The following is a 113,117-nucleotide window of genomic DNA, read 5'->3' as shown; positions in this document are numbered from 1 at the left end:
TCCCGGCGGCCCGCGCGGCGCTCGCGGACGCCGGGTTCGGCGTCGACGGCGTGCTGCTGCAGTCGTCACGGCTGGCGCCGCTGCCGGGGGACGTGACCCGGCTCGCCGCCACCAATCCCGTTTTCCTGCTGTGGGGCGAACGGCCCCCGGCTTCTGCTGACGAAGGAGAGACCCAGTGATCGGCCTCATTTCCGCCACCGCGGCGGGGGCGGCGGCGCGGGACCGGCTGGCCGCGGCGTGGCCGGAGCGCACCCGTGTGTACGACGGCCCGGTCGCGGACGCCGTGCGGCGCGCGTTCGCGGAGTGCGAGCAGCTGGTGTGTTTCCTGGCGACCGGCGCGGTCGTCCGGCTGGTCGCGCCGCTGCTGGGCGACAAGGCCGGCGACCCGGGCGTGGTGTGCGTCGACGAGGGCGGCCGGTTCGCGGTGCCGGTGCTCGGCGGGCACGGCGGCGGGGCGAACGACCTCGCCGCCGAGGTCGGCGAGGTGCTCGGCGCCGTGCCGGTCGTGACGACGGCGACGGACGCCGTCGGGCTGGCCGGACTGGACACCCTGGGCCTGCCCGTCGAGGGCGCGGTCGCGGCGGTGTCGCGGGCGCTGCTCGACGGGGAGCCGGTCGCGCTGGAGGCGGAGGTGGCGTGGCCGCTGCCGCCGCTGCCGGTCGCCGAGCAGGGCGGCGCGTACACGATCCGCGTCACCGACCGGGCGGTGGCCGCCGGGGAGCGCGAGGTGCTGCTGCGCCCGCCGACGCTGGTGGTCGGCGTGGGCGCGTCGAAGGGCGCCCCGGTCGACGAGGTGCTGGCGCTGGTCGAGGGCGCGCTTGCCGAGGCCGGGCTGTCCGTCCGGTCGCTCGCCGAACTGGCCACCGTGGACGCCAAGGCCGGTGAGCCCGGCATCGTCGGGGCCGCCGAACGGCTCGGCGTGCCCCTGGTGACCTACCCGGCCGGCGAGCTGGCCGCCGTCGAGGTGCCGAACCCGTCGGACGCGCCGCTCGCCGCCGTCGGCACCCCGTCCGTGGCGGAGGCCGCCGCGCTCGCCCGGGGCGGTGAACTCCTCGTCCCCAAGCGGAAGTCGGAGCGCGCCGACGGCTCCCCCGCCATGGCCACCTGCGCCGTCGTACGGCGTCCGGGGCGCGGGCGGCTCGCGGTCGTGGGTCTCGGGCCCGGCGCCCGCGACCTGCTCACCCCGCGCGCCAAGGCCGAACTGCGCCGCGCCTCCGTCCTGGTGGGCCTCGACCAGTACGTCGACCAGATCCGCGACCTGCTGCGTCCCGGCACCCGCGTCCTGGAGTCCGGGCTCGGCGCCGAGGAGGAGCGGGCCCGCACCGCCGTGGCGGAGGCCCGCCGCGGTCAGGCGGTCGCCCTCATCGGCAGCGGTGACGCCGGCGTGTACGCGATGGCCTCCCCCGCGCTCGCCGAGGCCTCCGACGACATCGACGTGATCGGTGTGCCCGGCGTGACCGCCGCGCTCGCGGCCGGGGCGATCCTGGGCGCGCCGCTCGGCCACGACCATGTGTCGATCTCGCTGTCCGACCTGCACACACCGTGGGAGGTCATCGAGCGGCGGGTGCGGGCGGCGGCCGAGGCGGACCTCGTCGTCACCTTCTACAACCCGCGTTCGCGGGGCCGCGACTGGCAGCTGCCCAAGGCGCTGGCGATCCTCGCGGAGCACCGCGAGCCGGCGACGCCCGTCGGTGTCGTCCGCAACGCCTCCCGGCCGGACGAGTCCAGCCGGGTGACGACGCTCGGCGGCCTCGACCCGGCGACGGTCGACATGATGACGGTCGTGACCGTGGGCAACACCGCGACCCGGACCATCGCGGGGCGCATGGTGACCCCGCGCGGCTACCGCTGGCAGAGCACCCAGGAGGAGGCCCGGTGAACCGCGTCGTCCACCCCATCGAGGAGGAGTCCTACCGGCGGCTGCGCAAGCGGCTGGACACCTCGCACTTCCCGCCGCTGACCCGGGCCGTGGTGGAGCGGGTCATCCACTCCGCCGCCGACCTGGACTACGCCACCGACCTCGTCATGGACGAGGACGACCTGGTGAAGGCGCACGCCGCGCTGCACGCCGGGGCGCCCGTCGTCGTCGACGTCGAGATGGTCGGGGCGGGCATCACCCGCCGGGAGACCGTGTGCCGGCTGAAGGACGCGGTGGCCGGTCCCGGACTGACCCGGTCCGCGCACGGGATCCGGCTCGCCTACGAGCAGGTCGGCCCCGGCGCCCTCTGGGTGATCGGCAACGCGCCGACCGCGCTGGAGGAACTGCTGACGCTGGACGCCGAACCGGCGCTCGTCATCGGTCTGCCCGTCGGCTTCGTCGGCGCCGTCGAGTCCAAGGCCGCGCTGCGCGAGAGCGGGCTGCCCGCCGTGAGCAACGTGTCCGAGAAGGGCGGTTCGGCGGTCGCCTCCGCCGCGCTCAACGCCCTTCTGTACCACCCCACTTCGCCCGAGGAGAACGCGTGACCACCCCGCCCGCCCTGTTGATCGCCGGCCACGGCACCCGCGACGACGCCGGAGCCGAGGCGTTCCGCGACTTCGTCCGCGAGCTGGGCCGCCGCCACCCCGAACTGCCCGTCGCGGGCGGCTTCATCGAGCTGTCCCCGCCGCCGCTCGGCGAGGCCGTGACCGAGCTGGTCGAGCGCGGGGTGCGCCGCTTCGCCGCCGTACCCCTGATGCTGGTGTCCGCCGGGCACGCCAAGGGCGACATCCCGGCCGCGCTGGCCCGCGAGAAGGAACGGCACCCCGGCATCTCGTACACCTACGGCCGTCCGCTGGGCCCGCACCCGTCGCTGCTGAACGTGCTGGAGCGGCGGCTGGAGCAGGTGCTGGACGGCGTGGACCGCTCCGAGGTGACGGTGCTGCTGGTCGGGCGCGGCTCGACCGACCCGGACGCCAACGCCGAGGTGTTCAAGGCCGCGCGGCTGCTGTGGGAGGGCCGCGGATACGCCGCCGTGGAGACGGCGTTCGTGTCGCTGGCGGCGCCGGACGTGCCGAGCGGGCTGGAGCGGTGCGCGAAGCTCGGCGCCCGGCGGATCGTGGTCCTGCCCTACTTCCTGTTCACCGGCATCCTCCCGGACCGGGTGCGCGAGCAGACCGGGCAGTGGGCGGCCGCGCACCCCGAGCTGGACGTGCGCTCGGCGGACGTCATCGGGCCCGAGCCGGAGCTGCTGGACCTGGTGATGGAGCGGTACCAGGAGGCCGTCAAGGGCGACCTGCGGATGAACTGCGACTCGTGCGTGTACCGGATCGCGCTGCCGGGCTTCGAGGACAAGGTCGGCCTGCCGCAGCAGCCGCACTTCCACCCGGACGACGACGGCGACCATCACCACCACGGCCACGGCCACGGCCACGGCCACGGGCACACGCACTCCCATGCGCACTGACGGGCACGACCTGCGCCACCACGGCGACGCCGAGGTGCGCGACGACGGCGCCGAGCTGGTCGACCTCGCGGTGAACGTGCGCGCGGACACCCCGCCGGCGTGGCTGCGGGAGCGGATCGCGGACTCGCTGTCCTCGCTCGCGGCCTACCCGGACGGGCGGGACGCGCGGGCGGCGGTCGCGGCGCGGCACGGGCTGCCGCCCGAGCGGGTGCTGCTGACGGCCGGGGCGGCGGAGGCGTTCGTGCTGCTGGCGCGGGCGCTGAAGGTGCGCCGGCCGGTCGTGGTGCACCCGCAGTTCACGGAGCCGGAGGCGGCGCTGCGGGACGCGGGGCACACCGTGGACCGGGTGGTGCTGCGGGAGGCTGACGGCTTCCGGCTGGATCCGGCGCTGGTGCCGGGGGACGCGGACCTGGTGGTGGTCGGCAACCCGACCAACCCCACGTCGGTGCTGCACCCGGCCGCGACGCTCGCCTCGCTGGCCCGGCCCGGGCGCACGCTCGTGGTCGACGAGGCGTTCATGGACGCGGTGCCGGGTGAGCGGGAGGCGCTGGCCGGACGGACGGACGTCCCCGGCCTGGTGGTGCTGCGCAGCCTGACCAAGACGTGGGGCCTGGCCGGACTGCGCATCGGCTACGTCCTCGCCGACCCCGAGGTGATCGCCGAACTGGAGCGGGCCCAGCCGCTGTGGCCGGTGTCCACCCCGGCGCTGGCGGCGGCGCGGGCCTGCGTGGAGCCGGCGGCGCTGGCGGAGGCGGACCGCGCGGCGCGGACGATCGCGGCGGACCGCGCGTATCTGATCGCCGGGCTGGAGCGGCTGGGGGTGGTCGTGGTGACCCCGGCCGAGGGCCCGTTCGTACTGGTCCGGCTGCCGGGCGCGGCGGCGGTACGGCACCGGCTGCGCGCCCTCGGGTACGCGGTCCGGCGCGGGGACACCTTCCCGGGCCTCGGCGAGGACTGGCTGCGCCTGGCGGTACGGGACCGGACGACGACGGACGGCTTCCTGCAGGCACTGGAATCGGCGAGGTAGGGACGGACCCTGCCGGGCCCGGGCTCCCGACCCGGGCCGTGGGACGGTGAGGCGGGCGCCGGGCCGTAGAACGGTGAGGCGGGAGCTGTCCTCGGCGGCGTAGGGCAGACCGTGAAGGGCCCGGGTTGTCCAGCCCGGGCCGTAGGACGGTGAGGCGGGCGCCGGGCCGTAGGACGGTGAAGCGGGAGCCTGGCCGTAGGCCGGTGAAGCGGGCGCCTGGCCGTAGGACGGTGAGGCGGGCGCCCTCCCCGGTGGTGCCCGCCTCACCGTTCCGCCGGTGTCAGCCCCGGCGGCGGGCCAGGGCCACCGCTCCGGCGCCGGCCGCGAGCAGGGCCACGGAGCCGCCCGCGATGTACGGCGTGAGCCGGCTGCCGCCGGTCTCCGCGAGGTCGGCCTGCGCGGGGGCACCCTGCGGCTTGACGTCCGGGCCCGGGTCGGCCGGCTTCGGCGCGGGCGCGGCCACGGCGGGCTTCGGGGCCTCGCAGGTCGCCTTGGCCAGCGTCACCGTGCCGTTCACCTCGGCGACGTTCAGCTTGAGCGGGTTGACCGAGACCTTCAGCTCCAGGGCCGTAGCGGCGGCCGTGCGGGAGGTCGTCTCGCTCCGGGACAGGTCCAGGCGGACCTCGCCCACACCCGGCACCTTCACGTCGGTCGTGCCGCCCGACGTCAGCGTGACGCGCTTGCCGAGGACCGTCACCGCGCCCAGCACGTTCGACGTGGCCACCGGGGCCTTGCCGGCCTCGCAGGTCGCCTTCGACGTGACGTCCTCGACCTCGATCAGGGACAGCAGCGGCAGGCCGGGGACGTGCAGGCGGGCGTGCGCGAGACGGGTGGTCCCCTCGGCCTTCGCGCCCGTCACCGTCGCCTTGGCGGTGGCGACCTCGGCGCTGAGCACGCTGAACGGGTTGCCGTTGTTCACGCCGTCCAGCCGGACGGAGAGCGCGGTCTTCTGCGCGCTCTGCGGCGCCTGGACCTCGTTGAGGGAGACCGCGAGCGGGACGTTCACGGTCTTGTTGAGCAGGGACACGTCGAGGCCGGTGCGCAGGACCACGGCGCTCGCCCGGCCCTGGCCGCCGGTGGCCTGGGCCGGGCCTGCGGCGGCGAGGACCGCGGGTGCGGCGGCCAAGGCCGTGGCGGCCGCGGCGGCGGTCAGGCGCCGACGGCGTGCGGGCATGCGGAAGGTGTTGCCGTTCAAGGGTGGGACCCCCAGAGAAGGAACGCTTCGGGACCCCGCAAGGATGACGACTCGAACGCCCAAGGGTCAGCGGAGCGTGAACGCTTCACCCCAAAGGGTGTTCGCCGCACACGCCTTCGAATCACCCGGTAACAGGTATATACGGCAGACACACCGGCACCACGTGATCGAAAGCACGCGATCCCCGCAGGGGCTGACCTTCGTCCCGCCCGCCGCATCGCGAGGCCGACGAACCGCGTCCGTGGCTGACCCCAGGACGAGAAGGAGGTGCGCATGTCCGAGTACGACTTCGGTCACCGCCAAGCGCCGGACGACGTCGTCGCCGCCAGGACCGCGTTGGCCGAGGAGGTGTGCGTGGAGTTGCGACGCGCTGGGCTGCCCGCGTTTCTGGATGATCCGCATGCGGAGGAAAGAGCCGGTGCGGTGGTGTATGTAGATCGGGGTGCAGACGTGGCATGCGGCGTGACCGTGGGCTGGAGGTGCGACCCTGCCGTGATCGAGGTGGCCTGCGACAAACTCCAGGAAGGCGATGCCACAGCGGCGGTCCTCCGGTACCCAGGCACCATCGCCACATACATGCAGGACCCGCTGATCAAAATCCTGCTGTCGTCCGGGTTCATCGCAACCCTGGAGAACGACACCATGAACCCGGATCATGTCCAAGTCCTGGGCAGGAAGAGCGGCCTTCGCACTGAGGCCACGGACACGCCACCGGAGAACTCCTAGGCGGGGAGCATCGCGGCCCCGACCCGGCCGGCCACATAGCCGACCGGCTCACCAAAGAACGAAACCCCCACTCCGCCCGCCGGTTGTCATCCGGCGGGCGGAGTGCTCGTGCGACCACTGACATGTCGCCGACCGCACCTGGGAAGGAGGGCAGACGGCACTGACCCGGGCACCTCCCACCGGGTCTCGAGCGGGCCGTCTCCCAGTGCCTTCGATCAGGGCTTCTACGCCACGACCGTCCCGTTCACCACCACTCGGCGGGGGGACACCAGGACGCGGACGTCCGCGCGGGGGTCGGTGTCGTAGACCACCAGGTCGGCGGGGGCGCCCTCGTCGAGGCCGGGGCGGCCGAGCCAGGCGCGGGCGGACCAGGTCGTCGCGGACAGCGCGTCGATCGGGGGGATGCCGGCCGTCACCAGTTCGGCGACCTCCGCACCGGCCAGCCCGTGCGGCAGCGACCCGCCGGCGTCGGTGCCGACGAACACCGGGATGCCGGCGTCGTAGGCCGCGCGCACGGTGTCGTACCGCCGCTCGTGGAGCCGGCGCATATGGTCCGACCAGCGCGGGAACTTGCTCTCGCCGCCGGCCGCGAGCTGCGGGAACGTGGCGATGTTGACGAGGGTCGGGACGATGGCCACGCCGCGCTCGGCGAAGAGCGGGATGGTGTCCTCGGTCAGGCCGGTGGCGTGCTCGATGCAGTCGATGCCGGCTTCCACGAGGTCGCGCAGGGAGTCCTCGGCGAAGCAGTGCGCGGTGACGCGGGCGCCCAGGCGGTGGGCCTCGGCGATCGCCGCCTCGACCGCCTCGCGCGGCCAGCACGCGGAGAGGTCGCCGAGGTCGCGGTCGATCCAGTCGCCGACCAGCTTGACCCAGCCGTCTCCGCGCCGGGCCTCCTGGGCGACGTAGGCGACGAGGTCGTCCGGCTCGATCTCCCAGGCGTAGTTGCGGATGTAGCGGCGGGTGCGGGCGATGTGCCGGCCCGCGCGGATGATCTTCGGCAGGTCGTCGCGGTCGTCGACCCAGCGGGTGTCGGCGGGCGAACCGGCGTCGCGCAGCAGCAGGGCGCCGGCGTCGCGGTCGGTGAGGGCCTGCTTCTCGGCGGTCTCCGCGTCCACCGCCCCGTGCGCGTCCAGGCCCACGTGGCAGTGCGCGTCGACCAGGCCGGGCAGCACCCAGCCCTCGACCGTGCGCACCTCACGGGCGCCGGCGGGGCGGTCGTAGGAGATCCGCCCGCCGACCACCCACAGCTCGTCCCGGACGTCGTCGGGTCCGACCAGGACCCGCCCCTTCACGTGCAGCACCGCGCGATCGCTCATGCACGGCACTGTAATCAGCGGCCGCGCGCCGGCGCAGGGAGCCCCTACTCGCCCTGGCCCACCTGGTCCGAGGTCTCCTCCTCCACCTCGGCCATCGCCGGGTCGAGCAGGCGGGAGAGGAAGTGGCGGGTGCGCTCGTGGCGGGGCTGTGTGACGACCTGCTCGGGGCTGCCGTCCTCGACGACGACGCCGCCGTCCATGAAGACGACCCGGTCGGCGACCTCGCGGGCGAAGGTCATCTCGTGGGTGACGACCATCATCGTCATGCCCTCCCGGGCGAGCCGGCGCATGACGGCGAGGACGTCGCCGACCAGCTCCGGGTCGAGCGCGGAGGTCGGCTCGTCGAACAGCATCACCTCGGGGCCCATCGCGAGGGCCCGGGCGATGGCGACGCGCTGCTGCTGGCCGCCGGAGAGGGAGGCCGGGTAGGCGTCCGCCTTCTCGGACAGGCCGACCCGCTCCAGGTTCTCCGCGGCCACCTTCGCGGCCGTGGCCTTGTCCCGCCTGAGCACCCTGCGCTGCGGCAGCGTGAGGTTCTCGGTCACCGTCAGGTGCGGGAAGAGGTTGAACTGCTGGAACACCATGCCGATACGGCGGCGAACGGCGTCGATGTCGACGTCCGGGTCGGTGACCTCCGTGCCGCCGACGAAGACCTGCCCCTTGCTCGGCTCCTCCAGCAGGTTCACACAGCGCAGCAGCGTGGACTTGCCGGAGCCGGACGGGCCGATCACGCAGACGACCTCGCCCTGGCCGATCTCCAGGTCGATGCCGCGCAGCACCTGGTTGTCGCCGAAGGACTTGTGCAGGTCCCTGATCTCGATCTCGGGTCGGCTCACTTGACGGCCTCCTGGGCCTTGGCCTCCATGCGGCGCACGACGAAGCCGAGCGGGATCGTGATCAGCAGGTAGCACAGGCCGGCCACGAGGATCGGGGTGGAGTTGGCGGTGGTGCTGGCGAGGTCGCGGCCGTACTTGGACAGGTCGCGCTCCTCCAGCGTGACGCCGAGGAAGAGGACGAGCGAGGAGTCCTTGAAGAGCAGGACGAGCTCGTTCGTCAGCGGCGGCAGGATGATCCGGAAGGCCTGCGGGATGATCACCGAGATCATGGCGCGGGCGGGCGAGAAGCCGAGCGAGCGGGCGGCCTCCATCTGGCCCTTGGGCACGGCCTGGATGCCGGCGCGGATCGTCTCCGCCATGTAGGCGGCGGCGACCAGGCCGAGCGCGATGGCGACCTTGCCGTAGGTGCCGCCGACGATCTCCGTGCCGGGGAAGGCGAGGGGCACGGCGACGCCGATGAAGATGAAGATCAGCAGGGCGGGCAGGCCGCGGAAGATCTCGATGTAGATGCCGGCGAGCCACCGGTAGGGGCCCACGGACGACAGTCGCATCAGCGCGATCACCATGCCGAGGGCGAGTCCGACGACGAAGCCGGACACCGTGAACAGCACGGTGTTCTTCAGCGCGAGCGTGATGACGTCCGGGAACATCTGCCGCGCGATGCTGCCCTGCGCGAACTGGTTCTGCAGCCGCCCCCAGTCCGCCGTGACCGCGAGCGCGATCACGGCGGCGACGAAGACGGCGTACTGGACGCCGCGCGAGATGCTGCGCTTCTGACGCCGGGTCAGACCCTTTTTGCGAGGCGGGAGTTCGGTCTCCGTCGCGGTCATGAGGCGGCGGGCGAGGCGACGGAGGCGTCGTACGGGCCGATCCACTGCTCGTACAGCTTCTTGTACGTGCCGTCGGCCTTCGCCTGCGCGATCGCCTTGTTGATGGCCTCGCGCAGCTTGGTGTTGCCCTTCTTCACGGTGAAGCCGTACTGCTCACCGGTCTTCAGGTTGTCGACCACCTTGAACCGGTCGGCGTTGGCCTTGTCCTTCAGCCAGCCCTGGACGACCGGGTAGTCGATGATGACGGCCTTGACCTGGCCGGTGCGCAGGCCGTTGAGGACGGCGTCGGAGGACTCGAAGGAGACCGGGTCGAAGCCCTTGCTCTTGGCGTAGTCCTCGCCGGTGGTCTGCGCCTGGGCGCCCAGCTTGACGCTCTTGGCCTTGACGTCGGCCAGCGAGTTCACACCGCTGTTCTTGTCGACCAGGACGGCCTGGGTGGCGTCGAAGTACGGGTCGGAGAAGTCGACGTTCTTCTTGCGCTCCTCGGTGATCGTCATGCCGGCCGCGGCCAGGTCGCACTTGCCGGCGTTGAGGAAGGCGCCGGTCTTGAAGTTCTCGAACGGCGTGTCGAGGATCTGCTGCTTCACGCCGAGGTCCTTGGCGACCAGGTCGATCAGGGAGACGTCGAAGCCCTGCACCTTGCCGTCGATCTCCGACTGGAAGGGCGGGTAGGGCAGGTGGGTGCAGGTGGTCAGCTGCCCCGCCTTCACCAGCTCCACCCCTCCGGCGGCGGTCTTGGAGCCACTGCCGCCGTTGTTCGTGGAGGTGCACGCGGCCAGCAGCATCAGCCCGGCCGTCGCGGTGGTGGCGGCCAGAACGCGGGTCCGGCGCCCGGGGAGCGTGTTCACGGAGGAGCCTCCTGTGTCGGAACTAAGAGTTCCGATTATAAGGAGAGGTTTGAGCCTCTCAAATCAAACCGATGGTTACGAGGCGATCTCACCTTGGAAAGACGCGCCCGGCAAGGGGGCCGGCCCGCCCGGGGCGCCGTGGGGGAAGGCGCCGAGGAGGGGACGGTTACCCTCGACATGGCCGTACCCCGTGAAGTGAAGAGAGCACCCCCGTGACCCACCCCTTCCTGGACCTCGCCCCGCTGAGCGCCGCCCGCTTCGCCTCCATCGAGGACCGGGTGGCCCGGCTGCTCTCCACCGGACAGGACGTCCTGATCATGCAGGGCGAGGCGCTGCTGCCGCTGGAGGGCGCGATCCGCGCGGCCGCCGGGCCCGGCACGACCGCGCTGAACGTGATCACGGGGCCGTACGGGCAGACCTTCGGCAACTGGCTGCGGGACTGCGGGGCGAGCGTGATCGACCTGTCCGTGCCGTTCCACACCGCGGTGAGCGCCGAGCAGATCCGCCAGGCCCTCGCCGAGCACCCGGAGATCGACTTCGTGTCGCTGGTGCACGCCGAGGCGGCGACCGGCAACACCAATCCGGTCGCCGAGATCGGCCCCGTGGTGCGGGAGCACGGCGCGCTGCTCTACCTGGACGCGGTGGCCTCCGTCGGCGCCGAGCCGGTGCTCGTGGACGCGTGGGGCGTCGACCTGTGCGTGATCGGCGCGCAGAAGGCGATGGGCGGACCGGCCGGTGTGTCGGCGGTGTCGGTGAGCGAGCGGGCGTGGGCGCGGATGGCCGCCAACCCGGGCGCGCCGCGCCGCTCCTACCTCTCCCTCCTGGACTGGAAGGAGCGCTGGATCGACGGCGGCCGCAAGGCGCTGCTGCACGCGCCGGCCCAGCTGGAGATGCTGGCGCTGGAGGCCTGCCTGGACCGTATCGAGGCCGACGGGCTGGAGACCGTGATGGCGCGGCACGCCCGCGCCGCCGCGGCCACGCGCGCGGGTGCGGCGGCGCTGGGGGGCGGCCTGGAGCCGTATGTGTACGAGGCGGCGGAGGCGGCGCCGGTGGCCACCACGCTGCGGGCCCCGTCCGGGGTGGACGCCGCCGAGTTGGTCGCCCGGGCCCTGGCGAGCGACCCGGCGCTGCCGCTGGCCGCGGGCGGGGGCGCGCTGGCCAAGGAGATGATCCGGGTCAACCACTACGGCGCGGACGCCACCCCCGGCGCGGTACGCGGCTCCCTCACGGCGCTCGGCGCGGCCCTCACCGAGAAGGGCCTGACCACCGACGTACCGGCGATGCTGCGAGCGGTGGACGAGGCCTGGCACTGACGGGACGGCGGGACAGGGGGCCATGCCGGTCGCTGGGGCGGGCCGGCATGGTGGCGCGCCGACGTGGAGACGCGAAGGTGCCGGGGGTGCGTGGGATGCTCGGGACATGACCACCGATGCGCCTCAGACCCTGCCCGACGGTCGTCCCGTGCCGCTGCTGACCGGTGAGGAGCGGCCCATGCTGGAGAGCTGGCTCGCGTTCCACCGGGCGACGCTGGAGCTGAAGTGCGCGGGGCTGGAGGACCGGCAGGTGCGGCGGGCCGCGGCCGAGCCGTCCTCGCTGACGCTGCTGGGGCTGGTGCAGCACCTGGCGGAGGTGGAGCGCAACTGGTTCCAGCGGGTGTTCGCCGGCCTGGACGTGCCGCCGGTCTTCGGCGAGGAGAGCGGCTACGACCTCGACCCCGACCGCGGGCTGGACGAGGTGCTGGTGATCTGGCGCCGGGAGGTGGCGCGCGGGCAGGAGCTGTGCGCCGGACGCCCGCTGGAGGCGACCGGGCGGATCGTCGACGGGCCGATGACGGGCGTGGAGGTCTCGCTGCGCTGGGTGCTGATCCACATGATCGAGGAGTACGCCCGGCACAACGGCCACGCGGACATCCTGCGCGAGCGCATCGACGGCGCGACCGGCGCCTGAATTAATGGCGCACAACTATTCCGGGAATTCATTCCCTTATTTCCAGCATATTCTCGTGGGTAGCTTCCCACCCTCTTCTGCCCGCTTCTCACGAGCCTAAACGCGAAGATTTTGCGAACGCCGAGCGGGGTAATTCGGGCGGATCTCGCGTGGGTTACACGGGTGTGACGCGTTCCACATCACGCCCGTTTTGCCGTTCTTCTCCCGGTCAAAACCGGGCATTCCTCCGAGGGGTCGCGTACCTGCACACGCCCGCGCGATAACACAGAACGCGCCCGCAGGAAAGCCCGACCCCCCATGCATTTTTCTATTTCGCTCGGTAAATTCAATCCGCATGACTGCCGCACCAGCAGACCTGCTCATAGACCGCCCGTCGGTGGCCGACGGAGCCGCCCTGTGGCGAATCGCCCGCGACTCCGAAGCCCTCGACCTGAACTCGTCCTACAGCTACCTGCTGTGGTGCCGGGACTTCGCCGACACCTCCGCGGTGGTGCGCCGGGAGGACGGGGAGCCGGTCGGGTTCGTCACCGGGTACGTGCGGCCCGAGCGGCCGCACACCCTGCTCGTCTGGCAGGTGGCCGTCGACGCCGCGTACCGCGGCAAGGGTCTCGCCGCCACGCTGCTCGACGCTCTGACCGCCCGGCTCGGCGCCGAGCGCGGGATCACCGACGTCGAGACCACGATCACCCCCGGCAACACCGCCTCCGAGCGGCTGTTCACCTCGTTCGCCGACCGGCACGGCGCGCGTGTCGAACGGGAGGTCCTGTTCGACACCGGACTGTTCCCGGACGGCCCGCACGACCCCGAAGTCCTGTACCGCATCGGCCCCTTGACCCTCCCTTCGCACTGAGGAGCGATTCGTCGTGACCATCACCCAGCCCGACCTGAGCGTCTTCGAGACCCTGGAGTCCGAGGTGCGCAGCTACTGCCGCGGCTGGCCCACCGTCTTCGACCGCGCGCAGGGCAGCCGCATGTACGACGAGGACGGCCACGCGTACCTGGACTTCTTCGCCGGCGCCGGGTCACTCAACTACGGCCACAACAACCCCGTACTGAAACGGGCGCTGATCGACTACCTGATGCGCGACGGCGTCACCCACGGCCTGGACATGTCCACCACGGCCAAGCGGTCGTTCCTGCAGACCTTCCAGGACCTGGTGCTGCGCCCCCGTGACCTGCCGTACAAGGTCATGTTCCCGGGGCCGACGGGCACCAACGCCGTCGAGGCCGCGCTGAAGCTGGCCCGCAAGGTCAAGGGCCGCGAGGCGATCGTGTCGTTCACCAACGCCTTCCACGGCATGTCGCTGGGCTCGCTCGCGGTGACCGGCAACGCCTTCAAGCGGGCCGGCGCCGGCATCCCGCTGGTGCACGGCACGCCGATGCCGTTCGACAACTACTTCGACGGCACCGTCCCGGACTTCCTGTGGTTCGAGCGGCTGCTGGAGGACCAGGGCTCCGGCCTGAACAAGCCCGCCGCGGTGATCGTGGAGACCGTGCAGGGCGAGGGCGGCATCAACGTGGCCCGGCCCGAGTGGCTGCGCGCGCTCAAGGAGCTGTGCGAGCGCCAGGACATGCTGCTGATCGTCGACGACATCCAGATGGGCTGCGGCCGCACCGGTGCCTTCTTCTCCTTCGAGGAGGCCGGGATCACGCCCGACATCGTCACGGTGTCGAAGTCCATCAGCGGCTACGGCCTGCCGATGTCGCTGTGCCTGTTCAAGCCCGAGCTGGACGTGTGGGAGCCGGGCGAGCACAACGGCACCTTCCGCGGCAACAACCCGGCGTTCGTCACCGCCACCGCCGCGCTGGAGACCTACTGGGCCGACGGCTCCGCCATGGAGAAGCAGACCCGCACCCGCGGCGAGCAGGTCGAGCAGTGGCTGATCGCCATCACCGAGGAGAACCTGGCCGACGTCAAGGAGTACCGCGGCCGCGGTCTGGTGTGGGGCCTGGAGTTCCACGACAAGGCCCGGGCCGGGCGGGTCGCGCACCGCGCCTTCGAGCTGGGGCTGCTGGTGGAGACCTCCGGCCCCGAGTCCGAGGTCGTCAAGCTGCTCCCGGCGCTGACCATCACCCCGGACGAGCTGGACGAGGGTCTCAAGACTTTGGCCCGGGCCGTCCGCGAGACCGCCTGACCCCCGGCGTACGGCCGTACCAACCGCACCGACCGCCTGAAACACCCCGACCTAGGAGGCATCGCACCACCGTGATCGTCCGTTCGTTCAAGGAGATCGAGGGCACCGACCGTCATGTGAAGGCCGCGTCCGGCACCTGGGAGAGCAAACGCATCGTGCTCGCCAAGGAGCGGGTCGGCTTCTCGCTGCACGAGACGATCCTCTACGCCGGCACCGAGACGTCGATGTGGTACGCCAACCACATCGAGGCCGTGGTCTGCACGCGGGGCGAGGCGGAGCTCACCGACCACGAGACCGGGAAGACGTACACGATCACGCCCGGCACCATGTACCTCCTCGACGGCCACGAGCGGCACACGCTCAAGGTCAAGGAGGACTTCCACTGCATCTGCGTGTTCAACCCGCCCGTGACCGGGCGCGAGGACCACGACGAGAACGGCGTCTACCCGCTGCTCACCGAACCCGAGGAGGTGTGAACCGCATGACGGCCACCACGACCACCAACCCGGCCACCGTCACGGACCTGTACCCCACCCGCGGCACCACCGAGGTGACGGTGCCCCGGCAGGACCCGGTCGTCTGGGGCGCCCCGGACGCCCCCGGCCCGTTCGAGCCGGCCGACCTCGGCGCCTTCGAGCGCGACGGCTTCATCGCCGTCGATCAGCTCATCCGCCCCGACGAGGTCGCCGAGTACAAGCGGGAACTGGACCGGCTGGTCACCGACCCCGCGATCCGTGAGGACGAGCGCTCCATCGTGGAGCCCAAGTCCAAGGAGATCCGCTCCGTCTTCGAAGTGCACAAGATCAGCGAGGTGTTCGCCAAGCTGGTGCGCGACGAGCGGGTCGTCGGCCGCGCCCGGCAGATCCTCGGCTCGGACGTCTACGTCCACCAGTCCCGGATCAACGTCAAGCCCGGTTTCGGCGCCAGCGGCTTCTACTGGCACTCCGACTTCGAGACCTGGCACGCGGAGGACGGGCTGCCGCGGATGCGGACGGTGTCCGTGTCGATCGCGCTGACCGAGAACTTCGACACCAACGGCGGTCTGATGATCATGCCGGGGTCGCACAAGACGTTCCTCGGCTGCGCGGGCGAGACGCCGAAGGACAACTACAAGAAGTCGCTGCAGATGCAGGACGCGGGCACGCCGTCCGACGAGGCGCTCACCGCGCTGGCGAGCGAGTACGGCATCCGGCTGTTCACCGGCAAGCCGGGCTCGGCGACCTGGTTCGACTGCAACGCCATGCACGGCTCCGGCGACAACATCACGCCGTACCCGCGCAGCAACGTCTTCATCGTGTTCAACAGTGTGGAGAACACGGCCGTGGAGCCGTTCGCGGCGCCCGTACGGCGGCCGGAGTTCATCGGGGCGCGGGACTTCACGCCGGTGAGGTGACACGCGCTGCCGTCGCTCTGCGGGAGCGGAAGCGACGGGTGACCACCGGGCCGGGGCCTCCTCGTGTGGGACGGGGGGCTCCGGCCCGGTCATGTGTGTGGGGCGGGGGCGGGTGCGGGTGCGTCCGGTCCGGTGCGTGGTCAGGCGGACAGGACGTCCAGCAGGCGGTCCACGTCGGCGGTCGTGTTGTAGAGGTGGAACGCGGCGCGCAGGTTGCCCGCGCGGTCGGAGACCTCGATGCCCGCCTCGCTCAACTCGCCCTGGCGGTGGCCGAGTCCGGGCACGGACACGATCGCGGAGCCCGGTGCCGGGACCGGCTCGTGCCCGAGGGAGCCGAGGCCCTTGCGGAACCGGTCCGCGAGCGCCACGTCGTGCGCGTGGACGGCCTCCACGCCCAGCTCCTCCAGCAGTTCGAGCGAGGTGCGCAGACCGGCGTAGCTGAACAGGGCCGGGCTGACGTCGAACCGGCGCACGGCGTGGGCGAGTTCGGTGACCGGGCCGTAGCAGCTGTCCCACGGCCGCTCACCGGCGGACCAGCCGGCCAGGAGCGGGGTCAGCCCGCCGAACTCCCGCGTCGCGTCCGGGGCGACGAAGAACGTGGCGCCGTGCGGGCCCATGAGCCACTTGAAGCCGACGGCGGCGAGGAAGTCGTAGTGCTCCGGGTCCACGGGCAGCCAGCCGGCCGACTGGGAGGCGTCGACGTAGACGCGGGCGCCGTGGGCGTGGGCCGCCGCGCGCACGGCGGGCAGGTCGGCGAGGCGGCCGTCCGCGGACTGGGCGGCGCTGACCGCGACCAGCGCGGTCGCGGACCCGACCGACTCGGCGAGCCGCTCCAGCGGGACGGCGCGCACGGTGAGGTCCGGGCGCATGTGGAAGGGGTTCACGAGGGAGGAGAAGTCGGCCTCGCTGGTGAGGACTTCGGCCCCGGCGGGCAGCGAGGCCGCGATCAGGGCGCCGTACTCGGCGACCGAGGCGCCGGTCGCCACCCGGTCGACGCCGACGCCGGTCAGCCGGGCGAAGGACGCGCGGACCGCCTCCACGTCCTCGTACAGGGAGCCGAGCGGCCTGCCCTCGGCCCGCAGGGTGATCGCCCGGTGCAGGGCGGCCACGGTGCGGGCCGGGAGCAGGCCGTTGCTCGCGGTGTTCAGGTAGGTGTTCTCCGGGGCGAACTCGGCGCGGACGAGGCTCTCGAAGGTCTCCATGGGACCACTGTGCGGCCCGGGGAACTCCCCGTCCATTGCGATTTTTTGCGCGGTACCGCCAAGGGTTGCTTATGGATGTGCGGTGACCTGGCGTTTCGCGCGGGTCAGCCGTGCTGCGGCACCGCGCATCCGTCCGGGCCGCAGGCCTCGGCGCCACCGTCGTCGAGCAGGGTCAGCGGGGAGCGGTCGCCCCAGGCCTGGGTGAGCGCCTGGGTGAAGACCTCGGCGGGCTGGGCGCCGGAGACGCCGTAGGTGCGGTCGAGCACGAAGAACGGCACGCCGCGGGCACCGAGCTGGGCGGCCTCGCGTTCGTCCTCGCGGACGGCGTCGGCGTAGGCGTCGGGGTCGGTGAGGACCTCGCGGGCGGCGTCCTTGTCGAGGCCGGCGGCCACGGCCAGGTCGAGCAGGCGGTCGTCGTCGTTGAAGACGGAACGCTCCTCGGCGAAGTTCGCCCGGTAGAGCAGGTCGAGGAGGGCGTCCTGCTTGCCCTCGGCCTTGGCGAAGTGCAGCAGGCGGTGCATGTCGAAGGTGCTGCCGTGGTCGCGGCCGTGGGTGCGGTACGCGAGGCCCTCGGCGGCGGCCTGGGCGCCGAGGTTGTCCTCGCCGGCCTGGGCCTGGGCCTCGGTCATGCCGTACTTCTTGGTGAGCATGGTGAGGACGGGCTGGATGTCGTCCTTGGCCCGGCCGGGGTCCAGCTCGAAGGAGCGGTGCACGACCTCCACCTGGTCACGGTGGGGGAAGGCCGCGAGCGCCTTCTCGAAGCGGGCCTTGCCGACGTAGCACCACGGGCAGGCGATGTCGCTCCAGATCTCGACGCGAAGGGTCACGGGTCACTCACTCCAAGGGGCCGGGCGGGGGTATGTCCGGTACGTGAACGTTCAAGGAGCGGGCTTCATTCCCGGGCGCGGGAGGGTGGGTGCGTGGTTGCTCGTGGCTTCCCTGCGCGGGTCTCGTCGTGGTTGCTCGCGCAGTTCCCCGCGCCCCTTGTATGCCTGCGGCGGCCTGCGCGGGTCCGGTGGCCGGTTGCGGTAGCGCGTCCCATCCCACGTAGCTGCGGGCAGTCGTGCCGCTGGGGCGGCACGGGTGGGCGCTGGGGGTACCCCCTGCTCGAAGAGCTTGGGGGAGGCACCCCGCACCGCCGGGCCGCGCGCCCCACGGCGTTCAGCCCGGCGTCGGGCGCCACGTACCGCCGGGTGCGCGACCCCACGGCGTTCAGCGTTGCAGGCGGCCGTTGTAGCGGCGGGGGAGGTTCAGGGGGTTGTCGTCGCGGAGTTCCGCAGGGAGCAGCGCCTCGGGCGCGCCCTGGTAGACCACCGGCCGCAGCCACCGCTCGATCGCCGTCCCGCCCACAGACGTCGACGTGGACGTCGTCGCCGGATACGGCCCCCCATGGTGCTGCGCCGCCGCGACGGCCACACCCGTCGGCCAGCCGTTGACCAGCACGCGCCCCGCCAGCGGCGTGAGCTCCGCGAGGATCTCCGCCCCGCGTCCCTCCCCGGCGGCCTCGGCGGAGGACAGCTGGACCGTCGCGGTCAGATTGCCCGGCAGCCGGGACAGCACGCCGCGCACCTCGGCCTCGTCCTCGTAGCGCGCGACCACGGTGACCGGCCCGAAGCACTCCTCCAGGAGCAGGTCGTACGCCCCCTCCTCGGCCAGCCGGCTCGCCGGCACCGTGAGGAAGCCGGCGCTGACGGTGTGCTCCCCGCCGGCCCCCGGCGTCACGGGCGCGTCCACGTCGTCCAGGCGGAGGCGCTCCGCGACCCCGGCGACGAAGTTGTCCCGCATCCGGTGGTCGAGCAGGACCCCGGCCTCGGTGTCGCTGACGGCGTCGGTCAGGGTCTTGACCAGCTGGTCGCCCGCGGCGCCGGCCGGTACCAGGACCAGGCCCGGCTTGACGCAGAACTGGCCGACGCCGAGGGTCATCGACCCGGCGAGCCCGGTGCCGATGGCCTCCGCGCGCTCGGCGGCGGCGGCCTCGGTCACCACGACCGGGTTGAGGGAGCCGAGTTCGCCGTGGAAGGGGATCGGCACGGGGCGGGCGGCGGCCGCGTCGAAGAGGGCCCGGCCGCCGCGCACGGAGCCGGTGAAGCCCGCCGCGGAGACCAGCGGGTGCTTGATCAGTTCGACGCCGGCCTCGAAGCCGTGGACGAGACCGAGCACGCCCGCGGGGATGCCGTGATCCGCGGCGGCCGTGCGCAGCACCTTCGCGACCGACTCGGACAGGGCCGGGTGGTCGGGGTGGGCCTTGACGACGACCGGGCAGCCCGCGGCGAGCGCGCTCGCGGTGTCGCCGCCGGGCACGGAGAAGGCGAAGGGGAAGTTGGAGGCGGAGTAGACGGCGACGACGCCGAGCGGGATCTTGTAGCGGCGCAGGTCGGGGATCGGCGGGGTGGCCGTGTCGTCGGGGTGGTTGATCACGACGTCGAGGAAGGCGCCCTCGTCGACGATGTCCGCGAAGGCGCGCAGCTGGTAGCAGGTGCGGGCGAGTTCGCCGCTGAGGCGGACCGGGCCGAGCGCGGTCTCGGCGTCGGCGACCTCGACGAGCTGGCCCTTCGCGGCCTCCAGCCGGTCGGCGGCGGAGCGCAGGAACGCGGCGCGGACGGTGCGGTCGGCGAGCGAGCCGCGGGCGTCGTGCGCGGCGCGGACGGCGGCGTCCACCTCCTGGGCTGTGGCCTCGACCGCAACCTGCTCCCGCTGCTTCCCGGTTCGGGGGTCGACACTCCAGACTGGTGCTGCTGCCACCGTGGATCCCTCCCAGTATGCCGCCGCCCTCGCAGGCGTTCGATATACTGAACACTGTCTCTGATGATGAACGATCGGAGACTATTTCCCGTCGAACGAAGGGGTCAAGGGCGATGTCGGCAGGCGAGACGGGCGGCGGGGCGCAGGTCAAGTCGGCGGTACGGACGGTGGAGCTGCTGGAGTACTTCGCGGCGCGCCCCGGCATGCACTCCCTCGCGTCGGTGCAGGAGGCCGTCGGATATCCCAAGTCCAGCCTCTACATGCTGCTGCGCACGCTCGTGGACCTGGGCTGGGTCGAGACCGACGCCACCGGCACCCGGTACGGCATCGGGGTGCGGGCACTGCTGGTCGGCACGTCCTACATCGACGGCGACGAGGTGGTCGCGGCGGCCCGGCCGACGCTGGACCGGCTCTCCGACGACACCACCGAGACCATCCACCTGGCCCGCCTGGACGGCACCAACGTGGTCTACCTGGCCACCCGGCAGTCCCAGCACTATCTGCGGCCCTTCACCCGGGTCGGCCGGCGGCTGCCCGCCCACTCGACGTCGCTGGGCAAGGCGATCCTCGCCACGTACTCCGACGAGCAGGTCCGCAAGCTGCTTCCGGAGACGCTGCCCGCGCTGACCGAGAACACCATCACGGACCGCGAGAAGCTCATCGAGGAGCTGCACCAGGTCCGCGAGCAGGGGTTCGCCGTGGACCGTGAGGAGAACACGCTCGGGCTGCGCTGCTTCGGCGTGTCCATCCCCTACCGCACCCCGGCCCGCGACGCGATCAGCTGTTCGGTTCCGGTCGCCCGGCTCACGCCCGCGCACGAACAGCTGGTCAAGGACGCGCTGTTCGACGCGCGCGACCGGCTCACGCTGGCCACCCGCAGGCTCTGAGACGGAGATCGCCGTAGGCTCTGCGGCATGGATGTCGTACTGCGTGAGGTCCACGACAGCGATCTGCCCGTGTTCTTCCGGCAGATGAACGATCCGGAGGCGCTGTGGATGGCCGCCTTCACGCCGAAGGACCCGGCCGACCGGGACGCCTTCGACGAGCGCTGGCGGCGGATGAGGGCGTCGACCGCCGTGCTGCGCACGATCCTCGCCGACGGTGACGTGGTGGGTTCGGCCGCGGTGTACGGCGAGCCGGGTGAGCGCGAGGTGACCTACTGGGTGGACCGCGCGTACTGGGGGCAGGGCATCGCCACCGCCGCGCTGCGGGCCCTGCTCGCCGAGGTGCCCGAACGCCCGCTGTACGCGCGGGCGGCGGCCGACAACGCCGGGTCGCTGCGGGTGCTCGGCACGTGCGGCTTCCGCGAGACGGCCCGGGCCACGGACTTCGCCCAGGCGCGCGGCGAGGACATCGAGGAGGTCGTGCTCCGGCTTCCGGGCTGAGCGGCCGGCGCGCATTTGCGTCGGTGCGGTGGGCATCGGTCTCCCCCGTGCGACGGTGGCCCTCCCCCGTGCGGCGGTGGCCCTCCCCCGTGCGGTGGAGGCGGATCGTCGCCGGGCAGGACGCCCCGGGCGGGCCGTGCGCGGGAGCGTGGGCGCATGAACCCCTCGCCTTCCCCGTCGGCGGTGCGCGCCGCCGTCCCCGACCGGCCCGGCCGTGTGCTGCGGGCCGTCACGATCGCCGCCTGCGTGCCGTATCTCGCCCTCAAGGCCGCCTGGATCGCCGGGAGCCGTGCCGGTATCCCGGCCGGCAGCACCCTGCTGGAGCACCGGACGACCATGATCGTGGCCAACGCCGTCACCGTGCTCATGGACAGCGCGGTGATCGTGCTGGCGTTGCTGCTGACCCGGCCGTGGGGGCGGCGGGTGCCGGCCTGGCTGCTCGCCGTCCCGGCGTGGGTCGCCACGGGGCTGCTCGCCCCGATCATGGCCGGGTTCCCGCTGGAACTGCTGGTCTCGGCGCTGCGCGGCGAGAAGCACACGGCATCCTCCGGCGCGCCCTTCCTCGCGGACTGGGTGTTCGCCGTCGTCTACACCGGGTTCATCGTGCAGGGCCTGTGCCTGGGCGCGCTGTTCGTGCGGTACGCCCGTGACCGCTGGGGCCGGTTGTGGCGGGGCCGGGTGGGCGAGTTGCCGGAGGGAGTGCTGGGCGCGGCCCAGCGGCTGACCGCCGGCACGGCCGCCCTGTTCGCGCTGCTGCCGCTCGCCGCGCACCTGCTCTGGCTGTCCGGCGCCACCGCCGGGCTGAGCCCCGGACGCGCCGCCGGCCGGGATGCCTCCTTTCACGTCATGGAGGCCCTGTACGTCGTCTTCCTCGCGGCGGCCGTCGCGGGCGGCACGCTGACGGCCTTCCGGCGCGGCCGCGCGCTGCCCGTCGCGGTGCCGCTCGCGCTGGCCTGGGTGGGCTCCGCGGCGACGGCCTGCTGGGGCGGCTGGCTCGCGACGGCGTCGGTGACCGCCGTGGAGAACATCGCCGACCGGCCCACACCCCTGATGGACCTCACCTACGCTGCTCACATGATCGTCGGCCTCCTGACCGCCACCGCCGGCGCCCACTTCCTCACGGAACGCGCGGCGCCGGAATGGGCGGCGGAGAGCCCCGGCGCTCCGGGTACGGAGGGTGCCGGCGCCTTGGGGACGGAGGACGCCGACGGTCGTGGGACGGTGAGCGCGACGCGCGGCACCGGCGAGGCCGACGACAGGGCGGGTGCAGTGGCCACGGGGTGGAGAGCAGGAGCGGCGGCACGTCCTGAGGCGCCGGCCGCCGGGCAGGCCGGTACGGCGACGGCGTCCTTCCCTGCGACGGTGCCCTCCGCGGTGGCCGCCGGGCCGGCCGCCGCGGCCGCGGAGACGTCGGCGGCCACGGGATCCGCCGCCACGGCGGCGACCGGGCGCCCGGGCTCTGCGGCGGGTTCCGTCCCGGCCTCGCCGGCGGGTGGGGCGGGCAGGGGGTCGGGCGGGTGAGAGGCGGGGTGCGGGGGCTGTTCGGACGGCGGGCTCGGCGGCGGTGGATCCATCTGATCCTCGGCGGCGCGCTCGCCATGCCGTACGTCTTCGTGGGGCAGGTCGTCGTCGGGCCGGCACTGGACTCGCGGTACCTCTTCGGCGACCTGCGGCTCCAACTGCTCTCCTTCGCCCTGGGGTTGCCGCTGGCCGCGCTCACCGCCGCCGTGTTCCCGATGACCCGGCCGCTGGAGGCGGGCGCGGCGCGTGCGCTGTGCGGTGTGGATCCGGACGCCCTCTCCCCCGACCCCGCCCGTGACCGGGCCGCGCGCGGCCGGACGGCGGCGTGGTTCGTGCTGCATCTCGGGCTCGGCGGGATCGTCTCGGGGATGTCGCTGGCGGTGCCGCCGTTCGCGGTCGTGCTGATCGTGCTGCCGCTGTGCGCGGGGCTGTTCGGCACCGGGCTCGGACTGCCCGGCGTCCTCACCCACGGCTGGGGGCCGGCACTCGCCCCGGTGGCCGGGCTGGCCATGCTGCTCGCGCTCGCCGGCTGCGCGGCCGGCTGCGGGGCGCTCCTCGCCCGGTGGGCGCCCGCGCTGCTCGGTCCGACGCCGGGCGACCGGCTGGCGGCCGCCGAGGCGCGCGCCGCCGACCTCGCCGTGCGCAACCGGCTCGCCCGCGAGCTGCACGACTCCGTCGGCCACGCCCTCAGCGCGGTCACCCTGCAGGCGAGCGCGGCGCGGCGGGTCCTGGACAGCGACCCGGAGTTCGTGCGCGAGGCGCTCGCCGCGATCGAGGACACCACCCGGCGCACCGTCGGCGAGCTGGACGCCGTCCTCGGGGTGCTGCGCGCCGGCGACGCCCCCGGCACGGCCCCCGCGCCCACCCTGGCCGCCGACCTCGACGGGCTGCTGCGCCGTACCGGAGCGGGCGGGCTGCGCGTGCGGGCCGACATCCGGGTCGACCCGGCCGCGCTGCCCGACCTGGTCTCCCGGGAGGCGTACCGGATCGTGCAGGAGGGACTGAGCAACGCGCTCCGGCACGCCGGTGCCGGGACCCCGGTGGCCGTACGGATCGCCTCGGGCGGGGCGCACCTGGAGATCACCGTCACCAACCCCCTCGACGGCGCCCCGGTTCCGGCCGCCCGGCCCGGCGGCGGTCACGGGCTGCGCGGCATCGCCGACCGGGCCCGGCTGCTGGGCGGCACCGCCGAGGCCGGCCGGGCCGACGGGGGGTGGCGGCTGCACGTCCGTCTGCCGACGAGGGGCTCCGCGTGACCTCCGCCGAACGGTGCGGCCGGCGCCCGCCGACCCCCCTCTCCAGCCCGCCTTGCCGCCCCTTCCGTTCCCGCCGTCACCGCGGTTCCGCGACCCTTCCGTTCCTGCCTTCCCGCCGTTCCGCGCCTCTCCCGTTCCCGCCTTCCCGCCTTCCCGCCTTCCCGACGTTCCCGCCGAAGGGATCCCCATGAGCCGTGAGCCGATCCGGATCGTCCTCGCCGACGACGAGCGCATGGTCCGCACCGCGCTGCACGCCATCCTGTCCGCGGAGGAGGACCTGGAGGTGGTCGGGGAGGCGGCGACCGGCGCGGAGGCCGTGGCCGTCGTCCGGGAGGTCCGGCCCGACGTGGTGCTGATGGACGTGCGCATGCCGGAGGTGGACGGCATCCGCGCCACCGAGCGGATCCTCGCCACGGTGCCCGGCCCGCCGCGGATCGTCGTGGTGACGACCTTCGAGAACGACTCCTACGTCTACGACGCGCTGCGGGCCGGTGCGGCCGGGTTCCTGCTGAAGCGGGCGGACGCCGACACCCTCGTGCAGGCGGTACGGCTGGTCGCGCACAGCGACACCCTGCTGTTCCCCTCGGCGGTACGGGCGCTCGCGGCCGCGCACGCCGAGGCCCGGGCCGCGCCGCCGGCCTGGGTGACGCGGCTCACGGACCGCGAGCGCGAGGCGCTGCGGCTGATGGCGGCCGGGCTGACCAACGCCGAGATCGCCCGCCGCATGGGCGTCGGCCCCGCGACCGTGAAGACGCACGTGGCGTCGGTGCTGGCCAAGACCGGGACCCGCGACCGCACCCAGGCGGTGATCGCGGCGTACGAGGCGGGCTTCCTGAGCGGACGATGAGAAAACCCGGGCCGAGGGAACGATCGACGCCCTCCCGCTCGTCTTCTGATCGGGATGAACAAGACGATCAGGCGCGCATCGGTCTTCGCGCTGCTCCTGGTGCTCGCCCTGCTGGTGCGGGCGACCTGGGTGCAGTTCTACGACGGCAAGGCGCTCGCGGACGACAAGGACAACCGGCGCAACGCGATCCAGACGTACGCGGAGCCGCTCGGCAACATCATCGTGGCCGGGCGTTCCGTCACCGGCTCGACGCGCACGTCGGGCGGTGACCTGGAGTACAAGCGCACCTACACGGACGGGAGGCTGTACGCGTCGGTGACGGGCTACGCCTCGCAGGCGTACGCGCCGACCCAGCTGGAGGGCATCTACCAGGAGCTGCTCAACGGCACGGACCCGCGGCTGCGCACGGTGATGGACACGGTCACCGGCAAGCGGGCCGACCCGGGCAACGTGCTCACGACGATCGACCCGGACGTGCAGAAGGCGGCGTACAAGGCGCTCGGCGACAACAAGGGCGGGGCGGTCGCCCTCGACCCGAAGACGGGCCGGATCCTGGCCGTCGTCTCGACGCCGTCGTACGACCCGGCCGCGCTCACCGACGCCAACACGGCGGGCAAGGCGTGGAAGGAGCTGAACGCCGACCCGGACAAGCCGCTGAACAACCGGGGGCTGCGCCAGCCGCTGCCGCCGGGCTCCACGTTCAAGCTGGTGGTGGCCGCGGCCGCGCTGGAGGACGGGCTGTACTCCTCGGTGGACCAGCGCACCGTCAGCCCGGACCCGTACCGGCTGCCGGGCACGACCCGGGACCTGAGCAACGAGAACCCGTCGGCGCCCTGCGAGAACGCCTCGATCCGGGTCGCGCTGCAGTACTCCTGCAACAACGTCTTCGCCAAGATGGCCGTGGACCTCGGCCAGGACAAGGTGCGGGCGATGGCCGAGAAGTTCGGCTTCAACGACGAGCAGCAGGACGTGCCGGTGCGCGCGTACCCCAGCGTGTACCCCAAGGACATGGACAAGGCGCAGACGGCGCTGACCGGCATCGGCCAGTTCGACGTGACGGCGACGCCGCTGCAGATGGCGATGGTGTCGGCGGCGATCGCCAACGGCGGCAAGCTGGTCTCGCCGCACATGGTGTCACGGGTCACCGACAGCGGCGGCGACGTGCTGCAGAACTACGACGACGGCTCGGACAGCAAGGAGATCGTCGACTCGCACACCGCCGAGCAGTTGCAGTCGGCGATGCAGACGGTCGTCGAGGAGGGCACGGGCACCAACGCCCGGATCTCCGGCGCGACCGTCGGCGGCAAGACCGGTACCGCGCAGCACGGCGAGAACAACAGCAAGACGCCGTACGCCTGGTTCACCTCCTACGCCAAGGCCGGCGACAAGGAGGTCGCGGTGGCGGTCATGGTCGAGCAGTCCGACGCGGCCCGCTCGGAGGTCAGCGGCAACGGCCTGGCCGCGCCGGTCGCCAAGGCCATGATGAAGGCGGCGCTGAAGAACTAGGGGGTGTCTCGTCGATCACGCCGGGCTCGCGGCGTCTGGCACCGCACCTCGCCGCGTTGTCGTCGGTCCCCGATGCTCCGCATCGACTCCCTCCTCCGCCTTGCGATGCACGGCACCAGACGCCGCTCCCTGATCCGGCCTGATCGACGAGACACCCCCTAGCGCCGGCATCGAGGACATGGGGGGCAGCCGCTCGGGGGCTGCCCCCCTTCGTCGTGGTCCCCCCCACTCGTGCACCGCCCCGCAGGGTTCACCACGCCTTCACGACGCGGGTGCGGGCGCCGGTTCCGCGCCCGGGCGGCAGTCCCGGGCGCGGCGGATGTCGTCCTCGGTCAGGTCCCTGCGGGCCAGCAGCCGGTCGAGGACGGGGTCGGCGCACGCGGCCTGGAACCCGGCCTCTGTCCCGTCGGTGTGCTGGTCCAGCCAGGTCAGGGACCAGTCGACGGTCCGACGGCTCTGGTCCGGGGTGAGGTCGGGCAGCGTGAGCAGGGCCTGCAGCACGAAACGGGCCCGCCACACCGGCATGTGGTGCTCCAGCCACACCAGCGCGCAGTCCACCGCCACCGCCCGCTGCGGGGCCGTCAGGTCGGGGCGGCGCAGATACGGCTCCAGCAGGAAACTGACGTCGTAGCGGGTGGGGTCCGCCTGGATGCCCGCCGCGGCCAGGGAGAGCACCGCGTGCGCCTGGTCGGGCTCCAGGTCGTGGCGGCCGATCAGCAGGTTGAGCACCCGCCAGGACTCCGTGTCGGTGGAGCGGGACAGCCACTCCAGCACATGCCCGGCCATGGTCCGCAACTGCTCGGGGCGCAGGTCGCCGCGGTCCAGCAGGGGCGCCAGCACCATGTGGACGTTGACCGGCGTGCCGTGGCGCGTGGTCCAGGTGACCGAGCGGGCGAAGGCCTCGTCGATCTCCTCCGGCAGCAGCCGGCGGTGCGCGTTCAGCGGGACCAGGACGTGCCGGGCCTCGTGCAGGGTGCCGTACTGGTCCAGCCAGCGCGTGGCCCGCTCGAACGCCGAGCGCGTCTCCGCCGCCACCAGGTCGGTGCGGGCCAGCAGCGGTGCGACGACGAACCGCGCCTCGCGCAGGGAGATGTGGCGGGCCAGCCAGTGGCCGGTGAAGCCGACCACGGCCCGGGCGCGCTCCCCGGTGATCTCCTGGCGGGCGAGCAGCCCGTCCAGGATGAAGCGCGCGCCGGCGCTGCCCACATGCCGTTCCAGCCACTTGGCGGCCGCGGCGATGCCCTGGTCGAGCCGCGCGCGGCCGATCCGCTTGTTGCCGAGCAGCGCGCCCAGGGTGAAGGTGACCTGGGTGCTGCCGAGGTGGTGGCCGACCCAGGTCAGGGCGTGCCCGCACACGGCGTCGAGTTCGTCGTCGGTGGGCGTCTGCAGGCTCAGCAGCCGTTGCAGGAGGTAGGAGGCGTCGGGCTCGGTGGGGTGGCAGGACAGCCAGGTCGTCGCGGAGGCGAGGGCGGGGTGGAGCTGTTCCTCGGTGAGCCGGTGGTGGTTGAACATCGCCCGCAGGACGTGGATGGCCTCGGGGCGTTCGTCGTTGAGCTGCAGCCAGGCCAGGGAGTCGGCGAGATCCTGCCGGGCCTGCTCGTCCACCATGCCGTCCCGGCTGATGAGCCGGCGCGAGAGGGCCCGGGCCTCGAGGTAGGTGTCGGCGTCCTGTTCGCCGCGCTGGGCGGTGAACGTGTCCGCCTGCTCGCGCTGGCCGGGCAGCAGGTCGGTGCGGGCGACGAGCTGCGCCAGGACCTGCTCGGCCTCCGGCACCCTGCAGTACTCGGCGAGCCAGGCCAGGGCCGTGGTCACCGTCTCCCGGGCCTGCTCCGGGGTGAGGTCGCGGCGGGAGAGCAGCGCGCCGAGGATGTAGCCGGCGTGCCGGCCGGTGCCGTAACGCCGCAGCCACCGGCTCGCGCAGTCGTTGGCGTACCGCGCCGGGCTGCCGGTGAGGCCGGGCCGGGAGAGCAGGGCGCGCAGCACGAAGTCGGCCACGTCCGTGCCGCCGTGGTGGCTGAGCCATGTCGTCGCCGCCGTGACGGCCTGCTCGGCCTGCTCCTCGGTGAGGTCGGGCCGGGCGAGCAGCTTGCTGAGGGTGAAGCTGGTGTCCAGCAGGCGGGTGCGGGGACGCAGCCACGCCACGGCGGCCTCGTTGGCGCGGCGCGCCTCGTACGGGGGGATGTCGTGCCGGTCCAGGAGGGCCTTGAAGACGAAGTTCGCCTCGTCGCTGAGGCCGTGGCGCTCCAGCCAGGCCGTGGCCGACGCGATGCCCCGCTGCGCGTCGACGTCGGTGAGGTCGGGGCGGGCCAGCAGGTGGGCGAGGACGTAGGTGGCGCGCTCCTCGGTGGCGTGCTCGGCCAGCCACTGGTGGGCGAGGTGCGCGGCCCGCCGGCTCTCCTCCTGGTTCAGGCCGTGACTGCCGAGCACGGTGCGCAGCAGGAAGTCGGCGTCCGCGGTGGCGACGTGCTCGGTGAGCCACTGGAGGGCGAAGGCGACGGCGCGCCGGGTCTCGTCCTCCGTCAGCCTGTCGCAGCCGACGAGGGGGCGCAGCAGGAAGTCGGCGTCGGAGGTGCCGCCGTGCTCGTCGAGCCACTGGAGGGCGAAGGCGACCGCGCGGCGCAGCTGGCTCGTGGGCAGGGCGGGCTGGGCGAGCAGCGGATGCAGGACGTAGGTGGCCGACGGCTCAGTGGCGTAGTCGGTGAGCCAGGCCAGGGCACGGGAGCCGGCGTGGCGCAGCTCGTAGTCGGTGAGGTCGTCGCGTTCGAGCAGCGCGCGCAGGACCTTGTTGCGCAGTCCCCTGCGCGGCTGCGCGGCGGTGCGGCGGTGCCGCAGCCAGGCGAGGGCGAGCGCGACCAGGCGGCGCGGTTCGTCGCCGGTGAGGTCGTCGCGGGCGAGCAGCGGGGACACGACGTGGGCGACCTGGCGCAGGGAGACGTCCTGCTGCGTCCAGCGCAGGGTGGCGGCGACGACCTGGCGGACCTGGTGGCCGGTCAGGTCGTCGCGGTCGACGAGCCCGCGCAGCACGAAGTGGGCGTCGAGCAGTTCGCCGTGGCGGTGCAGCCAGCCCATCGCGTTGCGCAGCGCCGGTTTCTGCTCCTCGGGCGGTATGTCGGTACGGCCGAGCAGCGGGGCGAGGACGAAGCTCGCCTCGCGCCGCCCGCCGTGGACGGCGAGCCAGCGCACCGCCGAGGGCACGAGCAGCAGGACGGCGTCGGCCGGCAGGTGGCGCAGCCCGCGGTGCAGGACGTGCCGGGCGTCGACCTCGTCGCCGAACTCCTCCAGCCAGGGGCCCACGATCTCCTGCCAGTTGCGCACGGCGGCCCCCGACCAGGGCTCGGCGGTGCAGAGGGCGCCCAGGGCGTAGGAGCCGACGTCGGCGTCCTGGCGCATGACCTCGCCGATGGCCGGCGCGCTGTCCGTGAACCACGCGTCGAGGACGGCGGCCACCGCGGTGGCGCGCGCCGGGGCCAGGTCGTTCATCAGGCGGGCGAGGTTGGTCGCGTACCGGCCGACGGTGCGCGGGCTGGTGAGGCAGCCGGCGAGCAGGGCCCGGGTGCGTTCGCGGTCGGGGCGGCGGCTGCCGGCGGGCAGGACGACGGACTCGACGAGCTGGTCGCACACCACGTCGTGGGCGGTGGCGAGGACGTCGCCGTCCCCTTCGTACTCCAGCCAGCCGAGGTCGATCAGGGTGTCCACGACGCGCTCGGCGTGCGAGCTGCGGCCGGCCAGGGCGGCGGTGGCCGCGGCGACGACCTCGGCGTGTTCCTGCGGGCAGGCGGCGGCCGCTGCGGCCGCGGCCACCAGGCGGTCGGAGACGACGGGCCGGCGGTCCTCGTCGTCGTCGCTGCGGCGGACGGCGAGGTCGTCCTCCTTCAGCCGGTTGCGCAGCCAGCGTGCGAGGTCGCCCTCCACGCGCAGCCGGGCCATGTCGGGGGACAGCCATCCGGCGTCGGCCTGCCGTTCCAGTTCCTTGGCGATCAGCAGCGTGATGATGGGCCGGCGGTGACCGCAGATCTGCCGCATCTGGTCCATGCCGAGGCGGGTGACCGCCTTGCGGGCCAGCCGGTCCAGGATCTGGTCGGCGATGAGCTGGTGGAAGTCGCCGTCCTGGCGCAGCTCGACCTCGTCGAACAGGTCGTCCAGCGGGATCCGGTCGGCGACCTTGTCCAGCCAGCCGGGGCGGGCCGAGGCGAGGAACGCGACCCGGATCTTCCTGCGCCGGGCCTCGGCCAGGAGGCGGTGGCGCAGCGCCGTCAGGTCCAGGCGCGCGTCGTGGTCGTCGTCGTCGAGGTACTCGTTGATGTAGTCGAGGACCACCAGGACCGGGCGGTCGTCGGCGAGCACGTGCCTGGTGATCTGCCCGGTGATGGACGACTCGCGGCCCGGACGGACGTGGAGCACCCGCCAGCCCTCGGCCAGGGCGATCCGGCCGACTTCCAGGCCGGTCCGGGTCTTTCCGGTGCCGGCCGCGCCGACCAGCAGCACTCCCCGCTCGTCGTTGGCCTTCAGACGGGCGAAGAGCCGGTGGGGCTCGGCCGGGTGGTCCTCGCCGGGGGAGACGAACGGCAGGTGTTCCGGGGTGAGGTTCTGGCGGAACTCGCTGAGCCCTTCGACGAATCGCTCCTGCCCGACCACCGTCGACATCGGGTCGTCGGGGTCGGCGGCGGGCCGGTCCGGCGCGGCGGCGGGCGGGGCGCTCTCGCCGGTGAACGCCCGGTTGAGCGCCAGCGGGATGTGGCTGCCGGCGTCCAGGGTGGCCAGGCGGGGTTGCGGCACGGGCCAGCCGTTCACCTCCTCGCCCTCGAGGTCCTCCTTGATCCGCTCGCAGAGGTCGGCCACTTCGAGGTAGCGCTGTTCCTCGCCTCGGCGGCGGCCGCCGCCGAGGGGGCCGCGCAGCCCCTCCTTCATCAGGCGGACGAGCGCCAGGGTGAAGACGCTGCCGTCCTCCCGGCACAGGGACTGTTCGGTGGCCGCGGCCGAGGTGAGCACGCAGCCGCCCTCGAAGAGGACGCTGGCGTCGGGGATGTCCTGGGCCTGTCCGCCGCCCATGCGCAGGGCGCCGCCGCTGTGGCAGCAGTCGACGATCACGACCTTGTGCCGGGCCTTGGACTTGGCCACCAGGTCACGGACGTCCGTGTACTCGATGAAGTGGTACGGCCGGTCGAGACTCGCCGTCCTGGTGGCCAAGAGGAGCCGGTCGCCGTCGAGGTGCCCGTGTCCCGCGTAGTAGACGAGCAGGAGGTCGGTGGCCTCACGGCAGGCGTCGGCCACGGCGTCGAGGACGTCGTGGGCCCGGCTGTCGGCGGCGGGGACCACGCAGTCCGCCTCGGTGAGCAGCCCGGTGTCGGGGTCGGTCAGCTGGGGCAGCAGTGCGGGGATGTTGTGCTCGACGCCCGCGAGCTCGCCGAAGCTGTCGAACTCGTGGACGCCGAACAGCACCGCGCGGGAACGCCCCGTTCCCGGTGCGGTCATGACGTGGGCGTGGCGGAGTCCGCGTCCTCGTTCTCCAGGCGGCGCAGCAGCTCCGCCAGTTCCTTCGGACTGAGGTGGCCGATGTCGACGGTCGTCGCGCCGTACGTCAGTCTGCGTGCGCCCCGGTGGGCGGTGCCGCGTGACAGACGCCAACTGGCGTAGGCGACGGCGAAGTTGCCGATGTCGAGGCCGTGACCGAGGGCGACGTCGAGGGCGTGGAGCACGCTCATGGTGGGGCCGTCGCCGCTGACCGGGGTCACGTCCAGGGACCGGGCCTTGGGGTCCTGGCCGAGCCATTCCCGAAGGTCCGTCAGGGACCGCTCGTCCCCGTCGCTTTCGATACGGATCCGCATGCCCGGCTCCCCCCGTCGCACGTACCACAGGCAAACCCGATGCTAATGGATGGCGACGCGCGGTGACGCCGAACGGGGTCACTCGCCCCGCTTCCCGGCCCTCTCGCCCCGCCGCGGCGGGGCGGCGGGGCGAGGCACGGCCGGGGTGTGCGCCGGGCCGCCGTCAGCCGACGTAGTACGTCGGGTTCGGCAGCTTGTACGTGCGCTCGGCGTAGCCGCCCTGGAGGTCGGAGTACTGGTCGCCGAAGTTGGCGATGATCTCGTAGCCGAGGTCGTCCTCGATGTGGCGGCGGGTGCCGGCCTTGTACTGCACGGTGGTGCAGTTCCAGGTGCCGGGGGTGGCGCAGGTGCCCAGGTAGGCGGGCGGGTTGGCCTTGTCCTTGAGGAACATGTGGCCGGCGTCGAGGTTGACGTCGGCGCCGACCTTCTTCAGGTTCTCGACGGCGGCGGGGCGCTGGGCCTCGCTCAGGCCGGAGTTGTAGAAGACCGCGACGCCCTTGGACGCGGCGTACCGGACCAGTTCCGGGCTGCCGAAGACGGCCGGGCGGTCGGCCTTGTTCACGTAGTCGTTCCAGGTGGTGCCGTTGTACGTGTAGTTGGTCTTCTTCTCGTAGTCGAGGCTGAGCAGCAGGGTGTCGTCGATGTCGAAGACGACGGCCGGCTTCTCGCCCTTCTTGAGCGCCTTGCGGGCGGCCTTGTCGATGTACGCGCGGGCGGCCGCGTCGATCTGCGCCAGGTCCTTGGCGTACGGGCTGGCGGGCGAGGCCTGGTAGACGCCGTCCGCGTCGAGCGTGGTGCCGTAGTAGCTGTCGATGTCCTTGACCAGGACGCCGATGTTGTACGGCTCGTGCGTGGAGTTGGCGGTCGACTGGTCGGCGGTGGCGGCGCCGGCGCCGTACAGGGCGGCACCGGCGACGGCACAGGCGGCCGCGGCGGCCGCGAAACGCAGTGGCTTATGCATGACAGGTTTCTACGCGCGTCACCCCCTCGGGCGCGAGGTCCGTGGCCCGATCGATACCTCTTTCACCGGCAAAAATCCGGTCAAGCCGAGGAGTCGGGTGGACGGCCGGGAAGGCGAGCGCTGCGATGCCCTTACGCATACGGTCTCCAGTCGCCGAGGTAGGCCTCGGGTGTGTGCCGGCGTGCCGTCACGGGGTCGAGCTGCGGCCGGTTCTCCGGGACGGTGACGACGGCGCCGGGTCCGGTGTCGCGGTACTCGGCGAAGCGCATGCTCTGCCACGGGGAGGCGTCCCGCATGTTCGCGTACGGCGCGGCCGCGTCGATGCCGGGACCGAGCCAGGTGTCGCGGACGGTGAGCATCGGGCGGGCGGTGGTGTCGGAGCTGGGCACCCAGGGGCGGGCCAGCTTGTAGAAGGCGTCCGGTGCCTCGCTGGTGACCCGGCTGCGCGTGACCAGGTAGCCGCGCGGGTTGGCGCCGGCCGTCGAGGGCGCGAAGACGAAGCCGTACGGCGGTGCCGCGAGGTCGGTGCGGTCCAGGGTGCGGAAGTGGCAGTGCGCGAACACCGCGGTGGCCCGCCCGAAGACGAAGTCGACGTCGCCCTCGGCGTAGCAGTGGGCGAAGTACTGGCGGGCGAAGGTGCCGAGCGCCATGGTGTCGGCGTACAGGGTGTCCTGGTGGCCGAGGAAGCGGCAGTGGTGGAAGGCGCTGCGGTCGCCCTGCACCTTCAGGGCCACGGCCTGGGTGCCGGTGATGTCGGGGTGGTCGGCGCGCAGCCAGTCGTTGGCGAAGGTGATCCAGCGGGCGGTGAAGGCGTCGGCCTGCGTGGTGACGGTGGCGGAGCCGCTGGTGCCGTAGGTGCCGCCGCCGGGCTTGGGTGTGCCGGCCGCGTTGTCGTACACGATCACCACGTCGCGGGGGTTCTCACAGGCGCCGATCCAGGTCATGCCGGTGCGGCTGGTGTCGACGGCGACCGTCTCGCGGTAGACGCCCGGCGCGAGGACGAGCGTCCAGCCGGGGCCGGCCGCGGCGGCGACGGCCGCGCCGACGCTCGTGACGTCGCCCGCGCCGCCCGGGTGGACGTACAGGGTGCGCGCGGTGAGCCGGGCGGCGGGCGAGCCGAAGCGGCCGAAGGGGGTGCGGCGGGCGGCGCCCGCGGGGGCCGCGAGGCCCAGCGCCAGGGCGGCGCCGGCACTCGCGGCCAGGAAGCCCCGGCGTCCGGTGAGGAGGGGTTCCATGTCAGCGGACCTTTCCGGCGCCCGCGCCCGCGTCGACGAGGCCGGGCAGGGCGCGCGGCGGGTCGACGTGGGTGCGCAGGGTGGGGGTCCAGCCGGCTCCCGAGGCGAGGGTCTCGCCGGGGATCTCCGCGTTGTGCACGGCGATCAGGTCGGTGCGGCGGCCGTTGACCCAGTTGTCGGCGGCGGTGAGGGGCGCCTCCTTCCACTTCTTGAGGATCTTCGCTGCGGAGACGCCCTGGGGCAGGGTGAAGGCGTTGTGCTCGGCGACGAGCCGGGACTCCATGCCGATGCCGTAGCTGTAGGAGTAGCCGTCGCCGGCCACGAAGTGGTTGTTGTAGGAGTCGACCTGGCCGAACCGCACGCGCGGCGCCCGCTCGACCAGGTCGCGGAACAGGTTGTGGTGGAAGGTGACCTTCAGGTGCCCGCGGTCCACCGCGGCCGTGGCGGCGCTGTCGCTGTTGCCGATGAGGATCGTCTTGTCGTGGTCGGCGAAGACGTTCCAGGAGGCCGTGACGTAGTCGGCGCCCTTGACGATGTCCAGCTCGCCGTCGTGCTGCTGGTAGGTCATGCCGAAGTACACCGGCAGCGAGGAGTCCGGGTGGGCGCCGTCGGTGAAGGTGTTGTGGTCCAGCCAGACATGGGTGGAGCCGTACACCACGGCGCTGTCGTACTCGGAGTTCCAGTTGCCGGTGGAGCCGTCGGTCGGGTCCCACTGCGGGAAGCAGTCCAGCGGGCTCTCGAAGGTGAGGTTGCGGACGATGACGTTGTCCACCCCGCTGATCTGCAGGCTCGCGCCCTTGAAGCCGGCGTCGCGGCCCACCCCGATGACAGTGGTGTTGGCGGGCACGTTCGCCTTGATCTCCTTGGCCTGGTTGGCGGCGGAGACCCGGCGCAGGCCCTCGGGGCTGTCGGCCGGTTCCTTCTCCAGGTCGGTGTCGTACCCCCAGGTCTCGGGGGCGTACTTCGCCAGGTAGGCGGCGAAGTCGTAGCCGGGCGCGGCGAAGGCGTCGCAGCCCTGGGAGACGGCGTCGATCGTGCCCTTCACCTTGATGATCTTCGGTGCGTCGCCGCCGGCCGCGAGGGCGGCCTTGAACTGCGCCCAGGTGCCGACCGTGTAGACGTGCGCGGCGTCGGCGGCGGACCCGCCGGTGGTGCCGGTGCCGTGGGCGGCCCAGCCGTCCTTCGCGCCCAGCACCTGCCGCGCCGGGTCGTGGTGCTGTCCGTGGGCGGAGGCGGTGGTGCCGGTGACGGACAGCACGAGGGCGGTGCAGCCGGCGAGCGCGGCGACTCTCTTCATGGCATGCGCATGCCATTCGCGTGCGTGCATGGTGCGGCTCTCTTCCTGTCGGCAGAAACGGGGTTACAGGGTGGGGTCCGGCCAGGTGATCCAGGACCCGGGGATCTCGTCGTCCAGCCGGCGCGTATCGCGCGGGGCGAGGACCCGGGTGCGCAGCAGCTCCCGCGCCACGAGCCGGGCCACGGCGATCGCACCGGGCGGGTTGAAGTGCGTGTTGTCCTGCTCGGTCGCGGTCCAGTTGAAGTACGTCTTGGTCTGCTCGACGCCCAGCCGCTGCCACAGGGCGAGCGACAGGGTCTGCACGTCCAGCAGCGCGACTCCCTCCCGCTCGGCGAGCGCCCGCATCGCCGCGGGGTAGTCGCCGTGCGTCGGCTGGGCGTGGCCCGCGGCGTCGAACCGCCGCCGCTCCACGGGCGTGGCGAGCACGGGCCGCGCCCCGCGCTGCCGCGCCCCGTCGACGTAGCGGGTCAGGTACTCCTGGTACGTCGTCCACGGCTCGGTGTACCGAGTCGGATCGGTGGCCTTCTCGTCGTTGTGCGCGAACTGGATCAGCAGAAGGTCACCGGGCCGGATGACGGAGAGGACCGCGTCCAGTCGGCCCTCGTCGAGGAAACTCCTCGAACTGCGCCCGTTCATCGCGTGATTGGCGACGCGCAGGTCCTTGTGCAGAAAGAACGGCAGCGCCATGCCCCACCCGGTCTCGGGCGCGGCGTCGGAGTATTTCTGCGCGGCGGTGGAATCACCGGCGATGTACAGAGTGCGGGATGCCTTCGGCGAGGGAGCCGCGGCCACGGTGAGAGGAACGGCGGCAAGAACGGCTCTCCGACTGAGAGACACGATCGGCACCTTTCAGCCAAGGGTGAGCAGACCCACCCGGGGGCGCGGGGCGGTATCGACGTGCGGCTCCGCCGCGGGGGCGCGGCCATCCGCAACGGCCGCGCAGCCCCCCACGGACCGACACCGCCCACGGACTCAGTGGTTCTGCTTCCAGTCGGCCTGAGCCTTGTTGAGCTGGTCGGCGAGCGTGTCCAGCCATTGCTTCGCCGACATCTTCCCGAGGAGCACCTTCTGGAAGCCCGGCTCGTTGTCCGCCTTGGAAATCGTGTTCCAGTCGGGCAGGTAGTAAGGCAGCTGGACGATGGTCGTGGAACCGTCACTCAGGGCGGCGGCGGCCAGCTTCGTCGGCTCCGCCTTCTGGATCCACGCGTCGCCGGAGGCCTCCGTGTTCGCCGGCACCTGCCCCGCCGACTCGTTGAACTTCGAGTTCTCCGCGTGCGAGAGCGCGAACTCGATGAACTTCCAGCCGGCCTCCTTGTTCTTGGAGCTCTTGAACAGCCCCAGTCCGTCGACCGGATTGGAGACCTGGACCCGCTTTCCGCCCGGCCCGACCGGCTGCGGAATGCCGCGGAACTTCCCGGCGCCCAGCGCCTTCACATGGTCCTGGTAGGAGCCCAGGTTGTGGTTGAGCATGCCGATCGTGCCGGAGTCCCACTGGGCGACCATCTTCGTGAAGTCGTTGTTCACGTCGGCGGCCGGGGTGACCTTCTTGTAGAGCGCGGCGTACTTCTCCAGCGCCGCCACGTTCTTCGGGTCGTTCACCGTGGTCTTGTCGCCGTTCCAGAACGACGTGATGCCGGACTGCCCGTACATCGCGTCCAGCGCCTGCGCGATGGAGCCGGCGCCGCCGCGGATGGTGTAGCCGAAGGCGTTCTTCTTCGCGTCGGTGAGCTTCTCGGCCGCCTCGTAGAACTTCTCCCAGGTGGTCGGCGCGTCCAGCCCGGCCTTCTGGAACAGGTCGGTGCGGTAGTACAGGACGCCGTTGTTGGCGGAGGTCGGGATCGAGTAGAGGGTGCCGTCGCCGCCGCCGGCGGCCTTCAGCGAGGCGACCATGTCCTTGTTGAGCTTGCCGTTCAGCGAGGACTTGGCGAGCCGCGCGTCCAGCGGCTCCAGCGCGTTCTGCGCGGCGAACTCCGCGAGCGTCGCCGCTCCGACGCCGCCGACGTCCGGCAGGCCGCCGCCCTGGATCGCGGTGTCGACCTTGGACTGGTACTCCTTGGCGGCGATGCCGACGTACTTGACCTTGATGCCGGGGTTGGCCTTCTCGAAGTCGGCGATGATCTCCTTCCAGATGTCGGTGCGCACACCGCCGTTGTTGTCCCAGAAGACGATCTCGCCCTTGCCGCTGCCCTCGGACCCCTTGTCTCCGCCGCTGCCGCTGCCGTCGTCACCGCAGGCGGTGGCGGTCAGGGCGAGCACGGAGCCCAGGGCGACGGCCAGGGCGGCGCGCCTGCTTCTGCGGATGCTGATCTTCATCGGTCGGCTCTCTTCTTCCGGATCCAGCTCGGGTGGTGGAGGGGTACGGGGTCAGTGGCGGGTCTGCGGCGAGACGTACCGGGCGAGCGAGGCCCGCTCGGTGACGGTGACGGCTTCGCCGCCCGCGCCGAGGCCGAGACCGACGGCGGTCGGCAGGCCCGCGACGGTCGACCAGGGTGACGGCAAGCGCTTGCCAGGGATGTGCGGCATGGCGGCTCCCAACAGGCGTACGGGGGAAGGAATCAGAGGGCGGTGATACGGAAGTGCTCGAAGAGGGCCGCACCGGCGGGTCCCGTCCCGTCCGGCGCGAGCGCGAACAGGCCGAGCAGGGCCCCGACCCAGCGCCAGGGGGTGGCGGCGAAGACCGGACCGGAGGACACCGGGCCCGCCCCGGTGTCGTGGAGGAAGCGGCAGCGGGCCCCGGCGCCGATCTCGATGCGCAGCCGGGCCCGGCCCCGCGGGGCGAGCCGGGCGGGGGCGGCGTCCCGCTCCCGGTCGGCGACCGGCTCGGCGAACCGGTGCACCAGGTGGACCCGGCCGTCGGCGCCCCGTTCGAGGCCGATCCAGGAGAACGCGTCCCCGAGCACCGCGAGTCCGGCCCGTGCCCCGGGCTCGGCGGCGTCCAGGCGCAGGTCCACCTCGACGGCGCAGGGCAGGCCGGGCAGCCGCTGGGTGAGCACGTTCGGCAGCTTGCGCAGGTCGTGCGCGTCGGCCGAGCGGACGCAGGTCAGGCGCAGGCCGTCGGCGGAGTGCTGGGTGGCCCAGCCGTCACGGGGGTTGGCCGTCCACTGCCACTGGCGGCCGTACCGCCCGCCGGGGAAGTCGTCGTCGGTGGCGGGGGCGGCCGGCGGCTGCGGCGGCAGATCGGGCATGCGGTGGACGGTGACGGGGGCGCCATCGTCGCCGAGCACCGGCCAGCCGTCGGCGTCCCAGCGCAGGGGCTGCAGGTGCACGACCCGGCCGTAGGCGCCGCGCTGCTGGAAGTGCAGGAACCAGTCCTCGCCGGACGGGGTGCGCACCCAGCCGCCCTGGTGGGGGCCGTTGACGTCGGTGTGCTTCTGTTCGAGGACGATCCGCTCCTCGTAGGGGCCGAAGAAGTCCCGGGCGCGGAAGGCGCCCTGCCAGCCGGTCTCCACTCCCCCGGCGGGCGCCAGGATCCAGAACCAGCCGTCGTGCCGATACAGCTTGGGCCCCTCCAGCGTGAACCAGCCGGGGATGCGGTCGGCGTCCACGACGACCTTGCCCTCGTCGAGCAGGGCGGTGGCGTCGGGCTGCATGCGGTGGCCGGTGAGGCGGTTCTTCACGCCGGCGCGGGAGCGGGCCCAGGCGTGCACGAGGTAGGCCTCGCCGGTCTCCTCGTCCCACAGCGGGCACGGATCGATCAGGCCCCGGCCGGCCTTCAGCAGGTGCGGACGGGTCCACGGGCCGCGGACGTCGGGCGCGTTGATCTGGAAGATCCCCTGGTCGGGGTCGCCCCAGAAGATCCAGAACCGGTCGTCGTGGTGGCGCAGCGAGGGCGCCCAGACCCCGCAGTCGTGCCGGGGCCGCGCGAACGCGGCCTCCGGATGAAGGCGGTCCAGGGCGTGGCCGACGAGCGTCCAGTTGACCAGGTCGCGGGAGTGCAGCAGCGGCAGGCCGGGGACGCGGCCGAAGCTGGAGGCGGTGAGGTAGAAGTCGTCGCCGACGCGGATCACGTCCGGATCGGACCAGTCGGCGTTCAGGACCGGGTTGGTGTACGTGCTCACGCGGCCACCGCCCTTCCGGCTCACGCGGCCACCGCCTTTCCGGCCAGCGCGGCCGCCTGGTCCGGCTCCAGCCGGCCGTCCGCGACGACGGTGACGATCCGCCGGACGACGGTGTCACCGGCCGGGACCGCCAGCCGCTCGGCGGACGCGAGGGAGGAGCCGACGCCGGGGTACTCGCCGGCGCGCACGAACCAGGGGTCGCGCCGGGTCGCGTCGGTGGCGGCGGCGAAGACCAGCGTCCAGTCGGAGCCGGCGAGGGCCAGCCAGGCGGCGCGGCGGCCGTGCACCGCGTCCTCGCCCTCGGCGTCGGGGGTGAACACACGGGGCGGCTCGGCCTCCTTGCGGGCGCGCCAGAAGAAGCCGCCGTACGCGGCACCGGGGCGGCCGTTGGTGGCGGGGCTGCCGAGGGAGAGCGGGCCGGAGGTGACGTTGGTCAGGGAGAAGGTGAAGTCCAGCGCCCAGGCGGAGCCGGTGAGTTGGGTGGCCGCGACCGTGCGCCGCTCGCGCAGCAGTTCCGTTCCGGCGGCCACCCAGCGCAGCTCCTCGACGAAGCCGTCCGGGTCGCGCCGCGCGAACGCGGTGTGCCGCTGGGCGCCGTGGTTGTCCAGCTCGGTCGGGCCCCGGTCGCGCACGAAGGTGCGGCCGCCCCAGAAGTTGTGCCCCTCGACGTCGGGAACGGCGACACCGACGCCGAGGTGGTGGGCGTGGTCGGCGGGGGTCAGCTCGGTGACCGTGGTGCCGGCCAGGGTGGTGACGGGGTGCAGGTAGGGCCGCGGGGAGAGCCGGGCGGGGAGTTCGGGGCGGGTGACGTAGCGGCCGACGGGGCGGCCCGCGACCCGCAGGACGGCGGTGTCGGGGGCGGTCATCGGGTGCTCACCTCTCTCGGCGGGGTGACCGGGGCCCATGGGGCGCCGAGTTCGGAGTACAGGGCGAGGGTGTCGGCGGCGGCCGCGACCAGTCCGTCCACGCCGGGCACGACCCGTCGGCCCTCCTCGGGCAGCAGCCGCCAGGCCCGCTGGGGCAGCGGGACGGGGTCGGGGGCCAGCCGGATCTCCTCGACGACCTTCATGAACGCCCCGGTGGCCTGCGGCGGGACCAGCAGCCGGGCGCCGGTGGCGAGGTGGTCGACGAGGTTGGCGAGCAGGTCGGTGCGGCCGTACTCGAACTCCTCCGGGCCGTGGCCGGCGCGCTGCAGCAGCACCCGGTCCTGCTTGTACCAGAAGGTGATCCGGCCGTGGCTGCCGTGCACCAGCACATACGGCTCGTCGGGCCGCTCGGCGCACAGGGTGGCGGCGACGACGATCCGCCGGCCGGCGGCCGTGGTGATCCGCACGCAGGAGATGTCGTCGGACTCGATGGCGTTGGCGCGCAGCAGCTCGGTCTCGATGCCGGTGACATCGCCGGCGCCGGTGGAGCCGTCCAGGGCGAGGGCGGTGGCGACGGCGTGCGCGAGGGGGTTGGTGAGCACCCCGTCGACGACGTCGACGCCGTTCAGCCGCCGCTTGCCGGCCCAGGGCGCGCGCCGGAAGTAGGCCTCGGCGCGGGCCCAGGCGCCCGCGCCGCCGAGGCCGGTGACCTCGCCGATCACCCCGTCGGAGACCATCGCGCGGATCGCGGGCAGCGCGTGCGAGCCGAGCGACTGGAAGCCGATCTGGCAGGCCACCCCGGCCCGGGCGACGCCGTCGGCCATCCGGCGGTACTCGGCGTAGGAGGGGGCGGGCGGCTTCTCCAGCAGCAGGTGCACGCCCCGCTCGGCGGCGGTGAGGGCGAGGCCGGTGTGGGTGGGGATGGGGGTGCAGATCACGGCGATCCGGGCGCCGGTGGCGTCCAGCAGCGCGCCGAAGTCGGCGGACTGGGCGGGGGCGCCCAGGCCGTCGGGGATCTCCTCGGGGGCGAGCGGGGTCAGTTCGCAGATCCCGGCGAGCCGGACCAGGCCCTGGTCCTGCAGGCGGCGGATGTTGTCCAGGTGCCAGTGGCCGTGCCCGCGCGCGCCTGCCAGCACGATCGGCAGAGGGGTGCTCATCGGTCTCCTCATCCCTTCACCGCGCCCGCGCTGAAGCCGGTGATGAGCCACTTCTGGATGAAGGCGAACACGAGGACCACGGGGACGGCGGCGATGATGCCGCCCGCGGCCAGCGCGCCCAGGTCGACGCTGTCGGCGCTCATCAGGGAGTTGAGGCCGACCGGGATGGTCTGCTTGTCCTGGTTGTTGAGGAACATCAGGGCGAACAGGAAGTGGTTCCAGGAGTGCACGAAGGCGAAGGAGCCGACGGCGATCAGGCCCGGCCGCAGCAGCGGCAGCACCACGACCCGGAAGGCCCGCAGCCGGTTGCAGCCGTCGACCCAGGCGGCCTCCTCCAGCGAGTACGGCACGTTCTTGATGAAGTTGCTGATCAGGATCATCGACAGCGGCAGCTGGAAGACCGTCTCGGCGATGATGACGCTGCCCAGCGAGTTGATCATCTTCAGCTCGGCGAAGATCTGGAACAGCGGCACCAGCAGCAGCGCGCCCGGCACGAACTGCGAGCACAGCAGCGCCAGCATGAAGCCGCGCTTGACCTTGAAGTCGAAGCGGGCGAGGGCGTAGCCGCCGGCCAGCGCGACGACCGTGGTCATCACCAGGGTGGCGAGGCCCACCAGCACGCTGTTGCCGAAGTAGGTGCCGAAGGAGCGCTCCGTCCACACCTTCTCGAAGTGGTCGAAGGTCAGCGGCCACGGCACCAGTGAGGTGGAGCCGGCGGGGCGCAGCGCGAACAGCAGGATCCAGTAGAACGGGACCAGCGTGAAGACCAGATAGACGGACAGGGGCAGGTAGATCTGCCAGCGCGGGGCCTGGTCCCAGGGGCGGCGCCGTCCACGCGGCCGGGCCGGTTCGGGCACCACGCGCTCGGGTGCCGGAGCGATCTCGGTGATCACTTGTCGCCTCCGAACTTGCTCAGCCGCAGATAGACCATCGAGCAGAAGAGCAGGATCACGAACGCGACCGTGGTCAGGGCGGACGCGTAGCCGAAGTTGTGGGCGTCGACGGAGGTACGGGCGATGTACAGCGGCAGCGTGGTGGTCTCGCCGGCCGGGCCGCCGCCGGTGAGGGTGTAGAGCAGGTCGACGTTGTTGAACTCCCACACCGCGCGCAGCAGCGTGGACAGGATGATCGCGTCCTTCAGGTGCGGCAGGGTGATGTGCCAGAACTGCTTGAGCCGGCCGGCCCCGTCGACCTCGGCGGCCTCGTAGAGGTCCTGGGAGACGGACTGGAGGTCGGCGAGGATGAGGATCGCGAAGAACGGCACGCCCCGCCACAGGTCGGCGACCACGGCCGCCGGGAAGACGGTGGAGGTGTCCGACAGCCAGCTGGTGCCGTAGGAGCCGATGCCCATGTCGGCCAGGTACCGCGTGATGCCGGTCTGGGAGTTGTACAGCAGCACCCAGATCGCGGAGGTCAGCACGCCGGAGACGGCCCACGGCGAGAACACCAGGGCGCGTCCCAGCGCCCGCCCCACGAAGGTCTGGTTGACGATGAGGGCCAGCGCGAGGCCGAACAGCAGCTGCAGCCCGACCTCGACGACGACCCACTTGGCGCTGAAGGTCAGGGTGTCCCAGAACTGCGGGTCGTCGGTGAAGGCGTGGACGAAGTTGCCGAAGCCCGCGAAGCCGTTGCGCCAGGGCTTGGTCGGGTTGTAGTCCTGCAGGCTGTAGTAGAAGACGCTGACGACCGGGTAGGCGATGAAGCCCAGCATCAGCAGGGCGGCGGGCGCGATCAGCAGGTACGGCAGCCTGCGCGGCGTGGCGGAGGCACGGCGCCGCCTCGGTGGCGCGGGCGGTTTCGCCACGGCTGCGGCTTGGGCCATGACTGGGTCTCCGTTCTGGTACGTCGTGCTCGTACGTCGTGCGGGAAGCGCTTTCTCGAAGGGCGGCGCGGAAGCGGGCGCTTGCGGGTGACGGCGTGGGGTGGAGCGGGTGCGTGCGGTGCGGCGTGCGCGGTGAGGCGTGCGGCGGTGAGGCGGGGCGCGGGCCGGGTGCCGGCCGGGCGGCCCGGCCGGGCGGGACCTCAGCCGGCGTAGGGGTCCGCGACCTTGCCGGGGCGGGCGAGGAACGCGAAGTCGCAGCCGGTGTCGGCCTGGGTGATCTGGTCGTCGTAGAGCGCGCCGTACCCACGCTCGTACCGCGTGGGCGGCGGCGTCCACCGTTCCCTGCGGCGCCCGAGCTCCTCGTCGTCCACGTGGAGGTGGAGGGAACGGGCCTCGACGTCGAGGGTGATCAGGTCGCCCGTCTCGACCAGCGCGAGCGGTCCGCCGATGTACGACTCGGGGGCCACGTGCAGCACGCAGGTGCCGTAACTGGTGCCGCTCATACGGGCGTCGGAGATGCGGACCATGTCGCGCACGCCCTGCTGGAGCAGGTACCGCGGGATCGGCAGCATGCCGTACTCGGGCATGCCCGGGCCGCCCTTGGGGCCGGCGTTGCGCAGGACGAGCACATGGTCGGCGGTGATGCCGAGCGCGGGGTCGTCGATGGTGCGCTGCATGGTCTTGTAGTCGTCGAAGACGACCGCGGGGCCGGTGTGCTTGAGCAGGCGGGGCTCGGCGGCGATGTGCTTGATGACGGCGCCGTCCGGGCAGAGGTTGCCGCGCAGCACGGCCACCCCGCCCTCGCTCGCGACGGGGTTCTCGCGCGGGCGGATGACGTCGTCGTGGTGCACCCGCGCCCCGGCGAGCTGCTCGCGCAGGCTGTCGTGGGTCACGGTCGGCCGGTCCAGGTGGAGCAGGTCGGGGATGCGGGAGAGGAAGCCGGGCAGGCCGCCGGCGAAGTGGAAGTCCTCCATCAGGTACGTCCGTCCGCCGGGCCGGACGTTGGCGAGCACCGGGACGGTGCGGGCGATGCGGTCGAAGTCGTCGAGGGTGAGGGTGACGCCCGCCCGGCCGGCCATGGCGATCAGGTGGATGACGGCGTTGGTGGAGCCGCCGAGACCGAGGACGGTGGTGACGGCGTCCTCGAAGGCCTCCCGGGTGAGGATGTCGCCGATCCGGCGGTCCCGGTGCACCAGGTCGACGGCGGTCATGCCGGCCTTGGCGGCCATCCGGTCGTGCCCGGAGTCGACGGCCGGGATGCTGGAGGCGCCCGGCACGGTCACGCCGAGGGCCTCGGCGGCGGCGGTCAGCGTGGACGCCGTGCCCATGGTCATGCAGTGGCCGGGCGAGCGGGCCAGGCCGCTCTCCAGCTCCTGCATCTCGCAGTCGCCGATCAGCCCGGCCCGCTTGTCGTCCCAGTACTTCCACATGTCGGTGCCGGAGCCGAGGACCTCGTTGCGCCAGTGGCCCGGCAGCATGGGCCCGGCGGGCACGAAGACGGCGGGCAGTCCGGCGGAGGCGGCGCCCATGAGGAGGGCGGGGGTCGACTTGTCGCAGCCGCCCATCAGGACGGCCCCGTCGACCGGGTAGGACCGCAGCAGCTCCTCGGTCTCCAGGGCGAGGAGGTTGCGGTAGAGCATCGGGGTGGGCTTCTGGAAGGTCTCGCTGAGCGTGGAGACCGGGAATTCGAGCGGGAAGCCCCCGGCCTGCCACACGCCCCGCTTCACGGCCTGGGCGCGCTCGCGCAGGTGCACATGGCAGGGGTTGATGTCGGACCAGGTGTTGAGGATCGCGACGACCGGCTTGCCGAGGTGCTCCTCGGGCAGGTAGCCGAGCTGGCGGGTGCGGGCGCGGTGGCTGAAGGAGCGCAGGCCGTCGGTGCCGTACCACTGGTGGCTCCTGAGCTCCTCGGGGCGCTTGCGGCCGCTCGCCCCCGGGTCGGTGCTCTGCGGCTCCGTCGTCGTCCGGTCGGTCATATCGACCACCCCGCGGCGATGGCGGCGACCTCGGCGCGCTCGGGCTCGGGCAGCGGGCGGCTCGGCGGGCGCACGTCGCGGCGGCACAGGCCGAGCGAGGCGAGGGCCTCCTTGACGACGGTGACGTTGTTGGCGCTGCCGTTGGCGGCGCGCAGCTCCTCGAAGCGGCGGATCTGCTCCCAGACCTTCATGGCGGCCGGGTAGTCGCCGGCGCGCAGGGCCTCCAGCATGTTGCGGGAGACGGCCGGGGCGACGTTGACCAATCCGGAGGTGAAGCCGGTGGCGCCGGCGGAGAAGTAGCAGGGCGCGTACGGCTCGGCCAGGCCGGCCACCCACACGAAGCGATCGAGGCCGGCGTCGCGGGCGAACGCGGCGAAGCGGGCGGCGTCCGGGACGGCGTACTTGACGCCGATGACGTTCGGGCAGGCGTCGGCGAGTTCGGCGAGGCGGGCGCCGGTGAGCTGCGCGTTGCGGATGTAGGGCACGACGCCCAGTTCGGGGACGGCCTCGGCGATCGCGCGGTGGTAGTCGACCCAGCCGGACTGCGAGACGTAGGGGTGCACGGGCTGGTGCACCATGACCATCTGGGCGCCGCGCTCGCGGGCGTGCCGGGCGGAGGCGACCGCGGTGGGCACGTCGTGGCCGACGCCGACGAGGATCACGGCGCGCTCGCCGGCCTCGTCGATGGTCAGCTCGGTGACCAGGCGGCGCTCGTCGGGGGTGAGGGCGTAGAACTCGCCGGTGTTGCCGTTGGGGGTGAGGGTGGTGACGCCGCCGTCGAGCAGGCGGCGCAGCAGGGCCCGGTGGGTGGCGGCGTCGACGGTGCCGTCCTCGGCGAACGGGGTCACCGGGATCGCCACCACGTCGGCCAGGGCCGCCCGCTGGGTCTCGAACGCCACGCTGCTCATGCCTGACCTTCCTGGTCCTGGGCCCGGTCCTCGGTGAGGGGCTCGGCCTCGGGGAACGCGCGCCGGACGAACGACGCGATGTGGGCGTGCAGGGCCCGGCCGGCGCCGTCCGCGTCGCCGGCCAGCGCGAGCCGCAGGATCTCGCGGTGCTCGGCGGCCTCCCGCTCCCAGGAGGGGTCGGCGGCCCAGGCGACGGCGGAGACCAGGGCGGCCTGGTCGCGGACCTCGTCGAGCATCCGGCCGAGCAGCGGGTTGCCGCAGGGCAGGTACAGGGCGCGGTGGAACTCCCGGTTGGCCAGGGAGCGTTCGGCGGTGTCGGTGGCCTCGTCGGCCCGGGTGAGGGCGGCCTGGGCGGCGTCGAGGGAGGCGCCGCGCCGCACGGCCCGCTTCAGCGCCTCGGGTTCGAGGAGCAGCCGCACGTCGTACACCTCGCGCGCCATGTCCGCGTCCACCATGCGCACCGTGACGCCCTTGTACTGGCTCATCACGACGAGCCCGGTCCCGGCGAGCGTCTTGAGCGCCTCGCGCACCGGGGTCTTGGACACCCCGAACTGCGCGGCGAGCTCGGTCTCGACCAGGGCCTGACCGGGCGTCAGCTGCCCGGTGAGGATGCGGCGTTTGATCTCCTCGAGCACGTACTGCGTGCGGGAGGGGATCGGCGTGGGCACAGAGGTCATGCGCGCCTCTCGGATCTTCGCGGGACGTCGCCGTCTCGCGTATGGGATCTCACGTATCGCGTCTCATATATGACGTACGAGGTACGACGCGATGAAGGTAGGAGCGCGCGGGTGTTTCGTCAATGCTTCTGGCAAAGGAAAGGTGAGCCGTCCGGGACGGCGTGGGTGCCGTGGGGCGGCCGGTTTGCATGCGCCATGAGCGAGACGGTGCTCCCACGGCCGAGCGGCGGCCTGCCGCCAGGGGCCGGCCGCCGCTCTCTCACCCGTGGAGCCGGATCAGTTTCCCTCCGCAACTCCCCGCACCGGGGACGTCCACGCCGGGTTCCGTCCGCTCAGACCCACCGCGCGGTCCAGCAGCGGGGCGTCCCCGGGGACCGGGACGACCGGGCCGAAGATGCCGTTGCCCTGGTCGCCCTCGTCGGCCGCCGCCCGCAGGAAGGCGTGGCAGACGTCGAGCAGGGCCGGGTCGGGGTCGTAGGACGCGCCGGTCGCGCGGGCCAGGTCCCAGCCGTGGACGACGAGTTCGTCGGCGACGACGGCCGCGGCGACCTCGCCCGGCAGGTCGACGTTGCCCGCGCGGGTCATGCCGGTCCAGGCGGCCGGGTCGCGCCAGGCGTCGGCGAGTTCGTCGAGGGCCTTGGGCAGTTCCGCGCGCCAGTCGGGCCCGATGTCCGGCACGGAGGCGTCCGGCGGGGTGTCCGTCGTCGGGCCGAGGTCCTTGCGGGCCGCGTCGCGGAAGGCGACGGACAGGCCCAGCAGGTGCCCGAGCAGGTGGCGCACCGCCAGTTCGGGGCACGGTGTGGGGTCCGCGAGCTGGTCGTCGCGCACCTGCTCCGCGAGGCGGGCGACGATCCGCGTCTGCGGTCCGAGGTCGAAGGGGGTGGTGTCGTCGGTCATGCGGTGCTCCCGGGGCTGGTCGGTGGCCACTGAGGACAGAGACCGAGGCGGGCACCGGAACTCATCGGTGCGCGGGCGGATTCCCAGGGGTGTCACGTGATCGACGAGACACCCCTAGGGCACTTTCCCGATCCCGGCCCGGGGGCCTTAGCCGCACGATGACCCGGCATGACGACTTCCTGGACGGTGTCGCGCGTGCTGCGCGACCGCAACGCCCGCCTGTACCTCACCGGAGTGGTGGTCTCCGGTTTCGGCACCTCGGCGCTGTGGCTGGCGTCGGGTGTGTGGGTGAAGGACCTCACCGGCTCCGACGGCCTCGCCGCGCTGTGCCTGCTGGCCATGTGGGCGCCGACGCTGGCGGGTCCGGTGCTGGGCACGCTCGCCGACCGCGTCCGCCGCAGGCCGCTGCTGATCGGCGGCAGCCTGCTGCTCGCCGCCCTCCTGCCCGTCCTGGTGTGGGTCGACTCCGCCGCCGACGTCTGGCTGGTCCTCGCGGTGCTGCTGGTCTACGGCGCGACCGGCGTGGTCCACGACGCGGCCGAGTCGGCGCTGGTCGCCGCCGCCGTCGACCCGGCGCTGCTCGGCGACTTCAACGGGCTGCGGATGACGGCCACCGAGGGCACGAAGCTGCTGGCCCCGCTCGCGGGCGCCGGCCTGTACACCGTGTACGGCGGACCGGCCGTGGCGCTGCTGGACGCGGGCACCTTCGTCCTCGCAGCGCTGCTGTACGCCCGGCTGCGGGTGGCGGAGACCCGGACCGGGCCGCGGACGGCGGCGACCGCCGAGGGGGCCCGGGCCCTGTGGCGGCATCCGCTGCTGCGGTCGCTGGTCGTCGCGGGCGGCGCCGCGATGTTCTTCGCCGGCGTGAACGGCGCCCAGGTCTACGCCGTGGTCGACGCCCTGGGGCGGCCCGCCTCCTACGCCGGGGTGCTCGCCGCCGTGCAGGGCGCCGGCTCGGTGCTGGCGGGGCTGGGCTCGGGGGCCGCGCTGCGGCGGCTGGGCGAGCGGCGCTTCGCCGCGTACGGCATGGCGCTCACGGCCGTCGCGGCGGCGCTGCGGGCGGTGCCGGACGAGGCCGTGGCGCTGACGTGCAGCACGGCGATCGGGGCGGGCCTGCCGTGTGTGCTGATCGCCGCGCTGACCGCGGTGCAGCGCGAGGTGCCCGGCCCGTTGCTGGGCCGGGCGGTGGCCACGGCGAACACGCTGGTGTTCGCGCCGAACGTGGCCGGGCTGGCCCTCGGCGCCGCGCTGGTGGGACCGGTCGGCCACCGGCCGGTGCTGCTGGCGCTCGGCGCGGCGCAGCTGGCGGGGCCCGTTCAGCGGCTGCTGAGGGCCTCCCGCACGGCCGCCAGGTCGCCGTCCGACGCGAGCCCGGCGTGATACAGACGGATCTCGGTCGCGCCCAGCTCACGCGCGCGTGCCAGGTCCGCCGCGAGGGTGCCGGGGCGGCCGCCCATGCCGGTGACCACGGTGAGGTTGGCGGCCAGGACAGCCGTGTCACGGCCCTGCGCGGCGAACGGCACCAGCAGGTCCGCGCCCGCGGTGCAGGGCACGACCACACCGTCCGCGACGGTCAGGATGTGCCCCGGGTCCACGCCCGCGTTGGCGCCGCAGTGGTACGACACCGGGTCGGCGTGCAGCAGCACCTGGAAGCCCTCGGGCGCGGCCGCGCGGACGGCGGCGACGGCCTCCTCCTGGAGGGTGCGGGCGGTCTCCTCGCGGTACGCGCGCGTGGCGGCCGCCGTGGACTCGCCGAGCAGCTTCTCCACCCCGGGCCACCCGGGCTCGCACGGCTCCTCGCGCCACACCGGCTCCAGGGCGGTGCGGACGGCCGCGGCCAGCTCGTCGGCGTCCAGGCCGTACCGGCCGTACCCCTCGCGGCAGGCAGGGCAGAAGCACAGGGACATCAGGTACTGGCCGGCCTCGCCGAGGTCCACCCCGCCCGTCTTGTCGTGGGCGTGCAGATGGGCCAGGCCGTACCAGCCGAGGGACTCCAGTTCGGTGCCGCGCGCCCCGGGCCGGGCGGCGGCCTCGGCCGCGAGCGCAAGGAGGTACGCGCGCGTGGCGGGCTGCGCGATGCACGGCGCCCACGGGTAGCGGTCGCCGTAGGCGTTGACGACGGAGGTGTCCGGATGCTCGGCACCGAGGCGGGAGTTGTGGGCGAGGACCACCCAGCTGTGCACCTCGAGGCCCGCGTCCGCGAGCGCGGCGGCGGCCTCGCCGTAGGCGTCGCCGGGCGCCCAGTCCCCGGCCGGGTGGGGGCGCAGGGCGTGCTCCCGCCAGACCTCGCCGGGCGGGTACAGCACGGCCGCGTACTCGGCGGTGACGATCCGGTGGCGGGGGTGGCGGGGCGTCAGCGCGCGCGTGGAGTGGTAGGCGGCGGCCAGCGTCACCTGCTCCACACCGAGGGCGGCGATCCGGTCCGCCGCCCCGGGGTCGCCGTTGACGTCCCAGGGGTACACGAACGCCGATGCCTTCACCGGTCCTCCTCCAGCAGGGCCTGGCCGCGCTCGATCAGCCGCGCGAGCTGCTTGACATGGTCCTCGGCCGGTTCGTGCAGCGGCGGCCGCACCTCCCCCACGTCCAGTCCGCGCAGCCGCACGCCCGCCTTGACCAGGGAGACGGCGTACCCCCGGCCGCGGGAGCGCAGGTCGACGAAGGGCCGGTAGAAGCCGTCCAGGAGCCGCTCGACGAGGCTCTGGTCGTCGCTCTGCAGGGCCCGGTAGAAGGCGAGGGCGATCTCGGGGGCGAAGCAGAAGACGGCGGAGGAGTACAGCGGGACGCCGACGGCCCGGTAGGCGGGCTGTGTCAGCTCGGCGGTGGGCAGGCCGTTGAAGTAGAGGAAGCCGCCGGGGACGTCGGTGCGCACGGCGCTGACGATGCGCTGCATCAGGTCGAGGTCGCCGACGCCGTCCTTGAGGCCGATGATGCCCTCGGTGCGGGCGAGCGCGACGACCGTCTCGGGGGTGAAGACGGCGTTGTCGCGCTGGTAGACGATCACCGGCAGGGCGCTCGCGGCGGCGATCTCGCGGTAGTGCCGCAGCAGCCCCTCCTGCCCGGCGACGACGAGGTAGGGCGGCATGGCGAGCAGCCCGTCGGCCCCGGCGTCCTCGGCGAGCCGTGCGTAGTGGACGGCGAGGGCGGTGCCGTATCCGGTCCCGGCGACGACGGGGACGCGCCCTTCGGCGGCCTCGACGGCGGCGCGCACGCACGCGGTGAACTCCTCGGGCGTCAGCGCGTGGAACTCCCCGGTGCCGCAGCAGGCGAACACGGCGGCGGCGCCGGCCTCGACGCCCTCGCGCACATGGGCGCGGTAGGCGGCGAGATCGACGGCGCCGTCGGGGCCGTAGGCGGTGACGGGGAAGAACAGGGGCCCGCCGGGGATGCCGAGCCGAACGGCGAGGGGGGCTGACGTCACGGACACTCCCTGGGGGCACTCACGTTTCTGACCGATGTCCATATGCATGAACAGCACCCAGCCTAAGGACGCCCTTCGGCGCCGGTCAAGCACGCGACGGGAGCGCGGCGCGGCGAACAAGGTGGCGAAACAAGCGGATTGCACTGTTCCGCGCGCCTCTTGACGGCATGCGGCGCCGATCTTTAGCGTGGTCGCGCGTGTCCACGCATATGAATGCCGTCCACGCATGCGGCCGCTGACCCAAGGAGACCCGAGGATGCCCGCTCCCCGCACCGTTCTGCTCACCGGCGCCGCCGGCGGGCTCGGCACCCTGATGCGGGACCTGCTCCCCGACTACGGCTACGAACTGCGCCTGCTCGACGTCCGCCCGATCGAGGGCGCGAAGGAGGCGATCACCGCCGATCTCGCCGACGCGGAAGCCCTGCGGGAGGCCGTGCGGGGCGTCGACGCGATCATCCACCTCGCGGGCATCTCCCTGGAAGCCCCCTTCGCCAAGATCCTCTCGGCGAACATCGAGGGCACCTACCACCTCTACGAGGCCGCCCGCCAGGAGGGCGTGCGGCGCATCGTCTTCGCCTCCTCCAACCACGCCGTCGGCTACACACCCCGGCCCACGGGCGACGACCCGCTGATCCCCGTCGACACCCCGCGCCGCCCGGACACCTTCTACGGCCTGTCCAAGTGCTTCGGCGAGGACCTCGCCCAGCTGTACTGGGACAAGCACGGCCTGGAGACCGTCTCGGTGCGCATCGGCTCCTGCTTCCCCGAACCGACCAGCGTGCGCATGCTGTCGGTGTGGATGAGCCCCGCCGACGGCGCCCGCCTCTTCCACGCCGCCCTGACCGCCGAGCACGTCGGCCACACCGTCGTCTACGGCTCCTCCGCCAACACCCGCCTGTGGTGGGACCTCACCTCCGCGCGGGCGCTGGGCTACGCACCGCAGGACGACTCCGAGCCGTACGCGGCCCGGCTGATCGCCGAACAGGGCGAGCTGGACCCGGGCGACCCGGCGCACGCCTGCCTCGGCGGCCACTTCGTCACCGACCCGCCGATCTGGCCGTACTGACACCTTCGCGGCGGCGGGAAATCGCCGCTCACCGGGGCGGGCGGGCACCGAACGGGCCCGCCCGCCCCCGTATACGGGCATCCGCGCTGCCCGATCCCACGCCCCCGCCGCACAGCCGCGCAGGTCCGCGGCGGGCACGGCACGGCGGGAACGGGCACACCCGGGCAGGATCGGGCCCGCAACAGGCCTGGTCGGCGCCGCGCGCCCGCTGTAGAACTTCCTCCACGGGCCCGAACGGGCACCGCGGTGAGGGAGGTGTGCCGGTCATGACCACGAGAAGCGCGGAAGAACGCCAGCGGGAGATCGTGCGGGTCGCACGCGCCACCGGGTCGGTGGACGTCACCGCCCTCGCCGCCGAGCTGGGCGTGGCCAAGGAGACCGTACGACGGGATCTGCGCGCCCTGGAGGACCACGGGCTGGTCCGCCGCACCCACGGCGGGGCCTACCCGGTGGAGAGCGCCGGCTTCGAGACGACGCTCGCCTTCCGCGCCACCAGCCATGTGCCCGAGAAGCGCCGGATCGCGGCCGCCGCGGCCGAGCTGGTCGGCGACGCCGAGACGGTCTTCGTCGACGAGGGCTTCACCCCGCAGCTCATCGCCGAGGCCCTCCCCCGGGACCGGCCGCTGACGGTGGTCACCGCGTCCCTGCCGGTCGCGGGCGCGCTCGCCGAGGCGCCGAACACCTCGGTGCTGCTGCTCGGCGGCCGGGTCCGGGCGGGCACGCTGGCCACGGTCGACCACTGGACGACGAAGATGCTCGCCGGTTTCGTGCTCGACCTCGCCTACATCGGCGCCAACGGCATCTCCCGCGAACACGGCCTGACCACGCCCGACCCGGCGGTCGGCGAGGTCAAGGCGCAGGCCATCCGGGCCGCTCGCCGCACCGTCTTCGCGGGCGTGCACACCAAGTTCGGCGCGGTCAGCTTCTGCCGGTTCGCCGAGGTGGGCGCGCTGGAGGCGATCGTGACGAGCACCCAGCTCCCGGCGGCCGAGGCCCACCGCTACTCCCTGCTGGGCCCGCAGGTCGTCCGGGTCTGATCCACGCCAAGTCCCCTTCCGGGGGTGCCGCCGCACCGGTGGCGCCCCTTATGTCCTCATACCTCCAGGAGCGATCCATGCGCATCCCGAGCCGACGGAGGCCGCGAGCCACGCTCGCCATGGCCGCCGCAGGGACGCTGCTCGCCCCGCTGCTCTCCGGCTGCTGGGTCGGCGCGGGCGGGTCCGGTTCCGGCGGCGACTCCCTCAACGTGCTGATGGTCAACAACCCGCAGATGGTGGAGCTGCAGAAGCTGACCGCGGCCCACTTCACCCGGGAGACCGGCATCAAGGTCAACTTCACCGTCCTGCCCGAGAACGACGTCCGCGACAAGATCAGCCAGGACTTCGCCAACCAGGCCGGCCAGTACGACGTGGCGACCCTGTCCAACTACGAGATACCGATCTACGCCCGCAACGGCTGGCTGCACGAGATGGACTCCTACGTCGCCCAGGACCCGGCGTACGACGAGAAGGACGTCCTGCGGCCCATCGCCGAGTCCCTCACCGGCGACGACGGCAAGCACTACGGCCAGCCCTTCTACGGCGAGTCGTCCTTCCTGATGTACCGCAAGGACGTCTTCGCGAAGAAGGGCCTGACCATGCCCGCCCACCCCACCTGGCAGCAGGTGGCCGACCTCGCGGCGAAAGCGGACGGCGCCGAGCCGGGCATGAAGGGCATCTGCCTGCGCGGGCTGCCCGGCTGGGGCGAGCTGACCGCACCCCTGACGACGGTCGTGAACACCTTCGGCGGCACCTGGTTCGACAAGGACTGGACGGCACGGCTGGACTCCCCCGCCTTCGAGAAGGCGACGAAGTTCTATGTCGACCTGGTGCGCGCGCACGGCGAGTCCGGCGCCGCCCAGTCCGGCTTCGCGGAGTGCCTGAACAACATGACCCAGGGCAAGGTCGCCATGTGGTACGACGCCACCTCGGCGGCCGGCTCCCTGGAGGCCGCCGGCTCCCCCGTGAAGGGGAGGATCGGCTACGCCCCCGCCCCCGTGGAGCGCACCAAGTCCGCCGGCTGGCTCTACACCTGGGCCTGGGGCATCCAGAAGGCCTCCCGCAACGCCGACAAGGCGTGGAAGTTCGTCTCCTGGGCGTCCGGCAAGGGCTACGAGCAGCTGGTCGGCGACCAGGCCGGCTGGGCGAACGTCCCGGCGGGCAAGCGCGCGTCGACCTACGCCAACCCCGCCTACGCCAAGGAGGCGGCCGCCTTCCAGGAGATGACCCGCGAGGCCATCGAGACGGCCCGCCCGCACGACCCCGGGGTGCAGCCGCGGCCCGCACCCGGCATCCAGTTCGTCGGCATCCCCGAGTTCACCGACCTCGGCACCAAGGTCTCCCAGGAGATCAGCGCGGCCATCGCCGGACGCCAGTCCGTCGAGACGGCCCTGAGGAAGTCCCAGCAGCTCGCCGAGCGCATCGCGAAGGAGTACGAGGGACGATGACCGCCACCACCACGACACCCGTGGCCGCAGCACCCGTCCGCACGCTGCGGCAGCCCTCCGCCCGGCTGCGCGGCTGGGTCACCCGGGCCCCGCTGCTTCCCGCCCTCGTCTTCATGATCGCCGTCACCCAGCTGCCCTTCGTGGCCACGCTGGTGATCTCCTTCTTCGACTGGAACGCCCTCTACCCCAAGGCCCGCCACTTCACCGGCCTCGACAACTACCGCCAGGTCCTCACCGACGCCGACCTGCGCCGCTCGGTGGGGACGACCGTGCTGCTGACCGCGGCCGTGGTGCTGGTGAGCCTGGTCCTCGGGCTGGCCCTGGCGCTGCTGCTGGACCGCCGGTTCCGCGGCCGGGGCGTGGTGCGCACGCTGCTCATCGCCCCGTTCCTGATCGTGCCCGTGGCGGCGGCGCTGCTGTGGAAGCACGTGCTCTACAACCCCGAATACGGTCTGCTCAACGGGCTGTTGCACTACGTCGGCGGACCGCAGCCGGACTGGATCTCGAACACCCCGCTGCTCGCGGTGGAGGCGTCCCTGGTGTGGCAGTGGACCCCCTTCATGATGCTCATCCTGCTGGCCGGGCTGCAGAGCCGCGACCCGGAGCAGCTGGAGGCGGCGCGCGTGGACGGCGCGAACGACTGGCAGGTCTTTCGCCACCTCACACTGCCGCATCTGCGGCGCTACCTCGAACTGGGCGCGCTGCTCGGCTCGATCTACATCGTGCAGAACTTCGACGCGGTCTTCACGATCACGTCCGGCGGCCTCGGCACCGCGAACCTGCCGTACACCGTCTACCAGAGCTTCTACCAGGCCCATGAGAACGGCCTGGCCTCCGCCGCGGGCGTCCTGGTGGTCCTCGGCTCCCTCGTCATCGCGACCCTCGCGCTGCGCGTGGTGTCGTCCCTGTTCCGTGAGGAGGTGGCGCGCTCATGACCGCCGTGGTGCGCCGAGGCGGCCTCGGGCTGCTGGCCTGGCTGGCCGGAATCGTGTTCTTCCTGCCCATCGCGTGGATGGCGCTGACGTCCTTCCACTCCGAGCAGGACGCGGCGACCAACCCGCCGTCCTTCGCCGCGTCGCTGACGCTGGACGGCTACCGCGAGTTCTTCGGCACCGGCGGCGGGGCGAGTCCCTGGCCGGCGCTGATCAACTCCGTGGTCGCGTCGGTGGCCTCGACGGCCCTGGTGCTGCTGCTGGCGCTGCCGGCCGCGTACGCGCTGTCGATCCGCCGGGTGCGCAAGTGGACGGACGTCCTGTTCTTCTTCCTGTCGACGAAGATGCTGCCGGCCGTGGCGGGCCTGCTGCCGCTGTACCTGTTCGCCAAGAACGCCGGCCTGCTGGACAACATCTGGCTGCTGGTCGTGCTGTACACCTCGATGAACCTGCCGATCGCGGTGTGGATGATGCAGTCCTTCCTCGCCGAGGTGCCGGTCGCGGTCATCGAGGCGGCCCGGGTGGACGGGGCGCGCCTGCCGACGATCCTGGCGCGGGTGGTCGCGCCGATCGCCCTGCCCGGCATCGCCGCCACCGCCCTGATCTGCTTCATCTTCAGCTGGAACGAGCTGCTGTTCGCCCGGGTGCTCACCGGTGTCGTCGCCGAGACCGCCCCCGTCTTCCTGACCGGCTTCATCACCAGCCAGGGGCTGTTCCTGGCGAAGGTGTGCGCCGCGTCGCTCGTCATCTCCCTGCCGGTGCTCGCCGCGGGGTTCGCCGCCCAGGACAAACTGGTCCAGGGCCTGTCGTTGGGAGCTGTGAAATGAAGGCCGCCGTCATCGAGTCCGTGGGCCGTGCCGTCGTCACCGAGGTCCCGGACCCGGCGCCCGGCCCGCGCGAGGTCGTCGTCGAGGTCGCGGCCTGCGGTCTGTGCGGCACCGATCTGCACATCCTGCAGGGCGAGTTCGCGCCGAAGCTGCCGATCGTGCCGGGGCACGAGTTCGCGGGGACGGTGGTCGCCGTGGGCACGCAGGTCACGGAGGTCGCGGAGGGCGACCGGGTGGCCGTGGACCCGTCCCTGTACTGCCACGAGTGCCGCTACTGCCGCACCGGCCACAACAACCTGTGCGAGCGGTGGGCCGCGATCGGGGTGACGACGGCGGGCGGCGCGGCGCAGTTCGCCGTGGCGCCGGTCGCCAACTGCGTGAAGCTGCCCGAGCACGTGCGCACCGAGGACGCGGCGCTGGTGGAACCGCTGTCGTGCGCGGTGCGCGGCTACGACGTGCTGCGCTCCCGTCTCGGTGCGCACGTCCTGATCTACGGCTCGGGCACGATGGGCCTGATGATGCTGGAGCTGGCCAAGCGGACCGGCGCGGCGAGCGTGGACATGGTCGACGTGAACCCGTCCCGCCTGGAGACGGCCCGCCGCCTCGGCGTCTCGGCCTCCGCCGCGAACGCCGACGAGCTGGACCGTCCCCAGGGCTGGGACGTCGTCGTGGACGCCACCGGCAACGCGGCGGCGATCCAGGACGGTCTGGGCCGGGTGGCGAAGGCGGGCACGTTCCTGCAGTTCGGCGTGGCCGACTATGCGACCCGGGTGACGATCGACCCGTACCGCATCTACAACCAGGAGATCACCATCACCGGCTCGATGGCCGTCCTGCACAGCTTCGAGCGGGCGGCGGAACTCTTCGCGGGCGGCGTCCTCGACCCGGACGTCTTCATCAGCGACCGCCTGCCCCTGGCCCAGTACCCGCAGGCACTGGAACAGTTCGCCTCGGGCGTGGGCCGCAAGATCGTGGTCCTGCCGTAGGGCTCCGCCGGTCACACGGCTCGGGCCCGCCCCGGGAACCCGGCTGGGGTCCGGGGCGGGCCCCGGGGGCCCTTGGGGTCCAGGCGGGGCCGAATGGGGGCTGGTAAGGGAACGGTAAAGCGGGGTCGTTCGTTCATCCGGCATGACAGCTATGACCCCTGGCTCGAACATCCCTCTGACGGCCGCGCGCGTGGCGGTGGACGTCGCCGCTCCGGTGCGGCTCGACGTGTCGGGCCTGCTGCTCACCGCCGACGGCAAGGTGCGCTCCGACGACGACTTCATCTTCTACAACCAGCCCGCCGGCCCCGGCGTCACCTACCGCTCGGGCGGCGGCGCGGCCCCGGACGCGATCACCGTCGACACGACCGCGCTGCCGCCCGGCATCGAGAAGGTGGTCGTCACCGCAAGCCCGGACGCGGCCGGCCAGACCTTCCAGGGCATCGAGCCGACGGCCACCCTGCGCAACGCCGACGACGGCTCCGTCCTCGCCACCTTCACGCCCCCGCAGCTCGGCAGCGAGACCGCCCTGGTCGTCATGGAGATCTATCTCCGCGGCGGCCAGTGGAAGGCCCGCGCGGTCGGCCAGGGGTACGCCAACGGCCTGGCCGGCATCGCCACGGACTTCGGGGTGAGCGTGGAGGAGCCCGCGGCCCCGGCCGCCCCGCAGCCGGCGGCACCGCCGCAGCCCACGGCCCCGCCCGCCCCGGCGCAGGCCCCCGCCGCGCCGCCCGCTCCCCCGGCCGCCCCGCCCGCCCCCGCCCCCGGCGCCGGGAAGATCAACCTCGACAAGGGCCGCGTCAGCCTGCAGAAGAACCAGACGGTGTCGCTGGTCAAGGGCGGACGGCCGCTGCTCTCCCAGGTGCAGATGGGCCTCGGCTGGGAGCCCGCCTACCGGGGCCGGGACATCGACCTGGACGCCTCCGTCATCGCCTTCGGCCCGCAGCGCAACCACATCGACAGCTGCTACTTCGGCAAGCTGACCATCCTGGGCGGCGCGATCCGGCACTCCGGCGACAACCTCACCGGCGAGGGCGGCGGCGACGACGAGGTGATCACCGTCGACCTGGGCCGGCTGCCGCAGGAGGTCACCGGTCTGGTCTTCACGGTCAACTCCTTCTCCGGGCAGAAGTTCACCGAGGTCGCCAAGGCCTACTGCCGTCTGCTGGACGCGGCCACCGGTGAGGAACTGGTCCGCTTCGACCTCACCCACGCCGAGGCGCAGACCGGCGTGATGATGGCCAAACTGATCCGCCAGTTCTCCGGCGAGTGGGACATGACGGCCATGGGCGACTTCGTCAAGGCCCGCACGGTCCGCAACATGGTCAAGCCGGCGGCACAGGGACTGTAACCGCAGGCCGGGCACGGTGGCGCGGCACCGCAGGCCGGGCGCGGTGACGCGGGCGGCCGCGGTGACGGTCGGACGGGCGCCGCGGGCGGTCGGCTGTGGGCAGGGCGGCCGCGGTGACGGTCGGACGGGCGCCGCGGGCGGTCGGCTGTGGGCAGGGCGGTCTCGGCGGGACGGCCGGGCGCCGCGGGCGGTCGGCCGTGGCAGGGCGGTCTCGGCGGGACGGCCGGGCGCCGCGGGCGGTCGGCCGTGGCAGGGCGGTCTTGGCAGGGCGGTCTTGGCAGAGCGGTCTTGGCGGGGGCGGCGGACGTTCGCGGTCGTGGCAGCGTGGTCTTGGCCGCGCGGTCGTAGGCGCCCTGCGCGGTCGTACGGCCTCGGGCGCCCCGTGACCCGGGGCGCCCGCGTCCGGCGGCTCACCCCCGGGCGGCTTACCCGCGCGCGGCTCAGCCCCGTGGGCGCAGGCCCTCCGTGAGCAGGGCCAGGTAGCGCGGGACGCAGCGGCCGTCGTCGTGCGCCAGCTCCGAGGCCGTCGCCACGCCGTGGGCCAGCCGCAGGATGTCGATCGGCTCGACGTCCTCGCGGAGCGTGCCCTCGGACTGCGCGGCCCGCACCAGCCGCTCGCCTGCGCCCTTGAGCGCGGTGCCGCACACGGTGACCGCCGCGGGGCCGTCGTCGGTGACGGCCGAGCCCAGCAGCGCCTTGAGACCGCGGACCTGGATCATGCCCTCGGTCAGTTCGCGCAGCCACCGTTCCAGCGCCTCCCCGGGCGGCAGCTCCCGCGCGATCTCGTCGGCGCGGGCCCCGATCGCCTCGACCCGGTCGACGTAGGCCGCCTCCAGCAGCGCCTGGCGGGTCGGGAAGTGCCGGTACAGCGTGCCGGACCCGACCCCCGCGCGCTTGGCGATGTCGTCGAGCGACGCGCCCTCCCCCTGCTCGGCGAAGGCCTGAGCCGCCGCCTTCAGCAACCGCTCGTAGTTGCGCCGGGCGTCCGCCCGCATGGGCCTGACCTGCGTCATCCGGGACTCCTTGCGACACCGGGAGTGGCTCCCCGTCCGTCCGTGCTGCCCGCATGCTCCACCACTTCGCACGGGGACGCCAGACGGACGGCGGCCCGGGCGTCCGGCGCGCCGTGCGCCGGTCACCCGGGCCGCCGTGCATGCCGGTGTGCCGGAAGGCCGAAGGCCGGTGGGCAGGAAGGCCGGAAGGCCGCCGTGCCAGAAGGCCGGTAGGCGGGTGGGCCGGTGTGGACCCGACACCCGACACCCGACACCCGCCGCCCGCGGTTACCGCTTCTGCCGCTTCCAGGGGCCGGTGATCGCCAGCATGATGCCCGGCTCCTGGATGTTGGCGAAGAGCGTCCGCCCGTCGGGCGAGAAGGTGACGCCGGTGAACTCGCTGTACTCCGGCTTCTCGGCGGTGCCGATGTTCAGCTCGTTGCGGGCGATGGGGTAGGTGCGGCCGCTGTCGGTGGCGCCGAACAGGTGCTGCACGCCCTCGCCGTCCTCGGCGATGACCAGACCGCCGTAGGGCGAGACGGTGATGTTGTCGGGGCCGTCGAAGGCGCCGTCCTTCGCCGGGTCGGGGTTCACACCGAGCAGCACCTTCAGGGTCAGGGTGCGCCGCTTGGGGTCGTAGAACCAGACCTGGCCGTCGTGCTGGACGGGGCTCTCCGCACGGGCGAAGGAGGAGACGATGTACGCGCCGCCGTCACCCCACCACATGCCCTCCAGCTTGCGCGCGCGGGTGACCTGGCCGACGGTGAACTGCTTGCGCACCGGGACGGTCCTGGCGTCGCGGTCGGGGACGTCGACCCAGTCCACGCCGTACACCGTGCCGATCTTCGTGGCGCGCGAGAGGTCGTCGACGAACTGGCCGCCGGAGTCGAAGCACTTGAAGGCCTGCAGCACACCGGCGTCGTCGGCGAGGGTGCGCAGCTTGCCGCGGCCGTGCTCGAAGCCCTCCGGCGGGGTCCAGCGGTAGAGCAGCCCGTTGGGGTTGGAGGCGTCCTCGGTGAGGTAGGCGTGACCGCGCTTGGGGTCGATGACGACGGCCTCGTGGGCGTAACGGCCGAGCGCCTTGACGGGCTTGGGGTCGCGGTTGGCCCGCCGGTCCGCCGGGTCCACCTCGAAGACGTAGCCGTGGTCCTTGGTCATGCCGTTCTGGCCGGCCTTGTCCTCGGTCTCCTCGCAGGTGAGCCAGGTGTCCCAGGGAGTGCGGCCGCCCGCGCAGTTGGTGGAGGTGCCGGCGATGCCGACCCACTCGGCGACGTGGTCGCGGCGCACCTCGACGACCGTGCAGCCACCGGAGGCGGCCGGGTCGTAGACGAGGCCCTCGGTGAGCGGCACCGGGTACTTCCAGCTCGAACGGGGGCCCTTCAGCTCGTGGTTGTTGACGAGCAGGGTCGCGCCGCGCGGGCCGTCGAAGGTGGCGGTGCCGTCGTGGTTGGACGGGGTGAACTCGCCGGACTCCAGCTTGGTCCTCCCGCTGTAGGTGACGACGCGGTACGAGAAACCGGCGGGCAGGGCGAGGATGCCCTGGGGGTCGGGGAGCAGCGGACCGTAGCCGACGCCGTGGTGGTCGTGCGCCGCCCCTTCGCCGGTGTTCTCCGGGTCGGCGGAGGCGAGGGCGTTGGGCGCGCTGGCCAGGGCGCCGACACTGCCGGCCAGGGCTACCCCGGCACCGGTGACCGCGGTTTTTCTGGCGAAGTCCCTGCGGGTGAGCGACATGCTGTCTCCTGAGACGCTGGGTGTGCCGTGGAGGGTGGCGGACCTCTGAGTCGGCGCAACCGTCGCGCCCGCGTCTGAACGGGACCTGAACGCCGGGCGTCAGGAGCGGGTCGGCTTCCATGCATCCGTACGGCCGGCCCCAACGGAGGGCAAAACAGGGCCCCCGGTCCGGGGGCGGCGGGGGCTCTGCGCGGCCCCGTCCGGCAGACGGCGGGGCCCGGTCGTACGGCGTCGGCCGGCTCAGCCTCCGTGCGCCGACCGTGCCTTGAACGCGGCCTTGCGGGCCTCCTTGGCGACCTTCTTGTCGGGGTGCAGGCGGCCCATGGCCTCCAGGACGTCCGCGGTGGCGGGGTGGTCCACGCGCCAGGCCGCGGAGAAGAAGCCGTCGTGCTGGGCGGCCAGCCCCTCCACCAGGCCCTGGAGTTCCTCGGAGTTGCCCTCGGCGGCGAGCTGGGCGGCCAGGGTGTCGATGGTCAGCCAGAAGATCAGGTCCGGGGAGGGCGCGGGCACGTCCTGCGCGCCGTGCTCGGTGAGCCAGACCCGGGCCAGTCCGCCCAGTTCGGGGTCGTCCAGCACCTCGCGCAGGGCGGGCTCGGCGGCCGTGCCGACGAGGGACAGCGCCTCCTGGCAGCGCAGCCGCCGCAGCGGTGCGCCGGCGTCGCTGCCGCGGGCGGCGGAGAGCAACTCCCGCGCGGCGGCCAGCGGTTCGCGCCGCGCCAGCCACTGCTCGGTCTCGGCGCGGGCGGCGTGGGGGCCGTACAGGGCAGTGCCGTCCAGCAGCGCGTCGGCGCCCTTGTCGGCGAGTTCGCCGACGACCGGCGCGTTGAAGCCGGCCTCCAGCAGCCGTGCCCGCAGCCCGTACAGGCCGAGCGGGGTGAGGCGGACCATGCCGTAGCGGGAGACGTCGGTGTCGTCGACGGGCGCGGCGGGCTCCTCGTCGGCGTCCGCCATGAGGGCCTCGTCCACCGGCTGGTAGTCGACCAGCCCGGCCGGCTCCAGCAGCCGGAACTGGTCGTCGAGGCGCATCATCGCGTCGGAGACCTGCTCCAGCATGTCGTTGGTGGGTTCTCCCATGTCGCCGGGCACGATCATCGACGCGGCGAGCGCGGGCAGCGGCACCGGGCCGTCGCCGGGTCCGTCCTCGCTGACGGTGAGCAGGTAGAGGTTGGCGAGGACGCCGTCGAGGAACGCGGCCTCCGCCTCGGGGTCCCAGTCGAGCTGCGAGAAGTCGACCTCGCCGCCCTCCTCCAGGGCGTCCACCAGGTCGTCCAGGTCGGGCACGCTCGCGTCGGCGACGACCGTCTCCAGGGCGCCGAGCCAGACGCCGAGCACCTCCTGCGGGGAGCCGGTGAGCAGGGCCAGGTCCTGACCGGCGGCCACGGTCCCGGCCTCCTCGTCGGTGATCTCGACGAGCCCGGTGTCGACGGCGACCCGCCAGGCCTCGCTCGCGTACGCGGCCGCGTCGTCCCCGGTCAGCCCGAGCGCCTCGGCGGCCCCGGCCAGCTGCTCCTCGACCAGCGCTCCCCCGGCGTCCACGCGGGTGCCGGGGCCGGCCCAGCGGGCGAGTTTCGCCGCCCGGGCGAGCAGGGGGGTGGACAGGGCGTCCCGCGCCAGCTCCGCTTCGGAGCGCAGCCGCACCGGCGGCAGGGGGGAGCTGTCTGACATGGGCTGGTTCTCCTAGGGACGCGTCGTGCCACTCAGAGTTCAGCCTAGACGGGTTTCCACCCATGCCGCCCGGTTCATCTCCCCGTCCCCGGCCGTACATGGCCGAAACCTTGACAACTGGCCCGGCCAGGCTGGAAATTGACGCGCGTAGAAGTGGGGGGTCACCTGTTCACCGGCTTCTACGCGCGTCATGCACCCGTTCCTCGCTCCACCCTCGTCCCGGCGCCTTTGTCACGTCCCCGGAGGGAATCCCTTGCCGAGCAAGTCCGCGCGTCTCGCCGCGCTCACCGTCGCCGCCGTGTGCTCCGCGGCCTCCACCGTCGTCCTCAGCACCACCGCGCACGCGGACTCGGTGCGCATCCACGACATCCAGGGCACCACCCGGATCTCGCCGTACGCGGGCCAGAAGGTCGCGGATGTGGCCGGAATCGTCACGGGCATACGCACCTACGGCTCGTCCAAGGGCTTCTGGATCCAGGATCCGAACCCGGACGACAACCCCGCCACCAGCGAGGGCGTCTTCGTGTTCACCAGCTCCACGCCCAAGGGCGTGGCCGTCGGCGACGCGGTGAAGGTGTCCGGCACGGTCTCCGAGTACGTCCCCGGCGGCACCTCCTCCGGCAACCAGTCGGTGACCGAGATCACCAAGCCCACGGTGACGGTCGTCTCCGGCGGCAACGCCGTCCCGGCCCCCGTCCTCCTCGACGAGGACGCCGTACCGGACGCGTACGCCCCGGCCGGGGACCCCGCGGCGAACAACTCCGTCAACGGGCTGCCGCTGCGCCCGTCCGAGTACGCCCTCGACCTGTACGAGTCGCTGGAGGGCATGAACGTCCGGGTCGCCGACGCCCGGGTGGTCGGTGCCAGCGACCCGTACACCGAGCTGTGGGTGACGGTGAAGCCGCACGAGCACGCCAACCGGCGCGGCGGCACGGTCTACGGCTCCTACGACTCCCAGAACACCGGCCGGCTGCAGATCCAGTCCCTGGGCGCCACCGCCGACTTCCCCGTCGCGAACGTCGGCGACACCCTCACCGGCACCACCGCCGGCCCGCTCGACTACAACCAGTTCGGCGGCTACACCCTCGTGGCGAACAGCCTCGGCACGCTCGAGAGCGGCGGCCTGGAGCGGGAGACCACGCGCAAGCAGCGCAACGGCGAACTGGCCGTCGCCACCTACAACGTGGAGAACCTCGACCCGTCGGACCGCACCTTCGACGCGCACGCCTCCGCGATCGTGAACAACCTCCAGTCGCCCGACATCGTGTCCCTGGAGGAGATCCAGGACAACAACGGCGCCAAGGACGACGGCACGACCGCCGCCGACGTCACCGTGACCAAGCTGATCGACGCGATCGTCGCGGCGGGCGGCCCGCGCTACGACTGGCGCTCCATCGACCCGGCCAACGACACCGACGGCGGCGAGCCGGGCGGCAACATCCGCCAGGTGTTCCTGTTCAATCCCGAGCGGGTGTCGTTCACCGACCGCCCGGGCGGCGACGCGACCACCGCCGTCGGGGTGACCCGCGAGCACGGCAAGGCGGCGCTGACCGTCTCCCCGGGCCGTATCGACCCGGCGTCCGACGCCTGGAAGTCCAGCCGCAAGCCGCTGGCCGGCGAGTTCGTCTTCCGCGGCCGCACGGTCTTCGTGATCGCCAACCACTTCGCCTCCAAGGGCGGCGACCAGGGGCTGACCTCGCAGTACCAGCCGCCGGTGCGCAGCTCCGAGACGCAGCGCCACCGGCAGGCGGCGGAGGTCAACACCTTCGTCAAGAGCCTGCTCGCGGTGCAGAAGAACGCGGACGTCATCGCGCTGGGCGACCTCAACGACTTCGAGTTCTCCGGCACCGCGCGGATCCTCGAGGGCGACGGCGAACTGTGGTCGGCGATCAAGTCGCTGCCCCGCAGCGAGCGGTACACGTACGACTACCAGGGCAACGCCCAGGTGCTGGACCAGATCCTGATCAGCCCCTCCATCCGGCGCGGCTGCGACTTCGAGTACGACAGCGTGCACCTGAACTCGGAGTTCCACGACCAGATCAGCGACCACGACCCGCAGGTGCTGCGCTTCCACCCGTAGCGCCCGCGGCCGGCCTCCTCCCCGCGGTCAGGCGGGGAGGAGGCCGAGCGCGTGCTCGTAGCGGACCGGCGAGAAACCCTTCACGCCGGGGTACGTCCGCACCCGCTCCCACAGGTCGGTGGGCGCGCCGATGCCCTGGCCGGGGGCGGCGAGCACCGCGTCGTAGGCGTCGGTGCTCTCCCACTCGGCGTAGTTGAGGACGTGCCCGCCGTCCGTGCTGAGGTGGAAGTGGGCGGAGATGAGGCCCGGGTGGCCGACGGGGTCGTCGGCGAGGGCCTTCAGCACCAGGTCGACCCAGGTGCCCCGCTCCTCGGCGGCGGCCGCTTCGAAGTCGATCCGCACGGCCACGATCAGCCCGGGCACCCGTTCGTCGCCGACGGCGCGCTCCCGGCTGCGGTGGTGCCGGTAGCGGTTCAGCGCCACGCGCTCGATGCCCGGCACGGCGGTGTCGATCTCGTCGACCCGCTCCTGGCGGTGGCTGCGCACGAACGCCTCGTAGGCCTGCTCGCTGGTCCACTGCGAGTGGTGCATCAGCGTGGAGCCGTCGTGGCCGGTGTACACGTGGTAGCTCAGCAGGTCGCCGGCCGGCCACGGCCGCCGCTCCCAGGTGCGCGCGATCGCCTCCACGGTCAGCGCCTGCCGCTCGGGCGTACCCACCCGCCAGGTGCTGAAAAAGGGGGCACCCGCCCGCGGGTCGGTGAGATCGGGGTGCGCGTCGGTACGACGGGTCATGAGAGACCTCCGGTGATCGGCAGCGAAAGCTTGCGGTGACCACCTTTCAACCTCAACCGCTGTTGAGGTCAACGGCCTTCTGAGAACACCCTCACCCGAGGCGATGTCCGCCCTCGGCGCGCGCCACGCCCGGCCCCTCGGCGCGCGCCACGCCCCGCCACGGGACACACCCCGCCCCCGGAACACGCCGCGGCCCGGGCCGTTCCAGCACCGGCCCGGGCCGCGGTCCCGTCGTCACTTCGCGCGTCGGTACGCCCGCCAGACCTGCCAGGCGCCGGCCGCGGTCATCGCCGCCAGGGCGGCCCAGGCCACGCCGGGGTGGCGGCGGCCCGTCACCAGCACCGTCCGCACGGGTCCCGGCAGCCGCTCCTCCACGGTGTGTCCGCCGTCGGCGGCCCGTTCCTGCACGGCCTGCGCGGCGCCGGCGGCCCGGTCCTGCGCCGTGTGGCCCGCGCGGGAGGCGCGCTCCTGGACCGTGTGGCCCACCCGGGTCGCCTTCTCCTGCACCGTGTGCCCGGCCTGCGCCGCGCTGCTGCGCAGCTGGACCGTCATGGCGCCGGCCTTGTCCCGCAGGTCGGCCGCGCGGGCCATGGCGCGGCCCTTCACGTCCGTCTTGCCGGCCAGCTCCTCGACCGTCGCCCCGAGCTGGCTGCGTGTCTCGGCGATCTGCCGTCGCAGCTCGTCGGGGCCCTTGGCCCCGCCGGCGGCCTTGCCGGCGGAACCGTTGTTCGCGTCCGTCATCGATGCGCCCTTTCCCTGATCTCCTCCACATCGGCCCTGACGCTCCCGAGCGTCTCCTCCGGCGTGGGCGGCGCGGCGCGGCGCAACTCGCTGCGGCCGGCGACGGCCAGCACGCCGGCCACCGCGAAGAGCAGCCCGGTCACGATCAGCGCGGCGGCCCACACGGGCAGCACCAGCGACAGAGCGGCGACGGCGGTGCCCGCGGTGGCGAGGAGACCGGCGTAGGCGAAGGCCCCGGCGGCGCCCAGCAGTCCACCGCCGCGTCCGGCGCGCCGGCCCTTCTGGGCCAGTTCCTCCTTGGCCAGGCCGATCTCCTGCCGTACGAGCCGGGAGAGCTGTTCGGTGGCCTGTCCGACGAGTTCGGCCACGGAGTGGTGCCCGTCCTGCCGTGCCCGGCGCTCCTCGCGCACGGGCCGGGTGTCCATGGTCCCGGTCACGGTCTTCCGCCTCCTCTCGGTCACGGAAACTCCCGGGTACCCGGACCGGCCGTCACTAGACCGGGCCGTCGACCAGGGGAAACGCCCCGGTCAGCGGGGGCCTACGCCTGGGGCGCGCTTCCCGGGCCGCGTTCGCCGAGGCGGGCCAGCTGGGTCTGGAACCAGTCGAGGCGGGCCTGCAACAGGGCGGCCTCGGCGACCAGTTCCGGCACGTCGAGTCCCGGCACGGCCTCGGAGCGGGCCTCCCCGCCGGCCGCGGCCACGACCCGCAGCCCCTCCCCGGCCCGCCGTGCGAAGGCGCCGAGCGACAGGGACGTACGGGCGCGGACGCAGCCCGCGCAGGTCGGGGCGAGCGCGCGCCACCCGGGCCGGCCCCAGCCGGCGTCGGCCAGCGCCACCGCGGGGGCGCCGCAGCCGCAGGGGCCGACGATCGCCGTCCGCACCCGCTGGCGGGCGCAGCGGAAGCCGCGCTCGAAGCGGATGTAGGCGCCGAGGACGGCCACCTCCAGCAGGACGGCGGACCGGTGCTCGGCGGTGCTGAGCAGCGCCTCGGCGTCCGCGCGGTCGTGGACGCAGTGGAAGCCGCAGTCACACAGCCTCGCGGGCGGCCGGTGCCGGCGGCCGTAGACGCAGGCGGCGTCGGCCAGGACGCCGTAAGGAAGCGCCCCGCCGAGCGAGACCCCGGTGAAACCGGCCCGGGTGCCGTCCTGGGAGAGCACCGGGTGGGCGATCTTCCAGCCGGTGGGCGGCTCGGGCGGGCGCTCCTGCGGGAGCCGCAGCCTCATCGGGCCGCGGGCACCTCTTCGGGCACGGAGACCTCGACGTCCGTGATCTCCTGGGTGGGTTCGGGTTCCTCGTCGCGGATCCGCGGCTCTTCCTCCGCGACGCCGGTGGCCAGTGCCTTGCCGAGCTTCATGACGCCTCCTGGAGAGGTGGGTGCATGACCGTCGTGAATGCCATGGTGACTCATGAAGGGCCGACTTGGACATAGGGCGCTTCCTTCGCCCCCATCGCCTGGGCCTTCGCCCCCATCGCCTCGGCGACGGCGTCGCGGACCTCCCGCTCGCCGGGGGCGGGCCGCCCCTGCTCCGCGGCCAGCTCGGCGAGCGAGGTCATGGCGACGTCGGGCAGCCCGCAGGCGGTGAACCGGGTGAAAACGGTGAGGTCGGGGTCGATGTTGAGCGCGAAGCCGTGGCTGGTGACGCCGCCGCGGATGCGCATGCCGATGGAGGCGAGCTTGCGTCCGTCCGGCGTCCACACGCCGACCAGCGACTGGGCGCCGGGCGGGGTGTCGCGCCGGACCGTCTCGAAGCCGAGGGCGGCGCAGGCGTCGATCAGGGCGTGCTCCACCTGGCGCACGATGTCGGCGGGTCCGCGTTCGCGCAGGTTGAGCACCAGGTAGCCGATGAGCTGGCCCGGGCCGTGGTAGGTGGCCTGTCCGCCGCGGTCGACGGGGACGAGCGGGATCGTGGACGCGTCGGGCAGTTCGGCGGGCGGGGTGCGGACGCCGTAGGTGATGACGGGCGGGTGGCTCAGCAGCACCAGCCGGTCGCCGATCTCCCCGGCCCGCCGGGCGTCGGCCCAGCCCTTCATCTCCTCGACGGCGTCCTCGTACGGCACCTCGCCGAGATCGATCCGCGCGATGTCCCCCATGACTCAGCACTCCTTACCGATACCTCGTAGCAGATTTAAGTGGAGCTTCACGATCGCGCTGCCGAGACTACTCGCATGACCTACGCAGCCGCCCCTGCCCCTCCGTTCGGCCGCGCCCTGTGCGCGATGATCACGCCCTTCACCGAGGAGGGCGCCCTGGACCTGCCCGGCGCGCAGCGGCTGGCCGCGCACCTGGTCGCGCAAGGGTGCGAGGGGCTGGTGCTGTCCGGCACGACGGGCGAGTCGCCGACCACCAGCGACGCGGAGAAGGCGGACCTGGTGCGCGCGGTGCGGGAGGCGGTGGGCGAGCGCGCCTCGGTCGTCGCCGGGGTCGGCACCGCCGACACCCGGCACACGATCGCCCTCGCGCTGGCCGCGGAGAAGGCGGGCGCGGACGGCGTCCTGCTGGTCACGCCGTACTACAGCCGGCCGCCGCAGGACGCCGTCGAGGCGCATGTCCGGCAGGTCGCGGACGCCACCGCCCTGCCGGTGATGCTGTACGACATCCCCGGCCGCACCGGCACCCGCATCGAACCGGAGACGCTGATCCGCCTCGCCGGGCACCCGCGAATCGTGGCGGTGAAGGACTGTTCCTACGACTTCCTCGGCACCCAGCGGGTCCTCGCGGCGACGGACCTGGCGTACTACGCGGGCTGCGACGAGCACAACCTGGCGCTGTACGCGGTGGGCGCGGCCGGCTGCGTCAGCACGGTGGCGAACGTCGTCCCCGACCGCGTCCGCGCGGTCCTGGACGCCTTCGACGCCGGCGACACCGGCCGGGCGGCGGCCCTGCAGCGCCGGCTGACCCCGCTGATCGCGCACATGATGTCCGCCGGCCTCCCCGGCACGGTCACCGCCAAGGCCCTCCTGACCACCCTCGGCCTGCCCGCGGGCCCGGTCCGTGCTCCCCTGCTCCCCGCGGACCCCGGAACGACGACGGCCCTGCGGACGACGTACGACCGCCTGATCGACGGGTGACCACCGTTGCCGTCATGACGAAGCGCCCTCCCGCCGGCGGCGGAAGGGCGCTTCCTGTGCTTCGTGTGCGCAGGGCCGGTCAGTTGTGGCTGTGCAGGACGTCGTTCAGGCCGCCCCAGACCGCGTTGTTCGGGCGGGCCTCGACGGCGCCGGTGACCGAGTTGCGACGGAAGAGGATGTTCGAGGCACCGCTCAGTTCGCGGGCCTTGACGATCTGGCCGTCGGGCATGGTGACCCGGGTGCCGGCGGTGACGTACAGGCCCGCCTCGACCACGCACTCGTCGCCGAGCGCGATGCCGACGCCGGCCTCGGCGCCGATCAGGCAGCGCTCGCCGATGGAGATGATCACGTTGCCGCCGCCGGACAGCGTGCCCATCGTGGAGGCGCCGCCGCCGATGTCCGAGCCGTCGCCGATCACGACACCCGCGGAGATACGGCCCTCGACCATGGAGGTGCCGAGCGTGCCGGCGTTGAAGTTGACGAAGCCCTCGTGCATGACCGTGGTGCCCTCGGCCAGGTGCGCGCCGAGGCGGACCCGGTCGGCGTCGGCGATGCGGACGCCCTTGGGGGCCACGTAGTCCGTCATGCGCGGGAACTTGTCGATCGAGGTGACCTGCAGGTGCAGGCCCTCGGCGCGGGCGTTCAGCCGCACCTTCTCGATGTCGTCCACCGCGACCGGGCCCAGCGAGGTCCAGGCCACGTTGGCGAGGTGGCCGAAGATGCCGTCCAGGTTCTGGCCGTGCGGCTTGACCAGGCGGTGCGAGAGCAGGTGCAGGCGCAGGTAGACGTCGTGCGCGTCGATCGGCTTCTCGTCGAGGGAGGCGATGACCGTGCGCACCGCGACGACCTCGACGCCCCGGCGGGCGTCCGGGCCGATCGCCGCGGTCGCGCCGCCGCCCAGCAGCTGGGCCGCCTGCTCGGCGGAGAGCCGCTCGGTGCCGGCGGGGCCGGGCTCCTCCACCAGCTCGGGCGCGGGGAACCAGGTGTCGAGAACGGTGCCGTCGGCGGCGAGGGTGGCGAGGCCGGCGGCGACGGCGCCGGTGGTGCGAGAAGCAGTCGAGTCGGTCATGAGGGAAACCTAACCGCCCGGGCCCCACGGAGGCCAACCAGACGACGCCTGTCTCAGGTGGCGGGCGGGGGGACGGCCCCGGGGATGGTGAGCGGACGGATCGGGAGGGAGGGGGCGGACGCCCTCCCGCTCTTACACCAGCGGCGCGCGGCGCCTGCCCGCCCCCGGGACCGCGGGCGCGGTCGGCACGCCGGGCGGGATGGGCGCGGCGGGACCGGGAGATACGGCGGGCACGGCGGGTCCCGCAGGAGCGGCAGGAGCGGCGGGGCCGGCGGGAGCGGCGGGCGCAGAGGGCGCGGCGGCACCAGCGGCGCCGGAAGGACCGGCAAGCGCAGCCGCCGCCTCCTCCGCAGCCGCCGCCGTTTCCGCCTCAGCCTTCCCGCGGACCCGCCTCCCTTCCAGCCGTCCCCCGGCCATTACCGCGCAGCCCGCTGCCGCGGCCGCGGCTGTGCACAGGGGCCACAGGAGGTCCGGTGCCGCCCCGTACAGCGCGCCGCCGAGCGGGGCGGCCAGGACCACGCCGGTGATGGACGCGCCGGCGTAGAGCGACTGGAAGCGGCCCATGGCGTGGCCGGGGGCGCGGTCGGCGACGTAGGCGGTGGCGGTGGTCTTGTAGAGGAGTTCGCCGAAGGTCAGCAGCGTCATCATGGCCACCGCCGTGACGATGCCCACCCCTGTCAGCAGGGCGCCGTATCCCGCCGCGACCAGCAGCAGGCCCGCTCCCACCACCGGCAGGGGCGAGCGGCGGCGCAGGGCGAGCGCGGCGGGCAGTTCCAGGCAGAGCAGCACCCCGCCGTTGACGGCGAGCAGGGAGCCGTAGACGCCGGTGTCCAGGCCGTGGTCGGCGAGGTAGACCGGGAAGGTCGTGTACTGCTGCCGGTAGACCACGTCCACGACGACGATCGCGCCGAGCAGCACCAGCACCGCCGGCCGCGCCCGCAGCGCCGGCCAGAGCGCCTCCCCACGGCGCGCCTCCCCACGGCGCGCCTTCCCCCCGCGCGCCTTCCCGCCGCGCGCCTCCCCGAGGGGAGCCCCCTGCGCCGCCCCACCGTGGGCCGGATCCCGCCGCGCGGGCACCACCCGTGCCGTCCAGCAGGCCAGCGCCACGCTGCCGAGGCCGTCGGCGACGTACAGCCAGTCGTACGACAGCCGGGTCGCGACGAGCGCGCCGAGCAGCGGGCCGACGGTGAACCCGCCGTTGGCCGCCGCCCGGGTCACCGCGAACGCCTGCCGCCGCGCCCCCTCGGGCACGATCACCGCCACCAGCGCCGAGCTCGCCGCCCGCTGCGCCCCCGCCGCGTACTGGGCGAGCGGCAGCGCGGCGTAGAGCGCGGGCGTCGGCAGCAGCGGTACGGCGGCCAGCAGCAGCCCGCCCGTGACGGCGGAGGCGAGGAGGGCCGGGCGGTGGCCGAACCGGTCGCCGAACCAGCCGCCGGTGAGGTTGCCGGCGAGCAGGCCCACTCCCCCGGCGCCGGCCAGCAGGCCCGCCTGGCCGGGGTCGAGGCCGCGCGGCCCCGTCAGGTACAGGAAGAGGTAGGCGAAGGTCACGCTCACGGCCATGTTCACGAAGCTGCCGGCGGCCAGCAGCCACACCGCGCGCGGAACGTCCCTCAGACCTCGCACGCCACCCCACCCCCGTCAGTCAGTTTCTTTTGGGAACTGACTATGTCAGCATGGCAGCCTCGGGTCAACGACGACCGGTGGACGAAGAGGTGGAGGGGTCATGGCCCGCAGAACGACCCTGAAGGACTCCACCTGTGCCATCGCCCAGGCCCTGGACGTGGTGGGCGACTGGTGGACCCTGCTGATCGTGCGGGACACCGCACGCGGCGTGCACCGCTTCGACGAGCTGCAGCGCGAGCTCGGCATGTCCCGCAAGGTGCTCACGGAGCGGCTACGGCTGCTCGTCGACACCGGCGTCCTCGCCCGCGTCCCCTACCAGGAGCGCCCCGTGCGCCACGAGTACCGGCTCACCCCGCGTGGCCGCGCCCTGCTGCCGGTGCTGGTCGCCCTGCAGGACTGGGGCGACGCCTGGGTGCTGGGCGACGGCGCCACGTCGGCCACGGCGGACGAGGCGTCCACGCAGGCCCGGCGGGTGCACGAACTCCTCGGCACCCGGGTGCCGGAGCTGACGCTGCCGGACGACACGGGCGAGCCCCGCGACCCGGTCGCCGACGGCACCCCGTTCACGGTCCTGTACTGCTTCCCCGGCGCCTACGCCCGCCCGGAGGCCTATCCGCCGGGCTGGTCCGAGATCCCCGGCGCCCCCGGCTGCACCCTGGAGTCCTGCACCTACCGCGACCGCCTCGCCGACTTCACCGCCGCCGGCGCCACGGTGTACGGCGTGTCCACCCAACGGCCGGACGAGCAGCGGGCGTTCGCAAAGAAGGAGCGGCTCGGCCAGCGCCTGCTGTCCGACGCCGAGCTGTCGCTGATCACCGCCCTGCGGCTGCCCACGTTCCGCGCGGCGGCCGCGACCCGCCTCAAACGGCTCACGCTGGTGGTCGACCGGGCCCGGGTCGTACGGCACGTGCAGTACCCGGTGACCGACATCGCGGGCAGCGTCCAGTCCGCGCTCGACCAGATCGGCCGGCTCGCGCGGGACACCCAGGAGAGCTGACCACCCGTCAGTCGACAAGCTCCTGACCGCCGTCGGGGATCATCCGCGCCAGCACCTCCCGCGCGTAGGCCTCGTCGTACTCCGCCTCCGTCAGCAGCACCTGGAGGCAGATCCCGTCCATCAGCGCCGCGAGGGCCCGCGCGGTGACCGGGTCGGTGCGCCCGGAGAGGCGCTCGACGACGCTCTTCACCCACTCCGCGGCGATCGGGCGCAGGGCGGGCCGGCGCAGGGCGGCGAGGTAGAGCTCGTACTCCAGTTCCACGCCGGCGCGCTCGCGGGACAGCCACTCGCCGAGCAGGGCGGCGAGTTCGGCCGCCAGGTCGCAGCCCTCGTCGGTCAGGCCGCCGCGCGCGGCGAGCAGTGCGTCGAAGCCCTCGTTGGCCTGCCGCAGCGCGGCGACCATCAGATCGTCCAGGCTCGCGAAGTGGTACGTCGTGGAGCCGAGCGGCACGTCGGCCTCGGCGGCGACGCTGCGGTGGCTGAGCCCGGCCAGCCCCTTGTCGCCGGCCACCCGCAGGGCCGCGTCGATGATCCGCTGCCGCCGCTCGGGGTCGTAGCGCCGGGCCATCAGTGGGCGCCCCCGAGGTTGAGCACCGCCACCCCGGCGATGATCAGCAGGATCCCGGCGATCTTCGCCGCGCCCAGGCCCTCGCCGAAGAAGATCAGCCCGATCGCCGCGATGCTCGCGGTGCCCAGACCGGACCAGATGGCGTAGGCGGTGCCCACCGACACCGACTTCAGGGTCTGGGCGAGCAGGACGAAGGAGACGACGTAGCCGAGTGCGGTCAGCACGGAGGGCCACAGTCTGCTGAAGCCGTCGCTGTACTTCAGGGCCGTGGTCGCGGCCACCTCGGCGGCGATGGCGGCGACGAGCGTGAGGTATCCCATGTGTACGACCGTACACATGGGTGGGCGGCGGCGCGAGACGCGGACACGAAAAGGGCGGCACCCGAAGGTGCCGCCCTTTTCATGCGCCGGCCGGTGGCCGGTGGCCGTCAGACGTTGAAACCGAGCGCCCGCAGCTGCTCGCGGCCGTCGTCGGTGATCTTGTCCGGGCCCCACGGCGGCATCCAGACCCAGTTGATGCGCAGCTCGTTGACCAGGCCGTCCGTGGCGGACTTGGCCTGGTCCTCGATCACGTCGGTCAGCGGGCAGGCCGCCGAGGTCAGCGTCATGTCGACGGTCGCGATGTTCGCGTCGTCGATGTGGATGCCGTAGATCAGGCCGAGGTTGACGACGTCGATGCCCAGCTCGGGGTCGACGACGTCCATCAGCGCCTCGCGGAGCTCCTCCTCCGAGGCCGGCTTCATCTCAGCGGTGTCGGTCATGCCGTCTTCCTTTCGGCGTCGGCGCCGCCCAGCGCCTGGGCCGTCGCGTCCTTCCACGCCATCCAGCTGAGGAGGGCGCACTTGACCCGTGCCGGGTACTTGGACACCCCGGCGAACGCGACCGCGTCCTCCAGGAGGTCCTCCATCGTGTCGTCGGGCTCGATCCTGCCCTTGGACTGCATCAGCTCCAGGAAGGTCTCCTGGATCCTCTGCGCGTCGGACAGCTCCTTGCCGACCAGCAGCTCGTTCAGCACGGAGGCCGAGGCCTGGCTGATGGAGCAGCCCTGGCCCTCGTACGAGACGTCCGCGATCGTCGTTCCGTCGTACTTGACGCGGAGCGTGATCTCGTCGCCGCACGTCGGGTTGACGTGGTGCACCTCGGCGTCGCCATCCCGCAAGCCCCGGCCGTGCGGGTTCTTGTAGTGGTCCAGGATGACTTCCTGGTACATCGAGTCCAGCTTCACGGTTTTGAGTTCACGCCCCTCAGCCGAAGAAGTTCCGTACGTGCTCCAGACCGTCGACCAGAGCGTCGATCTCGGCCGGCGTGGAGTACAGATAGAACGACGCTCGCGTGGTCGCAGGAATTCCGTAGCGGAGGCAGACCGGCCGCGCGCAGTGGTGACCGACACGGACCGCGATGCCCTGCTCGTCGAGGACCTGGCCCACGTCGTGCGGGTGGATGTCACCGAGCGTGAAGGAGATCGCCGCACCGCGGTCCTCGGCCGTGGTGGGGCCGATGATCCTCAGGTCCGGGACCTGCGCCAGCCGCTGCACCGCGTACTCGGTCAGCGCGTGCTCGTGGGCGAGGACCTTGGCCATGCCGATCGAGTTGAGGTAGTCGATCGCGGCGCCCAGCCCGACCGCCTGCGCGATCGGCGGGGTGCCCGCCTCGAACTTGTGCGGCGCCGGGGCGTAGGTGGAGGAGTGCATCGAGACGGTCTCGATCATCTCGCCGCCGCCCAGGAACGGGGGCAGGTCCTCCAGCAGCTCCTGGCGGCCCCACAGCACGCCGATGCCGGTCGGGCCGCACATCTTGTGGCCGGTGAAGGCCACGAAGTCGGCCTGCAGCGCCTGCACGTCCAGCGGCATGTGCGGCGCGGCCTGCGAGGCGTCGATGCAGACCAGGGCGCCGACCTCCTGGGCGCGGCGCACGATCGCCTCGACCGGGTTGACCGTGCCCAGGATGTTGGAGACCAGCACGAAGGAGACGATCTTCGTCTTCTCGGTGATGATCTCGTCGATGTTGGACAGGTCGAGGCGGCCGTCGTCGGTGAGGCCGAACCACTTCAGCTTCGCGCCCGTGCGCTGCGCGAGCAGCTGCCACGGCACGATGTTGGAGTGGTGCTCCATCTCCGTGATGACGATCTCGGTCTCGCGGTCCACCCGGTAGGGCTCGTCGGCCCAGCCGAGCATGTTGGCCACGAGGTTCAGCGACTCGGAGGCGTTCTTGGTGAAGATCACCTCGTCGCGGCTGGGTGCGTTGATGAACTCGGCGACCTTGTCCCGCGCACCCTCGTACAGCGCCGTGGCCTCCTCGGCGAGGACGTGCACGCCGCGGTGGACGTTGGCGTTGTGCTGCTCGTAGTACTCGGAGAGCACGTCGAGGACCTGGCGCGGCGTCTGCGAGGTCGCCGCGTTGTCCAGGTACACCAGCTTCCTGCCGTCGTGGAGCACGCGGTCCAGGATCGGGAAGTCCTTGCGGATCGCCTCGGTGTCGAGGAGGCCCGGCAGCTGTGTCACGCGGATGCGCCACCCTTCACGTACTTGTCGTAGCCCTCGGCCTCGAGCTGGTCGGCGAGCTCGGCACCGCCGGACTCGACGATCCGCCCGCCGGCGAACACGTGGACGTGGTCGGGCTTGATGTAGCGCAGGATGCGCGTGTAGTGCGTGATCAGCAGGGTGCCGACCTCGCCGGTCTCGCGGACGCGGTTGACGCCCTCGGAGACGATGCGCAGGGCGTCGACGTCCAAGCCGGAGTCGGTCTCGTCGAGGATCGCGACCTTCGGCTTGAGCAGCTCCAGCTGGAGGATCTCGTGACGCTTCTTCTCACCGCCGGAGAAGCCCTCGTTCACGTTGCGCTCGGCGAAGGAGGGGTCCATGTTGAGGCGCTCCATGGCCTCCTTGACCTCCTTCACCCAGGTGCGCAGCTTGGGGGCCTCGCCGCGCACGGCGGTGGCGGAGGTGCGCAGGAAGTTGGAGACCGAGACGCCGGGGACCTCGACCGGGTACTGCATCGCCAGGAACAGGCCCGCGCGGGCGCGCTCGTCGACGCTCATCTCCAGCACGTCCTCGCCGTCCAGGGTGACGGTGCCGCCGGTGATGGTGTACTTCGGGTGACCCGCGAGCGAGTAGGCGAGGGTCGACTTGCCCGAGCCGTTGGGGCCCATGATGGCGTGCGTCTCGCCCTGCTTCACGGTGAGGTCGACGCCCTTGAGGATCTCCTTCGTGGCGTTGTCGGCCTCGACGGTGACGTGCAGGTCTCGGATTTCAAGCGTTGCCATGGGTGCCTCAGGACTCCTGGGAGAGGGAGACGAGCACGTCGTCCCCTTCGATCTTTACGGGGTATACGGGGACGGGACGCGTCGCCGGAAGACTGTCGGGCTTGCCGGAGCGCAGGTCGAAGCGCGAGCCGTGCAGCCAGCACTCGATGTGGCAGTCGTCGACCTCGCCCTCGGAGAGGGAGACGTTCGCGTGCGAGCAGATGTCGTGGATCGCGTAGACCTCGCCCTCGGTCCGCACGATGGACACGGGCGTGCCGTCGAGTTCCACCCGCTTCGGGGTGTCCTCCTCCAGCTCGCTGACGCCACAGGCGCGTACGAAGGTCATGCGACCGAGGCCTCCAGCTCCTGCTCGATCTTCGCGATCAGGCGCTCCTCGATGTCGGCGACGCCGATCTGCTGGACCAGCTCGGCGAAGAAGCCGCGCACGACCAGGCGGCGGGCCTCGTGCTCCGGGATGCCACGGGCCATCAGGTAGAACAGCTGCTCGTCGTCGAAGCGGCCGGTGGCGGAGGCGTGGCCGGCGCCGACGATCTCGCCGGTCTCGATCTCCAGGTTCGGCACCGAGTCGACGCGCGCGCCGTCCGTGAGGACCAGGTTGCGGTTCATCTCGTAGGTGTCGGTGCCCTCGGCCGCGGCCTCGATGAGCACGTCGCCGATCCACACCGCGTGCGCCTCGTCGCCCTGCAGCGCGCCCTTGTAGACGACGTTGGACTTGCAGTGCGGCACGTTGTGGTCGACCAGGAGGCGGTGCTCCTGGTGCTGGCCGGCGTCCGTGAAGTACAGGCCGAACAGCTCGGCCTCGCCGCCGGGGCCGGCGTAGCTGACGCGCGGGTGCAGGCGGACGACGTCGCCGCCGAAGGTGACGACGACCGACTTGAAGGAGGCGTCGCGGCCGATCAGCGCGTTGTGCTGGGCCACGTGCACGGACTTGTCGTCCCAGTCCTGCACGGAGACGACGGTCAGCTTGGCGCCGTCGCCGAGGATGTAGTCGACGTTGGCGGCGAGCACCGCGTCACCGGTGTGGTCGATGACCACGACGGCCTCGGCGAACGCGCCCAGCTCGACGACCTGGTGACCGAAGCGGGTGCCGCCCTCGCCGTGCACCGCGATGCGGATCGGCTCGGTGAGGACGGTCTCCTTCGGCACGGTCACGACCGAGGCCTTCTCGAAGGACGAGTACGCCTGGGCGGCGACGCGGTCCACCGGCGTGCCCGCCTTGCCGAGCCGCGCGTCGTCGCGGCCGACGGTCTCGACGATGACGCCCTCGGGGGCCTGCACGTCGACCTTCACACCGTCGCCGGAGGTGGTGGCGGTGCCGTCGTGCAGCCCGCGCAGGCGCTCCAGCGGGGTGAACCGCCACTCCTCCTCACGGCCGTGCGGGACCGGGAAGTCCGCGACGTCGAAGGAGGGCGGGGCGCTCATGCGGGTGGCGACGGTGGACTCCCCGGCCACCGCGATGGCGCCGGAGGTCGTCGACCCCAAGGGTGGGGGTCCCCCCGCCCGAGTGGATTCGAGGGTGGGGGAGTTCTGGGCCTCAGCCATGGCTGTCGTAGTGCTCGCTTTCCGTTACGTATGGGGCTTGACGGGGACGGCGGGGCGGCGCGGGGGCCGCCCCGGGCCGGGGATTAGCCGACCGCGCCCTCCATCTGCAGCTCGATCAGCCGGTTGAGCTCCAGCGCGTACTCCATGGGCAGCTCCTTGGCGATCGGCTCGACGAAGCCGCGCACGATCATCGCCATCGCCTCGTCCTCGGCGAGACCGCGGCTCATCAGGTAGAAGAGCTGGTCCTCGGAGACCTTGGAGACGGTGGCCTCGTGGCCCATGGACACGTCGTCCTCGCGGACGTCGACGTAAGGGTAGGTGTCCGACCGGGAGATGGTGTCCACGAGCAGCGCGTCGCACAGCACGTTGGACTTCGACCCGGCGGCGCCCTCGCCGATCTCGATCAGACCGCGGTAGGACGTACGGCCGCCACCGCGCGCCACCGACTTGGAGACGATGTTGGAGGAGGTGTTCGGCGCCATGTGGACCATCTTGGCGCCGGCGTCCTGGTGCTGGCCCTCGCCGGCGAAGGCGATGGACAGGGTCTCGCCCTTGGCGTGCTCGCCCATCAGGTAGACGGCCGGGTACTTCATCGTCACCTTGGAGCCGATGTTGCCGTCGACCCACTCCATGGTCGCGCCCTCGTAGGCCACGGCGCGCTTGGTGACCAGGTTGTAGACGTTGTTCGACCAGTTCTGGATGGTCGTGTAGCGGCAGCGGGCGTTCTTCTTGACGATGATCTCGACGACCGCGGAGTGCAGCGAGTCCGACTTGTAGATCGGGGCCGTACAACCCTCGACGTAGTGCACGTAGGCGCCCTCGTCGACGATGATCAGGGTCCGCTCGAACTGGCCCATGTTCTCGGTGTTGATCCGGAAGTAGGCCTGCAGCGGGATCTCGACATGCACGCCCTTCGGCACGTAGATGAAGGAGCCACCGGACCACACGGCGGTGTTCAGCGCGGCGAACTTGTTGTCACCGGCCGGGATGACCGTGCCGAAGTACTCCTTGAAGAGCTCCGGGTGCTCCTTCAGCGCGGTGTCGGTGTCGAGGAAGATGACGCCCTGCTCCTCCAGGTCCTCGCGGATCTGGTGGTAGACGACCTCCGACTCGTACTGGGCGGCGACACCGGCGACGAGGCGCTTCTTCTCGGCCTCCGGGATGCCCAGCTTGTCGTAGGTGTTCTTGATGTCCTCGGGCAGGTCCTCCCAGGACTCCGCCTGCTTCTCCGTGGAGCGCACGAAGTACTTGATGTTGTCGAAGTCGATCCCCGACAGGTCCGAGCCCCAGTTCGGCATGGGCTTCTTCTCGAAGAGCCTCAGCCCCTTGAGGCGAAGCTTCGTCATCCACTCCGGCTCGTCCTTCTTGGACGAGATGTCACGGACGACGTCCTCGTTCAGACCACGCCGCGCCGACGCACCGGCTTCGTCGCGGTCGGCCCAGCCGTATTCGTACTTGCCCAGGCCCTCGAGCTCAGGGTGGGCAGTCTCCGTGGGGAGAGTCATGCGGGGTTCCTCCCGGCCGTGCTTGCAGATGCGTCAGTGGACAACGTGGGATCGGTCTTGGGATCGATCTTGGGGATGAAGGTCGTGCAGACGCCGTCGCCGTGGGCGATGGTCGCGAGCCGCTGCACATGCGTACCGAGAAGCTCGGCGAAAAATTCCGTCTCGGCCTCGCACAGCTGCGGGAACTGCTCGGCGACGTGGGCGACCGGGCAGTGGTGCTGGCACAGCTGCTCACCGACGGGCGCGCTCCGCGCGGTAGCAGCGTACCCGTCCGTGCTCAGGGCCTTGGCCAGCGCTTCGGTGCGCTTCTCCGGGGGCGCGGCCTCGACCGCCGCGCGGTAGGCGCCGGCCTGCGCGGCGATCCGGGCGCGGGCGAACGCGGCGACGGCCTCGCGGCCGCCCTCCCGCTCGGCGATCCAGCGCATGGCGTCGGCGGCGAGCTTGTCGTAGGACTGGTCGAAGGCGTCGCGGCCGCAGTCGGTGAGCGCGAAGACCTTCGCGGGGCGCCCGCGCGTGCGCGTGCCGTACACCCGCTGCTCGCGCGGCTCCACGACGTCGTCGGCGACGAGCGCGTCCAGATGGCGCCGTACGGCCGCCTGGGTGAGGCCCAGCCGCGTGGCCAGCTCGGCGACGGTCGACGGGCCGTGGTCCAGGATCGACCGCGCGACCCGGTTGCGCGTCGAGCGATCCGAGCGCATCCCAGCCGCGAGCTCCTCCTGCGGGGTCCCCGTGGGGGTCTCCCGAGCCTCGCCGACGTTTTTCACAACGCCATTGTTGCGTAATTCCTCCGAGCGTGACAAGCGGCGTCCCGGCGGGCGGATGGTGCCCTGCGTCACTTAGGCATACCTAATCTGACCTGCGCAAACGATCTTTGATCGATCAAAAGGGTGGCGTCCGCGCAGGTCGTGGGCGAGACTGCGGTGCCATGCCGACGACGCCTCTCACCGGCCCACTGGTCACACGAGACACCGTGGCCACACAGCTGCGGCACCTCGGCGTGCGGCCCGGCGAGATCCTTCTGGTGCACTCCTCGCTGCGTTCGCTCGGCTGGGTGAACGGCGGCCCCGTCGCGGTGGTACGCGGCCTGCTCGACGCGCTCGGCCCCACCGGCACCCTGGTGGTCCCCACCCAGACCGGCGACCTGTCCGACCCGGCGCTGTGGAGCAATCCCCCGGTGCCCCGCGCGTGGTGGGACACGATCCGCGCCACCATGCCGCCGTACGACCCCGGCGTCACCCCGAGCCGAGGGGTCGGCGTGATCCCGGAGACCGTGCGCACCTGGCCCGGCGCCCTGCGCAGCGCCCACCCCCAGACCTCGTTCGCGGCGATCGGCCCGTGCGCGGCGCGGATCACCGAGGGCCACGCCCCCGACTGCCGCCTCGGGGAGAGCAGCCCGCTGGCGAAGCTGGAGAGGCTCGGCGCGCGGGTCCTGCTGCTCGGCGCCGGCTACGACTCGTGCACCGCCTTCCACCTGGCCGAATACCGCATCCCCTCCCCCCTGACCGAGGTCGGCCGGCCGGCGCCGGGCGGGGGCTGGGAGACGGTGATCGAGGTGTCGATCACCTCCGACCGCTTCGACGAACTCGGTCACGACTTCGAGCGGGACCGCCCGGTCGTGCGCGGACGGGTGGGCGCGGCCGAGGCCCGGCTGTTCCCCGTCGCGGACGCGGTGGCCTACGCGGAACGCTGGCTGCCGGTCCACCGGCCGCGCGAGGAGGAGATCCCGGGCCGCCCCGGGTGAGCGGAGATCCCCGGCGCCCCGGGTGAGCGGAGATCCCCGGCGCCCCGGGTGAGCGGAGATCCCCGGCGCCCCGGGTGAGCGGACAGGGCGGGCGGGCAGTTCGGCACCCGCGCGTCCGCGGGCGTTCCCGGCTCCCTAGACTCGGGTGCCATGCGAGATGAGCCCGTCGTCCAGGTCCAGGCCCTGGTGAAGCGGTACGGCACGAAAACCGCGGTGGACGGCCTCGACCTGGTGGCCCGGGCGGGCGTGACCGCCGTCCTCGGCCCCAACGGCGCCGGCAAGACGACCACGGTCGAGACCTGCGAGGGGTACCGGAAGCCGGACGCCGGCACGGTGCGTGTCCTGGGCCTCGACCCCGTCCGGGACTCGGCTGACCTGCGGCCCCGGATCGGCGTGATGCTCCAGTCCGGCGGCGTCTACTCCGGCGCCCGGGCCGACGAGATGCTGCGGCACATGGCCAAGCTGCACGCCCACCCCCTCGACGTCGACGCGCTCGTCGAGCGGCTCGGGCTCGGCTCCTGCGGCCGCACCTCCTACCGGCGCCTGTCCGGCGGTCAGCAGCAGCGGCTCGCGCTCGCCATGGCCGTCGTCGGCCGCCCCGAACTGGTCTTCCTCGACGAGCCCACCGCCGGCCTCGACCCGCAGGCCCGCCGCGCCACCTGGGACCTGGTCCGCGACCTGCGCGCCGACGGGGTCTCCGTGATCCTCACCACGCACTACATGGAGGAGGCCGAGCAGCTCGCCGACGACGTCGCCATCATCGACGCGGGCCGGGTGATCGCCCAGGGCTCCCCCGAGGAGCTGTGCAAGGGCGGCGCCGAGAACACGCTGCGCTTCTCCGGCCGCCCCGGCCTCGACGTCGCCTCCCTGCTCAAGGCGCTCCCGGCCGACTGCTCGGCCGCCGAGCTGAGCCCCGGGTCCTACCGGGTGAACGGCAAGGTCGACCCGCAGCTGCTCGCGACCGTCACCTCCTGGTGCGCCCAGCACGGGGTGATGCCGGACAAGATCTCGGTCGAACGCCACACCCTCGAGGACGTCTTCTTGGAACTCACCGGCAAGGAGCTGCGCTCGTGACCGCCACCGGCACCTACACCCCGCGCCCCGGGGCGGCGCCGCTGTCCCGCATGATCGCGGCCCAGGCGGCACTGGAGACGCGGATGCTGCTGCGCAACGGCGAACAGCTGCTGCTCACCGTGATCATCCCGACCCTGCTGCTGGCGCTCTTCAGCTCCGTCGACATCGTCGACACCGGCGCGGGCAAGGCCGTCGACTTCCTCGCCCCGGGCATCCTGGCCCTCGCCGTGATGTCCACGGCGTTCACCGGGCAGGCCATCGCCACCGGCTTCGAGCGCCGCTACGGCGTGCTCAAGCGGCTGGCGTCCTCGCCGCTGCCCCGCTGGGCCCTGATGACCGCGAAGACGGCGTCCGTGCTGGTCACCGAGGTGCTCCAGGTGATCCTGCTCACCGTGATCGCCTTCGCGCTGGGCTGGTCGCCGCACGGCAACCCGTTCGCCGTGCTGCTCCTGCTGATCGCCGGCACGGCCGCCTTCTCCGGGCTCGGCCTGCTGATGGCCGGCACCCTCAAGGCCGAGGCCACCCTGGCCGCCGCCAACCTCGTCTTCCTGCTGCTGCTCGTCGGCGGCGGGGTGATCGTGCCGCTGGACAAGTTCCCCGCCGGCGTCCAGGACGTGCTGGCCCTGCTGCCCATCTCCGCCCTGTCCGACGGCCTGCGGGACGTGCTCCAGCACGGGGCCGGGATGCCCTGGGGCGACCTCGGGATCCTCGCCGTGTGGGCGGTCGCGGGACTCGCGGCCGCCGGGAAGTTCTTCCGCTGGGAGTAGGCGCCGATGGACCCTCGTGAAAGCGTGCACAAGCAGGCGCCTACCATGGACGGCGTGCCAAAGCTGACCCGCGCCGACGCCACCGCGGCCGCGCGCAACCCGCTCGCCTTCATCGCCGCACGCTGGACGCCGACCCACAAGACGGTCCAGCGGGCGGCCCTGTCCGCCGTCGTCATGGCCGTGATCATCGTGGTCACCGGCGGCGCCGTGCGCCTGACCAGCTCCGGGCTGGGCTGCCCGACCTGGCCCAAGTGCACCGACGACTCGCTGACCGCGACCAGCGCGATGGGCTTCCACGGCGCGATCGAGTTCGGCAACCGCATGCTGACGTACGTGCTGTGCGCGGCCGTCGGCTGGGCGATCATCGCGGCCCGCTCGCAGAAGCCCTGGCGGCGCAGCCTGACCCGGCTGGGCTGGGCCCAGTTCTGGATCGTCATGGGCAACGCCGTGCTCGGCGGCATCGTCGTCCTCGTCGGCCTGAACCCGTACACGGTCGCCGCGCACTTCCTGCTCTCCACCGCCCTGATCGCCGTGGCGACGGTGATGTGGCAGCGCACCCGGGAGGGCGACGGGGCGCCCCGGCCGCTGGTCGGCAAGTCCGTGCAGCAGCTGGTGTGGTTCCTGCTGGTCGCCTCCGTGCTGCTGATCGCGGTCGGCACCGTGGTGACCGGCGCCGGGCCGCACGCGGGTGACTCCAGCGAGGTGGACCGCATCCCGGTGGACTGGGAGGCGGTCGCCAAGCTGCACGCCGTCCTGGCGTGGATCGTGGTCACGCTGACGTTCGCGCTGTGGTTCGTGCTCAAGGCGGTCGACGCGCCCAAGGGCCCGCTGGCGCGGACGCGGGATCTGTTCCTGATCCTGCTGGGCCAGGGCGCTGTGGGTTACATCCAGTACTTCACCAAGCTGCCGGAAGCCCTGGTCGGCTTGCACATGCTGGGCTCGGCCCTGATGTGGATCGGCGTCCTGCGGGTGCTGCTGGCGCTGCGCGAGCGCCCCGGCATCGACCCGGCTGCGTCCGTACCGGCACCCGCGGACCGGCTCGAGCCGGCCTCCGGCTGACGAAGGCGCGCGCCGCGCGAGGCGGGGAGCGACTCGCGCAAGGAGTCATCGGGTACGTCCAGTACGGACCACCCCCGCGGGCGGCGCACGCCACCCGGGTCAACGACCCGCCACAGGCCTCGGTCACCGCAGCCCGTACACCCGCTCCGCGTTCCCCGACGCCAGCATGAGCGCGACGCGTTGCGCGTCCTGGAGGGACCACGCGTCCTCGGCCACCCAGCCGCCCAGGACCCGGCCGAGGGCCTCGCGGAAGAGACGGGCCGCGACGACGTGCAGTTCGGGCAGGCCGCGCCCTCCGCTGGAGAAGAGGATCTTGCCGAAGGGCGCGAGTTCCAGCACCTCGGCGAGGACGCTCGCCGCCCGGGCACCGGTGCGCACCAGCGCGGCGCCCGCGTCGGCGTAGACGTGCGGGAAGACCCCGGCGAGATGGGCGGCGTGCCGGTGGTAGGGGTAGCCGTGCAGCAGGATCAGGTCGGTGCCGAGGCCGGCGGTGGCGCGGACGAAGTCGGTGAGCAGCACGGGGTCGGTGCGGTCGGTGCGCTGCCCCGGCTCCCCCAGCCCGGCGTGCAGCTGCAGCGGCAGCCCGGAGGCCACCGCGATCCACAGCAGGTGGCGCAGCAGCACCGGATCGCTCAGCTCGCCCCCGACGCGGCGGCCGGCCAGCCAGCGTCCGGCGGCGCCCCGCACCTCCCCCGGCCCGGGCGGCTCCGGCGCGAGCGCGAGACCGTGCCGTATGCCCGCCACCGAGGTGAAGGCGACGGCGTCCGCGGCGGCGCCGTGCACCGATTCGGCGAGGTTGGCGAGGAAGGACTCGACGGTCCCGGAGGTGTCGGCGACCTGCTCCGCGAGTTGTTCGAGCCGGACGATCTCGTGGGCGGCGGCGTCGCCGGCGGTGGCCATCTCGGCGGGCCCGGTGAGGTCGCCGGGCAGGCCGGTGTCGACGAGATACGTCGTGATGCCGCTGCCGCGCAGCAGCCGGCGGCCGGCCTCCAGGACGCCCAGCTCGCGGCGCCGGGCCAGATAGCGGGCGGGCGGGCAGTGCGGTTCCAGGCCGAGCAGGGGCGGACACCAGCGCCGTACGGCGAAACCGGTCTGGGTGTCGAAGAGGGTGGTGCCCGGCGCCGGTGGTCCCTCGGTGCGGGCCAGCTGGGCCTCGAAGGTGCCGAGGCCCAGCTCCGTTCTCAGTACGCCGTGGCAGTACTGGTCCACGAGGGACGGCGTTTCGATCATCCGGGTTCCCCCTGACGGACGCGGTGCGCTACCCGTCCTAACGGGTGAACCCGGGCGGAGGTGATGCTCAGCCGCCCACCTGAATGCCGGCCATCCGCTTCCACTCGTACGCGCCCGTGGTCACCTTGGCCGCGAACTCGCCGTCGAACGCCTCGTGGGCGGTGATGCCGGACTTCTCGACGGCCTTCTCGGCGATCTCGTACGACGGGGCCACCAGGTCGCCCCAGCCGCCGTCCTCGCCGACGAGGACGATCCGCGCGCCGCGCTCGCCGATGTAGGCCACCTGGCCCTCGGCGCCGCCGTGCGCCTTGGAGAAGGCGCTGATCCGCTGGGCGAGCTTGTCCGCCGTGCGCTCGGCCTTCGCGTCAACCTGCTGCGTGTCTGCCATGGTCAGGATGCTACTCAGCGGTAGCGGGAACGGCGACGGGCGGGGTGCGTGGCGTATGCCACCCACCCCGCCCGGGATGTCCTGAAAGGTCGGTTCAGCGCAGGAACGGGTCCACCGCGACCGCCACGAACAGCAGCGACACGTACGTGATGGACCAGTGGAACAGCCGCATCTCCTTCAGCTTCGCGCCCGTGACCTCGGCCTTCGCCCGGTTCTGCAGCGCGTGCGCCTCCCACAGCCACCAGCCGCCCGAGGCCAGCGCCACGGCCGTGTAGAACCAGCCGGTGTAACCCAGCGGGGTCAGCAGCAGCGAGACGGCCACCATCACCCAGCTGTAGAGCACGATCTGCTTGGCGACGACCTTGTTGGAGGCGATGACCGGCAGCATCGGCACGCCGACGCGCGCGTAGTCGTCCTTGACCTTCATCGACAGCGGCCAGTAGTGCGGCGGCGTCCAGAAGAAGATGACCAGGAAGAGGATGACCGGCGCCCAGGTCAGGGAGTCCTTGACCGCCGTCCAGCCGATCAGCACGGGCATGCAGCCGGCGATGCCGCCCCAGACGATGTTCTGCGCGGTGCGGCGCTTGAGGATCATCGTGTAGACGACGACGTAGAAGAGGAGCGCGCCGAGGGAGAGCCAGGCGCTGAGCCAGTTCACGGTGAGGCCGAACAGCAACGTCGAGACCACCGCGAGGGTGATGCCGAACGCCAGGCACTCGCGCGGGCTGACCATGCCGGTGACCAGCGGACGCTGCGACGTGCGGTCCATCAGCGCGTCGATGTCGCGGTCGATGTACATGTTCAGCGCGTTGGCGCCGCCGGCGGACAGGTAGCCGCCGAGGCAGGTGAGCAGCACCAGCTTCAGGTCCGGCACACCCTGCTGCGCCAGGAACATCACCGGAACGGTGGTGATGAGCAGCAGTTCGATGATCCGCGGCTTGGTCAGCGCCACGAACGCCTTGACACGGGCCCCGAACGGCCGGTGGGTCGGGCGCTCATCACTCCCGAGCACGCCCGGTGGACGGGATTCAACGGCCGTCACGCACACCCCTGACAGAGACATCCCAGCGAGCCTTCCCGTGTGAAGTGGCGGTAAAGGCTCGCGCGTACCACGCCACTTTAGACGTTGCCCATACCCCGGCCTTCGCGGGGGTGGGGTCGTGTTGGCGGGGGTGATCGTTCCCGGGCCCGCCGGCCGCCGCCGGGCGGTGATCGTTCCGCCGCCGGGGCGGTGATCGATCCGGTCCGCGGGGCTCCACCGGAAGGTGAGCGTTCCCGGCATCGCGGGCGCGATTGCGGAATGCTTTCTTCCGCGCATACCGAAGCTCGATTGAGCGGTCAGATGAGCGGCTCCGTATTCATGTGCTGAATGCCTTACGGCCCAGTCGGGAGGCGGATCGCACTCAGTCCCGGCAGTCTGTATTGACGGGGAAAAACGCACGTCTTTACGGGGGTAGGCTCGACAGCGGCCGGTGGGCGCCCAGTGCACCGGCGACCGGTGGGCACACGCCCGACCAGACCGGTATTCGACATGTGGAGAGGAGCCCTGAAAAGGGTGAGCACCAAGCCGACCACCACAGACTTCGAGTGGACCGAACTGGACCAGCGGGCCGTGGACACCGCCCGCGTCCTGGCCGCCGACGCCGTACAGAAGGTCGGCAACGGCCATCCCGGTACGGCGATGAGCCTGGCTCCGGCCGCCTACACCCTCTTCCAGAAGGTGATGCGGCACGACCCCGCCGACGCGGACTGGGTCGGACGCGACCGCTTCGTGCTGTCCGCCGGCCACTCCTCCCTGACCCTCTACACCCAGCTGTACCTGGCCGGCTTCGGCCTGGAGCTGGACGATCTGAAGTCCTTCCGCACCTGGGGCTCCAAGACCCCGGGTCACCCGGAGTACGGCCACACCACCGGCGTGGAGACCACCACCGGCCCGCTCGGCCAGGGTGTCGCCAACGCCGTCGGCATGGCGATGGCGGCCCGCTACGAGCGCGGTCTGTTCGACCCGGAGGCCGCCCCCGGCACCTCCCCGTTCGACCACTTCGTCTACTGCATCGCCGGTGACGGCTGCCTGCAGGAGGGCATCTCCGCGGAGGCGTCCTCGCTGGCCGGCCACCAGAAGCTCGGCAACCTGATCCTGCTGTGGGACGACAACCACATCTCGATCGAGGGCGACACCGAGACGGCCGTGTCCGAGGACACCGTCAAGCGCTACGAGGCCTACGGCTGGCACGTGCAGCGGGTGGAGGCCAAGGAGAACGGCGACCTGGACCCGGAGGCGATCTTCGCCGCGATCCAGGAGGCCAAGGCCGTCACCGACCGGCCGTCCTTCATCGCGATGCGCTCGATCATCGCCTGGCCCGCCCCGAACGCCCAGAACACCGAGGCCGCGCACGGCTCGGCGCTGGGCGACGAGGAGGTCGCGGCCACCAAGCGCGTCCTCGGCTTCGACCCGGAGAAGTCCTTCGAGGTCGCCGACGAGGTCATCGAGCACACCCGGCAGGCGCTGGAGCGCGGCCGCCGCTTCAAGGCGGACTGGGAGAAGTCCTTCCAGGAGTGGCGTGACGCCAACCCCGAGCGCGCCGCGGAGTTCGACCGCATCGCCAAGGGCGAGCTGCCCACCGGCTGGGAGGAGAAGCTCCCGGTCTTCGAGACCGGCAAGGGCGTCGCGACCCGTGCCGCGTCCGGCAAGATCCTCCAGGCGCTCGGCGCGGTGATCCCGGAGCTGTGGGGCGGCTCGGCCGACCTCGCCGGCTCCAACAACACGACGATCGACAAGACGTCGTCGTTCCTGCCCGAGGGCAACCCGCTGCCCGAGGCCAGCCCGTACGGCCGCACCATCCACTTCGGCATCCGCGAGCACGCGATGGCCGCGGAGATGAACGGCATCGCCCTGCACGGCAACACCCGCATCTACGGCGGCACCTTCCTGGTGTTCTCCGACTACATGCGCAACGCGGTGCGGCTGTCGGCCCTCATGCACCTGCCGGTGACGTACGTGTGGACGCACGACTCCATCGGCCTCGGCGAGGACGGCCCGACCCACCAGCCGGTCGAGCACCTCGCGTCGCTGCGCGCCATCCCGGGCCTGAACATCGTGCGCCCGGCCGACGCCAACGAGACCGCCATCGCCTGGCGGGAGATCCTCCGCCGCTGGACGAAGGAGTTCGGCAAGGGCCAGCCGCACGGCCTGGTCCTCACCCGCCAGGGCGTGCCGACCTACGAGCCCGACGACGACGCCGCGCGCGGTGGCTACGTGCTGTTCGAGGCCGAAGGCGGCGAGGCGCAGGTCCTGCTGATCGCAACCGGTTCCGAGGTGCACGTGGCTGTGGAGGCGCGCGAGCAGCTCCAGGCCGCCGGCATCCCGACCCGGGTCGTGTCCATGCCGTGCGTGGAGTGGTTCGAGCAGCAGGACCAGGGGTACCGGGACAGCGTGCTGCCCCCGTCCGTGAAGGCTCGTGTCGCCGTGGAGGCCGGCGTGGGTCTCACGTGGCACAAGTACGTCGGGGACGCCGGCCGCATCGTTTCCCTGGAGCACTTCGGTGCTTCCGCGGACGGCAAGCTGCTCTTCCGGGAGTTCGGCTTCACTGCCGAGAACGTGGCCGCCAAGGCCCGGGAATCCCTCGAAGCCGCCCAGCGCTGACGCTCACACACGACACGTAGGAGATGTAATTTCCATGACAGACGCACTCAAGCGCCTCTCCGACGAAGGCGTCGCGATCTGGCTGGACGACCTGTCGCGCAAGCGGATCACGTCCGGCAACCTGGCCGAGCTGATCGACGAGCAGCACGTCGTGGGCGTCACCACCAACCCGACGATCTTCCAGAAGGCGATCTCCCAGGGCGACGGCTACGACCAGCAGCTGAGCGACCTGGCCGCCCGCAAGGTGACCGTCGAAGAGGCGATCCGCATGATCACCACGGCGGACGTCCGCGACGCCGCCGACATCCTGCGCCCCGTCTACGACGCGACCGACGGCCAGGACGGCCGGGTCTCCATCGAGGTCGACCCGCGCCTCGCGCACGACACCAAGGCGACCGTCGCCGAGGCCAAGCAGCTGGCGTGGCTGGTGGACCGCCCCAACACGCTCATCAAGATCCCGGCCACCGAGGCGGGCATCCCGGCGATCGCCGAGGTCATCGGCCTCGGCATCAGCGTCAACGTCACGCTGATCTTCTCGCTGGAGCGCTACCGCAAGGTCATGGACGCCTACCTCACCGGCCTGGAGAAGGCCAAGGAGCGCGGCCTGGACCTGTCGCAGATCCGTTCCGTGGCGTCCTTCTTCGTCTCCCGGGTGGACACCGAGATCGACAAGCGGATCGACGCCCTGGGCACCGACGAGGCCAAGGCGCTGCGCGGCAAGGCCGCCCTCGCCAACGCGCGCCTGGCCTACCAGGCGTACGAGGAGGTCTTCTCCTCCGAGCGCTGGCAGGCGCTGGAGAAGGCGGGCGCGCACGAGCAGCGTCCGCTGTGGGCCTCCACCGGGGTGAAGGACAAGGCGTACAAGGACACCCTGTACGTCGACGAGCTGGTCGCGCCGAACACCGTGAACACGATGCCGGAGGCCACGCTCTTCGCCACCGAGGAGCACGGCGAGATCACCGGCAACACCGTCTCCGGCACCTACGAGCAGGCCCGCGCCGACCTCGACGCCGTCGAGAAGCTGGGCATCTCCTACGACGAGGTCGTGGAGCTGCTGGAGAAGGAGGGCGTCGAGAAGTTCGAGGCGTCCTGGAACGACCTGCTGAAGTCGACGCAGGCGGAGCTCGAGCGCCTGGCTCCCTCGGAGGGCTGAAACTTTGTCAAGCAGCAAAGCGCTGCTCACGGGCAGCAACCCGCTGCGTGACCCCGCAGACCGACGGCTCCCGCGTATCGCGGGGCCGTCGGGTCTGGTCATTTTCGGCGTCACGGGCGATCTGTCGCGCAAAAAGCTCATGCCGGCGGTGTACGACCTCGCCAACCGGGGTCTGCTGCCGCCGGGCTTCTCGCTGGTCGGCTTCGCCCGCCGCGACTGGGAGCACGAGGACTTCGCCCAGGTCGTGCACGACGCCGTCAAGGAGCACTCGCGCACGCCGTTCCGCGAGGAGGTGTGGCAGCAGCTCATCCAGGGGATGCGGTTCGTCCAGGGCACCTTCGACGACGACGAGGCCTTCGAGCGGCTGCGCGGCACCATCGAGGAGCTGGACAAGGCGCAGGGCACGGGCGGGAATTTCGCGTTCTATCTGTCGGTGCCGCCGAAGTCGTTCCCGGTGGTGATCCAGCAGCTGAAGAAGCACGGGCTGGCGGACCAGAGCCAGGGTTCCTGGCGGCGGGCGGTCATCGAGAAGCCGTTCGGCCACGATCTGAAGTCGGCCGAGGAACTCAACCGGATCGTCCACGAGGTCTTCGCCTCGGACCAGGTCTTCCGCATCGACCACTACCTGGGCAAGGAGACGGTCCAGAACATCCTGGCGCTGCGTTTCGCCAACCAGATGTTCGAGCCGATCTGGAACCGGTCGTACGTCGACCACGTGCAGATCACGATGGCCGAGGACATCGGCATCGGCGGCCGGGCCGGCTACTACGACGGCATCGGCGCCGCCCGGGACGTCATCCAGAACCACCTGCTGCAGCTGATGGCGCTCACCGCGATGGAGGAGCCCGCCTCCTTCGACGCGGACGCGCTCGCGGCGGAGAAGACCAAGGTGCTCGGCGCGGTCCGGCTGCCCAAGGACCTGGGCCGGGACACCGTGCGCGCCCAGTACGCGGCGGGCTGGCAGGGCGGCGAGAAGGCCGTCGGCTATCTGGAGGAGGAGGGCATCGACCCCGGCTCCACCACCGACACCTACGCCGCGATCAAGCTCGGCATCGACAACCGCCGCTGGGCGGGCGTCCCCTTCTATCTGCGCACCGGCAAGCGGCTGGGCCGCCGGGTCACCGAGATCGCGGTGGTCTTCCAGCGGGCGCCGCACTCCCCCTTCGACACCACGGCGACGGAGGAGCTGGGCCAGAACGCGATCGTCATCCGCGTCCAGCCGGACGAGGGCGTGACGGTGCGCTTCGGCTCGAAGGTGCCGGGCACGTCCATGGAGATCCGGGACGTGTCGATGGACTTCGCCTACGGCGAGTCCTTCACCGAGTCCAGCCCGGAGGCGTACGAGCGCCTGATCCTGGACGTGCTGCTCGGCGACGCCAACCTCTTCCCGCGTACGGAGGAGGTGGAGCTGTCCTGGAAGATCCTCGACCCGATCGAGCAGTACTGGGCGGCCCAGGGCAAGCCGGCGCAGTACCCGGCCGGCACCTGGGGGCCGGTCGAGGCCGACGAGATGCTGGAGCGGGACGGACGGAGCTGGCGCCGGCCATGAGGATAGACCTGACGGACACCACGGCCAGCAAGATCAACAAGGCACTGGTGCAGGGCCGGCGCGCGATCGGCACGCCGGCCGTGGGCATGGTGCTCACCCTCGTCATCGTCACCGACGAGGAGAACGCCTACGACGCCCTGAAGGCCGCCAGCGACGCCTCGCGCGAGCACCCCTCGCGCACGCTGGTGGTCATCAAGCGGGTCTCGCGCACCCCGCGCGACCGCACCCAGTCCCGCCTGGACGCAGAGGTGCGGGTGGGCGCGGAGGCGGGCACCGGCGAGACGGTCGTGCTGCGTCTGTACGGCGAGGTCGTCGGCCAGGCGCAGTCGGTGGTCCTGCCGCTGCTGCTGCCGGACGCGCCGGTCGTCGTGTGGTGGCCGGTGAACGCCCCGCTCGACCCGGCGAACGACCCGCTCGGCTCGCTCGCGCAGCGCCGGGTCACCGATTCCTACGCGGCGGAGGAGCCGGTCCGGGAGCTGGCGGCCCGCGCCCGCGCCTACACGCCCGGCGACACCGACCTGTCCTGGACCCGGATCACCCCGTGGCGTTCGATGCTCGCGGCCGCCCTGGACCAGGTGACCTGCACGGTGCAGGCCGTCGAGGTGGAGGGCGAGGAGTTCAACCCGAGCTGCGAGCTGCTGGCGATGTGGCTCGCGGACCGGCTGGACGTGCCGGTGAAGCGCTCGCTGTCGGCCGGCCCCGGTCTGACGGCGGTCCGCATGGACACCGACTGCGGTCCGATCGCCCTGGACCGCGCGGACGGCACGCTGGCCACGCTCTCCATCCAGGGCCAGCCCGACCGGGCGGTGGCGCTCAAGCGCCGGGAGACCTCCGAGCTGATCGCGGAGGAGCTGCGGCGCCTGGACCCGGACGACACGTACGCCTCGGCGCTGCGGTACGGCCTGGAGCGGCTGAACAGCGGCACGGCCACGGCGGACAGCGACGCCGACGCGGACGCGGTGGAGGAGGCGGCGGCCTCCGACGACGGGGCCGTGAAGGGGAACTCCGGGAAGGAGACCTCCGCGAAGGAGGCCCCCGCCGGGGAATCCACCGCTGCCGACGAGTCCACCGCCTCGGAGGAGCCCGTCGCCGTCGAGACCCCCGTCGAGGAGGCCGCGAAGGCGCCGGCGAAGAAGGCGGCGGCGAAGACGGCCCGCAAGTCCCCGACGCGGAAGGCGGCGGCGAAGTGAGCACTCCGCAGCTGGTCGTGCACCACGACAAGGAGCTGATGGCGCAGGCCGCCGCGGCCCGCCTCATCACCAAGATCGTGGACGCGCAGGCATCTCGTGGCTCGGCGTCGGTCGTGCTCACCGGCGGCCGCAACGGCAACGGCGTCCTCGCGGCGCTGGCCGCCGCACCCGCCCGGGACGCGATCGACTGGGCCCGCCTGGACCTGTGGTGGGGTGACGAGCGGTTCCTGCCCGAGGGCGATCCGGAACGCAACGTCACCCAGGCGCGTGAGGCCCTGCTGGACGCCGTACCGCTGGATCCGAAGCGGGTGCACGCCATGCCCGCCTCGGACGGGCCGTACGGCAACGACGCGGACGCGGCGGCCGCCGCCTACGCGGAGGAGCTGGCGCACGCGGCGGGCCCGGAGAACCACGGACCGGTCCCGGCGTTCGACGTGCTGCTGCTGGGCGTCGGCCCGGACGCGCATGTGGCGTCGCTGTTCCCGGAGCTGCCCGGGGTCCGGGAGAGCGAGCGGACGGTGGTCGGCGTGCACGGCTCGCCGAAGCCGCCGCCCACCCGGATCTCGCTGACGCTGCCGGCGATCCGGGCGGCGCGTGAGGTGTGGCTGCTCGCGGCCGGCGAGGACAAGGCGCAGGCCGCGGCGATGGCGCTGTCGGGTGCCGGGGAGATCCAGGCCCCGGCGGCGGGCGCCCGGGGCCGCTCGCGCACCCTGTGGCTGCTGGACGCGGCGGCGGCCGCGCAGCTGCCGAGGTCGCTGTACCCGCCGGCGTCGCCGTGAGCGCGGGTCTGTGACGCGAGGCGCCGGGCGGGCCGGGGACACCGGCCCGCCCGGCGCTTTTTTCGTCTCACACCGCGCGGAAGGGCTCATTCGCCGGCACACCGAACGCCTCGACGACGGTTTTCCCGTTCCTCACCGTCCCCTTGAGGCACAGCGGGCTGTCCATGACGCGCAGGTCGAGGAAGAACCGCGTGTCGGCGCCGGGCCGTTCGGGGCCGTGGATGCGTGCGTCGAGGTAGCCGAGTCCGCGCAGGGCGGCCCTGACCTCGGCGGGGGTGGGGTCGGGCAGAGCGTCCAGCACCTTGCCGATCCGGGCGGCGTGACGGCGGGCCGCGCACTGCTCCCCCGGGCTGAGCTCGGCGGTGGCCGGTGTCCCGGTGGGGGTGGGCGCGGAGGCGGTCGCGGTGGGCGGTGCAGGGTCGACCGGCAACGGCTCCACGGGTGCGGTGCGCGGCTGTTCGACGGGTGCGGAGGGCTCCGGTGCGACGGCTTCGGGTCCGGTCGTCTCCGCTCCGTTCGGCGCCGGTACGGACGGCGGAGCCGGGAAGCAGGGCGCGGCGACCGTGTTCAGCAGCTCCATGAAGGCCACCTGCGGGTCGGTGGCGGGCGGTGCGCCGGCGGGCCGGGCTCCGGCGGCGTCGGCGGGTGGCTTGCCCGAGGCGGTGGCACCGGGGTGGCCGGTGCCGCAGGCGGCGAGGGCCACGGTGGTGAACGCGAGGACCACGAGAGCGAGGCCGGGACGGCGCAGGGCGCGGGTGCGAGGCATGCGGACAGTCTCCGGACGCTCCGGCCCACGGCACATGAGTACGCGTACTCAGCCCGGCCGGGCAACACCCCACGAGCAGTGAGGTGTTGCCCGGCCGGCTACTTCACCGACCCGGCCATCACGCCCTGGACGAAGTGCCGCTGGAAGGCGAAGAACACCACCACGGGCACGATCAGGGAGAGGAACGCGCCGGGCGCCAGCACGTCGATGTTGCTGCCGAACTGCCGGATCTGCGACTGCAGTTGCACGGTCAGCGGCTGCGACGAGCTGTCCGCGAAGAGCAGCGCGACCAGCATGTCGTTCCACACCCACAGGAACTGGAAGATGGCCAGCGACGCGATCGCCGGGCGGCCCACCGGCAGCACCAGGCGGGTGAAGATCCGCCACTCGCTGCCGCCGTCCATGCGGGCCGCCTCCAGCATCTCCTTCGGCATCTCGGCGAAGTAGTTGCGCAGCAGGAACACCGCGAACGGCAGTCCGTAGGCGACGTGGAACAGGACGACCCCGGGGATCGTGCCGAACAGACCCAGCTGGCCGAAGAGTTTGGCGACCGGCAGCAGGCCGATCTGCACCGGCACCACCAGCAGCGCCACCACCACCAGGAACAGCGGCTCGCGCAGCGGGAAGTCCAGCCAGGCGAAGGCGTATCCGGCGAGCGCGGCGAGGACGACGACCAGGACGGTCGCCGGCACCGAGATCAACACGGTGTTCCAGAATGCCTGGGTGATGCCGGCGTTCTTCAGCAAGGCGGAGTAGTTGTCGAAGGACAGCTGCCCGGGGCTGGTGAAGACCGTCCACCAGCCGCCCTTGGCGGTGTCCGAGGCCGACCGCAGCGAGGACAGGAACAGTCCCGCGAGCGGGGTCACCCAGACCAGGGCGACCACCACCAGGACGGCCTGCACCAGGGCGCTGCCGAGGCCCCGCCTGACCGCGTTCATCGCTGACTCCCCTTCGTGCGGCGCGCGTTCATCGCTGGCTCCTTCGGAAGCGGCGGACGTTGAAGACCATCGCGGGGATCACCAGGAGCAGCAGCAGGACGCCGAGCGCGCTGCCGAGGCCCTGGTTGTTGCCGCCGCCGAAGGACACCAGCCACATCTGGGTGGCGAGCACGGTCGCGTCCTCCTGCACCGGTCCCGGCGCGATGATGTAGACGAGGTCGAACACCTTCATCACGTTGATGACGAGGGTGACGAAGACGACCGTGAGGACGGGTGCGAGCAGCGGCACGGTGATCCGGCGGAAGATCTGCCACTCGTTGGCCCCGTCCATCCGCGCCGCCTCCAGCGCGTCCCGGGGCAGCGTGGACAGGCCGGCGCCGATCAGGACCATCGCGAAGCCGGTCCAGATCCACAGGTACGCGCCGATGATCGCCGGGGTGACCAGGGTGGGCCCGAGCCAGGAGACGCCCTGGTAGGGCGGGGCGAAGTTGGACTTGGGCAGCTTCAGCGTGTACGTGCGGTCGTCGAGCCCGGTGAAGCGGAAGGAGCCGTCGGCGGCGGTCGTCGCGCTCGCCACCGTGCGGCCGTCGCGCAGCGCCTCGACCTTCATGCCGGGCAGGCCGCTCTCCTTCGGGTCGACCCGGCCCTGCCGGCCTCCCCCGCCGGGCGTGAAGTCGAGGTAGACGACCCCGCGCACCTCGCCGGCGGCGGCCGGGTGCGCGGACGCCCCGTAGGCGGGTTCGGCGTCCTTCGGCAGGTCGCCGGGGAGGACGCCGACCAGGCCGAGCGCGGCCGACTGTCCCGGGTGGACGGCCGTCGTCGTCAGATAGGAGCCGTCGCGGCCCGGTTGCAGGCCCTGCCCGTCGCGGACGCGGGCGGTCGGGTAGGAGGACGTGCCGGTGAACGCGTCGTGGACGGAGACGACGGCCGCGTTCAGAACGCCCTTGTCGGGGTCCTCGTCGTAGGCGAGGCGGAAGATGATGCCCGCGGCGAGGAAGGACACGGCCATCGGCAGGAACAGCAGCAGTTTGAAGGCGGTGGCCCAGCGGACCTTCTCCACCAGCACGGCCAGGATCAGGCCGAGGCCGGTGAGCAGCGCGGGGGCCACCACCACCCAGATGGTGGTGTTGCGGATGGCCTTGAGGGTCGCCGGGTCGCGGAACATCTCGGCGTAGTTGCCGCCGCCGACGAAGCGGGTGCCGGAGGCGTCGAAGAAGCTGCGGCCGACGGAGAACAGCACCGGGTAGACGACGAGCGCGCCGAGCAGCAGCAGCGCCGGGAAGACGAAGAGCAGGGCGATGATCCGGCCGCGGCGCCTGAGCCGCCGGGCGCGGGGTGCGCCCGGGGCGGTGCGGGGCGGGCTCGCCTCCTGGGCGAGGGTGGCGGTCATCGCGCTCAGCCCCGGTACGCCTTGGCCGCCGCGTCCTCCAGCTTGGCGGCGGTGGCCTGCGGGTCGGACGGGTCGCGCAGGAAGTCCTGCAGCACCTTCCACTCGCCGACGCCCTTGGTGCCGCCGAAGGCGGCCGGGGCCTGGTCGGACATGTCGAAGCGGACCGAGTCGCCGGCGGCGATCAGCGACTTGGCGGTGGCGCGGGTGACGTCGTCGCCGTAGTCGGCGAAGTCGAGCTTCTTGTTCGGGGACAGGAAGCCGCCGGCCTTCGCCCACACGGCGGCCGCCTCCGGGGTGGCCAGGTACTCCAGCAGCTTCATGCCGGCGTCGGCGTTCTTGCCGTCCTTGAGGACGACGGCGGCGTCGCCGCCGCTGACGACGGGGGCCTTGCCGCCGTCGACCGCGGGGAAGGGGAAGAAGTTCGCGTCCTTGCCGATGGTCCTGCCGAACTGGTCGTGCGCCACACCGGCCACGAAGTCGCCCTCGTAGACCATGCCGGCCTCGGGCTTGGGCCCGAACACCTTCTCCACGGAGCCGGGGAAGTCGGTGTTCAGCGCCTCGTTCTGCCCCCCGGCGACGAGCTGCTTGTCCTTGAAGAGCTTGCCGAGCGTCTGCAGCGCCTTGACCACGGACGCGTCGGTCCACTTCAGCTTGTGGGCGGCGAGGGCGTCGTACTTCTCGGGTCCGGCCTGGGAGAGGTAGATGTTCTCGAACCAGTCGGTGAGGGTCCAGCCGTCCTGTCCGGCGACCGCGAACGCGGCGAGTCCGGAGTCGGAGACGGTGTGCCCGGCCTTCAGCATCTCGTCGTAGGTCGCCGGCTGCTTGACGCCGGCCTGGGTGAGGGCGTCGGGGCTGTACCAGACGGTGGACTTGTGGGCGGCCTTGAAGTACAGGCCGTACAGGGTGCCGTCGACGCTGCCGTACGTCTTCCACACCGGGGCGTAGTCCGCGGTGATCGTCGACTGGGCGGTGGCCGACAGCGGCTTGAGCCAGCCCTTCTTCGCGAACTGCTGGAGCACGCCGACCTGCGGGACCATCACGACGTCGGGCGCGTTGCCGCCCTCGATCTTGCTGCCGACGACCGTGGAGACGTTGTCGCCGGTGGAGACGAACTGCGTCTTGGCGCCGGTCTTCTCGCTGAACGCGTCCAGCACCTTCTGGAAGTTCTTCTGCTCGGTGCCGGTCCACACGCCGGCGACGGTGACGGTCTTGCCGCTGAGCGCCTTGTCGCCGCCGCCGGCGGCGACCGGGGTGGAGCCGCCGCAGGCGGTGGCGCCGAGCGCGAGGACGAGGGCGGTGCAGCCGGTGAGCAGGGTGGTACGGCGTCGCATCATCGTTGATGTCCCTTCGGGGGGCGGGTGCTGACGGGGATCAGAGGTCGGCGATCCACCAGGCGGCGGTGGAGCCGGGCAGTTCACCGGGGGTGGGGCAGGGGCCGCTGGACAGCAGCGGGGTGCCGGGGGCCGGTGCGGGGGTGGGGGCCGTGGTGAAGTTGACGGCGCAGACCAGGCCGTCGCCGCGGGTGAAGGCGAGGACGCCGGGCGGGGCGTCCAGCCAGCGCAGCTCCCCCTCGCCCAGCTGCGGCAGCTGCCGGCGCAGCTGGAGTCCGTCGCGGTAGAGGTGCCAGAAGGAGCGGGTGTCGGCGAGGGCCCGGTCGGTGGCGTACTCGGCGAACCAGTCCGGCTGCGGCAGCCAGGGCTTGGCGGTCTCGGCGCCGGCGGTGAAGCCGAACGGGGACGCCTGCCCGGACCAGGGCAGCGGCACCCGGCAGCCGTCGCGGATGCGGGCCCGGCTGCCGGTGCGGCGGAAGATCGGATCGGTGAGCACGTCGTCGGGCAGGTCGACGACCTCGGGCAGGCCCAGCTCCTCGCCCTGGTAGATGTACGCGGCTCCGGGCAGCGCCAGCATCAGCAGCGCGGCGGCGCGGGCGCGGGCGGCGCCGAGGCCGCTGCCCTGCGGGGTGGGCTCGCCGTAGCGGGTGACGGTGCGGACCTGGTCGTGGTTGTTGAGGACCCAGGTGACGGTGGACCCGGTGCCGGCGATGTCCTGCATGGCCTCGGAGATGACCTTGCGGAAGGCGTCCGCGTCCCAGGGCGCGCCGAGCAGGTCGAAGAAGAACGCCTGGTGCAGTTCGTCGGGGCGCACGTACATCGCGTGCTCGCGGGCGGTGGGCACGGAGACCTCGCCGACGAGGAGGCGTTCGCGGCCGTCGCGCTCGGCGTACTCGTCGCAGGTCGAGCGCCAGCGGCGCCACACGTCGTGCACCTCGGGCTGGTTCCAGGCGAGTGGGTTGACCGAGTCGCGGGTGCGGGCGTCGGCCTCCGGGTCGTCGGAGTCGGGCAGCTCGGGGTGCTTGTAGAGGCCGGCGGCGACGTCGATGCGGAAGCCGTCGACGCCCCGGTCCAGCCAGAAGCGCAGGATCCGGTCGAACTCCGCGCCGATCTCGGGGTTGCGCCAGTTCCAGTCGGGCTGCTCGGGCGTGAACATGTGCAGGTACCACTGGCCGTCGGCGACCCGGGTCCAGGCGGGTCCGCCGAACATGGCGTGCCAGTTGTTGGGCGGCTCGCTGCCGTCCGGGCCGCGGCCGTCGGCGAAGTGGAAGCGGGCGCGGGCCGGGCTGCCGGGCTCGGCCGCGAGCGCCTCGCGGAACCACGGGTGCGCGCTGGAGCAGTGGTTGGGGACGATGTCCAGCAGGACCTTGATGCCGAGGCGGCGGGCGGCCGCGATCAGCTGGTCGAACTCGGCGAGGTCGCCGAAGAGCGGGTCGACGTCGCAGTAGTCGGCGACGTCGTAGCCGTGGTCGTGCTGCGGCGAGGGGTAGAAGGGGCTCAGCCAGATCCCGTCGACGCCGAGCTTCTTCAGGTACGGCAGCCCGGTGCGGACGCCCGCGAGATCGCCGATGCCGTCGCCGGTGCTGTCCAGGAAGCTGCGGACGTACACCTGGTAGATCACCGCGTCACGCCACCAGCGGTACTTACTCAACATGCATGCATGTTATGTAGCGGTGTCGCGAGGGTGTCAATGAAAAGAACGGAGACTACTGCCGAGTTGGGCTCTCAAAGCAGGACATACTCGGGCATCATGCGAGCAGATGAGATGCGCGCGTTACCTAACAGGTAACTATCGAGCGGAGACGGCGGCCAGCTCCCGGGCCAGCCGTCGCACCGCCGCCGCCGGGGTCTGGCGCCCGGTCAGCGCGTCGTGCACGACCGCCTGCACCACCAGGCTGACCTGGTCGTAGTGCGGGCTCTTGGGGCGCGGGGCGGCGTTCAGCACGCTCTCGCGCAGGGTCGGCAGATACGGGAACTGCCGCACCAGGGCGGGATCGTCGTACAGATCGGCACGCACCGGCGGCAGCGCGCCACGGGTGAGGACCTGGCGCTGGACGCGCTCACTGGTCAGGTACGCGATCAGCCGCCGGGCGGACTCCGGGTGCCGGGCGTGGGCGTTGACGGCCAGGTTGGACCCGCCGAGCACACTGGTGCCCGGCCCGTCCGGTCCCGGCAGCGGTACGACGCCGATCTTCCCGGCGACCTTGGAGCCCGGGGCGGAGGCCACGGCGTAGGCGTAGGGCCAGTTGCGCAGGAAGAGCAGCCGGCCGTCCTGGAAGGCCTGCTTGGACTCCTCCTCCTTGTACGTCAGCGCCGCCTTCGGGATCCAGCCCTCACGCAGGCCGCGCGCCAGGAAGCCGATGCCCTCGCGGGCCGCCGCGGAGTCCACGGTCACCCGGGCGCCCTCGTCGCCGAGGATCGTGCCGCCGGCCGAGTAGACCGCCTCGGCCGCGTTCACGGTCAGGCCCTCGTAGGGCAGGAGCTGCCCGGCGTAACCGTCGAGGCCGTACCGGGGCGCGATCGTCTTCGCGTCGCGCTCCAGCTCGGCCCAGGTGCGCGGCGGCGGCAGGCCCTCCTTGTCGAGGACGTCCTTGCGGTACAGCAGCAGCCCGGCATTGGTCACGTACGGCACCGCGTACAGCCGGCCGTCGTAGGTGGCCGTGTCCACGACCGGCGGCAGGAACGCCTCCAGCGGGAAGCGGTCGCGCGGCAGCGGGGCGATCCAGCCGGCCGCGGCGAACTCCGAGGTCCAGTCGACGTCGATGTTGAGCACGTCGAACCGGCCGCGGTCCCCGCCGCGCAGGTCGGTGACCATCTGGGCGCGGGTCTCGTCGGCGGAGTCGGGCAGCTCGACGAGGGTGACCTTCTCGCCGGGGTGACTGTCGTTCCAGCCCCGCAGAAGGGGGCCGAGGTACCCGGTGAGATCCCCGGCCGTGGCCAGGGTGAGCGGCCCTCGGCCACCCGCGGCCCCCTCGTCGGCATGGGCTCCGGAGGCGACGTACCCGGTCAGGACGACGGCGAGAACGAGGAGACCCCTACCGGCGGCGCGTATCCACCGCATAGGTTCCTCCCTGTACACCGGCCGCGGGCACCCTCGCCCGGGTCAGAGGCCATGTATACCTGTTAGGTATGCGCGATACTAGGGCCTGGAGCACATTGGACGAGACAGGAGGACCGACGGCGTGCGCCTGCCCCTCCTGGCACTCCTCGCCCGTGGCCCCGCCCACGGCTACGAGCTGAAGCAGGACCTTGAGCAACTGCTGGGCTCCGCGTACCCTCAGCCGAACATCGGCCAGATCTATGTGACCCTCGGCCGCCTCGAGAAGCAAGGGCTGATCGAGGGCGAGGAGGTCGAGCAGTCCAGCAGGCCGAACAAGAAGATCTATCACCTCACCGACGACGGTCGGGAGGCGCTGCGGACCTGGTTCGAGGACACCGAGGACGAGCCGCGGGTACGGGACGAGTTCTTCATGAAACTGGCCCTCGCCCCGCAGACCGGTCTCGCCGACCAGATCGCGCTGATCAACCGGCAGCGGCGCCAGTACCTCAACACCATGCGGGGTCTGTCGAAGCTGGCGGCGTCCGAGAGCCGGGACAACCGCATCGCCCATCTGCTGATCGAGGGCGCGATGCTGCATCTGCAGGCCGATCTGGACTGGCTGGAGCGGTGCCAGGAAGAGCTGGAGGAGCTGGAGTGAGCAAGGCCGCGACTCCTCGGCCCGTGCCGCCCGCCGAGGGCACGCCGGTGCTGCGCGCCGAGGGGCTGGTCAAGACCCACCACGGCGAGGGCGCCCCCGCGCACGCGGTGCGCGGCGTCGACCTGAGCGTGGCGGCCGGCGAGTTCGTGGCCGTCACCGGCCCGTCCGGCGCCGGCAAGTCGACGCTGCTGCACCTGCTGGGCGGGCTGCAGCGCCCCGACGAGGGCACCGTCTGGCTCGGCTCCTCCCCCACGGACACCTGGAGCGAGGCCCGCTGGGCGGTGGAGCGCCGCAAGCGCATCGGCATCGTCTTCCAGTTCTTCAACCTGGTCTCCAACCTGTCGGTCGCCGACAACGTGGAGCTGCCCGCGCTGCTCGCCGGGGTCCCGCCGAAGCGGGCCCGCGCCGAGCGGGAGGAGCTGCTGGCCGAGCTGGGCCTCGCGGGCAAGGAGCGCAGCATGCCGGGCGAGCTGTCCGGCGGCGAGCAGCAGCGCGTCGCCCTCGCCCGGGCGCTGGTCAACCACCCGCCGCTGCTGCTCGCCGACGAACCCGCCGGCAGCCTGGACAGCAAGGGCACCCGTGAGGTGATGCGGCTGCTGTCCCGTTTCCACCAGCGCGGCCAGACGATCCTGCTGGTCACCCATGACGCCCGGCTGGCCAGCGCCGCGGACCGGGTGATCAGCTTCTTCGACGGCCGCATCGTCGACGACGCGACCCTCGACGGCACACCGCCGCCCCGCGGCCGCGGCACCTCGGGCGTCCTGGAGCTGACGGAATGAACGGGGCGAGCGTGCGGGTGACGCCGGCGGGCTTCGACGGAGCGCGGACCGCCGGGGCGCGGGCTCGGGTCCACGCCGCGCGGGCGTCCGGGGCGGGGGCGCGGGTCCGTCCGGGCGCGACCGGTGCGCGGGCGTGCGCCCGCCGGGGCGGGGCCGTTGCGCGGGCGTGCGCCCGCCGGGGCGGGGCCGGGGCGTGGGCGCCGGTCTGTGCTGGTGTGACCGGGGCGAGGGGCTGAGGGCGTGCGGGCCACTTTGCGCTGGGCGCACTCCGATCTGCGCGCGCACCGCGGCGAGGCGCTGTTCATCGTGCTGGCCACCGCCGGGATCGTCGCGTCGCTGCTGCTGGCCACGGCCCTGTTCGGGTACGCCACCAACCCCTGGCAGCGCCTGTTCACCCAGTCCCGCGGCGCCCACGTCTGGCTGCACACCACCGCCGGCGCCGACACCGGCAAGCTCGCCGCGCTGGACGGCGTCGCCTCCGTCGCCGGCCCCTACGCCACCGAGTCCGTCACCGTCGCCGCCCGCGGCACCCGCGCCTCGGTCGAACTGCGCGCCACCGACGGCCGCCCCTCCGTGGGCCGCCCGCTGCTCACCTCCGGGCAGTGGCTGCGGCCGGCCGACCCCGACGGCGTGGTGCTGGAGAGCCGGCTCGCCCGCGCCCTGCTGGCCGAACCCGGGGACCGGCTGACGCTGCCCGGCACCGCCCGCACCCTGACCGTCGTCGGCATCGCCGACAGCGCCGAACCCGGCTACCGCCCCGGCGAGCGGCCCGGCCTGGTCTGGGCCCCGCCGTCCGCCGTGCGCGCCCCGTACGGCCAGGTCGTCGGCCTGCGGCTGACCGACCCGGGCGACACGGACTACGCCGTGCAGCGGGCCGTGACCACGCTCGGCGCCGGCACGGTCGGCGAGGTCGCCACCTGGCAGCAGGCCCGCGCGGAGGCACAGGGCGACACCCGCCTCCTCGGGCAGGTGCTCGGCCTGTTCGGGCTGGGCGCGCTGCTCGCCGCCGGGCTGGCCGTGCACGGCGCGCTGGCCACCCGGATCCGGGGCCATCTGCGGGACATCTCGGTCCTGAAGGCCATCGGCTTCACCCCCGCCCAGGTCGTACGGATCTTCCTGCTCCAGCACGTGGCGTACGCCCTGCTCGGCGCGGTCGCCGCCGCGGTGCTGGTGCAGAGCCTGGGCAGCGGGCTGCCGGGCCGGCTCGGCGACGCGGTCGGGGTGTGGCAGGGCCTGCCCGGGCACTCGGCGGCGCTGATCGGCGTGCCGGTCGCGGCGGTGCTGTTCATCGCCGGGGTCACCGGGCTCGCGGCCTGGCGGGCGGGCCACGTCCCGCCGGTGCCGGTGCCGCGTCCGGCGGCCCCCGCGGGGGGCCGGCTCACGGGTCTGGGCCGCCGCGCCCTGGGGCTGCGGGTGCCGCCCGGCCTGGTGCTCGGCTGGCACCGCGCGTTCAGCCGCCGCCCGCGCAGCGCGGCGACGGTGGCCCGCCTGGCGCTGCCGCTGCTGCTGATCGTGGTGGCGCTGAGCGCGTGGACCACCCTCGACCGCTTCCACACCGCGCCCGAGCGGATGGGGCTGCCGGCCGCGCTGACCGTCCGCACCGACGCGAGCCTGAGCGACGCGGACACGCGGGCCCTGCTCGCCCGCACCCCGCAGGTCGCCGCGGCCTACCCGGGCGTGGAGGTGGCCGCGCTCGTCCCCGGCCAGACGGCGACGATCGCCCTGCGCGGCCTCGGCACCCGCGAGGCGCCCTACCCCTACACCCTCGCCGAGGGCCGCCCCGCGCGCGGCTCCGACGAGGCGGTGGCCGGCCAGGGCCTGCTGGACCTGCTGGACGTGCACGTCGGCGACTGGGTCCGGATGACCGTCGGCGCCCAGCCGCAGATCCTGCACATCGTGGGCCGCAGCATCGAACCGGAGAACGCCGGCCGGGTCATCTCCACCTCCCTGGACACCCTGCGCGAGAACGATCCGGGCCTGCGGCCGAGCCTGTACCAGCTGCGCCTGCGGCCCGGCGCCGACCCGGACGCGGTCGCCGCCTCGCTGACGACGGCGGCCCACGGCCATGTGGACGTCCACCGGGTGACGAACCCGGCCGACGGCCTGTCCCCGCTGCGCGGCGTGGTCGCGGGCCTCATCGCCGTCCTCGCGCTCATCGGGCTGGTCGAACTGCTCACCGCGATCGGCGCGACCGTCCGCGAGAGCGAGCGCGACCTGCTCGCCCTGAAGGCGATCGGCCTCTCCCCCCGCCAGATCACGACGATCACCGTCACGGCGACGGCCCTCACGACCCTCGCGGCGATCGTGCCGGCGCTGGCCCTGGGCATCCCCCTCGCCCACTGGCTGATCGACACCCAGGGCACGTCGAGCGGGATCGGCGCCGGCATCGCCCAGTCCCCGTCGCCGGCGGCCCTGATCGCCGTGACGGCGACGGCGCTCACCGGCGCGGTGTGCCTGGCGGCAATCCCGGCCACGCGCGCGGCCCGCCGCCGCCTGGCGGACGCGGTGAGCGCCGTGGCCTGAGGGCCACGGGGCCGCCGTTCTCGGCGGAGGCCCACCGCTGCGGCACACCGCCGCGGCGGCCACGGCCGGCGGCCGTGGCCACCTCCCCCGCGATCCGCCTACCGGCCCCGCAGCCGCCGGTACGTCGCGACCAGCGCCTGCGTGGACGCGTCCAGGCCGGGCACCTCCGCGCCCTCGGTGAGGGCGGGTTCGACGCGCTTGGCGAGGACCTTGCCCAGTTCCACGCCCCACTGGTCGAAGGAGTCGATGTTCCAGATCGCGCCCTGCACGAACACCTTGTGCTCGTACAGCGCGACCAGCTGCCCCAGCACCGACGGCGTGAGTTCCCGCGCGAGGATCGTAGTCGTCGGGTGGTTGCCGCGGAACGTCTTGTGGGCCACCAGCTCCTCCGGTACGCCCTCCGCCCGCACCTCCTCAGGCGTCTTGCCGAAGGCGAGCGCCTGCGTCTGCGCGAAGAAGTTGGCCATCAGCAGGTCGTGCTGCGCCTTGAGCCGGTCGTCCAGCTCCGCCACCGGCTCGGCGAACCCGATGAAGTCGGCCGGGATCAGCTTGGTGCCCTGGTGGATGAGCTGGTAGTAGGCGTGCTGCCCGTTGGTCCCCGGCGTGCCCCACACCACCGGACCGGTCTGCCACTCCACCGGCTCGCCGTCACGCTGCACCGACTTGCCGTTGGACTCCATGTCCAGCTGCTGCAAATACGCGGTGAACTTGGACAGGTAGTGGCTGTAGGGGAGCACGGCGTGCGACTCGGCCCCGTGGAAGTTGCCGTACCAGATGCCGAGCAGGCCGAGCAGGAGCGGGGCGTTGGCCTCGGCGGGCGCGGTGCGGAAGTGCTCGTCGATGATGTGGAAGCCGTCGAGCATCTCCCGGAAGCGGTCCGGGCCGATCGCGATCATCAGGGACAGGCCGATCGCGGAGTCGTAGGAGTAGCGTCCGCCGACCCAGTCCCAGAACTCGAACATGTTCTCGGTGTCGATGCCGAACTCGGCGACCTTCTCGCCGTTCGTCGACAGCGCGACGAAGTGCTGAGCGACGGCCTTCTCGTCACCGCCGAGGCCCTCCAGGAGCCATGCGCGCGCCGAGGTGGCGTTGGTGATCGTCTCGATCGTCGTGAAGGTCTTCGACGCCACGATGAACAGCGTCTCCGCCGGGTCCAGACCCTGCAGCGCCTCGTGCAGGTCGGCGCCATCCACGTTGGAGACGAAACGGAACGTCAACTCCCGTGCCGTGTAGGCGCGCAGGGCCTCGTAGGCCATGGCCGGGCCGAGGTCGGAGCCGCCGATGCCGATGTTGACGACGTTGCGGATGCGCTTGCCGGTGTGACCGGTCCACTCCCCGGAGCGCACCCGCTGCGCGAAGTCGCTCATCTTGTCGAGGACGGCGTGCACCTTGGGCACCACGTTCTCGCCGTCGACCTCGACGACCGCGTCACGCGGGGCGCGCAGCGCGGTGTGCAGCACGGCCCGCCGCTCCGTGACGTTGATCTTCTCGCCGCGGAACATCGCGTCCCGCAGACCGAACACATCGGTCGCGGCGGCCAGTTCGCGCAGCAGCCGCAGCGTCTCGTCCGTGACCAGGTGCTTGGAGTAGTCGATGTGCAGGTCACCGACCTGGAGCGTGTACCCGGTGCCGCGCTCGGGGTCGGCGGCGAACAGGTCCCTCAGATGAGTGCCGGCCAGCTCTTCACGGTGCTTGGCGAGCGCTGCCCATGCGGGCGTTTGAGGGAGCCTCGTGCGGCCGTCTGCGTTCATGTCCGACTTCAGCCTTCTTTCGTGCCTGTCCCAGCGGTTCCCAACCTAATCGATCACCGTGCGGCGCGAGCCGTCGTGATGTCGTCGACCGACGCAACAACAGGTACGTCCGGATGGCGCGCCGGTATCAGCGCGGCGACCGCCAGGGCGAACAACGAGGCGGCGAAGAGGGCGGGCCCGTTCGGGCCGAGGGCACGGGCGGCCGCTCCACCGAGCGGGGCGCCGAACAGGGCGGGCAGGGGCCGGCCGGGCTGCCGGCCGCGTACGCGGTCATGACCGCCGCGCATCCGGTGTCCCCCGGCGTGCAGCCGCCCGTCCCATGGACATACCGGGATCGCGATCGGGGCGCCCACGCCGATGGTGCACAGCAGGGGCGCCCGGCGGGCCGGGGCACAACGCGTCCGGCCAGGCGCCTGGGCGCCCGGCCGGATGTCAGGTCCTAGATCTCGCCGCGGAGTTTCGCGAGGGCCTCCGCGAGGATCGCCTCGCCGTCCGCGTCGCTGCGGCGTTCGCGCACGTACGCCAAGTGCGTCTTGTAGGGCTCGGTGCGCGGCGGGTCCGGCGGGTTGTCCCGGTCCTGCCCGGCCGGGAAGCCGCAGCGCGGGCAGTCCCAGGTGTCGGGCACCTGCGCGTCGCTGGCGAAGCTGGGCTGCGTCTCGTGCCCGTTGGAGCACCAGAAGGAGATGCGCAGCCGGGGCGCGGACTCACCGCGCTCGGCCTCGCCCATCGGCCCAGCCCCGACCCGGCTTCCTCGGATCGCGTTGCCACTTGCCACGGTCGTAACTCCCTGCGTGATGGTGCCGCGAAGCGAGTCGGCGTTCCGCTTCGCCGCGAGCGCCTCAGTCTACGTAAGGCCCAACGCGCGTCCAGTGATGGGAGTTACAGCCCCCGCACACAGACGCAAGCCCCATGATAGGCCGCGCTCCGGGGCGCGTACCGACCATGGGGCCTTACGTAGCGGAATGTACGGGTTGTGCGAGATGCGCGGCGTCAGCTGTTCGACTTGATGACGATGCCGAGGACGATGATGCACGCGAGCCACAGCAGACCGACCACCACGGTGATCCGGTCCAGGTTGCGCTCGGCGACCGAGGAGCCGCCGACGGAGGACTGCACGCCGCCGCCGAACATGTCGGAGAGGCCGCCGCCCTTGCCCTTGTGCATCAGCACCAGCAGCATCAGCAACAGGCTGAAGACGATCAGGGCGATCGAGAACCCCAGAACCACGGCTGGACCAACTTCCTCGGAATCGGATGGACGACGGGGGCCGGCCATGCACCGGCCCCCGCAAGGGTACGACGAAACGCCGTCACCGCATACTCACAGCTCGCCTCACTGATCGCGGAAGCGCACGATCTTGACGAACTCGTCGGCGTCCAGCGAGGCGCCGCCCACGAGGGCGCCGTCGATGTCGGCCTGGGCCATGATCTCGGCGACGTTCCCGGCCTTGACGGAGCCGCCGTACTGGATGCGGACCTTGTCGGCGAGGTCCTGCGTGTACAGCTCGGCGAGCTTGGCGCGGATCGCGGCGCACACCTCCTGGGCGTCCTCGGCTCCGCAGACCTTGCCGGTGCCGATGGCCCACACGGGCTCGTAGGCGATCACGACGGTCTCGGCCTGCTCGGCCGGGAGGTCCTTCAGACCGCCCTCGACCTGGGCGAGGGTGTGGGCGACGTGGTTGCCCGCCTCGCGGACCTCCAGCTCCTCGCCGACGCACAGGATCGGGGTGAGGCCGTGCTTGTAGGCGGCCTTGACCTTGGCGTTGACGATCTCGTCGGTCTCGTTGTGGTACTGGCGGCGCTCGGAGTGGCCGATCGCCACGTACGTGCACTTCAGCTTGGCCAGCATCGGGCCGGAGATCTCGCCGGTGTAGGCGCCGGAGTCGTGCGCCGAGATGTCCTGGGCGCCGTACTTGATCTTCAGCTTGTCGCCGTCGACCAGGGTCTGCACGGAGCGCAGGTCGGTGAAGGGCGGCAGGACGGCGACCTCGACGGCCTCGTAGTCCTTGTCGGCCAGGGCGAAGGCGAGCTTCTGGACGTGCGCGATGGCCTCGAGGTGGTTGAGGTTCATCTTCCAGTTGCCCGCCATCAGCGGCGTGCGAGTGCTCATGCGGGGTCAGTCCTCCAGTGCGGCGAGGCCGGGGAGCGTCTTGCCCTCGAGGTATTCGAGGGAGGCGCCGCCGCCGGTCGAGATGTGGCCGAACGCGTTCTCGTCGAAGCCGAGCGTACGCACGGCGGCGGCCGAGTCACCGCCGCCGACGACGGTGAAGCCCTTGGACTCGACGAGGGCCTGGGCGACGGCCCGGGTGCCTCCGGCGTAGTCGGGGTGCTCGAAGACGCCCATCGGACCGTTCCAGAAGACGGTCGCGGCGTCGGCGAGCTTCGAGGCGTACAGCTCCCGGGTCTTGGGGCCGATGTCCAGGCCCTCCTGGTCGGCCGGGATGGCGTCGGCGTCGACGGTGGTGTACGTCGCCGGGGCCTTGGTCTTCAGGTCCGGGAACTCGGTGGAGACCAACACGTCGACCGGCAGGACGAGCTCGACGCCGTTCTTCTCGGCGCGCTCCATGTACTCCTTGACGACCGGGACCTGGTCCTCCTGAAGCAGGGAGATGCCGACCTCGTGGCCCTGGGCCTTGAGGAAGGTGTACGCCATGCCGCCACCGATGAGGAGGCGGTCGGCCTTGCCGAGGAGCTGGTCGATGACGGCGAGCTTGTCGGAGACCTTGGCGCCGCCGAGCGCGACGACGTAGGGCCGCTGCACGTCGTCGGTGAGCTTCTTCAGGACGCCGACCTCGGTGGCGATGAGGTAGCCGGCGTAGTGCGGGAGCTGCTTCGGCAGGTCGAAGACGGAGGCGTGCTTGCGGTGCACGGCGCCGAAGCCGTCGCCGACGTAGACGTCGGCGAGCGCGGCGAGCTGCTCGGCGAAGGCGGCGCGCTCGGCGTCGTCCTTGGACGTCTCACCGGCGTTGAAGCGCAGGTTCTCGACGACGGCGACCTGGCCGTCGGACAGGCCCGCGACGGTGGCCCGGGCGGAGTCGCCGACGGTGTCCGTCGCGAAGGCGACGTCGGCGCCGAGGAGCTCGCCGAGGCGCGCGGCGGCCGGGGCGAGGGAGAAGGCGGGGTCCGGGGCGCCCTTGGGGCGGCCGAGGTGGGAGGCGACGACCACCTTGGCGCCCGCGTCGGCGAGGGCCTTGACGGTGGGCAGCACGGCGCGGATGCGGCCGTCGTCGGTGATGGTGCCGTCGGCCAGCGGCACGTTGAGGTCGGCGCGGACGAAGACCCGCTTGCCGCTCACGCCGTCGGCGAGAAGTTCGTCGATCGTCTTCATTGCTGGGGACTCTCCTGAGGAGGGCTCGTGGTGCTCCGTGATCGTAAAGGGGACCGGTCCTGTACGTGCGTCAGGGCCCGGCCGGTACGCGACGGTGCGCACCGACCGAGCCCTGCTACCGCATCGAGATGCCTGGGGGGAGGCTCGTCAGAGCTGGTTGCCGACGAAGACCGTGAGGTCGACGAGGCGGTTGGAGTAGCCCCACTCGTTGTCGTACCAGCCGATGACCTTCACGTTCTTGCCCTCCTGGACCATGGTCAGGGAGGAGTCGAAGGTGCAGGACGCCGGGGCGTTGACGATGTCGGAGGAGACGATCGGGTCCTCGGTGTACTCCAGGATGCCCTTGAGCTCGCCCTCGGCGGCCTTCTGGAAGGCGGCGTTGACCTCTTCCTTGGTGACCTCGCGGGACAGCTCGACGACCAGGTCGGTGACCGAGCCGGTCGGGACCGGGACGCGCATGGCCATGCCGTCCAGCTTGCCCTTGAGCTGCGGCAGCACCAGCGCGGTGGCCTTGGCGGCACCGGTGGTGGTGGGGATGATGTTCTCGGCGGCGGCACGGGCGCGGCGCAGGTCCTTGTGCGGGAAGTCCAGGATGCGCTGGTCGTTCGTGTACGCGTGCACCGTCGTCATCAGGCCCTTGACGATGCCGAAGTTCTCGTCGAGGACCTTGGCCATCGGCGCCACACAGTTGGTGGTGCAGGAGGCGTTGGAGATGACGTTGTGGTTGGCCGCGTCGTAGGTGTCCTGGTTGACACCCATGACGATGGTGACGTCCTCGTTCTTCGCCGGGGCGGAGATGATGACCTTCTTGGCGCCACCCGCGATGTGCTTCTCGGCGTCTTCCTTCTTGGTGAAGATGCCGGTCGACTCGATGACGATGTCGACACCCAGCTCGCCCCACGGGATGTCGGCGGGGTTGCGCTCGGACAGGACCTTGATGGTCTTGCCGTCGACCGTGATGGTGTCCTCGGTGTGCGAGACCTCCTGCTTGAGGCGGCCGAGGATGGTGTCGTACTTCAGCAGGTGTGCGGTGGTCGCGGTGTCACCCAGGTCATTGACAGCCACGATCTCGATGTCGGCGCCCTGCTCAAGCAGCGCGCGGAAGTAGTTACGACCGATGCGGCCAAACCCGTTGATGCCTACGCGGATCGTCACGAACCGATCTCCTCGTTGGGTACGCCGGCCATGCGGAGCCGGCGAGCTCTGTTTGGGATGTCCCCGACCACCCCCGACCCTACCTCTCCGAGGCCCCCGTGGTGACATCGAGATGTCACATACACGGGCACCCGTTCCGTACCCGTCGGTAGGGGTACGGACCACGTGGATCGGCGATGGATTCGCCCGGGTTTACTACGGGATGTCTACCCTTATTGACGCCGATGTCACTCGTTCGTGAGCGGGTCGGCTCACCTGATGCGGGCCCTTTCCGTGCACCGCTGAGAGGGGTCGCGCTCACCTGTGGAACAAGGTGCGTACGATCTGTCAACGTTGCCTCCCTCACGCCGCCCGGGAGGCGGGCGTCACGCCCCGTGAGCGGACGCCCGCCGTCCCGGTCACAGCCCCCCTCGCCGTCCCGGCCGGAGCCGGCCCGCCGTCCCGGCCGGAGCCGCCCCGCCGTCACGCCGGGGCGG

104 protein-coding genes and 1 pseudogene (1 of these 105 running past the window's edge) are annotated in these 113,117 nt (G+C 72.5%); 41 read left to right on the top strand and 64 right to left on the bottom strand.

The features are described 5' to 3' along the window. The 5 genes in view from cbiE to cobC are tightly spaced (each overlapping or abutting the next) and all read left to right on the top strand, a layout consistent with a single transcriptional unit that may run on beyond the window. Nucleotides 1-179, top strand: the final stretch of a protein-coding gene (gene cbiE, locus ACF1AL_RS11995) for a precorrin-6y C5,15-methyltransferase (decarboxylating) subunit CbiE (RefSeq protein ID WP_391825876.1). The gene continues 1,057 nt to the left of window position 1, outside the view; 179 of the gene's 1,236 nt are visible here — the last part of the coding sequence; its start codon lies beyond the left edge, outside the window; the stop codon is at nt 177-179. After that, a complete protein-coding gene (cobJ, locus tag ACF1AL_RS11990; RefSeq protein WP_391825875.1) occupies nt 176-1,879 on the top strand; it encodes a precorrin-3B C(17)-methyltransferase in 1,704 nt (567 codons plus the stop codon). The genes cbiE and cobJ overlap by 4 nt, the downstream gene beginning before the upstream one ends. Beyond that, nucleotides 1,876-2,463, top strand: coding sequence for a precorrin-8X methylmutase (locus ACF1AL_RS11985; RefSeq protein ID WP_391778689.1), 588 nt, complete (start codon nt 1,876-1,878; stop codon nt 2,461-2,463). Before cobJ ends, ACF1AL_RS11985 begins: the two co-directional genes overlap by 4 nt. Further along, nucleotides 2,460-3,383, top strand: a complete 924-nt coding sequence (locus ACF1AL_RS11980) for a sirohydrochlorin chelatase (RefSeq protein WP_391706253.1) — start codon at nt 2,460-2,462, stop codon at nt 3,381-3,383. Before ACF1AL_RS11985 ends, ACF1AL_RS11980 begins: the two co-directional genes overlap by 4 nt. Continuing rightward, complete coding sequence (gene cobC / locus ACF1AL_RS11975; protein ID WP_391825874.1) at nt 3,373-4,410, top strand: Rv2231c family pyridoxal phosphate-dependent protein CobC; 1,038 nt, start codon at nt 3,373-3,375, stop codon at nt 4,408-4,410. Before ACF1AL_RS11980 ends, cobC begins: the two co-directional genes overlap by 11 nt. Before the next feature lie 280 nt (nt 4,411-4,690). Here the strand turns inward: cobC and ACF1AL_RS11970 are convergent, their stop codons facing one another. Further along, nucleotides 4,691-5,605 carry an SCO1860 family LAETG-anchored protein gene (locus ACF1AL_RS11970; protein ID WP_391660509.1) on the bottom strand — a complete coding sequence of 305 codons (915 nt, stop codon included), beginning with the start codon at nt 5,603-5,605 and terminating at the stop codon, nt 4,691-4,693. Nucleotides 5,606-5,878: 273 nt separating this feature from the next. Between ACF1AL_RS11970 and ACF1AL_RS11965 the strand changes: the two genes are divergently transcribed. Further along, complete coding sequence (locus tag ACF1AL_RS11965; protein WP_391825873.1) at nt 5,879-6,331, top strand: hypothetical protein; 453 nt, start codon at nt 5,879-5,881, stop codon at nt 6,329-6,331. A 224-nt stretch (nt 6,332-6,555) separates the two neighbouring features. Here ACF1AL_RS11965 and ACF1AL_RS11960 read toward each other — a convergent pair whose 3' ends face one another. From ACF1AL_RS11960 to ACF1AL_RS11945, 4 genes are read right to left on the bottom strand one after another with little or no spacing between them, the layout of a single operon-like run. After that, entirely contained in the window at nt 6,556-7,647 is a 1,092-nt protein-coding gene (locus ACF1AL_RS11960; RefSeq protein ID WP_391825872.1) for an amidohydrolase family protein, read from the bottom strand. Nucleotides 7,648-7,691: 44 nt separating this feature from the next. Next, nucleotides 7,692-8,483, bottom strand: a complete 792-nt coding sequence (locus ACF1AL_RS11955; protein ID WP_366840491.1) for an amino acid ABC transporter ATP-binding protein — start codon at nt 8,481-8,483, stop codon at nt 7,692-7,694. Then, nucleotides 8,480-9,313 (bottom strand): amino acid ABC transporter permease, encoded by an 834-nt coding sequence (locus tag ACF1AL_RS11950; protein ID WP_384214018.1) that lies wholly within the window; start codon nt 9,311-9,313, stop codon nt 8,480-8,482. Before ACF1AL_RS11950 ends, ACF1AL_RS11955 begins: the two co-directional genes overlap by 4 nt. Beyond that, the gene (locus tag ACF1AL_RS11945) at nt 9,310-10,161 is read right to left on the bottom strand and encodes a transporter substrate-binding domain-containing protein (RefSeq protein WP_366840489.1); all 852 of its coding nucleotides are present in this window, start codon (nt 10,159-10,161) and stop codon (nt 9,310-9,312) included. Before ACF1AL_RS11945 ends, ACF1AL_RS11950 begins: the two co-directional genes overlap by 4 nt. A gap of 212 nt (nt 10,162-10,373) precedes the next feature. Here ACF1AL_RS11945 and ACF1AL_RS11940 point away from each other — a divergent pair, with 212 nt between their 5' ends. From ACF1AL_RS11940 to thpD, 6 genes are all read left to right on the top strand, one after another. Then, nucleotides 10,374-11,474, top strand: coding sequence for an aminotransferase class V-fold PLP-dependent enzyme (locus ACF1AL_RS11940; protein WP_366840488.1), 1,101 nt, complete (start codon nt 10,374-10,376; stop codon nt 11,472-11,474). Nucleotides 11,475-11,580: 106 nt separating this feature from the next. Beyond that, on the top strand, nt 11,581-12,108 hold the full coding sequence (locus tag ACF1AL_RS11935; protein ID WP_391706267.1) for a DinB family protein: 528 nt from the start codon (nt 11,581-11,583) through the stop codon (nt 12,106-12,108). 334 nt (nt 12,109-12,442) lie between these two features. After that, on the top strand, nt 12,443-12,958 hold the full coding sequence (gene ectA, locus ACF1AL_RS11930; protein ID WP_391825871.1) for a diaminobutyrate acetyltransferase: 516 nt from the start codon (nt 12,443-12,445) through the stop codon (nt 12,956-12,958). Nucleotides 12,959-12,971: 13 nt separating this feature from the next. Further along, on the top strand, nt 12,972-14,243 hold the full coding sequence (gene ectB / locus ACF1AL_RS11925; RefSeq protein WP_391660513.1) for a diaminobutyrate--2-oxoglutarate transaminase: 1,272 nt from the start codon (nt 12,972-12,974) through the stop codon (nt 14,241-14,243). A gap of 71 nt (nt 14,244-14,314) precedes the next feature. Next, a complete protein-coding gene (locus ACF1AL_RS11920) occupies nt 14,315-14,719 on the top strand; it encodes an ectoine synthase (protein WP_366840484.1) in 405 nt (134 codons plus the stop codon). A gap of 5 nt (nt 14,720-14,724) precedes the next feature. Beyond that, nucleotides 14,725-15,636 carry an ectoine hydroxylase gene (gene thpD, locus ACF1AL_RS11915; protein ID WP_366840483.1) on the top strand — a complete coding sequence of 304 codons (912 nt, stop codon included), beginning with the start codon at nt 14,725-14,727 and terminating at the stop codon, nt 15,634-15,636. Nucleotides 15,637-15,776: 140 nt separating this feature from the next. Here the strand turns inward: thpD and ACF1AL_RS11910 are convergent, their stop codons facing one another. The 3 genes from ACF1AL_RS11910 to ACF1AL_RS11900 form a co-directional block, all read right to left on the bottom strand. Continuing rightward, nucleotides 15,777-16,838: an aminotransferase class V-fold PLP-dependent enzyme gene (locus tag ACF1AL_RS11910; protein ID WP_391821620.1), complete on the bottom strand. Its 1,062-nt coding sequence runs from the start codon at nt 16,836-16,838 to the stop codon at nt 15,777-15,779. 104 nt (nt 16,839-16,942) lie between these two features. Next, nucleotides 16,943-17,665 (bottom strand): DsbA family oxidoreductase, encoded by a 723-nt coding sequence (locus tag ACF1AL_RS11905; RefSeq protein ID WP_366840481.1) that lies wholly within the window; start codon nt 17,663-17,665, stop codon nt 16,943-16,945. 385 nt (nt 17,666-18,050) lie between these two features. Further along, nucleotides 18,051-19,580: an aldehyde dehydrogenase (NADP(+)) gene (locus ACF1AL_RS11900; RefSeq protein ID WP_391778695.1), complete on the bottom strand. Its 1,530-nt coding sequence runs from the start codon at nt 19,578-19,580 to the stop codon at nt 18,051-18,053. Nucleotides 19,581-19,693: 113 nt separating this feature from the next. Here ACF1AL_RS11900 and ACF1AL_RS11895 point away from each other — a divergent pair, with 113 nt between their 5' ends. The 6 genes and pseudogenes from ACF1AL_RS11895 to ACF1AL_RS11870 all read left to right on the top strand — a co-directional run bounded on the left by ACF1AL_RS11895 (nt 19,694) and on the right by ACF1AL_RS11870 (nt 26,095). Further along, complete coding sequence (locus ACF1AL_RS11895) at nt 19,694-20,467, top strand: IclR family transcriptional regulator (RefSeq protein ID WP_366842207.1); 774 nt, start codon at nt 19,694-19,696, stop codon at nt 20,465-20,467. 27 nt (nt 20,468-20,494) lie between these two features. Next, a complete protein-coding gene (locus tag ACF1AL_RS11890) occupies nt 20,495-20,965 on the top strand; it encodes a GNAT family N-acetyltransferase (protein ID WP_366842206.1) in 471 nt (156 codons plus the stop codon). Between the two features lie 156 nt (nt 20,966-21,121). Further along, a pseudogene (locus ACF1AL_RS11885) lies at nt 21,122-22,099 on the top strand (hypothetical protein); the annotation flags it as partial. Between the two features lie 395 nt (nt 22,100-22,494). Beyond that, entirely contained in the window at nt 22,495-23,742 is a 1,248-nt protein-coding gene (locus tag ACF1AL_RS11880; protein WP_391821618.1) for a sensor histidine kinase, read from the top strand. A 187-nt stretch (nt 23,743-23,929) separates the two neighbouring features. Next, entirely contained in the window at nt 23,930-24,589 is a 660-nt protein-coding gene (locus ACF1AL_RS11875; RefSeq protein ID WP_391778697.1) for a response regulator, read from the top strand. Nucleotides 24,590-24,643: 54 nt separating this feature from the next. Continuing rightward, nucleotides 24,644-26,095, top strand: coding sequence for a peptidoglycan D,D-transpeptidase FtsI family protein (locus tag ACF1AL_RS11870; RefSeq protein ID WP_391825870.1), 1,452 nt, complete (start codon nt 24,644-24,646; stop codon nt 26,093-26,095). Between the two features lie 261 nt (nt 26,096-26,356). Here the strand turns inward: ACF1AL_RS11870 and ACF1AL_RS11865 are convergent, their stop codons facing one another. The 17 genes from ACF1AL_RS11865 to ACF1AL_RS11785 all read right to left on the bottom strand — a co-directional run bounded on the left by ACF1AL_RS11865 (nt 26,357) and on the right by ACF1AL_RS11785 (nt 47,774). Continuing rightward, nucleotides 26,357-31,567, bottom strand: a complete 5,211-nt coding sequence (locus tag ACF1AL_RS11865) for a caspase family protein (RefSeq protein ID WP_391825869.1) — start codon at nt 31,565-31,567, stop codon at nt 26,357-26,359. Next, nucleotides 31,564-31,920, bottom strand: a complete 357-nt coding sequence (locus tag ACF1AL_RS11860) for a hypothetical protein (protein ID WP_391825868.1) — start codon at nt 31,918-31,920, stop codon at nt 31,564-31,566. Before ACF1AL_RS11860 ends, ACF1AL_RS11865 begins: the two co-directional genes overlap by 4 nt. A 163-nt stretch (nt 31,921-32,083) precedes the next feature. After that, a complete protein-coding gene (locus tag ACF1AL_RS11855; protein ID WP_391825867.1) occupies nt 32,084-32,881 on the bottom strand; it encodes an HAD family acid phosphatase in 798 nt (265 codons plus the stop codon). A gap of 131 nt (nt 32,882-33,012) precedes the next feature. Continuing rightward, nucleotides 33,013-34,116: a pectinesterase family protein gene (locus ACF1AL_RS11850; RefSeq protein ID WP_386419637.1), complete on the bottom strand. Its 1,104-nt coding sequence runs from the start codon at nt 34,114-34,116 to the stop codon at nt 33,013-33,015. Between the two features lies 1 nt (nt 34,117). Next, entirely contained in the window at nt 34,118-35,443 is a 1,326-nt protein-coding gene (locus ACF1AL_RS11845) for a polysaccharide lyase family 1 protein (protein WP_391825866.1), read from the bottom strand. A 33-nt stretch (nt 35,444-35,476) separates the two neighbouring features. Further along, entirely contained in the window at nt 35,477-36,250 is a 774-nt protein-coding gene (locus tag ACF1AL_RS11840) for a rhamnogalacturonan acetylesterase (protein WP_391825865.1), read from the bottom strand. 135 nt (nt 36,251-36,385) lie between these two features. After that, nucleotides 36,386-37,726 carry an ABC transporter substrate-binding protein gene (locus ACF1AL_RS11835; protein ID WP_391825864.1) on the bottom strand — a complete coding sequence of 447 codons (1,341 nt, stop codon included), beginning with the start codon at nt 37,724-37,726 and terminating at the stop codon, nt 36,386-36,388. Nucleotides 37,727-37,777: 51 nt separating this feature from the next. Then, nucleotides 37,778-37,936, bottom strand: coding sequence for a hypothetical protein (locus ACF1AL_RS11830; protein ID WP_386585365.1), 159 nt, complete (start codon nt 37,934-37,936; stop codon nt 37,778-37,780). A 32-nt stretch (nt 37,937-37,968) separates the two neighbouring features. After that, nucleotides 37,969-39,471: a family 43 glycosylhydrolase gene (locus ACF1AL_RS11825; RefSeq protein ID WP_391825863.1), complete on the bottom strand. Its 1,503-nt coding sequence runs from the start codon at nt 39,469-39,471 to the stop codon at nt 37,969-37,971. Nucleotides 39,472-39,491: 20 nt separating this feature from the next. Next, nucleotides 39,492-40,337: a PmoA family protein gene (locus ACF1AL_RS11820; RefSeq protein WP_391825862.1), complete on the bottom strand. Its 846-nt coding sequence runs from the start codon at nt 40,335-40,337 to the stop codon at nt 39,492-39,494. Continuing rightward, nucleotides 40,334-41,494, bottom strand: a complete 1,161-nt coding sequence (locus ACF1AL_RS11815; protein WP_391825861.1) for a Gfo/Idh/MocA family protein — start codon at nt 41,492-41,494, stop codon at nt 40,334-40,336. Before ACF1AL_RS11815 ends, ACF1AL_RS11820 begins: the two co-directional genes overlap by 4 nt. Nucleotides 41,495-41,502: 8 nt before the next feature. Continuing rightward, complete coding sequence (locus ACF1AL_RS11810; RefSeq protein WP_391660529.1) at nt 41,503-42,387, bottom strand: carbohydrate ABC transporter permease; 885 nt, start codon at nt 42,385-42,387, stop codon at nt 41,503-41,505. Further along, on the bottom strand, nt 42,384-43,316 hold the full coding sequence (locus ACF1AL_RS11805) for a carbohydrate ABC transporter permease (RefSeq protein WP_391660530.1): 933 nt from the start codon (nt 43,314-43,316) through the stop codon (nt 42,384-42,386). The genes ACF1AL_RS11810 and ACF1AL_RS11805 overlap by 4 nt, the downstream gene beginning before the upstream one ends. Before the next feature lie 200 nt (nt 43,317-43,516). Next, nucleotides 43,517-45,292, bottom strand: a complete 1,776-nt coding sequence (gene araD, locus ACF1AL_RS11800) for an L-arabinonate dehydratase (protein WP_391707051.1) — start codon at nt 45,290-45,292, stop codon at nt 43,517-43,519. Continuing rightward, nucleotides 45,289-46,200, bottom strand: a complete 912-nt coding sequence (locus ACF1AL_RS11795; RefSeq protein WP_391660532.1) for a dihydrodipicolinate synthase family protein — start codon at nt 46,198-46,200, stop codon at nt 45,289-45,291. The genes araD and ACF1AL_RS11795 overlap by 4 nt, the downstream gene beginning before the upstream one ends. Next, nucleotides 46,197-46,877 (bottom strand): GntR family transcriptional regulator, encoded by a 681-nt coding sequence (locus ACF1AL_RS11790; RefSeq protein WP_366840681.1) that lies wholly within the window; start codon nt 46,875-46,877, stop codon nt 46,197-46,199. Before ACF1AL_RS11790 ends, ACF1AL_RS11795 begins: the two co-directional genes overlap by 4 nt. A 276-nt stretch (nt 46,878-47,153) precedes the next feature. After that, on the bottom strand, nt 47,154-47,774 hold the full coding sequence (locus tag ACF1AL_RS11785; RefSeq protein ID WP_391821608.1) for a TIGR03086 family metal-binding protein: 621 nt from the start codon (nt 47,772-47,774) through the stop codon (nt 47,154-47,156). Nucleotides 47,775-47,942: 168 nt separating this feature from the next. Here ACF1AL_RS11785 and ACF1AL_RS11780 point away from each other — a divergent pair, with 168 nt between their 5' ends. Continuing rightward, nucleotides 47,943-49,154, top strand: coding sequence for an MFS transporter (locus ACF1AL_RS11780; RefSeq protein WP_391825860.1), 1,212 nt, complete (start codon nt 47,943-47,945; stop codon nt 49,152-49,154). Here ACF1AL_RS11780 and ACF1AL_RS11775 read toward each other — a convergent pair. After that, nucleotides 49,091-50,254: a hypothetical protein gene (locus ACF1AL_RS11775; protein ID WP_391825859.1), complete on the bottom strand. Its 1,164-nt coding sequence runs from the start codon at nt 50,252-50,254 to the stop codon at nt 49,091-49,093. The genes ACF1AL_RS11780 and ACF1AL_RS11775 overlap by 64 nt on opposite strands. Beyond that, nucleotides 50,251-51,234 carry a 5-dehydro-4-deoxyglucarate dehydratase gene (locus ACF1AL_RS11770; protein ID WP_391825896.1) on the bottom strand — a complete coding sequence of 328 codons (984 nt, stop codon included), beginning with the start codon at nt 51,232-51,234 and terminating at the stop codon, nt 50,251-50,253. Before ACF1AL_RS11770 ends, ACF1AL_RS11775 begins: the two co-directional genes overlap by 4 nt. 214 nt (nt 51,235-51,448) lie before the next feature. On the opposite strand from ACF1AL_RS11770, the gene ACF1AL_RS11765 reads away from it, so the two are divergent. From ACF1AL_RS11765 to ACF1AL_RS11735, 7 genes are all read left to right on the top strand, one after another. Continuing rightward, the gene (locus ACF1AL_RS11765) at nt 51,449-52,258 is read left to right on the top strand and encodes an NAD-dependent epimerase/dehydratase family protein (protein WP_391707036.1); all 810 of its coding nucleotides are present in this window, start codon (nt 51,449-51,451) and stop codon (nt 52,256-52,258) included. Between the two features lie 266 nt (nt 52,259-52,524). Then, nucleotides 52,525-53,295, top strand: coding sequence for a DeoR/GlpR family DNA-binding transcription regulator (locus tag ACF1AL_RS11760; protein WP_366840675.1), 771 nt, complete (start codon nt 52,525-52,527; stop codon nt 53,293-53,295). A gap of 77 nt (nt 53,296-53,372) precedes the next feature. Then, nucleotides 53,373-54,743, top strand: a complete 1,371-nt coding sequence (locus tag ACF1AL_RS11755) for a sugar ABC transporter substrate-binding protein (protein WP_366840674.1) — start codon at nt 53,373-53,375, stop codon at nt 54,741-54,743. After that, nucleotides 54,740-55,678, top strand: coding sequence for a carbohydrate ABC transporter permease (locus ACF1AL_RS11750; protein ID WP_391825858.1), 939 nt, complete (start codon nt 54,740-54,742; stop codon nt 55,676-55,678). The genes ACF1AL_RS11755 and ACF1AL_RS11750 overlap by 4 nt, the downstream gene beginning before the upstream one ends. Beyond that, complete coding sequence (locus tag ACF1AL_RS11745) at nt 55,675-56,502, top strand: carbohydrate ABC transporter permease (protein ID WP_366840672.1); 828 nt, start codon at nt 55,675-55,677, stop codon at nt 56,500-56,502. Before ACF1AL_RS11750 ends, ACF1AL_RS11745 begins: the two co-directional genes overlap by 4 nt. Further along, the gene (locus ACF1AL_RS11740) at nt 56,499-57,488 is read left to right on the top strand and encodes a zinc-dependent alcohol dehydrogenase family protein (RefSeq protein ID WP_366840671.1); all 990 of its coding nucleotides are present in this window, start codon (nt 56,499-56,501) and stop codon (nt 57,486-57,488) included. The genes ACF1AL_RS11745 and ACF1AL_RS11740 overlap by 4 nt, the downstream gene beginning before the upstream one ends. A gap of 151 nt (nt 57,489-57,639) precedes the next feature. After that, complete coding sequence (locus ACF1AL_RS11735) at nt 57,640-58,836, top strand: TerD family protein (protein ID WP_386419619.1); 1,197 nt, start codon at nt 57,640-57,642, stop codon at nt 58,834-58,836. 440 nt (nt 58,837-59,276) lie between these two features. On the opposite strand, the gene ACF1AL_RS11730 is transcribed toward ACF1AL_RS11735, so the two are convergent. The 3 genes from ACF1AL_RS11730 to ACF1AL_RS11720 all read right to left on the bottom strand — a co-directional run bounded on the left by ACF1AL_RS11730 (nt 59,277) and on the right by ACF1AL_RS11720 (nt 63,224). Next, nucleotides 59,277-59,849, bottom strand: a complete 573-nt coding sequence (locus ACF1AL_RS11730; protein WP_384206885.1) for a TetR/AcrR family transcriptional regulator — start codon at nt 59,847-59,849, stop codon at nt 59,277-59,279. Between the two features lie 267 nt (nt 59,850-60,116). Then, nucleotides 60,117-61,559, bottom strand: coding sequence for an alkaline phosphatase PhoX (locus tag ACF1AL_RS11725; RefSeq protein WP_391825857.1), 1,443 nt, complete (start codon nt 61,557-61,559; stop codon nt 60,117-60,119). A gap of 240 nt (nt 61,560-61,799) precedes the next feature. Then, nucleotides 61,800-63,224, bottom strand: coding sequence for a hypothetical protein (locus ACF1AL_RS11720; RefSeq protein ID WP_391778714.1), 1,425 nt, complete (start codon nt 63,222-63,224; stop codon nt 61,800-61,802). Nucleotides 63,225-63,477: 253 nt separating this feature from the next. On the opposite strand from ACF1AL_RS11720, the gene ACF1AL_RS11715 reads away from it, so the two are divergent. Continuing rightward, nucleotides 63,478-65,304: an endonuclease/exonuclease/phosphatase family protein gene (locus ACF1AL_RS11715; protein WP_391697250.1), complete on the top strand. Its 1,827-nt coding sequence runs from the start codon at nt 63,478-63,480 to the stop codon at nt 65,302-65,304. A 27-nt stretch (nt 65,305-65,331) separates the two neighbouring features. Here the strand turns inward: ACF1AL_RS11715 and ACF1AL_RS11710 are convergent, their stop codons facing one another. The 6 genes from ACF1AL_RS11710 to lipB all read right to left on the bottom strand — a co-directional run bounded on the left by ACF1AL_RS11710 (nt 65,332) and on the right by lipB (nt 68,867). Then, nucleotides 65,332-66,036, bottom strand: coding sequence for an antibiotic biosynthesis monooxygenase (locus ACF1AL_RS11710; RefSeq protein ID WP_384206892.1), 705 nt, complete (start codon nt 66,034-66,036; stop codon nt 65,332-65,334). Between the two features lie 234 nt (nt 66,037-66,270). Next, entirely contained in the window at nt 66,271-66,777 is a 507-nt protein-coding gene (locus ACF1AL_RS11705) for a DUF3618 domain-containing protein (RefSeq protein ID WP_391825856.1), read from the bottom strand. After that, the gene (locus tag ACF1AL_RS11700; protein WP_366840663.1) at nt 66,774-67,214 is read right to left on the bottom strand and encodes a phage holin family protein; all 441 of its coding nucleotides are present in this window, start codon (nt 67,212-67,214) and stop codon (nt 66,774-66,776) included. The genes ACF1AL_RS11705 and ACF1AL_RS11700 overlap by 4 nt, the downstream gene beginning before the upstream one ends. A 101-nt stretch (nt 67,215-67,315) precedes the next feature. After that, nucleotides 67,316-67,999, bottom strand: coding sequence for a hypothetical protein (locus tag ACF1AL_RS11695; RefSeq protein WP_391825855.1), 684 nt, complete (start codon nt 67,997-67,999; stop codon nt 67,316-67,318). Then, entirely contained in the window at nt 67,996-68,130 is a 135-nt protein-coding gene (locus tag ACF1AL_RS11690; RefSeq protein WP_361637595.1) for a hypothetical protein, read from the bottom strand. Before ACF1AL_RS11690 ends, ACF1AL_RS11695 begins: the two co-directional genes overlap by 4 nt. Before the next feature lie 50 nt (nt 68,131-68,180). After that, a complete protein-coding gene (gene lipB / locus ACF1AL_RS11685) occupies nt 68,181-68,867 on the bottom strand; it encodes a lipoyl(octanoyl) transferase LipB (protein WP_391825854.1) in 687 nt (228 codons plus the stop codon). A 75-nt stretch (nt 68,868-68,942) separates the two neighbouring features. On the opposite strand from lipB, the gene dapA reads away from it, so the two are divergent. Beyond that, nucleotides 68,943-69,845 carry a 4-hydroxy-tetrahydrodipicolinate synthase gene (gene dapA, locus ACF1AL_RS11680; RefSeq protein ID WP_391825853.1) on the top strand — a complete coding sequence of 301 codons (903 nt, stop codon included), beginning with the start codon at nt 68,943-68,945 and terminating at the stop codon, nt 69,843-69,845. Between the two features lie 79 nt (nt 69,846-69,924). Here the strand turns inward: dapA and dapD are convergent, their stop codons facing one another. Together dapD and ACF1AL_RS11670 are read right to left on the bottom strand one after the other, a co-directional pair. Continuing rightward, nucleotides 69,925-70,914 (bottom strand): 2,3,4,5-tetrahydropyridine-2,6-dicarboxylate N-succinyltransferase, encoded by a 990-nt coding sequence (gene dapD / locus ACF1AL_RS11675; protein WP_366840659.1) that lies wholly within the window; start codon nt 70,912-70,914, stop codon nt 69,925-69,927. A gap of 132 nt (nt 70,915-71,046) precedes the next feature. Continuing rightward, entirely contained in the window at nt 71,047-72,537 is a 1,491-nt protein-coding gene (locus ACF1AL_RS11670) for an MFS transporter (protein ID WP_391825852.1), read from the bottom strand. A gap of 100 nt (nt 72,538-72,637) precedes the next feature. Between ACF1AL_RS11670 and ACF1AL_RS11665 the strand changes: the two genes are divergently transcribed. Continuing rightward, the gene (locus tag ACF1AL_RS11665) at nt 72,638-73,534 is read left to right on the top strand and encodes a winged helix-turn-helix transcriptional regulator (RefSeq protein ID WP_391825851.1); all 897 of its coding nucleotides are present in this window, start codon (nt 72,638-72,640) and stop codon (nt 73,532-73,534) included. 7 nt (nt 73,535-73,541) lie between these two features. Here ACF1AL_RS11665 and ACF1AL_RS11660 read toward each other — a convergent pair whose 3' ends face one another. From ACF1AL_RS11660 to ACF1AL_RS11615, 10 genes are all read right to left on the bottom strand, one after another. Then, on the bottom strand, nt 73,542-74,102 hold the full coding sequence (locus tag ACF1AL_RS11660) for a TetR/AcrR family transcriptional regulator (RefSeq protein ID WP_391820648.1): 561 nt from the start codon (nt 74,100-74,102) through the stop codon (nt 73,542-73,544). Next, on the bottom strand, nt 74,102-74,422 hold the full coding sequence (locus ACF1AL_RS11655) for a DMT family transporter (protein WP_384206915.1): 321 nt from the start codon (nt 74,420-74,422) through the stop codon (nt 74,102-74,104). Before ACF1AL_RS11655 ends, ACF1AL_RS11660 begins: the two co-directional genes overlap by 1 nt. A 107-nt stretch (nt 74,423-74,529) precedes the next feature. Then, nucleotides 74,530-74,862 (bottom strand): metal-sulfur cluster assembly factor, encoded by a 333-nt coding sequence (locus ACF1AL_RS11650; RefSeq protein WP_103784224.1) that lies wholly within the window; start codon nt 74,860-74,862, stop codon nt 74,530-74,532. Continuing rightward, nucleotides 74,859-75,326 carry a Fe-S cluster assembly sulfur transfer protein SufU gene (sufU, locus tag ACF1AL_RS11645; protein WP_366840655.1) on the bottom strand — a complete coding sequence of 156 codons (468 nt, stop codon included), beginning with the start codon at nt 75,324-75,326 and terminating at the stop codon, nt 74,859-74,861. The genes ACF1AL_RS11650 and sufU overlap by 4 nt, the downstream gene beginning before the upstream one ends. Nucleotides 75,327-75,345: 19 nt before the next feature. Beyond that, the gene (locus ACF1AL_RS11640; protein ID WP_391825850.1) at nt 75,346-76,602 is read right to left on the bottom strand and encodes a cysteine desulfurase; all 1,257 of its coding nucleotides are present in this window, start codon (nt 76,600-76,602) and stop codon (nt 75,346-75,348) included. Then, a complete protein-coding gene (gene sufC / locus ACF1AL_RS11635) occupies nt 76,599-77,363 on the bottom strand; it encodes a Fe-S cluster assembly ATPase SufC (RefSeq protein ID WP_366840653.1) in 765 nt (254 codons plus the stop codon). The genes ACF1AL_RS11640 and sufC overlap by 4 nt, the downstream gene beginning before the upstream one ends. 7 nt (nt 77,364-77,370) lie before the next feature. Beyond that, nucleotides 77,371-77,688, bottom strand: coding sequence for a non-heme iron oxygenase ferredoxin subunit (locus ACF1AL_RS11630; protein WP_366840652.1), 318 nt, complete (start codon nt 77,686-77,688; stop codon nt 77,371-77,373). Beyond that, nucleotides 77,685-78,905 carry a Fe-S cluster assembly protein SufD gene (gene sufD, locus ACF1AL_RS11625; protein ID WP_391825849.1) on the bottom strand — a complete coding sequence of 407 codons (1,221 nt, stop codon included), beginning with the start codon at nt 78,903-78,905 and terminating at the stop codon, nt 77,685-77,687. The genes ACF1AL_RS11630 and sufD overlap by 4 nt, the downstream gene beginning before the upstream one ends. Before the next feature lie 83 nt (nt 78,906-78,988). After that, nucleotides 78,989-80,410, bottom strand: coding sequence for a Fe-S cluster assembly protein SufB (gene sufB, locus ACF1AL_RS11620; RefSeq protein ID WP_103784218.1), 1,422 nt, complete (start codon nt 80,408-80,410; stop codon nt 78,989-78,991). Beyond that, nucleotides 80,407-81,174 carry a helix-turn-helix transcriptional regulator gene (locus tag ACF1AL_RS11615; protein ID WP_391660553.1) on the bottom strand — a complete coding sequence of 256 codons (768 nt, stop codon included), beginning with the start codon at nt 81,172-81,174 and terminating at the stop codon, nt 80,407-80,409. Before ACF1AL_RS11615 ends, sufB begins: the two co-directional genes overlap by 4 nt. Nucleotides 81,175-81,335: 161 nt before the next feature. Here ACF1AL_RS11615 and ACF1AL_RS11610 point away from each other — a divergent pair, with 161 nt between their 5' ends. The 4 genes from ACF1AL_RS11610 (at nt 81,336) to ACF1AL_RS11595 (ending at nt 85,051) form a co-directional block, all read left to right on the top strand. Then, nucleotides 81,336-82,151, top strand: a complete 816-nt coding sequence (locus tag ACF1AL_RS11610) for an aminoglycoside N(3)-acetyltransferase (protein ID WP_391825848.1) — start codon at nt 81,336-81,338, stop codon at nt 82,149-82,151. 150 nt (nt 82,152-82,301) lie between these two features. After that, nucleotides 82,302-83,225, top strand: a complete 924-nt coding sequence (locus ACF1AL_RS11605) for an ABC transporter ATP-binding protein (RefSeq protein ID WP_366840647.1) — start codon at nt 82,302-82,304, stop codon at nt 83,223-83,225. Then, entirely contained in the window at nt 83,222-83,992 is a 771-nt protein-coding gene (locus ACF1AL_RS11600) for an ABC transporter permease (RefSeq protein ID WP_384206927.1), read from the top strand. The genes ACF1AL_RS11605 and ACF1AL_RS11600 overlap by 4 nt, the downstream gene beginning before the upstream one ends. Nucleotides 83,993-84,037: 45 nt before the next feature. Continuing rightward, the gene (locus ACF1AL_RS11595; protein ID WP_366840645.1) at nt 84,038-85,051 is read left to right on the top strand and encodes a COX15/CtaA family protein; all 1,014 of its coding nucleotides are present in this window, start codon (nt 84,038-84,040) and stop codon (nt 85,049-85,051) included. A gap of 123 nt (nt 85,052-85,174) precedes the next feature. Here ACF1AL_RS11595 and ACF1AL_RS11590 read toward each other — a convergent pair whose 3' ends face one another. The 3 genes from ACF1AL_RS11590 to ACF1AL_RS11580 form a co-directional block, all read right to left on the bottom strand. After that, nucleotides 85,175-86,281, bottom strand: coding sequence for an amidohydrolase family protein (locus ACF1AL_RS11590; RefSeq protein WP_391825847.1), 1,107 nt, complete (start codon nt 86,279-86,281; stop codon nt 85,175-85,177). A gap of 67 nt (nt 86,282-86,348) precedes the next feature. Continuing rightward, nucleotides 86,349-86,669, bottom strand: a complete 321-nt coding sequence (locus ACF1AL_RS11585; RefSeq protein ID WP_391825846.1) for a hypothetical protein — start codon at nt 86,667-86,669, stop codon at nt 86,349-86,351. Nucleotides 86,670-86,763: 94 nt separating this feature from the next. Continuing rightward, nucleotides 86,764-87,717, bottom strand: coding sequence for a heme o synthase (locus tag ACF1AL_RS11580; RefSeq protein WP_384207164.1), 954 nt, complete (start codon nt 87,715-87,717; stop codon nt 86,764-86,766). A gap of 507 nt (nt 87,718-88,224) precedes the next feature. Between ACF1AL_RS11580 and tkt the strand changes: the two genes are divergently transcribed. Genes tkt through pgl form a run of 5 tightly spaced genes read left to right on the top strand, consistent with a single transcriptional unit; the run spans nt 88,225 to nt 94,983 of the window. Further along, nucleotides 88,225-90,312, top strand: a complete 2,088-nt coding sequence (tkt, locus tag ACF1AL_RS11575) for a transketolase (protein ID WP_391778725.1) — start codon at nt 88,225-88,227, stop codon at nt 90,310-90,312. Between the two features lie 34 nt (nt 90,313-90,346). Next, on the top strand, nt 90,347-91,465 hold the full coding sequence (tal, locus tag ACF1AL_RS11570; RefSeq protein WP_366840639.1) for a transaldolase: 1,119 nt from the start codon (nt 90,347-90,349) through the stop codon (nt 91,463-91,465). Nucleotides 91,466-91,487: 22 nt separating this feature from the next. Next, entirely contained in the window at nt 91,488-93,014 is a 1,527-nt protein-coding gene (gene zwf / locus ACF1AL_RS11565; RefSeq protein ID WP_366840698.1) for a glucose-6-phosphate dehydrogenase, read from the top strand. Next, the gene (gene opcA, locus ACF1AL_RS11560) at nt 93,011-94,204 is read left to right on the top strand and encodes a glucose-6-phosphate dehydrogenase assembly protein OpcA (protein WP_391825845.1); all 1,194 of its coding nucleotides are present in this window, start codon (nt 93,011-93,013) and stop codon (nt 94,202-94,204) included. Before zwf ends, opcA begins: the two co-directional genes overlap by 4 nt. Then, on the top strand, nt 94,201-94,983 hold the full coding sequence (gene pgl, locus ACF1AL_RS11555) for a 6-phosphogluconolactonase (RefSeq protein ID WP_391825844.1): 783 nt from the start codon (nt 94,201-94,203) through the stop codon (nt 94,981-94,983). Before opcA ends, pgl begins: the two co-directional genes overlap by 4 nt. 67 nt (nt 94,984-95,050) lie before the next feature. On the opposite strand, the gene ACF1AL_RS11550 is transcribed toward pgl, so the two are convergent. The 6 genes from ACF1AL_RS11550 to ACF1AL_RS11525 all read right to left on the bottom strand — a co-directional run bounded on the left by ACF1AL_RS11550 (nt 95,051) and on the right by ACF1AL_RS11525 (nt 102,469). Beyond that, nucleotides 95,051-95,749 (bottom strand): hypothetical protein, encoded by a 699-nt coding sequence (locus ACF1AL_RS11550; protein ID WP_391825843.1) that lies wholly within the window; start codon nt 95,747-95,749, stop codon nt 95,051-95,053. 98 nt (nt 95,750-95,847) lie between these two features. Further along, nucleotides 95,848-96,687: a carbohydrate ABC transporter permease gene (locus ACF1AL_RS11545; RefSeq protein ID WP_366840635.1), complete on the bottom strand. Its 840-nt coding sequence runs from the start codon at nt 96,685-96,687 to the stop codon at nt 95,848-95,850. A gap of 28 nt (nt 96,688-96,715) precedes the next feature. Next, a complete protein-coding gene (locus ACF1AL_RS11540) occupies nt 96,716-98,077 on the bottom strand; it encodes an ABC transporter permease subunit (RefSeq protein ID WP_391825842.1) in 1,362 nt (453 codons plus the stop codon). 5 nt (nt 98,078-98,082) lie between these two features. After that, nucleotides 98,083-99,411 carry an ABC transporter substrate-binding protein gene (locus tag ACF1AL_RS11535; protein ID WP_391825841.1) on the bottom strand — a complete coding sequence of 443 codons (1,329 nt, stop codon included), beginning with the start codon at nt 99,409-99,411 and terminating at the stop codon, nt 98,083-98,085. A gap of 37 nt (nt 99,412-99,448) precedes the next feature. After that, on the bottom strand, nt 99,449-101,062 hold the full coding sequence (locus ACF1AL_RS11530; RefSeq protein ID WP_391660565.1) for a glycoside hydrolase family 13 protein: 1,614 nt from the start codon (nt 101,060-101,062) through the stop codon (nt 99,449-99,451). 135 nt (nt 101,063-101,197) lie between these two features. After that, nucleotides 101,198-102,469, bottom strand: coding sequence for an ABC transporter substrate-binding protein (locus tag ACF1AL_RS11525; RefSeq protein WP_366840631.1), 1,272 nt, complete (start codon nt 102,467-102,469; stop codon nt 101,198-101,200). 121 nt (nt 102,470-102,590) lie between these two features. Here ACF1AL_RS11525 and ACF1AL_RS11520 point away from each other — a divergent pair, with 121 nt between their 5' ends. The 3 genes from ACF1AL_RS11520 to ACF1AL_RS11510 all read left to right on the top strand — a co-directional run bounded on the left by ACF1AL_RS11520 (nt 102,591) and on the right by ACF1AL_RS11510 (nt 106,408). Continuing rightward, a complete protein-coding gene (locus ACF1AL_RS11520) occupies nt 102,591-103,106 on the top strand; it encodes a PadR family transcriptional regulator (protein WP_384206946.1) in 516 nt (171 codons plus the stop codon). After that, nucleotides 103,103-103,885 carry an ABC transporter ATP-binding protein gene (locus ACF1AL_RS11515; RefSeq protein ID WP_391778729.1) on the top strand — a complete coding sequence of 261 codons (783 nt, stop codon included), beginning with the start codon at nt 103,103-103,105 and terminating at the stop codon, nt 103,883-103,885. The genes ACF1AL_RS11520 and ACF1AL_RS11515 overlap by 4 nt, the downstream gene beginning before the upstream one ends. A gap of 240 nt (nt 103,886-104,125) precedes the next feature. Next, nucleotides 104,126-106,408: an FtsX-like permease family protein gene (locus ACF1AL_RS11510; protein WP_391825840.1), complete on the top strand. Its 2,283-nt coding sequence runs from the start codon at nt 104,126-104,128 to the stop codon at nt 106,406-106,408. 98 nt (nt 106,409-106,506) lie between these two features. On the opposite strand, the gene pgi is transcribed toward ACF1AL_RS11510, so the two are convergent. The 7 genes from pgi to gap form a co-directional block, all read right to left on the bottom strand. Then, complete coding sequence (gene pgi, locus ACF1AL_RS11505; RefSeq protein ID WP_391825839.1) at nt 106,507-108,159, bottom strand: glucose-6-phosphate isomerase; 1,653 nt, start codon at nt 108,157-108,159, stop codon at nt 106,507-106,509. A gap of 53 nt (nt 108,160-108,212) precedes the next feature. Continuing rightward, nucleotides 108,213-108,446, bottom strand: coding sequence for a hypothetical protein (locus ACF1AL_RS11500; RefSeq protein ID WP_391778732.1), 234 nt, complete (start codon nt 108,444-108,446; stop codon nt 108,213-108,215). Nucleotides 108,447-108,598: 152 nt separating this feature from the next. Then, nucleotides 108,599-108,934 (bottom strand): RNA polymerase-binding protein RbpA, encoded by a 336-nt coding sequence (locus ACF1AL_RS11495; protein WP_003957010.1) that lies wholly within the window; start codon nt 108,932-108,934, stop codon nt 108,599-108,601. 215 nt (nt 108,935-109,149) lie between these two features. Next, nucleotides 109,150-109,386 carry a preprotein translocase subunit SecG gene (gene secG, locus ACF1AL_RS11490; protein WP_366835780.1) on the bottom strand — a complete coding sequence of 79 codons (237 nt, stop codon included), beginning with the start codon at nt 109,384-109,386 and terminating at the stop codon, nt 109,150-109,152. Nucleotides 109,387-109,491: 105 nt separating this feature from the next. Continuing rightward, a complete protein-coding gene (gene tpiA / locus ACF1AL_RS11485) occupies nt 109,492-110,268 on the bottom strand; it encodes a triose-phosphate isomerase (protein WP_366835781.1) in 777 nt (258 codons plus the stop codon). 6 nt (nt 110,269-110,274) lie between these two features. Next, nucleotides 110,275-111,486, bottom strand: a complete 1,212-nt coding sequence (locus ACF1AL_RS11480; protein WP_366835782.1) for a phosphoglycerate kinase — start codon at nt 111,484-111,486, stop codon at nt 110,275-110,277. Between the two features lie 147 nt (nt 111,487-111,633). Then, a complete protein-coding gene (gap, locus tag ACF1AL_RS11475; protein WP_103782455.1) occupies nt 111,634-112,641 on the bottom strand; it encodes a type I glyceraldehyde-3-phosphate dehydrogenase in 1,008 nt (335 codons plus the stop codon). Between the last annotated feature and the right edge of the window lie 476 nt (nt 112,642-113,117).

The organism is Streptomyces sp. NPDC014801, from assembly GCF_043082085.1.
GTDB lineage: Bacteria > Actinomycetota > Actinomycetes > Streptomycetales > Streptomycetaceae > Streptomyces.
Note: the sequence above shows the minus strand (reverse complement) of the source record. Positions and strands in the feature narration are given on the sequence as shown.

Bases quoted from the DNA above. Each gene is read 5' to 3' on its own strand.
- ACF1AL_RS11750 (WP_391825858.1), top strand. From the start codon at position 54,740: ATGACCGCCACCACCACGACACCCGTGGCCGCAGCACCCGTCCGCACG.
- ACF1AL_RS11735 (WP_386419619.1), top strand. From the start codon at position 57,640: ATGACCCCTGGCTCGAACATCCCTCTGACGGCCGCGCGCGTGGCGGTG.
- ACF1AL_RS11815 (WP_391825861.1), bottom strand. From the start codon at position 41,494: ATGAGCACCCCTCTGCCGATCGTGCTGGCAGGCGCGCGCGGGCACGGC.
- ACF1AL_RS11745 (WP_366840672.1), top strand. From the start codon at position 55,675: ATGACCGCCGTGGTGCGCCGAGGCGGCCTCGGGCTGCTGGCCTGGCTG.
- ACF1AL_RS11610 (WP_391825848.1), top strand. From the start codon at position 81,336: ATGCCGACGACGCCTCTCACCGGCCCACTGGTCACACGAGACACCGTG.
- ACF1AL_RS11605 (WP_366840647.1), top strand. From the start codon at position 82,302: ATGCGAGATGAGCCCGTCGTCCAGGTCCAGGCCCTGGTGAAGCGGTAC.
- ACF1AL_RS11865 (WP_391825869.1), bottom strand. From the start codon at position 31,567: ATGACCGCACCGGGAACGGGGCGTTCCCGCGCGGTGCTGTTCGGCGTC.
- tal (WP_366840639.1), top strand. From the start codon at position 90,347: ATGACAGACGCACTCAAGCGCCTCTCCGACGAAGGCGTCGCGATCTGG.
- ACF1AL_RS11870 (WP_391825870.1), top strand. From the start codon at position 24,644: ATGAACAAGACGATCAGGCGCGCATCGGTCTTCGCGCTGCTCCTGGTG.
- ACF1AL_RS11550 (WP_391825843.1), bottom strand. From the start codon at position 95,749: ATGCCTCGCACCCGCGCCCTGCGCCGTCCCGGCCTCGCTCTCGTGGTC.
- dapA (WP_391825853.1), top strand. From the start codon at position 68,943: ATGACCTACGCAGCCGCCCCTGCCCCTCCGTTCGGCCGCGCCCTGTGC.
- ACF1AL_RS11710 (WP_384206892.1), bottom strand. From the start codon at position 66,036: ATGACCCGTCGTACCGACGCGCACCCCGATCTCACCGACCCGCGGGCG.
- ACF1AL_RS11755 (WP_366840674.1), top strand. From the start codon at position 53,373: ATGCGCATCCCGAGCCGACGGAGGCCGCGAGCCACGCTCGCCATGGCC.
- sufC (WP_366840653.1), bottom strand. From the start codon at position 77,363: ATGGCAACGCTTGAAATCCGAGACCTGCACGTCACCGTCGAGGCCGAC.
- araD (WP_391707051.1), bottom strand. From the start codon at position 45,292: ATGACCGACCGGACGACGACGGAGCCGCAGAGCACCGACCCGGGGGCG.
- ACF1AL_RS11780 (WP_391825860.1), top strand. From the start codon at position 47,943: ATGACGACTTCCTGGACGGTGTCGCGCGTGCTGCGCGACCGCAACGCC.
- ACF1AL_RS11795 (WP_391660532.1), bottom strand. From the start codon at position 46,200: ATGAGCAGCGTGGCGTTCGAGACCCAGCGGGCGGCCCTGGCCGACGTG.
- ACF1AL_RS11630 (WP_366840652.1), bottom strand. From the start codon at position 77,688: ATGACCTTCGTACGCGCCTGTGGCGTCAGCGAGCTGGAGGAGGACACC.
- cobC (WP_391825874.1), top strand. From the start codon at position 3,373: ATGCGCACTGACGGGCACGACCTGCGCCACCACGGCGACGCCGAGGTG.
- pgi (WP_391825839.1), bottom strand. From the start codon at position 108,159: ATGAACGCAGACGGCCGCACGAGGCTCCCTCAAACGCCCGCATGGGCA.
- ACF1AL_RS11695 (WP_391825855.1), bottom strand. From the start codon at position 67,999: ATGAGGCTGCGGCTCCCGCAGGAGCGCCCGCCCGAGCCGCCCACCGGC.
- ACF1AL_RS11730 (WP_384206885.1), bottom strand. From the start codon at position 59,849: ATGACGCAGGTCAGGCCCATGCGGGCGGACGCCCGGCGCAACTACGAG.
- ACF1AL_RS11830 (WP_386585365.1), bottom strand. From the start codon at position 37,936: ATGCCGCACATCCCTGGCAAGCGCTTGCCGTCACCCTGGTCGACCGTC.
- ACF1AL_RS11855 (WP_391825867.1), bottom strand. From the start codon at position 32,881: ATGCATAAGCCACTGCGTTTCGCGGCCGCCGCGGCCGCCTGTGCCGTC.
- ACF1AL_RS11585 (WP_391825846.1), bottom strand. From the start codon at position 86,669: ATGGCAGACACGCAGCAGGTTGACGCGAAGGCCGAGCGCACGGCGGAC.
- ACF1AL_RS11765 (WP_391707036.1), top strand. From the start codon at position 51,449: ATGCCCGCTCCCCGCACCGTTCTGCTCACCGGCGCCGCCGGCGGGCTC.
- ACF1AL_RS11860 (WP_391825868.1), bottom strand. From the start codon at position 31,920: ATGCGGATCCGTATCGAAAGCGACGGGGACGAGCGGTCCCTGACGGAC.
- ACF1AL_RS11740 (WP_366840671.1), top strand. From the start codon at position 56,499: ATGAAGGCCGCCGTCATCGAGTCCGTGGGCCGTGCCGTCGTCACCGAG.
- ACF1AL_RS11660 (WP_391820648.1), bottom strand. From the start codon at position 74,102: ATGGCCCGGCGCTACGACCCCGAGCGGCGGCAGCGGATCATCGACGCG.
- ACF1AL_RS11895 (WP_366842207.1), top strand. From the start codon at position 19,694: ATGTCGGCAGGCGAGACGGGCGGCGGGGCGCAGGTCAAGTCGGCGGTA.
- ACF1AL_RS11595 (WP_366840645.1), top strand. From the start codon at position 84,038: ATGGACGGCGTGCCAAAGCTGACCCGCGCCGACGCCACCGCGGCCGCG.
- ectA (WP_391825871.1), top strand. From the start codon at position 12,443: ATGACTGCCGCACCAGCAGACCTGCTCATAGACCGCCCGTCGGTGGCC.
- sufD (WP_391825849.1), bottom strand. From the start codon at position 78,905: ATGGCTGAGGCCCAGAACTCCCCCACCCTCGAATCCACTCGGGCGGGG.
- ACF1AL_RS11790 (WP_366840681.1), bottom strand. From the start codon at position 46,877: ATGACCTCTGTGCCCACGCCGATCCCCTCCCGCACGCAGTACGTGCTC.
- tpiA (WP_366835781.1), bottom strand. From the start codon at position 110,268: ATGAGCACTCGCACGCCGCTGATGGCGGGCAACTGGAAGATGAACCTC.
- ACF1AL_RS11650 (WP_103784224.1), bottom strand. From the start codon at position 74,862: ATGACCGACACCGCTGAGATGAAGCCGGCCTCGGAGGAGGAGCTCCGC.
- ACF1AL_RS11535 (WP_391825841.1), bottom strand. From the start codon at position 99,411: ATGATGCGACGCCGTACCACCCTGCTCACCGGCTGCACCGCCCTCGTC.
- ACF1AL_RS11545 (WP_366840635.1), bottom strand. From the start codon at position 96,687: ATGAACGCGGTCAGGCGGGGCCTCGGCAGCGCCCTGGTGCAGGCCGTC.
- ACF1AL_RS11525 (WP_366840631.1), bottom strand. From the start codon at position 102,469: ATGCGGTGGATACGCGCCGCCGGTAGGGGTCTCCTCGTTCTCGCCGTC.
- ACF1AL_RS11760 (WP_366840675.1), top strand. From the start codon at position 52,525: ATGACCACGAGAAGCGCGGAAGAACGCCAGCGGGAGATCGTGCGGGTC.
- ACF1AL_RS11590 (WP_391825847.1), bottom strand. From the start codon at position 86,281: ATGATCGAAACGCCGTCCCTCGTGGACCAGTACTGCCACGGCGTACTG.
- ACF1AL_RS11960 (WP_391825872.1), bottom strand. From the start codon at position 7,647: ATGAGCGATCGCGCGGTGCTGCACGTGAAGGGGCGGGTCCTGGTCGGA.
- ACF1AL_RS11845 (WP_391825866.1), bottom strand. From the start codon at position 35,443: ATGCACGCACGCGAATGGCATGCGCATGCCATGAAGAGAGTCGCCGCG.
- ACF1AL_RS11665 (WP_391825851.1), top strand. From the start codon at position 72,638: ATGGCCCGCAGAACGACCCTGAAGGACTCCACCTGTGCCATCGCCCAG.
- lipB (WP_391825854.1), bottom strand. From the start codon at position 68,867: ATGGGGGACATCGCGCGGATCGATCTCGGCGAGGTGCCGTACGAGGAC.
- ACF1AL_RS11655 (WP_384206915.1), bottom strand. From the start codon at position 74,422: ATGGGATACCTCACGCTCGTCGCCGCCATCGCCGCCGAGGTGGCCGCG.
- ACF1AL_RS11910 (WP_391821620.1), bottom strand. From the start codon at position 16,838: ATGGAGACCTTCGAGAGCCTCGTCCGCGCCGAGTTCGCCCCGGAGAAC.
- ACF1AL_RS11705 (WP_391825856.1), bottom strand. From the start codon at position 66,777: ATGACGGACGCGAACAACGGTTCCGCCGGCAAGGCCGCCGGCGGGGCC.
- ACF1AL_RS11850 (WP_386419637.1), bottom strand. From the start codon at position 34,116: ATGGAACCCCTCCTCACCGGACGCCGGGGCTTCCTGGCCGCGAGTGCC.
- ACF1AL_RS11770 (WP_391825896.1), bottom strand. From the start codon at position 51,234: ATGGACATCGGTCAGAAACGTGAGTGCCCCCAGGGAGTGTCCGTGACG.
- ACF1AL_RS11725 (WP_391825857.1), bottom strand. From the start codon at position 61,559: ATGTCGCTCACCCGCAGGGACTTCGCCAGAAAAACCGCGGTCACCGGT.
- ACF1AL_RS11875 (WP_391778697.1), top strand. From the start codon at position 23,930: ATGAGCCGTGAGCCGATCCGGATCGTCCTCGCCGACGACGAGCGCATG.
- ACF1AL_RS11805 (WP_391660530.1), bottom strand. From the start codon at position 43,316: ATGGCCCAAGCCGCAGCCGTGGCGAAACCGCCCGCGCCACCGAGGCGG.
- ACF1AL_RS11890 (WP_366842206.1), top strand. From the start codon at position 20,495: ATGGATGTCGTACTGCGTGAGGTCCACGACAGCGATCTGCCCGTGTTC.
- ACF1AL_RS11480 (WP_366835782.1), bottom strand. From the start codon at position 111,486: ATGAAGACGATCGACGAACTTCTCGCCGACGGCGTGAGCGGCAAGCGG.
- ACF1AL_RS11935 (WP_391706267.1), top strand. From the start codon at position 11,581: ATGACCACCGATGCGCCTCAGACCCTGCCCGACGGTCGTCCCGTGCCG.
- ACF1AL_RS11785 (WP_391821608.1), bottom strand. From the start codon at position 47,774: ATGACCGACGACACCACCCCCTTCGACCTCGGACCGCAGACGCGGATC.
- ACF1AL_RS11950 (WP_384214018.1), bottom strand. From the start codon at position 9,313: ATGACCGCGACGGAGACCGAACTCCCGCCTCGCAAAAAGGGTCTGACC.
- ACF1AL_RS11690 (WP_361637595.1), bottom strand. From the start codon at position 68,130: ATGAAGCTCGGCAAGGCACTGGCCACCGGCGTCGCGGAGGAAGAGCCG.
- ACF1AL_RS11720 (WP_391778714.1), bottom strand. From the start codon at position 63,224: ATGTCAGACAGCTCCCCCCTGCCGCCGGTGCGGCTGCGCTCCGAAGCG.
- opcA (WP_391825845.1), top strand. From the start codon at position 93,011: ATGAGGATAGACCTGACGGACACCACGGCCAGCAAGATCAACAAGGCA.
- ACF1AL_RS11540 (WP_391825842.1), bottom strand. From the start codon at position 98,077: ATGACCGCCACCCTCGCCCAGGAGGCGAGCCCGCCCCGCACCGCCCCG.
- ACF1AL_RS11500 (WP_391778732.1), bottom strand. From the start codon at position 108,446: ATGCGCGGCGGTCATGACCGCGTACGCGGCCGGCAGCCCGGCCGGCCC.
- ACF1AL_RS11965 (WP_391825873.1), top strand. From the start codon at position 5,879: ATGTCCGAGTACGACTTCGGTCACCGCCAAGCGCCGGACGACGTCGTC.
- dapD (WP_366840659.1), bottom strand. From the start codon at position 70,914: ATGACCGACTCGACTGCTTCTCGCACCACCGGCGCCGTCGCCGCCGGC.
- sufB (WP_103784218.1), bottom strand. From the start codon at position 80,410: ATGACTCTCCCCACGGAGACTGCCCACCCTGAGCTCGAGGGCCTGGGC.
- ACF1AL_RS11530 (WP_391660565.1), bottom strand. From the start codon at position 101,062: ATGTTGAGTAAGTACCGCTGGTGGCGTGACGCGGTGATCTACCAGGTG.
- ACF1AL_RS11820 (WP_391825862.1), bottom strand. From the start codon at position 40,337: ATGACCGCCCCCGACACCGCCGTCCTGCGGGTCGCGGGCCGCCCCGTC.
- thpD (WP_366840483.1), top strand. From the start codon at position 14,725: ATGACGGCCACCACGACCACCAACCCGGCCACCGTCACGGACCTGTAC.
- ACF1AL_RS11835 (WP_391825864.1), bottom strand. From the start codon at position 37,726: ATGAAGATCAGCATCCGCAGAAGCAGGCGCGCCGCCCTGGCCGTCGCC.